Below are 115,343 nucleotides of genomic sequence, written 5' to 3'. Positions count from 1 at the left end.
CTAGAGGTACGTATGGGATCAGGTAAAGGTGCTCCAGAAGGTTGGGTAGCAGTTGTAAAACCTGGTAAAGTATTATTCGAAATTTCTGGTGTTTCTGAAGAGGTAGCACGTGAAGCTTTACGTTTAGCATCTCACAAATTACCGATCAAAACGAAGTTCGTAAAACGTGAAGAAATTGGTGGTGAATCTAATGAAAGCTAATGAAATTCGTGACCTTACCACTGCTGAAATAGAACAAAAAGTAAAATCACTTAAAGAAGAGTTATTTAACCTTCGCTTTCAACTAGCGACAGGACAATTAGAAAATACTGCTCGTATCCGTGAAGTTCGTAAATCGATCGCTCGTATGAAAACTGTTATCCGTGAAAGAGAGATCGCAGCTAATAATCATTAATAAGAGAGGAGGTTTATCGAATGAGTGAACGTAACCAACGTAAAGTGTATACTGGTCGTGTTGTTTCTGACAAAATGGATAAGACAATTACTGTTCTTGTTGAAACTTACAAAACACACTCTCTATACGGCAAACGTGTAAAATACTCTAAGAAATACAAAGCACATGATGAAAACAACCAAGCAAAAATTGGTGATATCGTAAGAGTAATGGAAACTCGTCCATTATCAGCTACTAAGCGTTTCCGTCTAGTAGAAATCGTAGAAGAATCTATTATCATTTAATTTTGTTCGGATAGTTAATTCCGAAGGGAGGTAACATAAGTGATCCAACAAGAATCTCGTTTAAAAGTCGCTGACAACTCTGGTGCTCGTGAAGTATTAACAATTAAGGTATTAGGCGGTTCTGGTCGTAAAACTGCTAATATCGGAGATGTAATTGTTTGTACGGTTAAACAAGCAACACCAGGTGGCGTTGTCAAAAAAGGTGAAGTTGTTAAAGCTGTAATTGTTCGTACAAAGAGTGGAGCTCGTCGTACAGACGGTTCTTACATCAAATTTGACGAAAATGCATGTGTTATCATCCGTGATGACAAGAGCCCACGTGGCACACGTATTTTCGGACCTGTTGCACGTGAATTACGTGAAAATAACTTTATGAAAATTGTTTCTTTAGCTCCAGAAGTTCTATAATAAATCTGATTGCCTTACTAAGGAGGTGCAACTAGGATGCATGTTAAAAAAGGTGATAAAGTAATGGTTATCTCTGGCAAGGATAAAGGAAAACAAGGCGTAGTACTTGCTTCTTATCCTAAAAAAGATCGCGTACTTGTTGAAGGTATAAATGTTGTGAAAAAACACTCAAAACCATCACAAGTTAACCCACAAGGTGGGATCTTAAGCCAAGAGGCACCTATCCATGTATCAAATGTTATGCCACTTGATCCTAAATCAGGTGAACCAACTCGTGTTGGTTATAAAGTGGTAGACAATAAAAAGGTACGTGTAGCAAAAAAATCTGGTGAAACTTTAGATAAATAGTAAATAAGGAAGGGAGGTCTATGTCATGAACCGCCTTAAAGAAAAGTATCAAAAAGAAATTACACCTGCATTAATGAGTAAGTTTTCTTACAAATCAGTAATGCAAGCTCCGAAATTAGAAAAAATCGTTATCAACATGGGTGTTGGTGATGCTGTATCAAATTCAAAAGCACTAGATGTTGCTGTTGAAGAGTTAGCGCAAATCACTGGTCAAAAGCCTGTTGTAACTAAAGCAAAAAAATCAATCGCTGGCTTCCGTTTACGTGAAGGTATGCCAATTGGTGCAAAAGTTACATTACGCGGTGAGCGTATGTACCAATTCTTAGATAAGTTAGTTTCTGTTTCATTACCACGTGTACGTGACTTCCGTGGCGTATCAAAGAAATCATTTGACGGACGCGGTAACTACACTTTAGGTGTGAAAGAGCAATTAATCTTCCCTGAGATTGATTATGATAAAGTAAATAAAGTTCGTGGTATGGATATCGTTATCGTAACTACTGCGAATACTGATGAAGAAGCACGCGAACTATTAACACAGTTCGGTATGCCGTTCCAAAAATAATCGCTAGTAAAGGGAGGCGAAATTGTGGCTAAAAAATCAATGATTGCTAAGCAAAAACGCACGCAAAAGCACAAAGTACAAGAGTATACTCGCTGCGAACGTTGCGGTCGTCCACACTCAGTACTACGCAAATTTAAGCTTTGCCGTATTTGTTTCCGTGAACTTGCTTATAAAGGTCAAATTCCAGGCGTGAAAAAAGCTAGCTGGTAAAACCGTAAATCGGGAAGGAGGTTATTTTGATATGGTTATGACAGATCCTATTGCAGATATGCTTACTCGCATTCGTAATGCGAATATGGTACGTCACGAGAAGCTTGAGTTCCCTGCTTCTAAAATCAAAAAGGAAATCGCTGAAATTCTAAAGCGTGAAGGTTTTGTTCGTGATGTAGAATATGTAGAAGACAACAAACAAGGCATCATTCGTATTTTCTTAAAATACGGTTCTAACAATGAGCGCGTAATCACTGGTCTTAAAAGAATCAGTAAGCCTGGTTTACGTGTATATGCAAAAGCTGATGAAGTACCACGTGTACTTAACGGATTAGGTATTGCGATCGTTTCAACTTCTCAAGGCGTTTTGTCTGACAAAGAAGCTCGTGCAAAACAAGCTGGTGGAGAAGTATTAGCATACGTTTGGTAATAAGCTCAAAATGAATGGAGGTGTAATGAATGTCTCGTATTGGAAAGAAACCACTTGAAATTCCTGCAGGTGTTACAGTTACTATCGCTGATGATAATACAGTAACGGTTAAAGGTCCTAAAGGTGAGTTAACTCGCACATTCAACTCTGATATTAAAATCACTATCGAAGAGAACGTCTTAACTGTAAGTCGTCCTTCTGATGTTAAAGAACACCGTGCACTTCACGGTACAACACGTAGTCTACTTGGTAACATGGTAGAGGGTGTTTCTAAAGGATTCGAAAGAGGCTTAGAACTTATCGGTGTCGGTTACCGTGCTTCTAAATCTGGAAATAAATTAGTTCTTAATGTTGGTTACTCTCACCCTGTTGAGATCACACCTGAGACAGGTATCGAAATCGAAGTACCGACTCAAACTAAGGTTCTTGTTAAAGGTACTGACAAAGAACGTGTAGGTGCAATTGCAGCTAACATTCGTGACGTTCGTCCACCAGAGCCTTATAAAGGTAAAGGTATTCGCTACGAAGGCGAACATGTACGTCGTAAAGAAGGTAAAACTGCGAAGTAATATCGCCTAGATGATAAGAAAGGAGTGACTTAAATGATAAATAAGGCTGATAAAAATGCTGTACGTAAAAAGAGACATGCGCGTGTTCGTTCTAAGTTAACTGGTACAACTACACGTCCTCGTCTAAACGTATATCGTTCCAACCAACACATCTATGCACAAGTTATTGATGATACAAATTCAGTTACTTTAGTAAGTGCTTCTACTCTAGATAAAGATTTTAATCTTGATTCTAAAAGCAATCTTGAAGCTGCTCAAAAAGTTGGAGAATTAGTAGCAAATCGTGCTATTGAAAAAGGTGTTAAATCTGTCGTATTTGATCGCGGTGGATACTTATATCATGGTCGTATTAAAGCACTAGCTGAAGCAGCACGTACGGCTGGACTTGAATTTTAATCGGAAAAGGAGGGACATAAAGAATGCGTCGTATTGATCCAAACAAATTAGAGCTTGAAGAACGCGTAGTTACCGTTAACCGCGTAGCCAAAGTTGTTAAAGGTGGTCGTCGTTTCCGTTTCGCAGCACTTGTTGTTGTTGGAGATAAAAACGGTCATGTAGGTTTCGGTACTGGTAAAGCACAAGAGGTACCAGAAGCGATTCGTAAAGCAATTGAAGATGCTAAGAAAAATCTAATTGAAGTACCTATGGTAGGTACTACAATTCCTCACCAAATTATCGGTCAATTTGGAGCAGGAAATATTCTTTTAAAACCAGCATCTGAAGGTACTGGAGTTATCGCTGGAGGACCTGTTCGTGCGGTATTAGAATTAGCAGGTGTTGCAGATATTCTTTCAAAATCTTTAGGTTCAAACACTCCAATTAATATGATTCGTGCTACAATCTCAGGATTGAGTGAATTAAAGAGTGCTGAAGATGTTGCTAAGTTACGTGGAAAAACGGTAGAAGAACTGTTAGGATAAGGAGGGAACTAAAATGGCGAATAAGTTAGAAATTACCCTCACTCGCAGTGTAATTGGTCGTCCTGAAGATCAACGTATTACTGTTAGAACACTTGGACTAAAAAAGGTACATCAAACTGTAGTACAAGATGATAATCCTGCGATTCGCGGTATGATTAATAAAGTTGCTCACTTAGTTACAGTTAAAGAACAATAAAAGTAACAAAAATTAATAAGGAGGTGTCCCGATGAAACTTCATGAGTTGAAACCAGCAGAAGGTTCACGTAAAACACGTAATCGTGTTGGTCGTGGTACTGGTTCTGGTAACGGTAAAACAGCTGGTAAAGGTCATAAAGGACAAAACGCTCGTTCTGGTGGTGGAGTTCGTCCTGGATTCGAAGGTGGTCAAACTCCTTTGTTCCAACGCTTACCTAAACGCGGTTTTACGAACATTAACCGCAAGGACTTTGCTATTGTAAACCTTGAGACGCTTAACCGCTTTGAAGAAGGCACTGAGGTTACTCCAGAATTATTGCTTGAAACAGGTATTGTTAGCAATGTAAAATCTGGTGTAAAAATTCTTGGTAATGGTCAATTAGAGAAAAAACTTACTGTAAAAGCTAACAAATTCTCTGCTTCTGCTAAAGAAGCTATTGAATCTGCTGGCGGTTCAGTTGAGGTGATCTAATGTTAAAAACAATCTCCAATTTTATGCGCGTGGGTGATATTAGAAGTAAGATCATATTCACCCTTTTAATGTTAGTGGTATTTCGTATTGGTACGTTCATTCCTGTGCCAAATGTCAATGCAGATGTTCTTCAAGCACAGGATGAGCTTAATGTATTCGGAATCTTAAACACATTCGGTGGCGGTGCATTGTATAATTTTTCAATCTTAGCGATGGGGATTATGCCATATATCACTGCTTCGATCATCATTCAGCTCCTGCAGATGGATGTTGTTCCGAAGTTCACTGAATGGTCAAAACAAGGTGATGTTGGGCGTCGTAAGCTCGCTCAATTTACAAGATACTTTACGATAATATTAGGTTTCATCCAGGCGTTAGGTATGTCCTATGGTTTTAATACACAGTCAGGTGGATTATTAATTGAGAATCCTGGCATCGGAACATACTTGCTAATTGCGATTGTATTAACAGCTGGTACAGCATTTTTAATGTGGTTAGGAGAACAAATCACTTCTAAAGGTGTAGGAAATGGTATTTCCATTATCATCTTTGCTGGGATCGTTGCAGGAATTCCCTCAACAATTAATCAAATCTATGCACAACAATTTGAAGATGCGGGTGACCAACTATTTATTAGAATAGTCACAGTCGTCATTCTTTTATTGGCAATATTAGCAGTTGTGGTTGGAGTTATCTTCATTCAACAAGCACTTCGTAAGATACCAATTCAATACGCTAAGCGTTCTGGGAATAATAACAATATGGCTGGTGGTCAATCGACTCATCTTCCATTGAAAGTTAATCCCGCTGGCGTTATCCCTGTTATCTTTGCGGTGTCATTCATCATTACACCACCAACGATTGCAGCATTTTTTGGCCCTAATGATGTGACTGATTGGATCCAGAAAACATTTGATTACACACAGCCTATTGGGATGATTATCTATATAGCATTAATTATTGCTTTCGCATACTTCTATACATTTGTTCAAGTTAACCCGGAACAAATGGCAGAAAACTTGAAGAAGCAAGGCGGCTATATACCTGGTATTCGTCCAGGTAAGAGTACGCAGGAATATGTTACAAAGGTATTATATCGTCTAACTTTTGTCGGTTCTCTTTTCTTAGCAGCTATAGCTGTTCTTCCTGTTTTCTTCATTAAGTTTGCTGATCTTCCTCAATCTGCTCAGATTGGTGGAACAAGTTTGTTGATTGTTGTTGGGGTTGCCCTTGAGACAATGAAACAGCTTGAAAGTCAGTTAGTGAAACGTCATTATAAAGGCTTTATTAAGTAATGAGGTTATGGGAAACACTTCCCATTCCCTCAAAATAGAGACTGAGGGGGGGAATACAAATGAATTTAGTATTGATGGGCCTTCCAGGTGCTGGTAAGGGTACTCAGGCTGAACGTATTGTCGAAAAATACGACATCCCTCATATCTCAACAGGAGATATGTTCAGAGCTGCTATGAAAGAAGAAACAGAACTAGGTTTACAAGCTAAGTCATTTATTGACAAAGGTGAACTTGTACCAGATGAAGTGACCATAGGTATTGTTCGTGAACGTTTGGGAAAGAATGATTGCCAAAATGGGTTCCTTTTAGATGGTTTTCCTAGAACTGTTGCTCAAGCAGATGCGCTTGAGGGTATTCTAGCAGAACTAAGCAAACAGATTGATTATGTAGTCAACATTGAAGTAAATAAAAATATCCTTATGGAGCGCTTAACGGGTCGTCGTATTTGCAAAGACTGTGGAGCAACTTATCACTTAATATTCAATCCGCCTGGATCTCAAGGTGAATGTGATAAATGTGGTGGAGAGCTTTACCAACGTGCAGACGATAACGAAGAAACGGTTGCAAATCGTTTAGAAGTTAACCTTAAGCAAACTGAGCCATTATTAAACTTTTATAACGATAAAGGCTATTTAAGAAATATTAATGGTGAACAGGATATAGATAAAGTTTTTGTTGACGTTAATCAGCTGCTTGGAGGATTAGTGCATGATCATTTGTAAGACTCAGCGTGAACTTGAGATTATGCGAGAAGCTGGTCGAATTGTTGCTTTAACACACCAAGAGCTGCAAAAATTTATAAAACCTGGTATCTCTACAAAAGAATTGGATGCAATTGCCGAAAAGTATATTCTCGGATGTGATGCAATTCCATCTTTTAAAGGGTATAATGGTTTCCGCGGGAGCATTTGTGCTTCTGTTAATGAAGAGCTCGTTCATGGAATACCTGGTAATCGTGTATTGCGTGAAGGAGATATAATTAGCATCGATATTGGTGCTAAATACAATGGTTATCATGGTGATTCTGCTTGGACCTATGCTGTAGGTACAATTTCTGATGAAACTCAGCAACTTTTAGATGTTACTGAGAAGTCTTTATATATAGGACTTAAAGAAGCTAAACCAGGTGAAAGACTTTCAAACATTTCTCATGCAATTCAAACTTATGTTGAAGAACATGATTTTTCTGTTGTTAGAGAATATGTCGGTCATGGTGTTGGGCAAGAATTACATGAAGATCCGCAAATTCCCCATTATGGTCCACCTAATAAAGGTCCAAGGCTTAAGCCTGGGATGGTATTAGCTATTGAACCAATGGTAAATGCGGGTACCCGTTATGTTAAAACATTGGCAGATGATTGGACGGTCGTTACAGTTGATGGCAAGATGTGTGCTCATTTTGAACATACAGTTGCTATTACTGAAAATGGCTATGAAATCCTAACAAAAGCCTAACCAGAAGGTGACATTGCTTGAACGAACCTAATTCGATTCCATGCATATGTCAATTTGTCTTAATTTAGTCAAGTACTATATGCCATATTGATTGGAATTTTCGGATGTCATTTCGTTTAAAATGCTTATGGAGAGAAGTGATAATTTGACTCTCCAAGTAGAAGAATGTTCATCATCTAGAATTCTTTACCTGAGTATCTCCGGAAGTTCAGAACAGTATAGTGGAAACAGGTCGTGTGACAAATGGAAGTTCAACATTAAGTTTGTCAATGAGCAAGTTACTGATTTTGAGAAGGGAGAACAGTTCGATGGCGAAAGACGATGTAATTGAAGTAGAAGGCACTGTCATTGAAACATTGCCAAATGCAATGTTCAAGGTAGAACTTGAGAACGGTCATACGGTATTAGCGCATGTTTCTGGAAAGATTCGCATGCATTTCATTCGTATTTTACCTGGAGACAAAGTAACGGTAGAATTATCTCCATATGATTTAACTCGTGGAAGAATTACGTACCGTTTTAAATAATTTAGCACTCCGTACTACTAAGGAGGTATTAAGATCATGAAAGTCAGACCATCTGTTAAACCGATTTGTGAAAAGTGTAAAGTCATTCGCAGAAAAGGCAAAGTCATGGTTATTTGTGAGAATCCTAAACATAAGCAAAAACAAGGTTAATCTATAAGGAGGTGCAAGCTTAATGGCTCGTATTGCAGGTGTTGATATTCCTCGTGACAAACGTGTTGTCATTTCATTAACATATATCTTCGGTATCGGACGTCCAACTGCTGAGAAAGTTCTAGCACAAGCTGGAGTTTCTGAAGATACTCGTGTACGTGATTTAACGGAAGAAGAGTTAGGAAAAATTCGTGATGTAATCGATAAGCTTAAAGTTGAAGGAGATCTTCGTCGTGAAATCTCTTTAAACATTAAACGTCTAATCGAGATCGGTTCATTCCGCGGTCTTCGTCACCGTCGTGGCTTACCAGTTCGTGGACAAAACACGAAAAATAATGCTCGTACGCGTAAAGGACCACGTCGTACTGTTGCAAACAAGAAAAAATAATGTAAAGGAGGTTAACCAGTAATGGCACGTAAAACGAACACTCGTAAACGTCGTGTGAAAAAGAATATTGAGAGTGGAATCGCTCATATTCGTTCAACTTTCAATAACACGATTGTTACTATTACAGACACTCATGGTAATGCAATTTCATGGTCTAGTGCTGGTGCGTTAGGTTTTAGAGGTTCTCGTAAATCTACTCCTTTCGCTGCACAAATGGCTGCAGAAACAGCAGCAAAAGCATCACAGGAGCATGGTTTAAAAACACTAGAAGTTACAGTTAAAGGACCAGGTGCAGGACGTGAAGCAGCAATTCGCTCACTTCAAGCTGCAGGTTTAGAAGTAACTGCTATTAGAGATGTTACACCAGTTCCACATAATGGATGCCGTCCGCCAAAACGTCGTCGTGTGTAAATTTTCTGTATAGATTTTGTATCTCTGTCTATAATGGGTTATGATACAGTATATAAGTTCTAGCAGAATCACTTTGTTGTTGTGCACATTCGGGAACTTTTGAATGGGGAATTTCGGTTAGACGTTTTATCAAATTTCTAGTCTAGCCGGGGTTTCGACGTTTTGAAGGAGGGTTTATAGATGATAGAAATTGAAAAACCAAAAATCGAAACGGTTGAAATCAACGATGATACCAAATATGGTAAATTCGTCGTCGAGCCACTTGAGCGTGGATATGGTACTACTTTGGGTAACTCCTTACGTCGTATCCTCTTATCCTCACTCCCTGGTGCCGCTGTAACATCGATCCAAATAGATGGCGTACTTCATGAGTTTTCAACGATCGAAGGTGTTGTTGAAGATGTTACTTCGATTATCTTAAACATTAAAAAGCTTGCTCTTAAAATCTATTCAGATGAAGAAAAGACGCTTGAGATTGATGTTCAAGGCGAAGGAAGTGTAACAGCTTCTGACATTACTCATGATAGTGATGTAGAAATTCTAAATCCAGAACTTCATATTGCAACTCTTGCATCAGATGCTAGCTTTAGAATGAGACTAACAGCTAAGCGTGGACGTGGTTATACTCCAGCTGATTCAAACAAAAGAGAGGATCAACCAATTGGAGTTATTCCAATTGATTCAATCTTCACACCAGTTGCACGTGTTTCCTACCAGGTAGAGAAAACACGCGTTGGTCAAATTGCTAACTATGATAAGCTGACACTTGATGTTTGGACAGATGGCAGTACTGGACCGAAAGAAGCAATTGCTTTAGGTTCAAAGATTCTCACAGAACACTTAAATATTTTTGTTGGGCTTACTGATGAAGCTCAAAATGCAGAAATTATGGTGGAAAAAGAAGAGGATCAAAAAGAAAAAGTTCTTGAGATGACGATTGAAGAACTAGACTTGTCTGTTCGTTCTTACAACTGTTTAAAACGTGCTGGTATTAATACAGTACAAGAGCTTGCTCATAAAACAGAAGAAGATATGATGAAGGTTCGTAATCTAGGTCGTAAATCTCTTGAAGAAGTTAAGGCAAAATTAGAAGAACTAGGTTTAGGTCTTCGAAAAGACGACTGACGACTAGTTAGAAAATTAACTAGCGTTTTCGTATGTTTCAATAGATCATTTGTTTCTATCACGTTATATTAACATGTTCTAAAAAACATACATTATACAACGAAGGAGGGGACATCACATGTCATACAGAAAATTAGGTCGTACTAGTGCTCAACGTAAAGCTATGCTACGTGACTTAACAACTGATTTAATTATCAGTGAGCGCATCGAAACAACTGAAGCTCGTGCGAAAGAATTACGTTCTACTGTTGAAAAGATGATTACATTAGGAAAGCGCGGAGACCTTCATGCTCGCCGTCAAGCTGCTTCTTATGTACGTAACGAAGTGGCAGAGGTTGTAACTACTACAACTGAAGAAGGTAAAGAGAAGGAAAAACCAAAATATGCTTTAGAAAAGCTTTTCAGTGATATTGCTCCACGATACGAAGATCGTCAAGGCGGTTACACTCGTATCATGAAACTTGGACCTCGCCGCGGTGACGGTGCACCAATGGTTATCATTGAATTAGTTTAATATTACTTTTTTACTACAAGGGCGTGACAGTTGCAAAACTGGATCAATGCCCTTTTTTTATAGGATTAGAATTACATTCTAATTCATAGTTTCAGTGCTTAGCTTAAGCGCCTAGCTCTTTAGGACGCGTGAATAGGAGTGGGGGAAACATGCCGCGAATCTTCTATTCACGTCGTCTATTTTGATAGAGGCTGAGTAAGGCGCTTGCACTTATATTAGTATGAAAGAGTTTAGGGGAGACGAGCAATGAGTCAAACAATCATAGATGTAGAAAATGTAACCTTCCATTATCATCAGGAAGCTGCTCCTGCCCTAGAAAATGTTTCGCTTAATGTTAAACAGGGTGAGTGGCTTGCTATTGTTGGGCATAATGGTTCTGGTAAATCTACTTTAGCACGTATTTTAAACGGGCTATATATACCTGATAAGGGTAAGGTTAAAGTCTGTGGGATTGAACTATCTGATAAAACGATTTGGGACATTAGAAATCATGTTGGCATGGTTTTTCAAAATCCAGATAATCAGTTTGTTGGTGCAACCGTTAAGGACGATGTTGCCTTTGGTCTGGAGAATAATGGTGTACCACGAGATGAGATGGTTAATAGAATTGAGTGGTCTACTAAGCAGGTGAAAATGGACGCTTTTCTTGAGAATGAACCACATCATCTTTCAGGGGGGCAAAAACAACGTGTAGCGATTGCCGGGGTAATTGCTGTTCAACCTGACATCATCATTTTAGATGAAGCAACATCTATGTTAGACCCACTTGGTAGAAGTGAAGTTATACAAACAGTACGTGAGTTAAATAATCAGGGAGATCTAACTGTTATATCAATTACACATGACTTAGAAGAAGCATCAAAAGCTGATAGAATGATTGTGATGAATGGTGGACACAAGTTCGCAGAAGGTACACCTGAAGAGGTTTTTATGCTTGATGATAAGCTTGTAGAGATTGGTCTAGATTTACCTTTCCCTTTTCAGTTAAGCAAGAAATTAAGAGCGGCAGGAGTTCCTATTCAAAACAACCATTTAACTGAGGAAGGTCTGGTGAATGAGCTTTGGACATTACAATCAAAAACTTAGAATATCGTTATCAGGCTCGAACACCATTTGAAAGACTTGCTCTCTATGATGTAAATCTATCGGTTAAGAAGGGAACGTATTTATCGATCATTGGACATACTGGTTCTGGTAAGTCAACGATTCTTCAGCATTTGAATGGACTATTAAAGCCTACAAAGGGATCAATTCAAATTGGAGAACACATTATTGAGGCGGGAAAAAAACAAAAGCATCTAAAGGTAGTAAGGAACCTTGTTGGGATTGTTTTTCAGTTTCCTGAGCATCAGCTTTTTGAAGAAACAGTTGAAAAGGATATTGCGTTTGGCCCGATGAATTTTGGCGTAAGTGAAGAAGCTGCAATCATAAAAGCACGACAGACTTTAGAAATTGTTGGATTACCAGAATCAATTCTGCAAAAATCACCCTTTGATTTAAGTGGTGGTCAAATGAGAAGGGTTGCGATTGCCGGTGTATTGGCAATGGGTCCTGAAGTTCTTGTCTTAGATGAGCCAACTGCAGGTCTGGACCCTAGAGGTAGAAAAGAGATTATGGACCTATTCTATCGATTGCAAAAGGAGCAAAATCTAACGATTATCCTTGTTACCCATAGTATGGAGGATGCGGCTAAATATTCCGATGAGATCATTGTTATGCATAAGGGAACAATTGAAATGCACGGTACTCCAAAAGAAATATTTAGTAAAGCAGATAAGTTGTCAGCTCTAGGGCTGGATTTACCTGAAACAGTTAAACTTCAACGTCAATTAATCGATAGGGGTTTATCATTTAACGAGATTCCATTAACAATTGATGATACTGTTGCTCAGATAAAAGCTTTAATGGGTGAGGTGAACCCATTATGATGGATAGTATTATTATAGGGAAATATGTTCCTGGTCAATCGCTTATTCATAGGATGGATCCACGATCAAAATTAATGATGATTTTTGTGTTCGTTTTTATTGTATTTTTGGCGAATAATCTTTTAACTTACTTTGTACTCGGAATATTCACATTGGTTATAGTGGCACTCACAAAATTACCAGTGAGTTTTCTACTAAAAGGTCTTAAGCCTGTATTATGGATCATTTTATTTACGTTTATTCTTCATCTTTTTGTTACAAAGGAAGGAGAAATCCTATTAGATTTAGGTTTTTTTCGTATTTATGAAGAAGGACTAAAACAAGGGATTTATATTTCACTACGGTTTTTATATTTGATTTTAATGACAACAATATTAACACTAACAACCACACCAATAGAAATTACTGATGGAATGGAAAGCTTGTTGGCTCCACTTAAAAAACTAGGGTTGCCAGTACACGAGCTTGCATTAATGATGTCAATTTCATTACGTTTTATACCGACATTGATGGAAGAAACAGATAAGATATTAAAGGCACAGATGGCACGTGGCGTAGACTTCACTAGCGGTCCCGTTAAAGACCGTTTGAAGGCTGTTGTACCTTTACTAGTTCCTCTCTTTATAAGTGCATTTAAACGGGCTGAGGAGCTTGCTACAGCAATGGAAGCTAGAGGATATAAGGGTGGAGAAGGCAGAACTAAGCTGAGGCAGTTAAAATGGGGCATTCTAGACACTTCAGTAATATCGTTACTAGTCGCTTTAGGATTAGTATTAATTTATTTACGGACATAGGAGCAGAAGATGAGAGTAAAATGTATTGTTTCTTATGACGGCACACATTTTAGTGGATATCAGGTCCAACCAAACAAAAGAACGGTTCAAGGCGAAATTGAAGAAGCTTTACTAAAGCTCCATAAAGGACAACCTATAAAAGTTCATGCATCGGGAAGAACCGATGCAGGAGTTCATGCTCATGGACAAGTATTTCATTTTGATACCTGTTTAAACATCCCTGAGGAAAAGTGGCCATATGCTTTGAATAGCTTACTTCCTGAGGATGTTGTGATAATAGAAGCTAGCTATGTAAATCCAGATTTCCATGCGCGTTTTAATGCGACTGCTAAGGAATATCGCTTTCGTATTAATCAACAAAAGGTGAAGGATGTCTTTAAGAGAAATTATAGCTTCCATTACCAGTATAAGCTTGATTTGAGCGCGATTAGACAAGCTTGTGACCATTTATGTGGGACACATGATTTTACAAGCTTCTGTGTGGCAAAAACCGAGGTAGACGATAAAGTAAGAACGATCTACTCAATTGAGATTATTGAAGATGATTCAGAAATTATTTTTAGTTTTATTGGTAGTGGTTTTTTGTATAATATGGTACGAATCCTAGTTGGGACATTGCTAGATGTAGGGCAAGGTTATACAGATCCCAATAGTATTCCTGTAATAATTGAGGGGCGTAACAGGAGCTTAAGCGGTAAAACTGTCCCTGGTCATGGATTATATTTATGGAAAGTTCATTATGACAACTAAACCAGGTGTAACATTTTCTTGACATTATGCTCTTTAAGTTATATCATATCTAATGGTATGTATTTCAACCCCACGAATAAGCCCCGGAAACTTATCGTGTTATGAAATAGAAGTAAGAACCAATATATTTTAATTTACTAGGAGGGAATAAACATGCGTACAACGTTTATGGCAAACGCTGGAACTATCGAACGTAAATGGTACGTAGTGGATGCTGAAGGCAAGACTTTAGGTCGTCTTTCAAGTGAAATTGCATCTATCTTACGTGGTAAGCATAAACCAACATATACACCACATGTTGATACAGGAGATCATGTGATCATTATCAACGCTGAGAAAATTGAATTAACAGGTAAAAAATTAACAGATAAAATTTACTACCGTCATAGTCAATTTCCTGGTGGTTTAAAATCAAGAACTGCATTGGAAATGCGTACGAACTACCCTGAAAAAATGCTTGAATTAGCAATCAAGGGAATGCTTCCAAAAGGATCTTTAGGACGTCAAATGGCTAAAAAATTACATGTATATGCTGGTAGTGAGCATCAACATCAAGCACAACAACCTGAAGTTTACGAACTTCGCGGATAATTATAAAGGAGGTTATTAATTTGGCACAGGTTCAATATTACGGTACTGGCCGTCGTAAAAGCTCAGTAGCTCGTGTACGTTTAGTACCAGGCGAAGGTCGTATCGTTGTAAATAATCGTGAAATTAAAGATTATATCCCATCAGCTGCATTAATCGAAGATATTAAGCAACCATTAAACTTAACTGAAACTGTAGGTAACTACGATGTACTTGTTAACGTTTCAGGCGGTGGAACTACAGGTCAAGCTGGCGCTATCCGTCATGGTATTTCTCGTGCTTTATTAGAAGCAGATCCAGAATACCGTGCAACTCTTAAACGTGCAGGTCTATTAACTCGTGACGCTCGTATGAAAGAACGTAAAAAATACGGTCTTAAAGGCGCTCGTCGTGCACCTCAGTTCTCAAAACGTTAATTATCAACTTTTCAAAGGCTCTCAAGCTTTTTGCTTGGGGGTCTTTTTTATGCCCAAAAAGTGCATTTGACCACTATCACAGGTCAATGTACCTTTGAAATTTTTCCGCTGTCTGTTCCTTTAAGTGGTCAGTAACATGTGTATATATATTGATGGTTTTTTGTATATCTGAGTGACCTAAACGTTCTTGAACTTCTTTTATACTTGCTCCTGCTACAAATAATAATGAAGCATGGATATGTCGCAAACCATGAATTGTGATTCTATTTAGATTATATTTTTTATGACAATATCCAGTTTTTCATTTAGGTAAGCCAATCGGAGAGACGAACCATCATCACGAGTAAAAACTATTTTATTATTAACTGATGTATTATCATTAGCGCTAAACCCTTACATTTGCCGTACACGCTATTTTTTAAGTGAAGATAGGGTTTTATATCATCTAAACTTATTAAACGCCTAGAATCCTTCGTTTTGGTCGTTTGAAGTATAAACTCACCCTTATTATGGGAAAGTGTTTTTGTAAATTGGATAGATCCCGCTATCTATATCATCCCACGTAAGAGCTAGTACTTCGCCATTGCGTGCACTCGTATAAATTAAAAGGTGGAATAATATTTGATCACGAAATGACAATTAAAGTTATGTAATTGCTAAGAATCGCTTTATCTCATCCTTTTTCCAGTAATTTCGTTCTTCCGCTTCATTCTCTTCATTAATTAGCTCTTGATAAAATGGGAGTTGAGAACTTTGATCAAAAACAAGCGTCATCCTTAATAGAATTGGTTAAGAAGAGGGAGAGCGGCTTTTTTTGTGTATTGTATGACTGAGCGATATAACTTGAGAATTCATCATAAAATCATCATATTAAATAGAAAAGGAGGTCCGATATGCGATATGATATACAACCAAATAAATGAGTTTTCTCTTCCAAGGAAGTGACAGAAGAAGTGGGGATTGCAGAACCCACTGTTCGAAAGTATGGCAAAATCTAAGAGAGAAATGTAAATGGTTTTTTATAAGATGGGCGATATGCTTATCTTTGTTCAATCCGACATCGAAGCGCTTGTAGCGTTATGCGATACGGACAAGCCCCTAGGCAATACAGTTAAAGACCTTGTGTATCAACAAAAAGTAAGATTAGATGGAACCAATGAAACAGAGATAGCGATACACGATACGCGATACATATGAAAATTTACCCCATAATCCCAATCCATTAATAAAGCTCTTAACGTTTTTAGCTAATGAACTCGCAGCCACATGAAATAAATACCCAACTGACTTTCAGCTTAAAACATAGTTTTCCCGGCTCCAGCAAGATCATCATGTGAAAAGTGTTTCGTATCGCGGGGCGATATAACTTGAAAAATAATCAAGAAACCTTCGTATATAATAGAAAACGAGATCCGTTATACGAAATGATATACAATTAAATGAACGAGCTTTCTCTTCTAAGGAAGTGGTTGAAGTAGTGGGGATTGCAACACAAATTGTTCGAAAGTATGGCCAAATCTAAGAGAGAAATGGATATAAGTTTTTAAAAGATGGCGATATGGGTATCTTTGTTCAATCCGACATCGAAGCGTTTATAGCGTTACGCGATACGGACAAGCCCCTAGACGATACAAGACGATACAGCTAAAGACCTTGTGTATCAACAAAAAGAAAGATAGACGGATCCAGTGAAACAGAGATTGCGATATCCGATACATATGACAATTTAACCTGACAGACGGTGTGGCACAGCTTAAAACAACGTTTTCTCCGCTTTAGAAGATCATCATGTTATAAGTGTTTCGTATCGCAGGGTGATATAACTTGCGAATTTATCAAAAAACCTTCATATTTAATAGAAAAGGAGGTCCGATATGCGAAATGATATTCAATCAAATGAACGAGCTTTCTCTTCCAAGGAAGTGGCAGAAGAAGTGGGGATTGCAACACCAACTGTTCGAAAGTATGGCCAAATCTTAGAGAGAAATGGATATGAGTTTTTAAAAGATGGCGATAGGCGTATCTTTGTTCAATCCGACATCCAGGCACTTATAGCGTTACGCGATACGGACAAGCCCCTAGACGATACAGCTAAAGACCTTGTGTATCAACAAAAAGAAAGATTAGAAGGATCCAATGAAACAGAGATTGCGATATCCGATACATATGACAATTTACCTCAGGATCCCAATCAATTAAAAGAGTTTTTAACGTTTTTATCCAATGAACTCGCAGCCACACGTGAAATGAATGTCCAACTGACAAACGGTATATCTGAGCTTAAAACAACGGTTTCCCGGCTCCAGCAAGATCATCATGTTATAAGTTCTAGTATTGGAAATTCATCGCAAAAAACTCATGCTAAAATTGAAAAATTAACTGAACAACAAAAGATCCATTACGAAACATTGCTGCAACAAGAAAAACAAAAAAGTGAATTCTTACAAAAAGAAATACAAAATATGCGGGATGAACAGAAAAAAGAATGGCGTTCACAAAATGATTTTAATAATCGTTTAGAAGAAGCAATACAAAAACCTAAAGGGAATTGGGGTGGGCTTTTCTCCATATTCCGTAAATAAGGTGCCTATTTAAGGCTCTTTTTTTTGTTTAATTGTGTTTTGAATTTCAGTCTTTAACGTTTTTTTATAAGAAGAGGAGATCCCCACATAAGATACATTATTAATTAGAATTATATATCAATTAAAACAAATGATTTTAAGGTGTTATTTGATTTGCTCCTTAGTATTGTATTAGTAATACTAATAGAAATTAAATAGTGTGGTAGACATGTGGAAAGTATTAGAAGATAAATGAAGACATTCTTATTTACTAGGGAGAATTTGAAGTAGTGTTAGATGCACATAAAAGTAAAATGACAGGTGTTTTATACATTTTAAGGGAAGTGATAGAAAATGCTTTATACATGGAATATTGAGAAAATCATTAAAGATACATTAGATAAGCACAATTTAAATATTAACTATGAATTTAATAATAATCTCACGGTACCTATGAGTTATAACGTATCGACAAATACTATAAAATTTAATTATCTTCAAGTTAACGGTTATATCAGTAAAATTAGAATTAAAGAGACAGATGAAAACTTTGTTAAAATTCTTCTTTATCATGTGATTGGTTATTACTTAGATTTTAAGAAAAACAAACATGATATAAGGACTCTAATGTATGGTGACGAAGAAGAAATAGAAAAGCTTAAATCTAAAATAGAAACGAATGCTTGGGATTACGGGAGAACATTGATCCCTGAGCCACTGTTAAAGTCATATGATAAAGTACGTGAATTAGATAAAGCTCTAATAAAGAATAGATTAACGAATATTTAATAATAATTTATACCTTTTGGGGTAGCGTCATGAAATATATATTGCCTGTCAGCATATGATTTTTGAATACTCTTTGATGCATTTTAATGAAATCAATTGAAATTGAAAAAGTATTAAATCCTTATTAATAAAGGATTTTGATGTTTCGTTAAATGGGTTGAAAACACATCGAAAAAAGAATGTAAAAAATACGGTCTTAAAGGCGCTCGTCGTGCACCTCAGTTCTCAAAACATTAATATTACGTTCAAGGCTCTCAGACCTTTTGGTTTGGGGTCATTTTTATTTATACTTATATCCTTCAACGCTTGCTAAGGTTTATAGTATTCGAAGCTGAATAGTATAAAATAATTTTCAAAAACTTCCGACATTGTATTGACAGCATCATGCAATCTCATTACAATTGAAAATGATTATCATTAGCAACCTGGAGGAAAGACATTATGTTTAATGAAAGAAATAGCCGCAAAACTTTACTTATAACTGTACTTATTTTATTATTATCAACACTATTATTTGGTTGTACAAATGCCAGTAATGTCTCAGATCCAAAAGGCGATCAGGACAACATGCTAACGATGGCTTGGCCGAGAGATGTAGGAGAAATGAATCCCCATGTTTATAATCCTTCACAATTATTTGCACAGTCGATGGTTTATGAACCGTTAGTAAGCTACCAAGATGGAGGGGAGCTAAAACCGCATCTAGCTGAGTCGTGGGATATTTCAGACGACGGTAAGGAATATACCTTTCATCTACGTCAAGATGTGAAATTTTCCGACGGGACAAGCTTTAATGCAGAAATTGTGAAAAAGAATTTTGATACTATTTTAAATAATGTTGAACTACATAGTTGGTTAGGTTTTATTTCGAAAATAGATCAAACAGATGTAATCGACGAAAATACGTTTAAACTCACATTAACTGAACCATATTATCCAACGATTCAGGAGTTAGCAGTTGTTCGACCAGTTCGCTTCTTAGGTGAAGCTGGATTTCCTGAAGATGGTGATACTTCAAAAGGTGTTGTTGAACCAGTCGGTACAGGTCCATGGATTTTAGAAGAGCATAAAGTTGATGAATATGCTATTTACAAACGCAATGAAAATTATTGGGGTGAGCTTCCCAAAGCAGAGAAAATAAAAGTGAAAATCATTCCTGATGCAGAAACAAGGGTACTTGCTTTTGAAAAAGGTGAACTAGACCTTATTTATGGAGAAGGTGTTATAAGCTTAGATGCTTTCAAACAGTTGGAGTCTACGGGAGATTATGAAACGAGCATTTCAGAACCAGTTGCAACAAGACAGCTAGTCATCAATTCAACGAAAGAACAGCTTTCCGATGAACGGGTACGTCAAGCGTTACATTATGGTTTTAATAAAGAAGCACTTGTTGAAGGAATTACATCTGGTTATGAGGAAAAAGCAGATTATATTTTACCCACAAACCTCCCTTACACGAAAGGTAATGATGCTAAGGTCATTGATTATGAAGTAGAAAAGGCGAAATCGTTATTAGATGAAGCAGGATGGACGCTTCCTAAAGGAAAAGCGGTTCGTGAAAAAGATGGACAGTCTCTTGAAGTCGATTTAATGTATGATTCAGCAGAATCGATTCAAAAAACAATGGCAGAAACGCTTCAAGCTGAGTGGGGAGCCATTGGTGTGAAATTAAACATTGTTGGAGTTGAATTAACGGAGCAAATTCAGCGCTTTAAAGATAATAAATTTGATATTAATTTCTTTAGTAACTATGGAGCTCCTTATGATCCTCATACGTTCTTAAACATTGTTTTGTCAGAAGGATTTGGATTTAATGAGGCAATATCAGCATATCCGAACAAAGCCGAATTACTTAAACAAATCGCAGAGGTTCCAAAAACGACAGATGAGGAAAAACGCCAACAGCTTTACTCGTCGATCTTAACATCAATCCAAGATCAGGGAGCAATTATTCCGATCTCTTATGTTAAGAAAACAGCCATTTATCAGAAGGATGTTACTAATTTTACTTTCCCTGCTAATCGTGACGAACATCCATTCACGGGAATTAGCATTGAGCAGTAAGTAGCAGGAGGTTTTTATGGGCACCTATATTTTCAAACGAATGATATCGATTATTCCGGTTTTTCTCTTAGCTACACTTCTTACAACTGGAATGATTCACCTTTCACCGGTAGACCCGGCTGAGGCCTACTTAGCAGCCGCCCATATTCAACCGACCGATGAAATTTTGGAACAAAAAAGACAGGAGTTTGGTTTAGATCAACCATTTATCAACCAATATGTAAGCTCAATTATGAAGATATGCCAACTTGATTTTGGCATATCTTATCTTTCGAATAAGCCAGTTTTGGATGAGGTTATGACGAGAATACCAGCTACCTTCCAGCTTGCTTTAGGAAGTATCGTTATAGCTGTACTAGTGAGTATCCCGCTAGGCTTCCTTGCTGGAGTAAAGAAAAATAGCCTAATCGACCATTTTAGCCGGATTCTCTCGTTTTTAGGGGCATCGATTCCTTCCTTTTGGCTCGGTTATCTTTTAATTTTTTTCTTTTCTGTTAAACTGGACCTTTTTCCAGTAGAAGGAATTGGGACATGGCAGCATCTTGTTCTGCCTTCTGTTACACTGGCACTGCCTTTAATTTCCATCTATACAAGATTATTATGTGCAAGTGTTCTTGATAATTTGCAACAGCCATATGTGCTATTTGCCAGGACAAGAGGAATTAACGAAATAACGATTATGGCCAAGCATGTCTTACGGATTGCTATTTCCCCGATGATTACTGGACTTGGGATGAATCTTGGAAAATTACTGACTGGAACCATCATCGTTGAAGCTGTTTTTTCTTGGCCAGGGTTTGGTCGTTATTTTATTGAAGCAATATTTAATCGTGATATTCCGGTCATTCAATGCTATGTGCTGATTGCAGCCACCTTATTTATTATAAGTAACTTACTTGTTGATTTAATTCAAATGTATATTGACCCGCGTATTTCCAGGAAAGAAGGGCACCGGCAATGATCATAAGCATACCTAAGATATTCAGAAATCAAAAAGTCATTCCGATATGTACGATTATATTAAGTATTCTTGTGATCATTGCGATCTTTGCGCCATGGATTGCACCAAATGATCCAATTGCGGTCAACTTAGCTTATAAACTTCAGCCGCCATCTTGGGCTTATCCGTTAGGAACAGATCATTTAGGAAGATGTAACCTTTCACGGATTTTATATGGGGCACGCCTTTCTTTAGGCTTCGCGATGCTTATCTTCATTACATCCATCCTTATTGGTTTACTTGTTGGCACCTTTTCAGGGTACAAGGGCGGCATTGTTGATCAAGTTTTAATGCGGTTTTGCGATGGTGTCATGGCTTTCCCAAGTCTTATCCTTATTCTTGGACTTGTTGGTATATTTGGACCTGGACTTACGCAAGTAATTATCGCGTTAATGCTTGTGCAATGGGTCTACTACGCAAGAATGTTCCGAGGAATGGTTCTTAGTCTGAAAGAACAAAACTTTATTGCAGCTGCGAAAATAAGCGGTTCTTCTCAATGGAAGATTATTAAAAATCATATTGTTCCAAATGTACTCCCTCCCCTTGTCGTCATGGGTACATTAGAAATGGGCTGGGCGATTATGGATATATCTGCGATGTCGTTTCTAGGATTAGGAGTGCAACCCCCTACACCTGAATGGGGAGCAATGATTCATGAAGGAAAATCGTATATTCGGACAAATCCAGAATTAATGCTTTATCCTGGATTGATCATTATGCTCGTTATTATAACATTCAATTTATTGGGCGAAGCGTTATCAGAACGTTATGGTGTCAAACGTCGATTTTAAGAGGGAATGAGAATATTGGGAACAGAACAGTCGAATGTGCTTCAAGTTAAAGATTTACATGTAAAGATAAAAGCAAAAAATGGTACTACCACACTCGTTCAAAATATAAATTTTGAGCTAAAGCGTGGGAGGGTACTAGGTCTTGTTGGAGAAAGTGGATGCGGTAAAACCGTTACAAGTATGTCGATTCTTCAGCTTCTTGATCGGAAAACGACAACGATTGAGGGTAGTATTGTATTACAAGGACGTGAATTGAACGATTTAGACGATAAAGAAATGCGTAAGATCCGTGGCAAGGATATTGCCTTTATCATGCAAAATCCGATGAATGCTTTTACACCTGTTTTTACTATAGGTCATCAATTTATTGAAACTATTCGCTCACATACACCTTATAATAAAAAACAAGCAACAGAGCTTGCTGTTGAGGCGATGAATCATGTGAACTTACCAGATCCTGTTAAACTTTTAAAATACTATCCCTTTCAATTGAGTGGGGGTATGCTTCAGCGGGTGATGATCGCTATGGCAGCATGCTTACATCCAGCTGTTATTATTGCGGATGAACCAACAACCGCACTTGATGTAAATAATCAGAAGAAAGTGCTGCGCCACTTAGATAAAATTCGCTCTGAATATGATTCAGCCATTTTATTAATATCCCATGATCTCGGCGTTATTTCTGAAATGGCAGATGAAGTAGCCGTTATGCAGAATGGCAGAATTGTAGAAAAAGCGGATGTGTTTCAGCTATTTGATGAGCCACAGCATGAATATACGAAAAAACTTTTAAATGCACGCTCAAGATTACATTTAGAGGATTCTATTATTCATTTTGCTTGAAATTATGATTAGCCTTTAAAAGGAGTGAATAAATGAGTTTATTACAAGTAAATGAAGTAACTCATAGCTACGGGTCCCGATCGTTTTTCAACTGGAAAGACCGTTCTAAAAAAGTACTTTCAGGTATCTCACTCTCTATTGAGGAAGGGGTATGTTTAGGATTGCTTGGTACGAGTGGAGCTGGTAAAAGTACATTAGGAAAAGTGATTCTTGGTTTGGAACGACCACAAAAGGGACAAATTCTTTTTCAAGGGCACGATATTTATACTGCAGATAAGCATGTTCGTCAAAAAATCCGTCGGGATCTTCAAGCTGTTTTTCAAGATTCATACTCATCAGTCAATCCCCGCATGACTGCCGAACGTATTATTGCTGAGCCTTTAGAAAACTATGAAAGGCTGACAGTAGCTGAACAAAAACGCACCATTGTTGAATTATTGGAAAGGGTCGGATTGAGTGAAGAAGACTTAAAAAAATACCCGCATCAATTTAGTGGCGGGCAATTGCAGAGGATCAATATTGCAAGAGCGATTTCCCTCAAACCAAAGCTGATAGTCCTAGATGAGTCAGTTAGTAGTCTAGATATGGTTAACCAAACACTTATTTTAGAATTACTAGGGGAGCTAAAAGCAGACTTCGGACTTTCTTATTTCTTTATTACACATGATATTAAAGCTGCCTATTCGATTAGTGATACAATGGGTGTACTAGAAAAAGGAAAATTAGTCGAGCTTTACGATTCAAAAAATCAGTTCTTTACTTCAGAACACCCTGTAGTAAAAGAGATGAGAGGGTCCATGCTTGCTGAGCATCCACGTTTTCGTTCAATTAGAACAAGGGTTAGTCATATTTAATATAAAAGTTTTTATATTTATTCGAATGCCTCGATTTCATTCACATAATCGGGGCTTTTGTATTTATTTCTTAAAACTTTAGAAGGAGGATAGTCGGATGAATCATCGTGCGTACCTTGCTTTGGCGATCCCATTAACGATCTCAACTATGACGACGCCTTTATTAGGTGCTGTCGATACAGCCGTTGTCGGGCAACTTCCTGATCCAGCATATATTGGAGGTGTTGCAGTTGGAACCCTTATTTTTAATACGTTGTATTGGGTATTCGGTTTTTTACGGGTTAGTACATCTGCTTTTGCCGCACAAGCTAACGGAGCAAGTGATCCGGCTCAAGGAGTACTTGCATTATCTCGTCCATTTTTAATAGCTGTAATCGTAGGTATTTGTTTTATTCTCTTACAATGGCCGATTGAATACGCTGCTCTTACAATGATTGCCCCTGATTCGGATGTGAGTAGATTTGCCGTTGAATATTTTCGAATTCGAATTTGGGGAGCCCCCTTCACATTAATGAACTACGTTATTCTTGGCTGGTTAATGGGGATGGCTAAGATTAAAGAATCTTTATTTTTACAAGTGTTCATGAATGTTTTGAATATGAGTTTGGCCATACTTTTTGTCCATGTCTTCTCTTTTGCAGTAAAAGGGGTTGCTACGGCCACATTGATTGCTGAAATTACAGCCTTCATATTAGGTTTATTTATTGTTTTTAAAGCATCACCTTTTAAATGGAAAATACCATCCATTCAAACACTTATAGATACCCAGTCTATGAAAAAGATGGTTAACGTTAACAAGGATTTGTTTATTCGAACAATTTGTTTATTAGTCGTTATTAATATGTTTACAGCAAAAGGTGCTTCGTTTGGAACTGAATTTCTAGCGGCAAATGCTGTATTATTTCAAATCCATTACATAATGGCTTATTTCTTCGATGGATTTGCCAACGCCTCAAGTATTCTTGTTGGCAAAGCGGTAGGATCAAATGACAAAAAATCATATAAAAAAATACTTAGTTTATCAAGGCAATGGTCAGTGATAACGGCTTTTATTATAGCTAGCATATATGGATTACTTCAAGAACAAATTATTGAGCTTTTTACAAACCTTCCTAGCGTGATCGAACTTTCAACAAAGTATGGAGTATGGCTCATCATCTATCCTTTTGCTGCTTGTTTTGGGCTTGTCATTTACGGTGTTTTTACAGGAGCAACTGAAATTGCCCCTGTACGAAACTCTATGATTTACGCAATGATTATCTATATCATTATACAAATTACAGTAACTCCCATCTGGCATAATCATGGCCTATGGCTTGCCTTCATCATCTATACGATTGGGCGATCCGGCTTCCTAGTCTTGTATACTCCTAGATTAAATAAAAAGTTATGGCATCTAAAGGAAGGAGTTTGAAAATTATAGAATGAAAAAAATAATGTAATGAAAGGATTGTCTCATATAGGACAGTCCTTTTCGTTTTGTTCAGCTATCGGGCGCCTTTAATAAAAGGTATAAATTTTTCATACTCCCCGTAACTTTTTACATAGGAAAAACGTTCTTTAAAAGAAAGGTATTTTGCAGGCTATTAAATTGAATGGGGGAAACGATTATGAAGGTCCTGATATTAGGAGGTACTCGTTTTTTGGGAAGAGCTTTGGTAGAAGAAGCATTGAAAAGAGAACACGAAATCACTTTATTTAATCGCGGCACCAATATAGAGACGTTTCCTGATATGGAGCAGCTTATCGGCAATAGAGACAGTGATGTATCACAGCTGGAAAACCGGAAATGGGATGTTGTAATGGATACATGCGGATTTGCTCCTCATCAAATCAAAAAAATTGCTGCTGTACTCGGGGATAATATTGAACATTATACATATATCTCCAGCATCTCTGTTTATAAAGATTGGATTCCGCCCAATATTACCGAAGACTATCATTTACAATCCATGCTGCCTGATAATAAATTGAAAGACGTTGAGGAGGGGGAAATTTCTCCATACGAGTATTACGGAGCTTTGAAAGTACTTTGTGAAGCAGAGGCGGAGAAGCATTGGCCAGGGCATGTTTTGCATATAAGAGCTGGGCAGCTTGTCGGCCCTTTTGACTATACGGATCGGCTCCCGTATTGGGTACAGCGTGTAGCACAAGGTGAAAAGGTATTGGTTCCAGGACGACCTGATCGTCCAGTTCAATTGATTGACGTAAAAGATGTAGCAACATGGGTATTCGATATGGCAGAAAACAGAAAAATAGGGACGTTCAATGTAACAGGACCGGATGATGAATTGACGATGGAAGAGCTATTGAACGCATGTAACGCTGTCACAAACGGTGATGCCGAATTTGTATGGGCAGATGAACAATTTATATTGGATCATAACATACAGCCATGGACGGAAATGCCTTTATGGATTCCTGAACACTTCCCATTAGAAGGAGAAACAGAGCCATGGGAAGGAGCTTCTTTCATTAGTGTAGAAAAAGCTGTTAACGCGGGTCTTTCCTTCCGACCGCTTAAAGACACTATTCAAGATGTATATCAATGGGAGAAAACCAGACAGGATTCAGAACGAAAAACGGGGATATCAAGGGAAAGAGAGAAGGAGCTGCTAGAGACTTGGTTCCAAAAAGAGAAAAAGGAGACATTGTAAAGGGGGGATTACCCCATACCTCATTCTCAAAACGTTAATTACTGGAGTTTCAAAGTCCTGAAAATGTAAATTATATTACGTTTATGCTCTCAAACTTTTTGTTTGAGGGCATTTTTATGAACAAAATGGCTTTTAAATATACTGGTCATTAAGGAAGGTCACAAGAAGCCCTACACATTATCAAGGAATAAAGGTAAAAAATCCAACTATCAATTTCTTCAAAATAAGAGAAAGGTCCTCTTGAGGGTCTTTGTGTTTTATATTATTATTAAGTTATTAACATATATGTTAATCAACTAAATGTAAGCGTTTTAATTACTTTGGTCTAACAGGGGGGATTCTGTGATAGAAACATATATTTAACTTCGCTCAAAAAAATTCATAAACTTCAGAAACTACATTATTGACAATGTAGATCAAAGCTACATGTTAATTAATGTCAACATCCCTGTCTTAACCTACAACACCGAGAAAAATACAACAATTTAATTACTAACAATAAGGTACGAATAAAATACGTGTTTGAATATCATAGTTTGTTCAATAATTAGATTTGCATTTATTTGTTTTTCCATAAAGGAGAGGGGAACATCAGAATGAGAAAAAATTTCGTACGAAAATCCACATTTGTTTTATTCATTCTTGTAGTAATGATACCAAGTATTGTACTTGGCTTAGGGACAGAAAAACAAGTTAATCAGGCTAGTGAAAATAGTAACAAACCAAATACTGATTACCAAGGGGAAGCACCTGTGTTTAAAAATGTATCTGTTCACGATCCTTCTATAATAAAAGATGGTGATACATATTATGTGTTCGGCTCTCATATTGAGGCCGCTAAGTCAAAGGATTTAAAAAGTTGGACAAGCTTTGCTAATGGCTACACTACTCCAGGAAATGTGATATATGGAGATTTATCTAAAAATTTAGCGGGTTCTTTTGCTTGGGCAGGTGAAAATGACTCTGATAGCAAAGGAGGTTACGCAGTATGGGCTCCGGACGTATTCTGGAATAAAGATTATGTAAATGAAGATGGAACTAAAGGCGCCTATATGACTTATTATAGTGCATCTTCTACTTATATACGTTCTGCTATTGGTTATGCTGTATCTAAAAATATAGAGGGACCATATAAGGATGTTGATACCATTGTATATTCTGGTTTTACTAAAAATGAAGAGTATGATGCAAATAGTAAGGTTAATAAGAAGTGGACGAATACCAATATTAATAAGCTGATTGAAAACGGTACATTAACAGGACCAAGATCTGATTGGTTTAATAGTAATGGATCTTATGCAAATAGTAACTTCCCAAATGCAATCGATGCTAATTTGTTTTATGACGAGGACGGGAAACTGTGGATGACATACGGCTCTTGGTCTGGTGGGATATTTATGCTTGAAATCGATAAAACCACTGGACAAGCGATTTATCCAGGTGAAGATGGAGCTACCGATGATGGTAGGCTTGTTGATCGCTACTTTGGAACAAAAATCGCTGGAGGATATGGAAAATCAGGTGAGGGCCCTTATATTGTTTATGATAAGAATACAGGCTATTACTATCTATATGTTACTTATGGCTGGTTAGGTGCAGATGGTGGTTATAATATGAGATTGTTCAGATCGACTAGTCCAGATGGTCCTTATGTAGATGCAGAAGGAAAAAGTGCTGTTCTACCAGGTGATGTAGATCATTCTCCATATGGTATGAAGCTTATGGGTAATTTCTTATTCGAAAGAAAAGTTGGGGACCCTGGTACAGGTATAGGTTATGGCTATCTTTCCCCAGGTCATAATTCTGTTTATTATGATTCTGAAACAGGTCAGCAATTTTTGGTCTTTCATACACGCTTCCCAGAAACAGGTGAGATGCATGAGTTGAGAATTCATCAAATGTTTATGAACAAAGATGGATGGCCAGTGGTTGCACCTTACCGATACGCAGGTGAAACGAATGATAAAGTTAATAGACAAGATCTAATTGGAGAATACAAATTTATAAACCAAGGAAAGGATACTTCTGCCAACATCCATAAATCTGTGTTCATTCGTCTAAATAAGGACAATACAGTTACTGGTGATGTAGAGGGTACTTGGAAAAAGACGAGTCATAATCAAGCGGAAATTACAGTTGATGGAGATACCTATGATGGTGTATTTGTACGTCAATGGGACCCAACATCTGAACGATATGTGATGACATTTACAGCTGTTTCAAAAGAAGGGGTATCAATCTGGGGAAGTAAAGTACTGAATAAAACTGATGTTGAAATTGTAGAAGATGTTTTAAAAGATTTGAGCCTTGGAGATACAGAGAATGTTATTTCAAATTTGACACTGCCTACTGAGGGAACACGTCACACAGAAATTTCGTGGGAGACTTCAGATTCTAGTGTTGTAACTGAGTCTGGTGTAATAAATCGTCCAGAAGTTAATTCTAAAAGTGTGACTGCTTCACTTACTGCAACTATCACAAAGGGTGATATAACGAAAACAAAAAGCTTTGAAATTACTGTGCTGCCATACAAAGAGGCTGGCTTGGTTGCACAATATTCATTTGAAGATGGGCTAAATGAACTAACAGGCAACTTTGAGACAGGTACAGTAACAGGTAATAGAATTGATAATCAAGGTGGCACAATCACTTATGCGAACGGTAAGACTGGTAAAGCCGCGGTGTTTAACGGAGAATCAGGAATTCGCTTACCAAATGGCCTTATCTCAAGCAACACATATTCTGTATCACTTTGGTTAAAACCGGAGCAGTTAACTATGTATACAACAACTTTCTTTGGAGCTAAAGATAGTAATAACTGGTTGAGTCTAGTTCCGAATGGACCAGCAAATGGCAGTACCATGGTATGGTCGGGCAGTAGTACTTGGTATGATGCTGCAGCGGGTATGAAGATTAATAATGATGAATGGTCACATTTGGCTTTTACCGTTGATAACGGCACGATTAATGTCTATGTTAATGGTGTTCAAAAGTTTACGGGAACGAACTTCCCAAATATATTTACTTCTACAGATTCTAGCTTTGGTTTAGGTGTTAATTATTGGGACACGCCATTCAAGGGATTAATGGACGAATTACGTATTTATGAAGGTGCGCTAACTCCTTCACAAGTATCTAATTTAGCAGAGGCAAATAAATAATAAATATAATTGTGAAAAAAGAAGGGAAAAATCAGCGGTTATCCGTGTGGTTTTTTCCTTTTTTTAATTTCTATTCTTATCGAACTGAAAGAGAACCATGCTGAAAATAAAATTGGAAGAGTTTTCTCGAATGATAAATATAGCCGGTCAAACAATAAAAGGAAAGGGAGGCTTCTATTATGAACGATATTATCTCTTTAAAGCAGAAGAGACACCAAAAAGAATTAAAATATGAGAAAAGAATGCTTAGGGAGCTTTCTTTAACAGAAATAAAGAGTGGTATTGAAGGTAGCTTTGGAAGCTTCGCTGGTAAAGGTAAAAAGGAAGTTATTGAAGATGGATGTATTGATTTTGCAATTGAGGCATTTTTACTTGGTGCAAAGTATAGCCGTTTTGGATACTATGGTGAATCGATGCAGTCAGCTAATAAAAGATGTCAGTCGGAGGAAAAACGGTTAATTGATGATTTATATGATTATTTTATTAACTGGGGTAATTTGACTGAGAAAGATATTTCCTTTGGAGAAGTTTATTTTGCATGTGAATATTATATTCAATCATGGTGGAAACTTGGGTTTACTAAAGGGGAAAAACGATATAAATTGCGGTTACATTAAAAGATAGCATCACATCACTTCATTATCATATTCCTCCTAATTGTCCCATATATTGAAGAAGATAGGACGAGCAGGAGGGAATAATATGAATAAAAAGATAAAGTGGCTTGGTTTTATAGCAGGGTTTGTATTGTTATTAATCCTTTTCCAGTGGCAATTCACCAATAATAAATCATGGGAATCATGGAATCTGCCACTTACAGGAAAGGTTATTTATCTGGATCCGGGCCATGGTGGACCAGATGGTGGTGCTGTAGGAAACTCATCATTAGAGAAAGACATATCGTTAAGCATTTCACTGAAAATAAGAGATTATTTACAAGAACAAGGTGCGCTGGTGCTATTAACTAGAGAAGAAGATGTAGATTTAGCTAATGAAGATACTTCGGGTTACAGTAGAAGAAAAGCAGAAGATTTGAAGAATCGCGTTAAAATTATTAATGAATCTGATGCTGACTTATTTTTAAGTATACATTTAAATGCTATTCCCTCTTCTAGATGGAGTGGTGCTCAAACTTTTTTTCACGGCAAATTTATTGAAAATGAAAATGTAGCAAAATATATTCAAGATGAACTACGCAGAAACCTCGAGAATACTGAACGTAAAGCAAAACCGATCGATGGAATCTATTTACTTAAAAATACTGAGAAACCTGGAGCACTAGTAGAGGTAGGATTTCTATCAAACCCCCAAGAGGATAAGTTACTTGCCACAGATGAATATCAAGAAAAAGTTGCAGCATCGATATATAACGGTATTTTACGATATTTCTCGAACGAAAATAATCCTCCTGATTAATTAGACATAGACTTTTCAAGGTTAGTAACTTAGGTAAGATAATAATTATGTTATAATTTATGTAAACGAAATCAAAAGGGTGGTAACTATGCTACGAGAAGAAGAATTAAAACAGATCATCGGACAATTACAAGATCCTTTTTTACATAAATCGTTAGAAGAGCTAGATGCAATTGAAGAAATAAAAATAAAACAAGAAAAATCGCATGTTAGCTTAAAAATAGGCATTTCTAAAACGAATACGGCTGAACAGCTTCAACTACAGCAGAAAATTGTTGAGAAGGTAAAAGAAGCGGGAGCTGAATCAGTAGGACTTCGCTTCCATGAACTTCCGCAAGAAACAATTGCTGCATATCAGGATCCCTCTTCAAATCAATCTGATTCTTTGTTATCTGCAGGTAGTAAAACGACCTTTTTGGCAATTGCAAGTGGAAAAGGTGGGGTTGGGAAATCTACAGTCTCAGTTAACCTTGCTGTTGCACTCGCGCGTTTAGGTAAAAAGGTAGGATTAATTGATGCTGATATTTATGGTTTCAGTGTACCTGATATGATGGGCATCACGAAAAGACCGGTTGTACGTGGTGAGAAAATTATCCCAGTAGAAAGATTTGGGGTGAAGGTCATTTCAATGGGCTTTTTCGTTGAGGATAATGCTCCTGTAATTTGGAGAGGTCCTATGTTAGGTAAAATGCTCAATAATTTCTTTAATGAGGTGGAATGGGGAGAACTTGATTATCTATTATTAGATTTACCACCTGGAACAGGAGACGTTGCCTTAGATGTGCATTCAATGCTTCCGTCATGTAAAGAAATCATTGTATCAACTCCACACCCTACTGCTGCCTTTGTAGCGGCAAGAGCGGGTGCAATGGCCATTCAAACAGATCATGAAATTGTTGGTGTCATTGAAAATATGGCTTATTTTGAAAGTGAAAAGACTGGTGAGAAGGAATATGTATTTGGACGTGGTGGAGGAGAAAAGCTAGCTGAAGAGCTTCGCGTTCCACTTATTGGGAAGATTCCATTACAGCAGCCTGATTGGGATGATGATGACTTTGCTCCATCAGTGTATGGAGAGGATCATCCAACAGGACAAATTTATCAATCCATTGCTAAGCAGGTAACAAATATCATACCTGTAAAAGCTTAAAAAGCGCTCATTGAGCGCTTTTTTAATTGACTTGTTTTAGCTTACCAAGGTGCGTTTAGTCTATTAGCTACCACTGTTTCCTCCACCTTGCTCTTGACTTTCACCAGATTCCTGGCCACTTTCGCTTCCAGAAGATTGACCACTACTACCTTGTTGCCCAGCTTCTTCAGCAGCCTTTAATAAAGAATCTTGGATTTTTGCTTTATATAAAGGACTAGATAGGGTCTCCATTATCACTTCTTGAAGATGCTTTCTGAATTCTTGGCTTTTCATAGAGGTTTGAATACTTTTTTCCATTTCAGGATCTTGTAAAACCTCTATAAGTAATTTCTGATATTCAGGGTCTGTCATCAATTCCTTTATTACTTTTTCATGCTCTTCTTGTAAACTTTTTGCAAAGCTCTCCACAAATTTAGGATCCTCAAAGACCTTTTGCCAAAATTTTGCCCCTTTATCAGATGTTAATGTTGTTTGAATGGTTTCAGTTACAACCTTTTGATCCATTATAAGAACTTGCTTCATTTCTTCGTCTTTCATCACTTCTTGGAGGGCCTTTTTTCCATCATCAGTCTTTAATATATCAACGACCATCTTTTTTGTTTCTTCGTAATCTACCTGTCCTGCTTCTTCTTTAGGTGCACATCCTGTGATCGTTAAACAAATAATAGCCATTGATACAATCATGAGGAGCGAGTATCTCTTCATGTAATCCTAGCCCCTTTCTATTTACGTTTTGCTATTTATATTTTGATTTAGTTAAGAGAATTTATACGAGGAAAATGCTTATGATGTGGTATTTTTAATAAATGATTGGTAAAATCAATAGGAGTAAATGATGGAGGATAATGTAGTGAATAGTCGAAATTGGGTTCGTTTCTTTCTAAGTACATTACTTGTTGGTGGTTTAACAACAGGGATAATTGGATTTGCGTTAAAGTGGTCAGAGTATAAAGAGTTATTTATAAGCTTTAATTTAGTTGAAATTGTCTCAATCTTATTTTGGCTTTTTGGAGTTGGATTAATTTTCAGTGTCATTAGTCAAATGGGATTTTTTGCTTACTTAACAGTACATAGGTTTGGTTTAGGGATTTTTCGCTCTGTATCCATGTGGAATTTAGCCCAAATCATTTTAATTGTTTTTGTTTTATTCGATTTAATCTATTTCAGATTTCAGCTATTTGCAGAGGGAAATGAAACAATTTTACCTTACCTACTTTTGGCGTTCTATGTGTTTGTTGTAGGTGTAATTATTGCATTAATAAAAAGGTCGAACACAAATAAAGAGGCGTTTATTCCTGCTCTCTTTTTTATGATTGTGGTTACAACCATAGAATGGTTTCCTGCCTTAAGAGTAAATGAGAAGGATTGGTTATTACTTATGCTAATCCCTTTACAGGTTTGTAATGCGTATCAACTATTAATGTTACCTAAATTCATTAAATCAAAAAAGAGCTAGCTTATGCTAGCTCTTTCCTATTTCATTTAACTTCGGAAGACTTTGCATCTGCATTGGCGATGATATCACCGACAGATACATTTTTTAAGCCTTTCTTTTTTAAATCGCTTAGGATAATTGGTAAAGCCTTATTTGTTTGTTTAGCTGAATCTGAAGCATGTAAAAGAACGATATCTCCACCTTTTATTTTAGATGTGGTGTTTTTTACAATCAATTCAACGCCAGGATTCGTCCAATCATCTGAATCAATACTATAATGAACAACACTGTAACCATGTTTATCAACTATAGAAAGTACCTCTTTGTTAAAGCCTCCACTAGGTGGTCGTAACAATGTAACATCCTTCACACCTAATTCTGTAAAAACTTCCTGTGCCATTGATAAGTCTCTTCTTATTTCATTTGGATCGAGATCCTTGTAATTTTTATAGGCATATCCCATACTCCCCACTTGATGGCCATCCTCAACAATACGTTTAACTATATCTGGGTGTCTTTCCGCCCAGGAAGCGGACAGAAAAAATGTTGCGTTATTAATATTTTGTTTTTTTAACGTATCTAGTATAGGTTCTGCCTTTACATCACCCCAGCTAATATCAAAGGTTAATGCTACTTCATTGTTTTTTGTTTCACCTCTATAAATAGCTTTTGGTCCATCAGAAGTAGAAAACACCGGGTAATTTAATACATTTTCGACATACAAAATTCCCGCAGTAAAAAAAGCTGCTATCATAATCATTGCAAGTTGCTTAATTTTCTTCATATGAATGACATGAAACTGGTTCATAATGGTCCTCCTCGTCCTACTTACTCTTGTGACAAGTTTATGCTTGGCCTTTAATGAAAATGATTAGAAAAGAAATTTATTAGAAATAATGGTAGATGAAACTTAAGGGGGGAGAAAGTGATTTATTATTTGTTTAATGAAAAAGAAAGAGTACAATTAGAAGATCTTCTTTGTCATGAATTAATCGAGGTAAGAGCGTTATTGGATAAGGCAGAAATTGTAGGAAGGAGTGATATGACAAAATTCAGAGCATTAAAGGAGAAAAGAGAACTTCTTTTATGTTTGTTTTATAAGATATCAAATAATAAAGAAGAAAGATTAGATTTATAGTTGACCGTAATAAAAAGAAATGTTATATTATTATTCGTCGCTAACGAGCGGCTAAAATGTTAACATCATATTTTAAAAAACTTTTAAAAAGATGTTGACGTAAAAAAGCATAAGTGTTATATTAATAAAGTCGCTTCTGAACGAAACGACAATAAATGATCTTTGAAAACTAAACAAAACCAAGCGTGCCAACGTTAATTTTTAATTAACAAAACAACGTACTATATAGTACAAAACTTATGAGCTATATCAAACACTTTATTGGAGAGTTTGATCCTGGCTCAGGACGAACGCTGGCGGCGTGCCTAATACATGCAAGTCGAGCGAATCGATGGGAGCTTGCTCCCAGAGGTTAGCGGCGGACGGGTGAGTAACACGTGGGTAACCTGCCTGTAAGATTGGGATAACTCCGGGAAACCGGAGCTAATACCGGATAACATTTTGAACCGCATGGTTCAGAATTGAAAGATGGTTTCGGCTATCACTTACAGATGGACCCGCGGCGCATTAGCTAGTTGGTGAGGTAACGGCTCACCAAGGCAACGATGCGTAGCCGACCTGAGAGGGTGATCGGCCACACTGGGACTGAGACACGGCCCAGACTCCTACGGGAGGCAGCAGTAGGGAATCTTCCGCAATGGACGAAAGTCTGACGGAGCAACGCCGCGTGAACGATGAAGGCCTTCGGGTCGTAAAGTTCTGTTGTTAGGGAAGAACAAGTACCAGAGTAACTGCTGGTACCTTGACGGTACCTAACCAGAAAGCCACGGCTAACTACGTGCCAGCAGCCGCGGTAATACGTAGGTGGCAAGCGTTGTCCGGAATTATTGGGCGTAAAGCGTACGCAGGCGGTTTCTTAAGTCTGATGTGAAAGCCCACGGCTCAACCGTGGAGGGTCATTGGAAACTGGGGAACTTGAGTACAGAAGAGGAGAGTGGAATTCCACGTGTAGCGGTGAAATGCGTAGAGATGTGGAGGAACACCAGTGGCGAAGGCGACTCTCTGGTCTGTAACTGACGCTGAGGTACGAAAGCGTGGGGAGCGAACAGGATTAGATACCCTGGTAGTCCACGCCGTAAACGATGAGTGCTAAGTGTTAGAGGGTTTCCGCCCTTTAGTGCTGCAGCAAACGCATTAAGCACTCCGCCTGGGGAGTACGGTCGCAAGACTGAAACTCAAAGGAATTGACGGGGGCCCGCACAAGCGGTGGAGCATGTGGTTTAATTCGAAGCAACGCGAAGAACCTTACCAGGTCTTGACATCCCACTGCCCGGTATAGAGATATACCTTTCCCTTCGGGGACAGTGGTGACAGGTGGTGCATGGTTGTCGTCAGCTCGTGTCGTGAGATGTTGGGTTAAGTCCCGCAACGAGCGCAACCCTTGATCTTAGTTGCCAGCATTTAGTTGGGCACTCTAAGGTGACTGCCGGTGACAAACCGGAGGAAGGTGGGGATGACGTCAAATCATCATGCCCCTTATGACCTGGGCTACACACGTGCTACAATGGATGGTACAAAGGGCTGCAAGACCGCGAGGTCAAGCCAATCCCATAAAACCATTCTCAGTTCGGATTGCAGGCTGCAACTCGCCTGCATGAAGCTGGAATCGCTAGTAATCGCGGATCAGCATGCCGCGGTGAATACGTTCCCGGGCCTTGTACACACCGCCCGTCACACCACGAGAGTTTGTAACACCCGAAGTCGGTGGGGTAACCGTAAGGAGCCAGCCGCCTAAGGTGGGACAGATGATTGGGGTGAAGTCGTAACAAGGTAGCCGTATCGGAAGGTGCGGCTGGATCACCTCCTTTCTAAGGAAAATAGGCACACTTGGTTTTTGTTTAGTTTTGAGAGATCATACTGATCTTTCAATATGTAAGAAAAGACATAGGAGTTTAAATGCATCTAGCATTTGCACATCCTGTGACTAATGTTCCTTGAAAACTAGATAACGATAACAATTCAAGTAATTCACTGAGTTTAAACGCTTAGTTTAGTGATTCTCTTAGTAATATTAACGGATATTCAGTAAGTACTGATATCCTGAGACGAAGGAGAAGCGAGAAGTTCGAGGCGACGAGTGGTCGAGGAGCGGAATGTACGTTTTGTGTACATGAGCACCGCAGAACACGAAGTCAACGAAGAAATTCGAAGCTTATCATTCGTCGAAGAAGGTTAAGTTGTTAAGGGCGCACGGTGGATGCCTTGGCACTAGGAGCCGATGAAGGACGGTACTAACACCGATATGCTTCGGGGAGCTGTAAGTAAGCTTTGATCCGGAGATTTCCGAATGGGGAAACCCACTGCTCGTAATGGAGTAGTATTTTTACCTGAATACATAGGGTAATAAAGGCAGACCCGGGGAACTGAAACATCTAAGTACCCGGAGGAAGAGAAAGCAAACGCGATTTCCTGAGTAGCGGCGAGCGAAACGGAATTAGCCCAAACCAAGAGGCTTGCCTCTTGGGGTTGTAGGACACTCTATACGGAGTTACAAAGGAACGAAGTAAATGAAGAGGTCTGGAAAGGCCCGTCAAAGAAGGTAACAACCCTGTAGTTGAAACTTCGTTCCCTCCAGAGTGGATCCTGAGTACGGCGGGACACGAGAAATCCCGTCGGAAGCAGGGAGGACCATCTCCCAAGGCTAAATACTCCCTAGTGACCGATAGTGAACCAGTACCGTGAGGGAAAGGTGAAAAGCACCCCGGAAGGGGAGTGAAATAGATCCTGAAACCGTGTGCCTACAAGTAGTCAAAGCCCGTTAATGGGTAATGGCGTGCCTTTTGTAGAATGAACCGGCGAGTTACGATCCCGTGCAAGGTTAAGTTGATGAGACGGAGCCGCAGCGAAAGCGAGTCTGAATAGGGCGAAAGAGTACGTGGTCGTAGACCCGAAACCAGGTGATCTACCCATGTCCAGGGTGAAGTTCAGGTAACACTGAATGGAGGCCCGAACCCACGCACGTTGAAAAGTGCGGGGATGAGGTGTGGGTAGCGGAGAAATTCCAATCGAACCTGGAGATAGCTGGTTCTCTCCGAAATAGCTTTAGGGCTAGCCTTGAATTTAGAGTCTTGGAGGTAGAGCACTGATTGGACTAGGGGCCCCCAACGGGTTACCGAATTCAGTCAAACTCCGAATGCCAAAGACTTATATTCAGGAGTCAGACTGCGAGTGATAAGATCCGTAGTCAAGAGGGAAACAGCCCAGACCACCAGCTAAGGTCCCAAAGTATACGTTAAGTGGAAAAGGATGTGGAGTTGCTTAGACAACCAGGATGTTGGCTTAGAAGCAGCCACCATTTAAAGAGTGCGTAATAGCTCACTGGTCGAGTGACTCTGCGCCGAAAATGTACCGGGGCTAAACGTATCACCGAAGCTGTGGACTGTTCTTTTAGAACAGTGGTAGGAGAGCGTTCTAAGGGCTGTGAAGCTAGACCGTAAGGACTAGTGGAGCGCTTAGAAGTGAGAATGCCGGTATGAGTAGCGAAAGAGGGGTGAGAATCCCCTCCACCGAATGCCTAAGGTTTCCTGAGGAAGGCTCGTCCGCTCAGGGTAAGTCGGGACCTAAGCCGAGGCCGAAAGGCGTAGGCGATGGACAACAGGTTGAAATTCCTGTACCACCTCCTCACCATTTGAGCAATGGGGGGACGCAGAAGGATAGGGTAAGCGCGCTGTTGGATATGCGCGTCCAAGCAGTTAGGCTGACAACGAGGCAAATCCCGTTGTCACATAAGGCTGAGCTGTGATGGCGAGGGAACTATAGTACCGAAGTTCCTGATTCCACACTGCCAAGAAAAGCCTCTAGCGAGGTGAGAGGTGCCCGTACCGCAAACCGACACAGGTAGGCGAGGAGAGAATCCTAAGGTGAGCGAGAGAACTCTCGTTAAGGAACTCGGCAAAATGACCCCGTAACTTCGGGAGAAGGGGTGCTTTTTAGGGTAAATAGCCCGGAAAAGCCGCAGTGAATAGGCCCAGGCGACTGTTTAGCAAAAACACAGGTCTCTGCGAAGCCGCAAGGCGAAGTATAGGGGCTGACGCCTGCCCGGTGCTGGAAGGTTAAGGGGAGAGGTTAGCGTAAGCGAAGCTTTGAACCGAAGCCCCAGTAAACGGCGGCCGTAACTATAACGGTCCTAAGGTAGCGAAATTCCTTGTCGGGTAAGTTCCGACCCGCACGAAAGGCGTAACGATCTGGGCACTGTCTCAACGAGAGACTCGGTGAAATTATAGTACCTGTGAAGATGCAGGTTACCCGCGACAGGACGGAAAGACCCCGTGGAGCTTTACTGTAGCCTGATATTGAATTTTGGTACAGCTTGTACAGGATAGGTAGGAGCCTGAGAAGCCGGAGCGCTAGCTTCGGTGGAGGCGTCGGTGGGATACTACCCTGGCTGTATTGAAATTCTAACCCACAGCCCTTATCGGGCTGGGAGACAGTGTCAGGTGGGCAGTTTGACTGGGGCGGTCGCCTCCTAAAATGTAACGGAGGCGCCCAAAGGTTCCCTCAGAATGGTTGGAAATCATTCGTAGAGTGTAAAGGCACAAGGGAGCTTGACTGCGAGACCTACAAGTCGAGCAGGGACGAAAGTCGGGCTTAGTGATCCGGTGGTTCCGCATGGAAGGGCCATCGCTCAACGGATAAAAGCTACCCCGGGGATAACAGGCTTATCTCCCCCAAGAGTCCACATCGACGGGGAGGTTTGGCACCTCGATGTCGGCTCATCGCATCCTGGGGCTGTAGTCGGTCCCAAGGGTTGGGCTGTTCGCCCATTAAAGCGGTACGCGAGCTGGGTTCAGAACGTCGTGAGACAGTTCGGTCCCTATCCGTCGTGGGCGTAGGAAATTTGAGAGGAGCTGTCCTTAGTACGAGAGGACCGGGATGGACGCACCGCTGGTGTACCAGTTGTCTTGCCAAAGGCATAGCTGGGTAGCTATGTGCGGAAGGGATAAGTGCTGAAAGCATCTAAGCATGAAGCCCCCCTCAAGATGAGATTTCCCATAGCGTAAGCTAGTAAGATCCCTGAAAGATGATCAGGTTGATAGGTCTGAGGTGGAAGCGCGGTGACGTGTGGAGCTGACAGATACTAATCGATCGAGGACTTAACCTAAATAGAAAAGCGGAAGAAGACCGCTTAAATCCATAGGGAATTGGAGCGACCTTAGAAGAAGTCGTTCTTTGACTTCGTACGAGAGAGTGAAATTACCGTAGGATTTGGCTTCTGTAGCTGGACAAAGTAAAAGCGTAAACTCAGTGAATTGAATTGTGAATCGTTATCTAGTTTTGAAGGAATATATTTTTTTGTAAAAAACACTTGAAATATTCTTTCAAAATAGTATAATAATTCTTGTCGTAATTGTCTGGTGGCGATAGCGAAGAGGTCACACCCGTTCCCATGCCGAACACGGAAGTTAAGCTCTTCAGCGCCGATGGTAGTTGGGGGTTTCCCCCTGTGAGAGTAGGACGTTGCCAGGCTTTAAATTGTTCCGCAGTAGCTCAGTGGTAGAGCTATCGGCTGTTAACCGATCGGTCGTAGGTTCGAGTCCTACCTGCGGAGCCATTGCTTCCATAGCTCAGTTGGTAGAGCACTTCCATGGTAAGGAAGAGGTCACCGGTTCGAGCCCGGTTGGAAGCTTACACAGAGACTTATTAAACACTTCATGGCCCGTTGGTCAAGCGGTTAAGACACCGCCCTTTCACGGCGGTAACACGGGTTCGAATCCCGTACGGGTCACCATTCGGAGGATTAGCTCAGCTGGGAGAGCATCTGCCTTACAAGCAGAGGGTCGGCGGTTCGATCCCGTCATCCTCCACCATTTATGCCGGTGTAGCTCAACTGGTAGAGCAACTGACTTGTAATCAGTAGGTTGGGGGTTCAAGTCCTCTTGCCGGCACTGTTTCACACATATGGAGGGGTAGCGAAGTGGCTAAACGCGGCGGACTGTAAATCCGCTCCTTAGGGTTCGGCAGTTCGAATCTGCCCCCCTCCACCATTTACATAAAAAATGTAGATAAACGAAGGAAAATGGGTATCCATTTCATAATTTGTTTATCTTTGATTTTGTTTGAAAGTCTAGTTGTGAATAAAATCACTAATCAATGTTTATAATATGTTATACATTATTAATTACTAGCACATAAGACTATGATGATTAATCAGTGGGCTATAGCCAAGCGGTAAGGCATCGCACTTTGACTGCGACATGCGTTGGTTCGAATCCAGCTAGCCCAGCCATTTTATTTAGAGCCATTAGCTCAGTTGGTAGAGCATCTGACTTTTAATCAGAGGGTCGAAGGTTCGAGTCCTTCATGGCTCATCTTTTGCGGAAGTAGTTCAGTGGTAGAACACCACCTTGCCAAGGTGGGGGTCGCGGGTTCGAATCCCGTCTTCCGCTCCATAGAATCCCTTGGCTTTTGGGGCCTTAGCTCAGCTGGGAGAGCGCCTGCTTTGCACGCAGGAGGTCAGCGGTTCGATCCCGCTAGGCTCCACCAATACTATATGAAAATTCAAACCATAAACTTATGTTTGTGGTTTTTTGTTATTTGTAAATACTAGAATAACGTGCTTTTGGTGATAGTTTTTATGAATAACGAAGAGGTCTATTTCAAGTAGTCCTGATTTATTGCTCGTCTTAATAATTAATTGAAAATTTATCACCAATAACCTCCAAAATTTGTTAAAATAATTTATGTAAATAAAATGAAACCAAATGGAAAGTTATACGTATATAAAGAGACCCGCAGAGTGCGGAGGTATGTTGAATGGAAACGATAGTAAAGAATCGAATAAAACAGGTTAGAAAAGGCGATCAAAATGCATTTGCGGAAATAGTTGATTTGTACAAGGATAAAATCTATCAATTATGCTACAGAATGCTCGGAAACGCGCACGAAGCAGAGGATATTGCACAAGAAGCTTTTATTCGAGCATTTGTAAATATTCATACGTATGATATGAATAAAAAATTCTCGACATGGTTATACCGAATTGCAACAAATCTATCAATAGATCGTATTCGAAAAAAGAAGCCAGATTATTATCTTGATGCAGAGGTGTCAGGAACAGATGGATTAACGATGTATTCCCAAGTAGCTGCTGAAATAGCTTTACCGGAAGAAGAACTTGAAACAATGGAACTACAACAAACAATTCAAAAAGAAATTTTAAAGCTCCCTGATAAGTATCGAACAGTTATTGTCTTAAAGTATATTGATGAGCTATCATTAATAGAAATAAGTGAAATTCTCGACATTCCAATTGGTACTGTCAAAACACGGATTCACAGAGGGAGAGAAGCCCTAAGAAAGCAATTAAGGCATTTATAAAGAGGTGAGAATATATGAGCTGTTCTTCTGAGTTTGTTCAGCTTTTGCATAAATATATGGATCATGAATTATCTAGTGATGAAGAAATTAAGGTGAAAGACCATCTTCACACCTGTGAGAGTTGCTATCAACATTTTCATGAGCTTGAAAAGGCTGTTGCGCTTGTCCAAAGTACATCCCATATTGAAGCTCCAAAGGATTTCACACAAGCTGTTATGAATAATCTACCAAAGGAAAAGCGAACAGCTTCCTGGAATCGTTTGTTAAAAGGTCACCCACTATTGGCTGCCGCCTCATTGTTTGTTCTTCTGATGACAGGAAGTCTATTTTCAGCCTGGCATGAGGATCAGCACTTTAGCGTCTCTAAACAGTCAAACCTAGTTGTAGAGAACAGTAAGGTCACCGTTCCAAAGGGAGAGGTTGTCAAGGGCGATGTGATTGTGAAAAACGGATCTTTAACGATTGAAGGTAAAATTGAGGGTGATGTAACTGTGATTAATGGAGAAATTAATGGAGAGAATTATATGGCAGCAGCAGGACAAGTAACCGGGGATATAGAGGAAGTAGATGAGATGTTTGAATGGTTATGGTACCATATAAAATCTCTTTCTCAGGATGTTGTAGGAGTTTTTCGTTAAACACAAGGTCATCAATACGGTGGCCTTTTTACATTTTCTTTTAGAAAGTGATATAATAACATAGTTATCAACAAAACTTATATATGAATGAGGCGGGGTTGAACTAAGCTAATTTTTAGGTATACCATCCTGCTTAGAAAATTGATGAATACAGCTTCAACAATTTAATATAAGGCTTACTCTGATAAAGTAGTTATATTAATGTAGCTAGTACATACTTCATTTTTTCATATTTCTTGGTTAATTGATGACGACATTTACGTTTTTATATATTAAAGAGTGAAACTCATGGAGGACGAGTGAATGGGATATGAGGATATACCAATATTGCATTACCTCGGCATAGCTGTTGATATTCTCCTTGTGTGGTACGTTATCTATAAACTGATTATGGTCGTAAGGGGAACCAAGGCTGTACAGCTATTAAAAGGAATTACTGTAATAATTGTAGTCCGCATGTTAAGTCAATACTTAGGATTAAGCACGTTACAGTGGTTAATGGATCAAGCCTTAACATGGGGTTTTCTTGCCATTATTATTATTTTCCAACCAGAGCTGCGCAGAGCATTAGAACAGCTAGGAAGAGGACGATTATTTTCTCGAGGTGGTTTACCTGGAGAGGATGACCCTGAAATAACCGTTGAAGCAATTGTGAAAGCAACAGACTATATGGCAAAACGACGCATTGGTGCGTTAATGTCAATTGAAAAAGAAACAGGGATGAGCGATTACATAGAAACTGGAATACCATTAAATTCAATGATCTCGTCTGAATTATTGATTAACATCTTTATCCCTAACACACCACTTCATGACGGGGCAGTTATTATTCAAAAGAATCAAATTGCAGCAGCAGCTTGCTATCTACCTCTATCAGAAAGCCCGTTTATTTCTAAGGAACTTGGGACACGTCACCGAGCCGCTTTAGGGATTAGTGAGGTGACAGATAGTTTAACAATTATCGTTTCTGAAGAGACAGGAAGTGTCTCAGTTGCTCGAAATAGTGAGCTTCATCGAAACTTAACTCAAGATGAATTAAGAGAAATTCTTCAAAAAGAGTTAATTATAACAACAAAACCTGTTTCCTCAAACCGTTGGCAATGGAGGGGAAAGAAAAATGGATAAGTTGATGAATAGCCATTGGGTGATGAGGGTTATTGCTTTATTTATGGCGTTGATGTTATATGCTTCGGTTAATATTGAATCAGCTCCTTCTGTTAATCAGCCATCGACACCATTATCGCAATCACCTACTGCGGACAAGGCTACTGTCACAGAAGTACCGGTTGTAACATACTTTGACCAAGAAAACCTTGTTGTAACAGGTGTAACTGAATCGGTTAATGTCAATTTAGAAGGTGCAACAAGTTCATTAACAAAGGCAAGGCAGCTTAGAGATTTTGAGGTTTATGCAGACTTGACTAAATTATCAATTGGAACTCATCGAGTTAAGCTTAAAATTAAAAACCTATCTGAAGACTTAAAGGCAAGTATTACTCCTTCCGTTATCACAGTTACAATTGAAGAGAAGGTAACTAAAGATTTTCAGGTCGAAGTTGATTTTCTAAATGAGGATAAGCTTGAGGAAGGTTATACGCCTGATCAACCAATTGTGAATCCAAACAGCATTCGTGTGACAGCTTCTAAAGAATTAATTGATCGAATATCCAGCGTGAAAGCTGCTGTAAACCTAGAAAATGCGGAAGAAACAGTTAACCGTGAATCTCGGATTACGATATATGATAGTGATGGGAATATCCTTCCCGTTGAAGTGGAACCAACAGTAGTTGATGTCACAGTTCCGATAAAAAGTCCAAGTAAAGCCTTACCTTTTAAAATAATAAGGGAGGGCGAGCTTAAAAAGGGTTTAAGTATATCAAGTATTGAACCTGACCCAAAGGAAATCACCGTCTTTGGTCCTATGGATGTTTTGGATAAGCTTGAATTTATCGATGGAGTTACAGTAGACCTTAGTAAGATTGATAAAGATACTGTAATAGAAGTTGCTGTGCCGATACCCGAAGGAATAAAAAAGATAAATCCTGAAAAGCTCAAGATTAATGTAGATGTTGATGAACAAGAAGAAAAGGCATTTACAGATCAAGAGATAAAAGCTGTAGGATTATCAGAGGCTAAGAATCTTGAGTTTATTGAACCAGAGACAGGAACACAAGATGTTAAGATTTATGGGGCATCAAATGTTATTAAGGATATAAAATCATCTGATATAGAATTATATATAAATTTATCAGATCTTAGTGATGGTGAGCATGAGGTAGATGTTGAGGTAAACGGCCCGCAAAATATAACATGGTCATTAGAAAATGAAAAAGTGAAAGTTAAAATTTCTTCAGCCTCATAAGGCAGATTAAATAAAGGAGCGAAACCAATGGGAAAGTATTTTGGGACAGATGGAGTACGAGGAGTAGCTAATAGTGAATTAACACCTGAGTTAGCCTTTAAAATTGGCCGATTTGGTGGTTATGTATTAACAAAAGATACGGAAAGACCGAAAGTATTAATCGGACGAGATACTCGTATTTCAGGTCATATGCTTGAAGGTGCTCTTGTAGCAGGTCTCCTTTCGATAGGAGCTGAAGTAATGCGTTTAGGTGTTATCTCAACTCCAGGTGTAGCATTTTTAACGAAGGCACTTGGTGCACAAGCAGGAGTTATGATCTCTGCTTCACATAACCCTGTACAAGATAATGGTATCAAGTATTTTGGTCCAGATGGATATAAATTATCAGATGAGCAGGAACTTGAAATTGAAAGCTTAATGGATCAAGAAGTAGATACATTACCAAGACCAATAGGGGAACATTTAGGACAAGTAAACGATTATTTTGAAGGCGGACAAAAATACCTTCAATTCTTAAAACAAACAGTTGATGAAGACTTTACTGGTATTCATGTGGCATTGGATTGTGCACATGGTGCTACTTCATCACTTGCTACACATTTGTTTGCTGATTTAGATGCAGATGTTTCGACAATGGGTACATCTCCAAATGGATTAAATATCAATGCAGGAGTTGGTTCAACACATCCAGAAGCATTAGCAGCCTTTTTGAAGGAGAAAAATGCAGATATCGGTTTGGCGTTTGATGGTGACGGTGATCGTTTGATTGCTGTCGATGAGAATGGTGAGATCGTTGATGGTGATCAAATCATGTATATTTGTGCAAAGTTTTTAAACAGTGAAGGAAGACTAAAGAAAAATACTGTTGTATCGACTATTATGAGTAATCTAGGATTTTACAAAGCCCTTGAGGAACATGAAATTAACAGTATCCCAACAGCTGTTGGAGACCGTTATGTAGTAGAAGAAATGAAGAAAAATGACTACAACCTTGGTGGAGAACAATCAGGTCATATTATTTTCCTTGATTATAATACAACTGGCGATGGACTTCTAACCGGATTACAACTTGTGAACATTATGAAGCTAACCGGTAAAAAATTATCAGAGCTAGCTGGTGAAATGAAAAAATATCCACAATTACTTATTAATGTAAAAGTAACAGATAAATATCGAGTAACAGAAAATGAAAAGGTGAAAGAGATTATTGAATCTGTGGAACAAGAAATGAATGGTAATGGTCGTATCCTTGTTCGCCCTTCAGGTACAGAGCCATTAGTTCGTGTTATGGCAGAAGCACCAACAGAAGAACAATGTCGTGAATATGTTGAGCGAATTGTAGACATAGTCAAACAAGAGATGGGCTTGGAGTAAGAAGGAGGCGGGGTAACCCGCCTTTTTTATTAACGTGTTTACATTTTCGAACATATCATATATGTATAGCAATTCAAGTAGAATTGTTAGAGTATGGTATAAATTGATTGACGGTTTATTTTGTTATGTTGTATTATTAACTTTGTATTTTTATTTATGATAGAAAGGGGCATAGTAAAGAAGATTGACAATTTAAAGCGCCTGAACTAAGGGATCGAAAATAACTTAGTTGACGAGGATGGAGGTTATCGAAATTTCGGCGGATGCCTCCCGGTTGATTGGTTACAACCGTAAGTTTTTCCTTAAACCAAAGAGGTAACTTTTTGTACAAAGGGAGAAGCGTAGCCTTCCAAAATTAAAAACATGTGTGAGGGGACAGTGAATGTCTCCGAAAATGACTTCCTGTCCCTAGTTTACACGCTATGGGAGGAAACGAATATGTGCGGAATCGTTGGATATATTGGGAAACAAGATGCTAAGGAAATATTATTAAAAGGGTTAGAAAAATTAGAATACCGTGGATATGACTCTGCAGGAATTGCAGCAATGAATAATGAAGGTGTGCACATTTTCAAAGAAAAGGGTCGAATTGCTGAGCTACGTGAGTGTGTTGATGAACAAGTAGAAGCATCAACAGGAATCGGTCATACAAGATGGGCAACACATGGTGTACCTAGCCGAGTAAATGCACATCCACATCAAAGTACTACTAGTAGATTTACCCTTGTGCATAACGGTGTTATTGAAAACTATGCTATTTTGAAGCGTGAATATTTACAAGATGTTCAACTGAAAAGTGATACAGATACAGAAGTAATTGTTCAAGTAATTGAAAAATTTGTAGCAAATGGATTAGAGGTTGAGGAAGCGTTCCGTCAAACGTTATCAGTCTTAAAAGGCTCTTATGCGATTGGATTATTAGATGAGCAAAATCCTAATATGATTTATGTAGCAAAAAACAAAAGTCCACTGCTTGTTGGTTTAGGTGATGGCAGCTTTAACGTGGTTGCGTCAGATGCTATGGCAATGTTACAAGTAACTGACCAATATGTTGAAATTATGGACAAAGAAATGGTTTTTGTTGAACGTGAGTCTGTTACAATTAAAGATTTACAAGGTAATGTAATTGAACGTGCCCCTTATAAAGCAGAGCTTGATGCTAGCGATATTGAAAAGGGCACTTATCCTCACTACATGTTAAAAGAAATAGATGAACAGCCTTTAGTCACAAGAAGAATTATTGAGAAATACCGTAATGAAGATGGTGGTTTAACAGTTGATGCTGAAATCGTAAACGCTGTGAATGCAGCAGATCGAATCTATATCATTGCAGCAGGAACTAGCTACCATGCTGGATTAGTTGGAAAACAATTTATTGAAAATTGGGCAAAAATCCCAGTTGAAGTTCATATCGCAAGTGAATTCTCATACAATATGCCATTGCTTTCTGAAAATCCACTATTTATCTTTATTTCACAAAGTGGAGAAACAGCAGATAGCCGTGCAGTATTAGTACAGATTAAAGAGCTTGGTCACAAAGCTTTAACGATTACAAATGTTCAAGGGTCAACATTATCTCGTGAAGCTGACTACACGCTGTTATTACATGCAGGTCCTGAAATTGCTGTTGCATCTACAAAAGCGTACACTGCACAATTAGCAGTATTATCTATTCTTGCGGCTGTTGCAGCATATGGAAAAGGACGTTCTTTAGAATTTGATTTAACAAAAGAGCTTGGAATTGTTGCAAATGCTATGGAAGTTCTATGTGATCAAAAAGAAGAGATGGAAGCTATTGCACGCGAATATCTCTCTACAACACGTAACGCATTCTTCATTGGACGTTCTGTTGATTACTACGTAGGACTTGAAGGTTCTCTAAAACTTAAAGAAATCTCTTATATTCAAGCAGAAGGTTTTGCAGGCGGAGAGCTTAAGCATGGTACAATTGCCCTAATTGAAAATGGTACTCCAATTATCGCATTAGCGACACAAGAGCATGTTAACCTAAGCATTCGTGGAAATGTCAAAGAGGTTGTAGCCCGTGGAGCTAATCCTTGTATAATCACAATGAAGGGCCTAGAAGAAGAAGACGATCGTTTTGTTCTTCCAAGCGTTCATGAACAATTATCACCACTAGCAGCAGTTGTACCATTACAATTGATCTCTTACTATGCTGCATTACATCGTGGTTGTGATGTTGATAAACCACGTAATCTTGCGAAGAGTGTTACGGTGGAGTAATCAAGGGGATATTTGCAGATTTTTGTTGTTGATTTAAAATAAAGTCTGATAATTTATATTAAATTTTGATTGAAATTCCTGTGTATTAATATAATATGCAGGAATTTTTTGTTCCTCGAAGTGCCATTTAATTGTGCGAAGTGTTTCTAGCTTATTATGTTTATTAATATTTATGGATGTAGTACCGTCGTATTTGTCTAAAGGTATCGAATTCGATGCTGTCATCATTTATGATGCATCGGAGCATGTATACAGTGATGAGAGCTTACATAGAGTTTTCTACACTGCCTGCACCAGGGCTATTCATTATTTGCAGCTTTACAGTGTAGGTGAACCGAGCCCATTTTTACGAAACATATTGCGGGAGGGTTTCATCCAAGCTTGACTGGATTTTTAAGATAAACAAAAGTTCATGGCTCAATTACCGGGGCTTCCTTCCCCGAAGTTTAACTTTGAACTATGCAGAGCGCTTGTTCAGAACTGGGTTGGAGAAGTAGAATCATAAACTAAATGAATTAGTATCGTGTACTTTTAAAGAGTTACAAAAAAGGCCAAATTTCTTTTAATGTTAATAAATAAATTGGGTTTTACTATAAAATTAGGTTTCCCCAAATGTTGTTACTTTTGGGGAAACCTTTCATTATCATCTATTTAGATTGGTAGAATAATTCGAACGGTTGTGCCTTTATGAGGTGCGCTTTTTACATTAATTGATCCACCGTGAAGCTGGACCAATTGTTTCGCAATGGTCAACCCTAGGCCAGTTCCGTTGCTAGTATCGCTTGTATTGGTTCCACGGTAATACCGCTGAAAGAGCTTATCGAGTGTTTCATTGTCCATTCCTTTGCCATTATCTGTGATCGTAATGATCAAAAGATGTTGTTCAATAGGCGAAATGGATACTGTAATTGCAGTGCCTGAAGGATTGTACTTAATGGCATTCGCTATCAGATTATCTATAATCCTTTGAAACCATTTTGGATCAATTGGTGCAAAAGCATCTCCATTGTATGGATGAAAAATAAGTTCTTTATCGTTGTTAGCCGGATCATTGATGAAATGGATAATAGCCCGACGGATGAAGTCGTTAATGTCGACTTGTTCTTTTGTAATGGGTAAAGCTTGATTTTTCAATCGGTAGGTTAATGTTAGGTCCTCTAGTAATTCCATCATATATGCTGACTTTTCGACGATGATTCCAGCAAACTCTTTTGTCTCTCTTTCTGTCCACGAGTAGTTTTCAGTTTCAAGCATCTGAGCATAACCAGATATGGAGGCGAGGGGAGTTTTTAGGTCATGGGAAAGACCGCTGATCCACTCTTCCCGTGTTTGAGTCATTTTGTGACGTTGTGCTTCGTTTTCTTTTAAAGCCGCTGTTAATTGTGATAGGGTTGCAATTAGATCTTTATACAGACGGTACTTCCTTTTTAATTTCCCCTCTTTATTCAATAAGATTGGCCTTTGATGCAAATCTAAAGGCTGCTCATAAAGACCACTGCCAAGATTTTGAATCCATTTCATCATCGTAATCAACGGAACACCAAATTTACGTGCATACCAAAAGGTAACGATTAACAAAACAAGAAATAACCCTATAAAAATGATTAAAATACTATTACTAATCGTTTTAAACAGGCCATCTTCTATACTTAAGGCTGAATTTGATTCCTGTACACCCACCATAATCGTCTGTTCAGACTCTGCATCATAGTACGCTGCAACAGAATCATCTTTAGTTTTCGGAAGGGTGAGCAGATCTTCCGTTGAGTAAGTGACCGGCTCTTGATTCGTACCATATCCATCCACTACCTCTCCGTTTGAATTGATTAATTGGACCCAAACCTTTTCTGCTTCAATTTGTTGAAGACTAGATTTGGAAAGATTAAGATTCTGATTTTTCCAATCGAGATCTGCCTTAATCTCGTTTAATATATTGGTCTCTAACCTTTTTCTACCGAATAAAAGAAAATAGGGCTGTGGAGATGTTTCATCTAATTTCCAATACTGATATTCCACAGTGGCAGGGGCATTTGGTAGAATTAATGAGGCTAGTTCACTTTTTTTAAAATGTTTGGGTATTTGTTTCGGTGCATTGTACGATCCAATAATATTCCCTTTTGCTGTTAGGATAAGGATCCAGCCGTTCTGATTCGTTACTAATTGTTTTAATTCTTCATCAATCTTTACTTTCTCACCCTGTATTGTAATCAAGTCAGAAAAAAAATAGCTATCTACTTTGGATAAATCTTGATTAGCTTCATCTTTCATAATCGAAAAGCCAATAATTGCCCAGAAGGACAAGAAAACTAAGAGAAATATGCTAAAAATAAGGATTAATTGTATAAAAAACTGTACGAGAAATCGTTTATTGATGTTCATGTCTTCCACCATTTGGAACAAATTTATAGCCAAGTCCTCTTATTGTTACAATGTATAGCGGTTTACTTGGGTCGTCCTCAATTTTTTCCCGAAGCTTTCGAATATGAACCATGACGGTATTATCCTCTCCTAAAAATTCTTCCCCCCACACTTTTTCATAAAGCTGACTTTTACTAAAAAGTTGATTTGGATGTTGACAGAAGAAAAGAAATAACTGGTAAACTTGTGCAGTCAATGCTACAGTTTTGCCCTTGATATTAACTTCTCCAGAGAGAGTATTTACTTGTATGTTTCCATATTGATAGACTGATTGCGAGCTTTTTGAGATCTTGCCTGAATGACGGCGTAAATGTGCTTTTACCCTTGCGACCACCTCCAGGGGATTAAATGGTTTAGTAATATAATCATCTGCACCTAATGCAAAGCCTGAAAGTTTGTCCAAATCTGTTGATCTTGCTGTAAGAAAGAAAATGGGTGCATCTGTCCTTTCCCTAATCAAGGGACAAATTTCAAAACCACTGCGATCTGGCAACATCACATCCAAAAAAATTAAATCATATCGTTTCGATTGACAAAATAAAAGTGCGTCTTTTGCATTAGAAGCGGTATCTATATGTTTAAATTCTTCTCTTTTTAAAATCGTGGTTAACATATGTAAAATTGCTTGTTCATCATCGACGATTAATAATCGTGTCTCTTGCATTTTGATGCTCCTATTCTATCTGGTATATAAGTAATGATAACATTCAGTCATGAAAAAAAGAGAAATTAAGGAAAAATTAAGGTAGAGTTTCAGGAGGTTTAAGATAGAAAACGTATAATCGTTATAGATTGATAGCAGAAGTAAACAGAATATCAAAAGAACCAAAATACGAATGAAACATTGAAAGGGAGAAATCAGTTATGTACGTCATTAGTAAAAGAGAGTTTTTTAACTTATTCAAGGGAATAAGGTCAATCATTATGATTGCGATTTTATTTATTACCTCCTATTATTCAGCAAAGTTTTCAAATGTGTTTATGTCTGAAATTGAATTTTCTTCAAAGGAAGCTGAAAATATTCACACAGCTGGTCTTTTGATGCTTATCTTAACCTTGGGGCTATTATTTGTAATGAGCTTGTCTCACGATAGCATAAACCGTGAGGCAAATGATCGTACGATGCGATTTTTAGTAACAAGAACTTCACGAACATCTATTCTATATGGTAAGTTCTTAGGTATTTGGCTATTTTGGTTCGTTTGTGTGACTGTTTCCTTTTTACTTATCAGTATTTTTGCACATAAGATTGATATTTTCATTTTTTTACAGACAATTAGTTTATTAACATGTTACATAGCCTTAACAATTCTGCTTTCAGTCTTAATTCTTAAGCCTGGATATACCATGTTTCTTGGAGTTTTAGTTGGATTGTCTTTTCCTATATTTGGGTTTTGGGTAACCTTTACTTCGAACATTTGGGTAAGTTGGATAAAGTTTATCACACCATTTTATTATTTAGAGAGAAATGACTATACCTTTATTGTGATCTTTTTATTTGCAGGTGTCATGCTTTTTATGGCGCACCTAATTCTTAACAGGAGGTCATTCTGATGATTGCCATCGAAACAAAACAGCTTAAGAAGTCGTTTGGAGCAGTATCAATTGTAAAGGGTATTGACCTTATTGTGGAACAAGGGGAAATCTTCGGCTTTCTAGGTCGCAACGGTGCTGGTAAATCGACTTTCATTAATATGTTAACAGACATTATTCAACCTAGCTCTGGAGCATACACACTTTTAGGTGTAAAAGGCCCAAATAATCAAGTTAAGAAGAGAATCGGGGTCATGCCTGATTACTCGACTTTCTATGGATCTTTAACCGCGATAGAGCATTTAAAATTCCTATCTGCGCTTTCGGGTCAGCCAGTAGCAAAAGTGCGATGCATGGAAGTGCTCCAACTTGTTGGTCTAAAGGCTCATGCTCATAAAAAAACCGCGAAATTTTCATTTGGTATGAAAAAGAAGCTTGGTATTGCACAAGCCATCATCCATGACCCCGAACTGATTTTTCTTGACGAACCAACTTCAGGTATTGATGCTGAATCTGTGATCCAAATCCATAAGCTGATCGATCAGCTACACAAAAAGGGCAAGACTATTTTCATGACATCTCATAATCTTGATGAAGTGGAAAAAATATGCACAAGAATTGCGATTATGAAGGAAGGGCAGATTGTCAAAATTGGTACAATGGATGAACTTAGAAACTTCTATAGGTCGAAGATCACTGTTAGACTCAAGCATTCTTCGATGCCTAAATCTGAACAAGTAAAATTACATCAGTGGCTGAAGTCAGTTGGGACAGATCTGGAAATAAAAGATCCTTATGTCACTATTACAATTGATGATGAAAAGAAAATTGCTGATATGATTCGAGCATTTAATCAGTGTAACGTAGATGTCTTTCGTGTAGAAGTAGAAGAACCATCACTTGAAGAAATCTTCCTGGACGAATAAATTAAATAAAAGTATATAGAGCACAATGGATTAGAAATAAATTATTGGAACTATCAATCGGGCCAAACCGGTCCAGCATGCTGGTGTTGATGATGTGCCACTAGTACTTGCTGACTCATTTTATAAGTGGTATATGGGGCGCCGAAATGAAATTGAAATTGAGATTAATACTAATTATAATTAAAGGAATTGATAATAATTAATATGGATTTAAGGATTTGGAATGGAGGAAATGAAATAATGGTAGACTTACCAAATTGTCCGAAATGTAATTCAGAATATACATACGAAGATGGAAGTCTTTTTGTTTGCCCTGAATGTAGCCATGAATGGTCTTTAGAATTAGAAGCTGAAAATAGTATTGATAGTAAGGTTATTAAAGACGCAAATGGGAATGTTTTAAACGATGGTGATTCTGTATCAGTAATCAAAGACCTTAAGGTAAAAGGAACATCATTAGTAGTAAAAGTAGGTACAAAGGTAAAAAATATACGTTTAGTTGATGGAGATCATGATATTGATTGCAAAATTGACGGATTTGGAGCTATGAAATTAAAATCTGAATTTGTAAAAAAGGTATAAACGTGGTTTTAATTCTGTTGTAATAAAGAAAAGACGTTCATTAAGGTGGTTTATTTTCTTAATGAACGCCTTTTTTATCTGGCTTAATTATTTACGTTGAAAAGTAAAGCGCTTTACATTTTTGCCCTACTTAGCCATTTTATTTAATTTGTTTAATGTATTTGTATTATCTTCATCTTCTTTCTTATAATTACGGAAATATAATTCTAGTTGCTCAAGTGTTAATCCCTTAGTTTCCGGCAAGTATTTCTTTACAAATGTGATTGCTGCAAGTCCAAGAACAACAAATATAAAGAAGGTTGTAGATAAACCGACCTTATCAAGTAATACAGGGAACATCAAACCGATGAAAAAGTTTACCATCCAGAGACAAAAAACAGTTATTCCCATACCAAGACCTCTTAATCTTAAAGGGAAAATTTCAGAAAGCATTAACCATGTTACTGGTGAAATGGCACCCTGCTGGAAAGCAAGGAATGTGACTGTCAATGCTAAAACAATATATGGAAGAGCGGCAGATCCTTCAAGTGTAAGTGAGAATATTCCAATAAGTAGGAGTGCAGTCGTAGTTCCTATCAAACCAGTTATTAGCATCGGTCGACGGCCAACTTTACCAAGCAGCCAAATCCCAACGAAAGTTGCTAACACTGAGATTACACCATTGGCAATATTACCTATAAGTGCAGCCTCTGTTTGAAAGCCAGCATCTTTAAGAATTTCAGTACCATAGTACATAATCGAGTTTACACCAGTAATTTGTTGAACAACTGCAATTCCAATTCCGATAAATAAGATTCTGCGTACCCATGGTACAGCCATATCCTTTAAAGTTACTTTTTTAATTTCTGATTTTTCGACAAAAGCAGACTTAATCTCAGCTAATTCAGATTTAGCTCGACTTTCCTCACGTACTTGTCTAAGAACTCGCAAAGCATCATTGTTTTTTCTTTTTGATACAAGCCAACGTGGACTTTCAGGCATTTTAATCATGCCAAAGAATAGGAAAATAGCTGGTAGAGCTGCTATAGCTAACATGTAACGCCAAACATGATCATTGTCACCCATTGTGTTGCCAAGTATAGCATTAAAGATGAAGGCTAATAATTGTCCAGAAACAATCATTAATTCATTTTGAGTAACCATGCGACCTCTGCTCTCTGCAGGTGACATTTCCGCTAAGTAGGTAGGAACAGTTACTGAAGCGCCCCCTACAGCAATCCCTAATAAGAAACGGAAGATTACCATAACAGTAACATTAGGAGCAAGTGTACAGCCAAGTGTAGCGATAAAGAATAACACAGCTAGATATAGAATGTTTTTGCGACGGCCATTAAAATCTGAAAGTCGACCACCGAACACTGCGCCGAGTGCGGCACCAAAAAGAAGTGAACTTGCAACAAGACCCTCGGTGAAGGAATTAAGATTTAGAGCTTCGGACATATAAGGCAACGCACCGTTGATAACACCAGTATCGTAACCGAAGAGAAGCCCGCCAAATGTGGAGACTAAGATAACTTTGAGTAAAAACGAGTTTTGTTTGACCTGTTTATTCAAAATAATTCCTCCTTTTGAAACATATTGGTTATATGTTGATTATTTTTTGGTTACTTATGAATGTTTTGATCATATTATTAAAAGCGCTTTCAGTCAATAGAAATTTCAGAATTTTTATCGATAATTTTAGATATTAATAGAAAAATCATTACGAATTATGGAGATGTTACCAGTATTATCACTATTCTAAACTAGTGATAGATAGCAGTTAGTCTTTTTAGCTAATTGTGTAATAGATTAAGAAATTGACCAATACATGAAAATAAATGGTGAAGTTTTGGGTAACTCTTGATAGAATATAAAAAAACACTTATAGTAATAGTAGAAGTACGCTTCTAGTCGCATGAAAAGTGAAAATAAATGCATTCAAGAGGGGTAATTATGATAAAAACAGAACGTATTGAACAAATACAGGATTATGTTCTTGTCAATGATACTGTATCTTTAGATGAGCTTGTAAAAGTGTTTGATGTATCTAAAAACACGATTCGACGTGATATTCAGCAGTTGGTTGAACGAGGGAAAATAATAAAGGTTTACGGTGGGGTAGCTGCAAATCATGCAACACTTAAATCGTTTAACGAAAGGCAGACACGCAATCAAAAACAAAAAAGGTCAATTGCTAGGGCAGCTGCAAATTTTGTTGAGGATGGGGATATCATTTATATTGATTCAGGAACGACTACATTAGAAATGGTGGAGCACCTCCAGGCAAAGAATGTTACGATCATTACAAATAATCTCGACTTTATTTTTAAATCGTTTCCATATGATAATTTAAATGTCATTTCAACTGGTGGAGTATTTGATCGTAAAACAAAATCATTTGTTAGTTTGAAAAATATGGATTTATTAAAATCCTATAATATTAACAAGGCTTTCATGGCCTCAACTGGTATCACCATCTCAAATGGAGTGACTCATTCCTCTCCTCTTGAAAGTGAGATAAAGCAAACTGTCGTTAAAAAGAGTTCAAAAGTCTTTCTACTGGTTGATCATTGTAAATTTGATAAATATGCCTTGATGACCTATTGTGATATGGATGAAGTTGATTATATTGTAACGGATAAAGCCCCAAGTGAAAGCTACCGAGAATATACAAAGAGGCACGATATTCAACTTGTAATCTCAGATAATTTGAATTGAAATGAAGTAGGGAAAAAAATAGGTTTAATTAATCTAAGGAGGAACTAAAACATGCCATTATTACGTTTTGATTTAATAGAGGGTCGCGATGAAAAGTCATTAAAAAAATTATTGGATGTTGCCCATAATGCTATGGTGGAAGCTTTTAAAGTACCGGAAAGGGACCGTTATCAAATTGTTCATCAGCATCCAGCTAATGAACTTATAATTGAAGATACAGGTTTGGGCTTTAATCGAAGTAAAAATTTAGTCATTATAAGCATCGTTAGCAAAACTAGAACTACGAATCAAAAGGAGCTGCTATATGCTTTACTAGCAAGCCAACTTGAGTCTGAGTGTGGCATTTCTCCTCAAGACTTAATGGTATCTATTACGGAAAATGGGGACGCAGACTGGAGTTTTGGAGTAGGCGAAGCGCAGTTCTTAACAGGAAAATTATAACTCATTTTATGAGGGGCTAGTTCTTGCTTATTCAATTGAATAAGTAAGGACACTTCTAGAATATAATAATAAGTGCTATTTAAAACAAGATCGAACCTGGTTATGACGAATATAAAATTAAAATAAGCTATTGAAAGCGCTTTAGGTTAATGTTATTATAAAATTATTAAAAATCAAATTATTCAAAGATTGAATAAGTCTAGAAAAGCAGAATATCCTGATAAGGATACATCTTTATTAAGGATTCAGTACCTTTAGGTTGTTTAAGTGGATGAAAGTAATTTCTATACTGAAATCGATTGCAGTAATACAATGCTAAAAAGATACCAAAACAATTACATTAGTCCAATGGAGCGATAATTGTATGTAATTTCATACAAATAAGCATATAGAAGATGAATAGTCTTTTTTATAAGAGTAAAACATTTTGAAAAATTGTTGACTGAAAGCGTTTGTAATATTATTCTGAAGGAGAAATTATTAAACTTGCAAAGATTAGATAACACCTATTCTTTAAAAATAAGTAACAATGAAATCGATTTCAGAGAATATCAATTTATTAAAAAGCAGAATATAGAATTTTCTTACTACAATAAATCCAATAAAGGAGGAGATAGCAATGAGTAAATTGCTTCGCAAACCAAATAATCAGGAAATTGCACAAGGTGTAACACTTGTACATGATGTGACATCAGAAAATTCATCGTTGGAATATGTAGGCTTTAAAATAATAGATTTAGCTCCTGGTGCTACATATACAGAGGAATTAGGGAAGCAAGAATGTTGTATTGTAGCAGTAACAGGGAAGATAAATGTTTCAGATAGGGATGTTACATATGAAAATATAGGGACTCGCAAATCTGTATTTGAAAAGCAACCAACAGATAGTGTGTATGTATCAAATGATCGCATTTTTGATGTAGAGGCAGTTAGTGGGGCGCGTGTAGCTTTATGCTACTCACCTTCGGAAAAACAATTACCAACAAGATTGATTAGTGCTTCAGAAAATGGTGTCGAACAACGAGGAACAGGCAACAACAAGCGAATGGTGCATAACATCCTACCAGATTCAGATCCATCAGCAAACAGCTTACTAGTTGTTGAGGTTTTTACTGAAAGTGGAAATTGGTCTAGCTATCCTCCACATAAGCATGATCAAGATAATTTGCCGCAGGAATCATTTTTAGAAGAAACATATTATCACGAAATGAACCCGCCGCAAGGATTTGTATTTCAACGTGTTTATACAGATGATCGTTCCTTGGATGAGACGATGACTGTAGAAAACGGTAATGTTGTCATCGTACCTGTAGGTTACCACCCTGTAGGTGTACCTGAAGGCTATACGTCCTATTATTTAAATGTTATGGCAGGACCAAAGCGAATTTGGAAGTTCCACAATGATCCTGATCATGAATGGATTTTAAAACGCTAAAAAAGGGAGTTGTTTTTTGAGATGAAAATTAATTTTAATGCTGAAAAAGAATTCGATATTATTGCAATTGGTCGAGCTTGTATAGATTTAAATGCAGTGGAATATAACCGCCCTATGGAAGAAACAATGACATTTTCAAAGTATGTCGGTGGTTCTCCAGCAAACATTGCAATTGGAAGTTCTAAGCTAGGTTTAAAAGCCGGATTTATCGGTAAAATTTCCGATGATCAACATGGACGTTTTATCGAGAAATATATGAGTGATGTTGGTATTGATACTTCTAACTTTGTGGTAGATAAAGAAGGGCATAAAACAGGTTTAGCATTTACAGAGATTAAAAGTCCAGAAGAGTGCAGCATTTTAATGTATCGACAAGATGTTGCAGATCTTTATTTGGCTCCATCTGAAGTGGATGAAGCGTACATTAATAAATCGAAGGTCTTGCTTGTCTCAGGTACGGCTTTGTCTAAAAGTCCTTCACGTGAAGCAATATTAAAAGCAGTAAATATAGCGAAAAAGAATGATGTAAAAGTTATTTTTGAATTAGACTACCGTCCATACTCTTGGGAATCCCTTGAAGAAACAGCTGTTTATTATTCTTTAGTAGCAGAGCAAGCAGATATTGTCATTGGTACTCGTGATGAATACGATGCAATGGAAAATAGCGAAATAGAAGGTAAAAATGAGAATACAGTCAACTATTTGTTCAAACATTCTCCAGAGTTAATCGTCATTAAACATGGTGTAGAAGGTTCTTTTGCCTACACTAAATCTGGAGAGGTATTTAGAGGTCTAGCATACAAAACAAATGTATTGAAAACGTTTGGTGCTGGGGATTCATACGCATCAGCATTCCTATGTGCTTTAATCACAGGTAAAGATATTGAAACAGCTTTAAAATACGGCAGTGCATCAGCATCAATCGTAGTGAGTAAGCATAGCTCATCAGAAGCTATGCCAACAGTAGAAGAAATTGAACAATTAATTGCTAAAAACGAAACAATTTCAATAGCATAGGGGTGAAAAAATGGAAACGGTTAGATTAACAACAGCGCAAGCTTTAATCAAGTTTTTGAATCAACAATATGTTCATATTGATGGCGATGAATTTCCTTTTGTCGAAGGTATTTTTAATATCTTTGGCCATGGAAATGTATTGGGCTTTGGCCAGGCACTTGAACAAGATCCAGGTCATTTGAAGATTATTCAAGGGAAAAATGAACAAGGAATGGCACATGCGGCGATCGCTTATAGTAAACAAATGCTACGTAAAAAAATATATGCCGTTACAACTTCAAGTGGTCCTGGCTCAGCCAACCTGGTAACTGCAGCAGGTACAGCCCTTGCTAATAACATTCCTGTATTATTGTTGCCTGCAGACACTTATGCTACACGCCAACCTGATCCAGTCTTGCAACAAGTCGAACAAGAACACAGCATTGCAATAACAACAAATGATGCACTTAAACCGTTGTCGCGATATTGGGATCGTATCACTCGTCCTGAGCAATTAATGTCAAGCTTAATTCGCGCATTCGAAGTAATGACAGATCCAGCAAAGGCAGGTCCTGCAACGGTTTGTATTTCACAGGATGTTGAAGGTGAAGCATTTGATTATGATGTAAAATTCTTTGAAAAACGAGTTCATTACATCGATCGTAAGTTACCAACTGAACGTGAATTAAATGGTGCAACAGAGTTAATCAAGGCTAGTAAAAAGCCGTTAATTGTTGTTGGTGGTGGCGTAAAGTATTCTGAGGCACGGGAATCTTTAATAGAATTTTCTGAGAGATATAATATTCCGTTGGTAGAAACGCAAGCAGGTAAATCAGCTGTAGAATCCTCATTTATAAATAATCTAGGCGGACTAGGTATTACAGGCACTCAAGCGGCCAATAAAGCAGCCTTACAGGCAGATCTAATTATTGGTGTTGGTACAAGGTTTACAGATTTCGCAACGGCTTCTAAAACACTATTTAACTTTGAAACAACAAAATTCTTGAACATTAATGTTAGTCGAATGCAAGCGTATAAATTAGATGCATTCCCAGTTGTTGCTGATGCTAGAACAACTTTTGAAGCGTTAATTCCAATGTTAGAGGGATATACGAGTGAGTTTGGCGATTTGATCACTGAATTAAAAGAGGAATGGTTAATCGAACGTGATCGCTTAAGTAAAGTGACATTTAATAGAGAGAATTTTGATCCTGAAATTAAAAATCACTTCTCACAAGAAAAATTAAATGAATATGCAGATGCTTTAAATACGGAGCTAGCACAAACGACAGCATTGTTAGCAATTAATGACACGATTGAACCTGATAGTATCATTATTTGTGCGGCTGGATCTCTTCCAGGAGATTTACAACGTTTATGGCATTCAGAAGTTCCAAATACGTACCATCTTGAGTATGGTTATTCATGTATGGGGTATGAAGTTTCAGGTACCTTGGGGTTGAAATTAGCTGATCCGACAAAAGAAGTGTACACAATAGTAGGTGACGGAAGTTTCCTTATGCTTCATTCGGAATTTATTACAGCTATTCAATACAATAAAAAAATTAATGTGCTTCTTTTCGATAACTCGGGATATGGCTGTATTAATAATTTACAAATGGATTCTGGTAATGGTAGCTTCAATTGCGAATTCAGAACAGATGACAATCAAATTATGAATATTGATTATGCAAAAGTTGCTGAAGGATATGGCGCTAAAGCATATCGTGCAAATACTGTAGAAGAATTAAAAACTGCTTTAGAAGATGCGAAGAACCAAGATCGATCAACTTTAATTGAAATGAAAGTGCTCCCAAAGACAATGACAGATGGATATGATGGTAGTTGGTGGAATTTAGGATTCCCAGAGGTGTCTAATCAAGAAGGAGTCCAAAAGACTTTTGAACTAAAACAACAAAAGTTAAAAAATGCAAAGCAATACTAATAGGGGTGAATAGTTATGAGTAATCAAAAGATTAGTTGGGGCATTGCTCCTATTGGATGGCGAAATGATGACATTCCGGAAATTGGAAAAGAAAATACATTGTCACACCTATTAAGCGATATCGTTGTAGCTGGATTTCAAGGTACTGAAGTTGGTGGTTTCTTTCCTGAAGCAAAGGTGTTAAATAAAGAGCTAAAGCTGCGAAACTTACGTATAGCTGGTCAATGGTTTAGTAGTTTTCTTATCCGTGATGGGCTTGAAGAGGTAGCTAAAGAATTTCATAAGCATTGTGCTTATTTACAGGAAGTAAATGCAGCTGTAGCAGTTGTATCTGAACAAACATATAGCATCCAAGGTACAGATAAGAATGTCTTCACTGAAAAACCGACATTCACTGATGAAGAATGGAGAGGATTATGCCAAGGACTAAATGAACTTGGGAAAATCGCTGAACAATATGACTTAAAATTAGTATTTCATCATCATATGGGTACTGGTGTTCAAACAATCGAGGAAATTGATCGCCTTATGGAACATACAGATCCAAAACATGTACATTTACTTTATGATACAGGTCATATTTTCGTGTCTGATGGTGATTATACAGCTTTATTAAATAAGCACATTAAACGTATCAAACACGTTCATTTTAAAGATGTGAGAGCAACAATCTTAAAACAATGTGAGGACAATGGTCATTCCTTTTTACAATCCTTTTTAAATGGCATGTTCACTGTACCAGGTGATGGATGTATCGATTTTACAGAAGTATACCAAGTTTTATTGGATTACAACTATCAAGGATGGGTTGTAATTGAAGCTGAACAAGATCCATCCATTGCTCACCCATTGGAATATGCTTTGATAGCAAGAAAATATATAGACGAAAAAATACTTAAAAAAACAGCTTTGGCGTAATCAAAGAAATATAAACGAATACAAAGACAAAATCAGTGGAGGAAATAAAATGACAATTAGGTTTGGAGTTATTGGTACTGGTGCAATTGGTAGAGAACATATTAAGCGTATTCAAAATAAATTATCCGGTGGGGAAATTGTCGCCGTGACTGATGTTAACCAAGCTTCTGCAAAAGATGTCGTTGAAAGATTTGAATTAGATGCAGCGGTATATCCTGATGATAAAGCTCTTATTTCAGCTGAAAACGTAGATGCTGTTCTGGTAACAAGCTGGGGCCCAGCACATGAAGCAAGTGTATTGGCTGCAATTGAAGCAGGGAAATATGTATTCGTTGAAAAGCCGCTTGCGACAACAGGAGAAGGGTGCATGAGAATTGTCGAAGCTGAAATGAAACATGGAAAGCGCCTTGTTCAAGTAGGCTTTATGCGCCGTTATGATAGTGGTTATGTGCAATTAAAAGAAGCGATTGATAACAACTTCATTGGAGAACCTTTAATGATTCGTTGTGCACACCGAAATCCAGAAGTAGGTGAAAACTATACAACTGATATGGCTATTCATGATACGTTAATTCATGAAATTGATGTTCTGCATTGGTTAGTCAATGATGATTATAAAACAGTGCAGGTTACTTATCCGAAGAAATCAAAGCATGCATTAGAGCATCTTAAAGATCCACAAATTGTAACATTAGAAACAAATAGTGGTATTGTCATCACTGCTGAAATATTTGTTAATTGTAAGTATGGATATGACATTCAGTGTGAGGTAATTGGTGATGAAGGAATTGTAAGCTTACCAGAGTTCCAAAGTATTTCCTTCCGCAAAAATGCTACATTTGGTACGAACGTGTTAAATGATTGGAAGGATCGATTTATTGATGCGTATGATAAAGAATTACAAGACTTCATGGATTCAATTAAGAAAACAGGTGAGCCAAACGGACCAACTTCATGGGATGGATATATTGCAGCTGTAACTGCAGATGCAGCGATTAAAGCACAGGATTCAGGTGAGAAGGAAGTTGTTTCGCTTGTAGAAAAACCAGATTTCTATAACCAGTATCAAACAATCTAAATACTAAATTATTTATCAAATCTAAGGAGGGGCATAACTATGAAATTATGTTTTAATGAAGCTACTACATTAGAAAATTCTAATCTTGCAAAGGACTTAGAATTTTGTGAGAAACACGGTTATGATTATATTGAAATCCGTACGATGGACAAATTGCCAGAGTACTTAAAAGATCACTCAATTGATGATTTGGCTAATTATTTTCAAACAAATCATATTAAGCCTTTAGCTTTAAACGCCTTAGTTTTCTTCAATAATCGTGATGAAGCAGGATATAAGAATATTATTAATGAATATAAGGATATGTTGGAGGTTGCTAAAAAGATAGGAGCTCAATATATTGTAGCGGTGCCATTAGTTACCGAAGAAAAGATCTTGAAAAAAGATATAAAAAATAGTTGTGTTGAAGTGTTAAAAGAGCTTTCTGATCTTGCCGAACCATATGGAGTTAAAATAGCATTGGAATTCGTTGGTCATCCACAATGTACAGTTAATACATTCGGGCAAGCGTACGATATTGTTGAGGCTGTAAATCGTGAAAATGTTGGAGTAGTTTTTGATTGCTTCCATTTCCATGCGATGGGATCTGATTTTGCCGATCTTAATAAAGCTGATATCTCTAAAATTTTTATTTTGCATATTGATGATACAGAAGATTTTCCAATTGGCTTCTTAACTGATGAAGATAGAGTGTGGCCTGGTTTAGGTGCAATTGATTTAGATCGTATGCTTTCAATATTGAAAGAAAAAGGGTATTCAGGAGCTGTTTCAGTTGAAATATTCAGACCAGAATATTATAAGTTAGGCGCTGAAGAAGCAATTAAAACTGCTAAAGAAACAACACTTGAAGTTGTTTCAAAGCATTATGATCTAGGGATAGCTGCCAAATAAATATCTTTCATTTAGATGGTTGCTAAAATTACGCTACCAATAGGATTTTTGTAAGAAGAGAGGTGATCAACGTGACATTAGTCTCTATGAAAGAAATGCTTCTGAAAGCAAAAGAAGGTAAATATGCTGTAGGACAATTTAACATAAATAGCTTACAGTGGGCACAAGCAATCTTACAAGCTGCTGAAGAAGAAGGTGCACCTGTTATTGTTGCGGCTTCTGATAGACTTATTGATTACCTAGGTGGGTTTAAAACAATTGCTGCAATGGTAAAAGCACTTATGGAAGAAATGTCTATTACAGTTCCAGTTGCTTTACATTTAGATCATGGAATGAGCTTTGATAGATGTAAGCAGGCAATAGATGCTGGATTTACGTCAGTTATGATCGATGGATCCCATTACTCTATTGACGAGAATATTGCAATGACCAAACAAGTTGTTGATTATGCTCTTACCAAGCAAGTATCTGTTGAAGCAGAGGTAGGCACTGTGGGTGGTATCGAAGATGGACTTGTAGGTGGAGTGAAATATGCAGATCCTAAAGAGTGTTTGCGTATCGTTGAAGAAGCGGGAATAGACGCATTAGCGGCAGCGCTTGGATCTGTTCATGGGCCATATCAAGGTGAACCAGAGCTTGGCTTCGATGAAATGAAGCAGATTTCAGAATGGACAGGTATCCCTCTAGTTCTTCACGGAGGTTCTGGTATACCCTCTTATCAAATAAAGCGAGCAATTGAATTAGGTCACGCTAAAATCAATGTTAACACTGAATGCTTACAAGCGTGGACGCAAGCTGTTCGGGATAGATTGAGTAATGATAGCGAAGTTTATGATCATCGGGCGATAACAACACCTGGAAAAGAAGCGATTATCGCAACAGTCAAAGGTAAAATTAGCGAATTTAATGCAACGAATAAAGCAAAAGAATTTAGTGTGAGTAATAAAGGGTAAAATAGGGGAGGCTGGGACAAAACCCACCTCTTAGATGAAAAAGCCGGTGAAATTTTACGACGAGTAAAATTTCACCGGCTTTGATTATTTTTTGAATAAAAAATAAGGACCACTTCTGATAAAATAAAGTTACCACACAAAATTTCATCCGAAAGAAGGGTCCTTATGTTTAAAAATTATACCATGAATCAATTAGTTTTGCCTTTAGATTTAGAAGTAAAATTACAAAATAATGATATCGCCTTCCATGTCCATCATTTAGTTGAAAGTATCCCTCATGAAGCGTTCGAACCATTTCTTCGAAATGAGGGTTGTCCTGCCTATCATCCACGCATGATGCTTAAAATTATCTTATGTGCCTACACACAATCTGTCTTTTCAGGGCGCAAAATTGAAGCTTTATTAAATGATAGTATCCGTATGATGTGGTTAGCTCAAGGGTATGAACCAAGCTACCGTACAATCAACCGATTCCGTGTGCAACCTGAAGTGAAAGAAATAATTCGCCAATGTTTCGTCCAATTCCGTTGCCGATTAATCGAAGAAAAACTTATCGATCAAGAAGCGATTTTTATTGATGGTACAAAGATTGAAGCGAATGCGAATAAATTTACGTTTGTCTGGAAGAAATCAATTGAGAAATATCATCAAAGTTTAATTGAAAAGTCAAACCAGCTATACAATGAGCTACTTGAGAACGAAATCATACCTGAAATTGAGCGTGAAAGCGATGAGCAGTTATCATTAGAAGAGCTCACTCAATTGGTTCAAAAAGTGGACAATGTCGTAACCGCGTATGATAAACAAATTGAAGTATCATCAGACGTGACAGAACGAAAAGCCTTAAGAAATGAACGCAAATACCCGAAACAAGTCCGTAAACAGTTGATTGATTTTGTCTTACGAAAACAGAAATACCAACAAGACTTTGAAATCTTTGGCACGCGGAATAGCTATTCTAAAACAGATCCGGATGCAACATTTATGCGAATGAAAGATGATCATATGCAAAATGGACAATTGAAAGCTGGTTACAATGTACAAATCGCAACGGAAGGTCAATACTCGCTTGCCTATAGTTTATTTTCTAACCCAACAGATACGCGTACGTTAATTCCATTTCTAGATGAGATCGAGCAGCATTATTTCGAGTTACCGAAACATCTTGTCGCAGATGCAGGTTATGGTAGTGAACAAAACTTTAATGATATCCTTTCGAACAGAAAACGAGAAGCACTTATTACCTATAACATGTATTTGAAGGAACAAAAGAAAAAGTACAAACAAAACAAATTTAATCCCGACAACTGGCAGTATGATGAAGAAACAGATACATATACATGCCCTAATCAGAAACGTCTTGAATTTCAATATCATTCTGTCCGTAATGACCGTACAGGTTTCCAACGGAATTTCAAAATCTACGAGTGCGAAGACTGTTCGGGATGCCCCTTCCGTTCATCATGTACAAAAGCAAAAGAAGGCAATAATCGAAAACTAATGGTGAATGAAAAATGGGAACAGCAAAAAGAATATGTAAGAGTGAAGCTTTCAGAAGAGGAAACGAGTGCCATCTATCGAAAACGCAAAATCGATGTGGAACCAGTTTTTGGATTCTTGAAGGCTAATTTGCGTTTCACTCGATTTTCTGTCCGAGGAAAATCGAGGGTAGAAAACGAAATGGGCCTTGCGTTAATGGCAGTGAATTTAAGAAAATTCACTGCCAGAAACTAAGGTAATAGAGGAATTTATACACAAAAATAGAGAAAGGTGAATTTGAGTACCCTCAAATTCACCTTTCTCATATCTGAAGCTAGTTATGTCCCAGCCTCTCTTTGCTTTGCGAAAGTCTTATAAAATAGTATAATTGGTATGAAAACGATTTAGTTTTACTTTTTTTACAGGTTAGATTGTTATCTTTCCACTACATCGTTTTTTAGTAAAGGTGAGTGAATAGAAGATTATGAAAATGAGCGATGTGGCAAAATTAGCAAATGTATCGCCTGCAACAGTATCTAGAGTCCTTAGTAATCCAGAATTAGTGAGTAAGGAAACGAGACAAAAGGTCTTAGATGTCATAAATGAAGTCAATTACAAACCCCATATTGTTGCGAGACAATTTAGAACGAAGGAAACGAAAATTATCCTTGTTGTTGTCCCAGATATCACAAGCGCTTTCTTTTCAAAGGTGCTGCGTGGGATTGAACATGTAGCCGTTAACAATGGATATCAGGTAATTTTAGGGGATACAGAAAATGATATTGAAAGAGAAAAGGAATATATTAATTTATTGCTTCAAAAGCAAGCAGATGGGATGGTTCTCTTAACAGCTAGACTTAATAAAACTAACCTAGAAGAGATTTCTGAGCATTTTCCAATGGTGCTTGCTTGTGAGTACATGGATGGATTAAATGTTCCGACAGTATCAATAGATAATATTAGTAGTGCAAGAAAGGCGACCGAACATTTAATTAAGCTAGGTCATACGAAAATTGCACATATTACGGGTCCAATTAATGTTATATTGAGCCGAGATCGGATGAGGGGTTATCAGCAAGCGATGATGAGCCATGAATTAGATATTGACTCAGCATACATTCAAGAAGGAGATTTTAGTTTTGAATCAGGTTATAATCAAACACTAAAATTATTAGCATTAGAAAACCCGCCAACTGCAGTTTTTGCTTTTAATGATGAGATGGCTATGGGAGCAATTAAAGCTGCAAAGGATAGTGGTCTGAAAGCTCCAGAGGATTTAGCTGTGGTGGGCTTTGATAATGTTAAAATGTCATCTGTAATAGAACCTAATTTAACCACGATTAACCAGCCTAAATATGAAATAGGCAAAAAGGCAATGGAGTTATTGCTGAAATTAATAAATGGGGAATCTATAAATAAGAAAAAGTTTGTCATGAAGGATGAATTGATCATAAGGGAATCCTGTGGCTCTAATCCTGATTTGAAGGAACAAACAAAAATGTAGGCCATGAGGAGTGTGTTGAAGCAGTATGTGTTTCTTCTTCTGCCTCATGGTTTTTTATTTTTTGTTCTTAATTTAAGGCTCTTTTCTAATAGATTGTTGTTTTTGAACAAAACTGAATAGGTTGATTGGAACGGATATGCGAGACTCCTGTGGGAGTAGCGGGACAGATGAGACCCCGCAGGCGGCTTCGCGCTGAGGAGGCTCATCGCCCGCCCCACGGAAAGCGAGCATCCTCTCGCTGCAATCAACCAACCCAATACTATTTTAAAAGCAACAAAGTTTGCGAAAACAGCCTAATTTAAAGATTTAATTACAACGAATAAATAGTCTTAAAATTAGAAAGTTATTTCAGCTAAATTGATTTAGCATAATGCGTTAATTAATCAAAGTAATCGTTTACAATAAATTGTGAATCAATTAAAATGAATAATGACGATACATAATATTTGTTACTCTTATATTAGTATGTAGATGCAGACAAAATGCGCCTATAAATGAAATCGTTTACAGTGCTGTTTATATACATATAATGAAGGTGAGCGATATGAAAATATGAAAATGAGTGATGTGGCAAAATTAGCAAATGTATCGCCAGCAACAGTTTCAAGAGTCCTTTCTCATCCAGAGCTCGTAAGTACTGAAACAAGACAAAAGGTCTTGGATGTCATTAATCAAGTGAATTACAAGCCCCATATTGTTGCGAGACAATTTAGAACAAAGGAAACAAAGATCATTCTAGTTGTTGTTCCAGATATCACAAGTGCATTCTTTTCAAAAGTACTGCGTGGGATCGAGCATGTAGCTGTTAACCATGGATATCAGGTTATATTAGGCGATACTGAAAATGATATTGAAAGAGAAAAGGAGTATATTAATTTATTGCTACAAAAGCAAGCAGACGGAATGGTTCTTTTAACAGCAAGACTTAATAAAGCAAACTTAGAGGAGATATCAAACCATTTTCCAATGGTACTTGCATGTGAATACATTGATGGTTTAAATATTCCTACTGTATCAATTGATAACATTAGTAGTGCAAGAAAAGCAACCGAACATTTAATTAAACTTGGTCATACGAAAATTGCGCATATTACAGGTACTATAAATGTGATATTAAGCAGAGATCGAATGAGAGGGTATCAACAAGCGATGATGAGCCATGATTTAGATATCGACTCAGCATACATCCAGGAAGGTGATTTTAGCTTTGAATCAGGCTATAATCAGATGTTAAAATTATTAGCACTCGAAAACCCGCCAACAGCGGTTTTTGCCTTTAACGATGATATGGCAATGGGAGCAATTAAGGCTGTGAAAGACAGTGGTCTGAATGTTCCGAAGGATCTAGCGGTGGTGGGCTTTGACAATATTAAAATGTCATCTGTCCATGAGCCTAACTTAACAACAATAGACCAACCCAAATACGAAATTGGTAAGAAGGCAATGGAGATGCTGATTAAATTAATAAATAAGGAATCTATTCATAAGAAAAAGATTGTCATGAAGGATGAATTAATCATTAGAGAGTCCTGTAGTTCTGAATCAAAAGTTAGAGAATCGTTAGAGGTCATATAACACTATCCGATTGCTGATAGACGTTTACTAATTGAACTAAAAGTGAATCAACGCATAATTTTAATTGAAATCGATTTCTGCATTATTAATTAGAAAATCAAAAGGAATAGACCACTTACTTTAGTAAAGCATCAAATTGAAATGAACCCTATTTTGGTTGTAAACTGTATGATCAACCACTAAGAAATGTATGGTTCATCTCGGTTTCTTGCTACATTCTAAAAAAAAATTAAAAAGTTATAAAAGGAAAAAAATAATAAAAAAGCGTTTACAAAAGTAAATTGATGAGATAAAATGGGTCTTGTAAGTAAGAAAAAAATTCTTTTTAACTGAAATCGATTTCATTGAATCGTCAAACTATTGTATTGCGTGAGTTATGATCTACCTCGTTGTCATTTGTATAAGTTAAGTAGAATAATAACTTATATAAATGACAGAATTAATGAGGGTAGCATGTAGTAATAGAAATTAAAAAATGAGAGGAGTCATTATTATGTCAAACACAGTGACAGTACAAAACCTAAAAAACTATATCGGTGGTCAATGGGTAGAATCAACATCTGGAAAAACAGAGGTTGTTCCAAATCCAGCAACAGGTGAAACACTAGCACATGTACCTCTTTCAAGCCGTGAAGATGTAGATAGAGCGGTAGAAGTGGCATCAGAAGCATTCAAGACTTGGAGTAAAACTGCAGTTCCTCGCAGAGCACGTATTCTATTTAAATACCAACAATTACTGGTAGAAAATTGGGACGAACTTGCTCGCTTAGTAACAATTGAAAATGGAAAAAGTTATAACGAAGCATACGGGGAAGTTTTACGTGGGATTGAATGTGTTGAGTTTGCAGCAGGAGCGCCTACACTAATGATGGGAAAACAGCTTCCAGATATCGCGACAAATGTAGAGTCTGGGATGTACCGCTATCCAGTTGGAGTAGTAGGCGGAATCACACCTTTTAACTTCCCAATGATGGTACCATGCTGGATGTTCCCATTAGCAATTGTTTGTGGAAATACGTTTGTGCTTAAGCCATCAGAGCGTACGCCTTTGCTCGCGAATCGCCTAGCTGAATTGTTTACAGAAGCTGGACTACCTGAAGGTGTTTTAAATATTGTACATGGTGCACATGATGTAGTTAATGGCTTGCTTGAACATCCTAAAGTGAAAGCAATCTCATTTGTAGGTTCTCAGCCAGTTGCTGAATATGTGTATAAAACTGCTTCAAATTATGGTAAGCGCGTTCAAGCTCTAGCTGGAGCAAAAAACCACTCTATCGTTATGCCTGATGCGGATCTAGATGGGGCTGTTAACCAAATTGTCAGCGCAGCTTATGGATCAGCAGGTGAAAGATGTATGGCGGCAGCAGTTGTTGTTACTGTTGGAGAAGTAGCGGAACCATTCATGGAGAAGTTAGTTGAAGCTGTAGATAACATTACAATTGGGAATGGAATGGATGAAGGTGTATTCCTGGGTCCTGTCATTCGTGATTCTCATAAGGACAAAACAGAAAAATACATTGAAATTGGTGAAAAAGAAGGTGCTACATTAGTACGTGATGGACGTAAAGCTGCAGCAGCTGCTGGTAATGGATATTTTGTCGGACCAACGATTTTCGATCATGTCAAAACAGAAATGACAATTTGGAAAGAAGAAATCTTTGCTCCAGTACTATCAGTTGTTCGAGTAAATTCACTTGATGAAGCGATTGCTTTAACAAATGAATCAGACTTTGCGAACGGGGCATGTATTTATACAGCAAGCGGAAGTAATGTTCGTAAGTTCAGAGAAGATATCGACGCAGGTATGCTCGGCGTTAATTTAGGAGTTCCAGCTCCTATGGCATTCTTCCCATTCTCTGGCTGGAAAAAATCATTCTATGGTGATCTTCATGCTAATGGTACAGATGGAGTTGAGTTCTATACACGCAAGAAAATGGTAACCGCTCGTTGGTAATTTCTCTGAAGGTACCTAGGCTTAAAAACCTGGTACCTTTCTTTTAAGAAAACATGGAGTGATAATTTGAGTTCTCTTTATTCTGTTAAAGATAAATATATTTTTTTAATTGTTTCTTTTGCTCTTTGGTTCTCGCATTTTATTTACCTTCCTATTTTGACTCCTTATATAGAAACGATGGGAGGTAAATATATATTTATAGGAATTGTTTTGAGTAGCTATGGACTTATGCAATTTTTATTTAGACTTCCCATTGGGATTTATTCTGATCTTTTTAGATTAAGAAGGCCGTTTATAGTAGCAGGGATGCTGATAAGTACAACTAGTTGTTTAGTATTTGCATTAACAGATAGCTTAGGATGGGTACTTATAGCCCGTTCTCTCGCAGGTATTGCAGCAGCAACATGGGTTGTGTTTACTGTATTATATTCTAGTTATTTTGTTGATCGTGAAGTTCATCGAGCAATGAGCAGCATTTCCTTTGTTGTTGTTTTAGCGGCGCAACTCATCGGTATGAGCCTAAGCGGTTTTATCGTAAATGAATGGGGATGGCGTGCTCCATTCTGGGTAGGTGGAATTACTAGTGTTATGGCTGCCATACTTTCTCTCTTTATTTATGAGAACAAAGAAGTGAATGCGAGCGTGCCAGTAAAAGTTAAAGACCTTACATCGGTCATAAAAGAACCAATGCTTATAAAAGTTTCTTTGTTGTCTATTTTGGCCCACAGTATTATTTTTACTACGATGTTTGGTTTCATTCCTGCCTATGCCTTAAAGATTGGTCTTCACGCTAGTGATATTAGTTTGATTGTGTTTTCATTTATGATTCCACATGCTATAGCGACACTATTTATGGGGAAAGTTATTGTACCGCTGTTAGGTAAATGGAAGTCCTTAAATATTGCTTTTCTTGCATCAGCATTTTTTACGCTTATAACACCTTTTATGGAATCAAAAGGATTGCTAATGATCATTCAAGGCTTTAATGGATTTTCTCTCGGGATACTATTTCCACTCCTGTTAGGATTAGCAATTGAATCAATTTCACATGAAAAAAGAGCAACAGCTATGGGGGTATATCAAGCGTTATATGCACTTGGTATGTTTTCAGGACCTTTTATAGCAGGTGTTTTAAATTCAGGTTTTGGAATTACTACAGGGTTTTACTTTACTGGTATATTAGGATTAATAGCCAGCATTTTAATTATTACTTGGAGTAGAAAAGAAGCTATTACACTTAAAGAGCATCGCAGTATTAGTAGTTGAATTCATATATAACTTGTAAATTTAATAGGAACATTGAAAAAAAGGAGATGTTTAAATTGCGTTTAGCATATGATCCGTCACATTATCGTGATAATACAAATTTAAAAGATACGATCGATGCAGTTGCTAGATTAGGGTATGAATATGTAGAGTTTTCACCGCGTAAAGATTTTATTTGGTTTTATGAATATCCAAAGGTTGATAAGCAGCTGATAAAAGATTTAAAAAGATATTGTTTAGATGCCGGAGTTAAAATCTCTTCTGTACTACCAGTTCAACAATGGTCTTCACCCATTGAAGATGAACGTCAAGCTGCAGTGAGGAATTGGAAGCGTTGTATTGAAATCACTTCTGAATTAGGAGTAGATTTAATGAACAGCGAATTTGCTGGCGACAAAAGCCGTCCGGTTGAAAGTGAAGCTGCTTTTGTTAAATCTATGGAAGAGCTAATGCCACTTTTTGAAAAAGAGGGTATTAAACTTAATTTACAATCGCATCCTAACGATTTTATTGAGTTGAATACAGAAGCCATTAGAATGATTCGTGCACTAGATAAAGATTGGATCAAGTTGGTATATTCTGTTGCACATGCTTTCTTTTATGATGATGGTGTTGGCGATGTAGAGAAACATTTGGAAGAAGCGGGAGATTTACTTGCTCATGTTCTAATTGCTGATACTCTTAATCATAAAGCAGCATTTGGATTACGATATATTGTTAATCCTCCTAATGCAAACGTAACTATTCACCAGCATTTGAACCCTGGTGAAGGGGAAGTAAACTTTGAAGCATTATATCGGAAATTAAGAGAAATGAAATTTGACGGAATTTTGACAAATTCAGTATTCGCTTATCCTGATAAACCAGAATGGTCTAATGAAGTAACACTGAAATCCATTAGAGAGGGATTAAAAATTAAAGAGGGATTAAATATTTAATACGTGGATAAGGTAATCGAACTAGGGTATGAGTTCATCGAGCTATCACCTCGAGAAGGTCTACAAATAAAAGAACCATTCTCATCATAATTAATTTGAGAATGGTTCTTTCGGTGCTTTCCTTGCATATGGGTTAATGCTTCTTTTTTTGTTTTTGTCTGACGATTGTATGGGTTAAACCCGCCCCAATCATTACGTCTGATCGTAACATCCAATTTACCTTCTCGAACTTGTTTCTCCCTAACTTTTCTTGCTTTTGACTTGGCCATATTTATTCACGCTCCTTGGATTGGCTAGTGACCACCAGTATGGTCACCTAAATTATATAATGATTCGAAAAATAAAAGGCAACAATTTAAAAAAGTTTTGCTGGAAAATTAGAGAAACATTTTTTTATCTATCTTAAAAATTCAATGAAAAGAGCGTTTACAAAGTAAAGTTTCTACTCTATAATAACACCTACAAGTTAAGAAACGTGCTGATGAGTCATTGAGAGACAGCTTATTGTGTTTAAAAAGGAGATTATTGCCTTTTTTTAATACATGAGCTGTCTTTTTTTGACTTTTTCAGCCACTATCTTCGGGCATGTGATTTTTGTGGGTAATAGAACTGTTTAAAAAAACAAGGGGGCTTTTCTATGTCACCTTTTCTAGGTGAAGTTATTGGTACAATGATACTAATTATATTTGGTGGCGGTGTTGTTGGTGGCGTCGTACTTAATAAATCAAAGGCACAAAATTCAGGGTGGATTGTTATAACCATGGGGTGGGGTTTTGCTGTAGCTTTTGGTGCATACGCAGTTGGAAGTGTAAGTGGTGCTCATTTAAATCCAGCAGTTACAATCGGGTTTGCTTCAATTGGGGAATTCCCTTGGGCGGATGTTCCAGCCTATGTTGCAGCTCAAATTATAGGTGCTTTTATTGGAGCTACAATCGTATGGTTGTATTATTATCCCCACTGGAAAGCAACTGAAGATCAAGGTGCAAAATTAGCGGTATTTTCAACAGATCCAGCTATCCCGCATACTCCATCCAATTTAATAAGTGAGGTTTTAGGGACAGCAATATTAGTATTCGGTTTATTGTCAATTGGAGCAAATGAGTTCACAGAGGGGCTTAACCCAATTATAGTTGGTTTCTTCATAACAGCTATTGGTCTTTCACTTGGTGGGACAACAGGGTATGCGATTAATCCAGCACGTGATTTAGGTCCGCGTATTGCCCATTTTTTATTACCGATAGCGGGGAAGGGAACTTCAAATTGGAAATATGCTTGGATTCCTGTGGTGGGGCCAATCTTAGGTGGTGTGTTAGGTGCACAGTTTCACCAAGCACTATTTGTTAGTGGATCAATAAATGCATTATATATACTAATAGGTGTACTAGCTGTTATCGTTTTAATTGCTAGGGTGTCTAATACTAAACGAGTAGTGGATACTAATTCTACTCATTTGAATGAAGGATAATCTAGGTACTGTTGTAGGGGAAACGGACCAAGGATCAAGCATAGGATTATATAGGAAAATAGCTCATGCAAATAAAGGAATAGAGATGTGGAAACAGGAAGTAGTATATATAAATAAAAAAAGAGAGTTATAGGGAGGATTAATCATGGGGAAAAAATATATTTTATCATTAGATCAAGGAACAACTAGTTCTAGAGCAATTCTATTTAATAAAAATGGGGAAATTGTCGATGCAGCACAAAGAGAATTTACACAATACTTTCCTAAGCCAGGCTGGGTTGAGCACAATGCACAGGAAATCTGGAGTTCGATTTTAGCGGTCATTGCAGAGGTCCTTACAAAAACGAATGTATCTGCAAATGAAATTGCTAGTATCGGGATTACAAATCAGCGTGAAACAGCGGTCGTATGGGATCGTGAAACAGGTAGACCAGTTTACAATGCAATTGTTTGGCAATCAAGACAAACAGCAGACATTTGTGAAGAATTAATAGAAAAGGGCTACAATGATCTATTTCGAAATAAAACAGGTTTGTTAATTGATGCATACTTCTCAGGAACAAAGGTTAAATGGATTCTTGATCATGTTGAAGGGGCAAGAGAAAAGGCGAATCAAGGCAAATTACTTTTTGGAACAATTGATACATGGTTAATTTGGAAGCTCTCTGGTGGGAAAGAGCATGTAACAGATTATACAAATGCTTCAAGAACTCTCATGTATAATATTTATGATTTAGCTTGGGATGATGAGTTGCTCGAAATTTTAGACATTCCAAAATCTATGCTTCCAGATGTGCGTTCATCCTCAGAAGTGTATGCTGAGACGGTAGATTATCACTTTTTTGGCGAGGCAGTTCCGATAGCAGGAGTGGCTGGTGATCAGCATGCAGCTTTATTTGGTCAAGCGTGCTATGAAAAGGGAATGGCTAAAAATACGTATGGCACAGGCTGCTTTATGTTAATGAACACAGGGGAAAAAGCTGTTCCTTCTGAAAATGGGTTGTTAACAACGATTGCATGGGGAATTGATGGCAAAGTAGAGTATGCATTAGAAGGTAGTATTTTTGTAGCGGGATCAGCTATTCAGTGGCTGCGTGATGGTTTAAGAATGATAGATGATGCACCTGCAAGTGAAGGGTATGCTTCAAAGGTCGAATCGACTGATGGTGTTTATGTCGTACCAGCATTTGTTGGCTTAGGTACACCGTATTGGGACAGTGATGCAAGAGGTGCCATTTTTGGCTTAACTCGTGGTACATCGAAAGAACATTTTGTCCGCGCGACACTTGAATCACTCGCTTATCAAACAAAGGATGTATTGAAGGCGATGGAAGCTGATTCTGGTATCGAATTAAAGAAGCTACGTGTAGATGGTGGCGCTGTAAAGAATAATTTCTTAATGAATTTTCAAAGTGATATTTTAAATGTAGCTGTTGAACGCCCTGTAATTAATGAAACGACTGCTTTAGGAGCGGCCTATTTAGCAGGACTTGCAGTTGGTTTTTGGAAGGATCGAGAAGAAATTTCTAAACAGTGGAAAGTAGAAGAATCATATGAACCAACGATGGATGAACAGCAAAGAAATTCACTGTATGGTGGTTGGAAGAGGGCTGTTGAAGCTACAATGGGATTTAAGCCAAATAAAAATCGGGAACAGTGAAACTTATTCAACAGAGGCTTTCATCCCCTGTTGAATGTTTATTGAGCTTATCGGCTATATACCCTCTGGTTTTAACAATTTTCATGAAAAGTATTGATAATAAATAGATATAATGTAAAATAAGTATATATTATAAAAATAGCCAAAATACAAGTTAATAGATAAGGTCTGAGAATTTGAGGGGACCACAACAAAACTGTAAATGATTTAGTTACAGTTGATGTTGTGGTCCCTTTTTATTCGTTCTTAAGCCCTTTTACGGAAAGGATGGAAAAAAATGAACGAATTTTCTAGCTTAAAACGATCAACATATTTAAATGAGATGGAGAAGCAACCGTTAGATTTACTAGTCATTGGAGGGGGAATAACTGGCACAGGAATCGCTTTAGACGCTCAATCACGTGGACTAAGAACAGGCTTAATTGAAATGCAGGATTTTGCGGCAGGAACATCCAGCCGTTCGACAAAACTTGTACACGGAGGTCTACGTTATTTAAAACAGCTAGAAGTGAAATTAGTTGCAGAAGTGGGGAAAGAGCGTGCGATTGTCTATGAAAATGCCCCACATGTTACTACACCAGTATGGATGATGCTTCCGATTATCGAGAATGGAACATTTGGTAAGTTTTCAACATCAATTGGGCTTAAAGTTTATGATTTCTTAGCAGGTGTCAAACGATCAGAGCAACGTAAAATGTTAAATAGTGGTGATACCCTTTCAAGGGAGCCATTGTTACGAAAAGAAGGGCTAAAAGGGTCTGGGGTGTATGTTGAATATCGAACAGATGATGCCCGTTTAACGCTAGAAGTGATTAAAGAAGCTGTTAATCGGGGGGTTTTAGCCGTAAATTATACAAAGGCTGAAAAATTCATCTATGAAAAGGGAAAACTAGTAGGTGTGCAAATAAATGATCAATTATCGGGTGAGAAGAAAAAGATTTATGCAAAGAAAATTGTCAATGCAGCTGGTCCTTGGGTTGATACGTTACGAGAGAAAGATCAATCTAAAAAAGGAAAGTATTTACACTTAACAAAGGGGGTTCACCTTGTCATTGATGGATCTAAATTTCCACTTAAAGAGGCTGTATACTTCGATACACCTTTTAACGATGGGAGAATGATGTTTGCCATTCCTCGAGCTGGAAAAACGTATGTTGGAACAACAGATACGAATTATAAAGGATCAATTGTTCACCCACGAATGACAGCAGAAGATCGAGATTATATTCTTGAGGCTTCAAATTTTATGTTCCCTAACCTAAACTTGGTAGCAGGTGATGTTGAATCAAGTTGGGTTGGTCTTCGCCCGTTGATCCATGAAGAAGGAAAAGATCCGTCAGAAATCTCAAGAAAAGATGAGATCTTTTTATCTGAATCTGGACTCATTACAATTGCAGGTGGAAAACTAACGGGCTACCGAAAAATGGCTGAAAGTGTCGTTAATCTAGTGTTGTCGCAAATAAGTGGGAAGAGTAAAGGTTTTCCGAATTGCTCTACAGACCGTATTACTCTTTCTGGAGGGAATGTTGGTGGTTCGGCAGGTTATTCAAGTTTTATTCAAGAAAAAGTAGCTGAAGGAATAAAGCTAGGTTTAACAAAGGATGAAGCGGAAAAGTTAGTGAAACGATATGGTTCTAATATTTCTTACGTGTACGATGTTATCCGACAAAGTGGTCATCAAGCTGCGGAATCTGACTTATCAGTAGAGGTTTACGCGTCACTTCTATATGGGATTCATCATGAGATGGTTACAACATTAAGTGACTTTTTTATTCGTAGAACAAGCGCTCTATTATTTGATATTAATTGGGTTCAAAAATGGAAGGAGCCAGTTAGTCGATATATGGCTACTCTTCTAAGCTGGTCAAAAGAAGAAGAAATTCGTTATCTTGAGGACTTAGAAAAATACATTCATGACGCAGTCGTTCCCCTTGATAATGAGGAGCAACCGTATATTCAAAGCATATAGCCTCTAAATAATCATCCCATTATTGATGGCGAACATCTTTTAATAAAAAAGCCGGATCTTTTCTTGAAGCAATAAATGCTTAAGGTAAGGGAAAGGAGGGGCAAAATGGATTTTAATGGGCAACAAGTGTTACCAGCGATAAAATCAATGAAGGATTTTGAAAATGTTTTAACAAGTAATATAGAGTATATTGTGATGTTGGAAGTTCATATTTCCCAATTAGAAAGCATCATGAGATATGCTAGAGGTCATTGTAAAAAAGTTCTATTACATGCTGATCTCATTCAAGGGTTGAAAAATGATGAATATTCTTCAGAATTTCTTTGTCAAAAAATAAAGCCTGACGGGCTAATTTCAACCAGAGGTAGTGTCTTAAAAACAGCAAAGAAAAATGGAATTCTATCAATTCAACGCCTATTTTTATTAGACACGATTGCAATCGAAACAAGTTATAAATTAGCTGAAAGGGTTCATCCTGACTTCATAGAAGTTTTGCCTGGCTGTGTTCCTCATCTCATTGAAAAGGTCAATATAGAAACAGGGATTTCAGTTATTGCAGGGGGTTTAATAACTAGAAAGGAAGAGATTAATAGTGTTTTAGCTTCTGGTGCTAAAGCAGTAACTACTTCTAGAAAAGAATTGTGGTCTATATCCTGATTTCCTTGCTATTCGAGTATAATCTCTAGTGTTTACCTACTGGTGAATGATAAAAATACAGTTAAAAGGGTATGCATCACGAAAACAATGCATACCCTTTTAGTTATGATTTAGTCGTACGCTTTTGCCAGTTCTAACTAGAGAGGTTTTCCTTTTTTACATGACGAAAGACATTGATTAAAAATAAAATAATACCTATTAAGACAAGATTTGAACCAATGATTGGTAGCACAGTCAATGCGTCATTCTCTAAGAAAACAATCAAAAACACGCCAGCAGTTAAAAAGGGAGTTCCAATGTTATGAAGCCAAAAATGTGTTTTCGCTAATTTTGTTTCACCTGCTTTAGGATAGAAATGATATATGAGTCCGAATAGTGCCATGGATGCCCAGCCAAGTAGGTTTACATGAGCGTGAACAGACGTATAGCTGAAATTATGAGTGATACCCATAATGTATCCGATGGATACGCCAATGACTAAATAAACAACAGCTATCTTGAAAAACTTAGTCCCCATATAATCTCCTCCTTAATTTGTGCTTCTATTTATCTTACATACAAATCAAGTAGGATAGAACTAAATATTTATGAGAATTAAATAATTTACAGTTAAATAGTATTAGAGGAATTGATCTATATTTACTATATATTAGGGAAAGTAAAACTGGGAGAGTTCAATTGAAGGTGTAATTCCAAATGTAAAAGAGCCTGTTCACATTATTAAATGGTGTGTCAGGCTCTTTTCTGTTATTTAAAAGAATCCGATAAAAATTCAACTACCTGTTCAGGCGTTTTTGCGTTCGCGCTATGTAGGTGCGCTTGCTTTTCTCCATCTTTAAACACTAAAAGACTTGGAATCCCCATCACATCGTATTTCTCGGCTATTTCTGGAAACTCATCCTTGTCGATTTCGTACATTGAAACATTTTGTACTTCATCAAATACTGTTGGAAGAAACATATCCATTCGTTTACAATCAGGACACCAGTCTGTGACAAATTTTATAACTACAGATTCCTTACTAGAGATTAATTTTTGAAATTGATCTTGAGTCTTTACTTGTTCCATTGTTATCACCTCAAAGCTATTTTAACCAATAAGTAAAGAAAAAACAGTAATCTAGCTTGTATTATCCAGATTTAATATTATCTTCCTTATAAATAGCTCATCTAAAGTGACGATTAAGGTTAGCAGTAGTCATTTTCACAACACAATTCACAAATAGTAGTAGCTGCTAAGTTTAATAAAGGTGTTAGGTAAAAGGAATAGAGGAGAACCTCTAATGCTTGACGTATTTGACTATCGAATGTATACTTACTTACAATAAGTAAGCTAAGAGGCTATTGGAGATTTCATATAGATGCTAAAATATTTATTGTAAGAGGAGGAAGGACTATGATCATCGAAAAAACGAAAGAAAGCCCGTTAAACAAAATAAAGGAAAAGGTACAAATTGTTACTCATGGTGACAGGTCTACATTTATTGTTGGACCAATTAATCTCCCAGTTCAATTGGATGGAGAGACAGTGTTCTTTAAGTGGTATAGCTGGTTAGATGTTCAAATGATTGAAGGGGTGCAAGCTGAGGATCAAGTGGAAGAATTGATTAAAAGCCTGCCACAGGCTAATTTAGCGAATAACCAACAATCAAGTGTTTTAGTCTACGGAGACTTTGAGCACGCAGAAGACGCACTAATCCGTATGCATAGTATTTGTCATACTGGAGATATTTTTGGTAGTAAGAGATGTGATTGTGGTTTCCAATTAAAACAATCAATGAAAATGATTTCCGAGCATGGGGCTGGGGCACTTTTCTATCTTGCTAATCATGAAGGTAGAGGGATTGGATTATTCAGTAAAGCACTTGCATACCTACTGCAAGAAGAGGGCTTAGATACTGTTGAGGCGAATGAGCATCTAGGTTTTGTGGATGACTCCAGAAACTATGATGAAGCGATTAGAGTATTAAAAACACTTCGTCAATTACCTGTTACATTAATAACGAATAACCCAAATAAACTTAAGGCCTTGCAGAGTTCAGGTGCAAACGTATCAGGTCGAATTCCGTTATGGGGAGATATTTCAAGGTATAATAAACATTATCTAGAAACGAAAATGGAGAGAGCTGGTCATTTTAGAGGAGGCTATCCGATTGAGTGAACATGAGTTTTATATGAATTTAAGCCTAAATAATGCAAAGGCAATGAAGGGTCAGACTGAACCAAATCCACTTGTAGGGGCGGTTGTCGTCAACCATAACCGAATAGTAGGTGTGGGTGCTCATTTAAAGGCAGGAGAACCTCATGCAGAAATTCATGCATTACGGATGGCAGGAGAACAGGCAAGGGGAGGGACAATATATGTAACTCTTGAGCCTTGTTCACATCATGGGAGAACTGGCCCTTGTGCCGAGGCAATTGTAAAGGCTGGAATAAAAAAAGTAATTGTTGCAACATTAGATCCAAATCCCGTAGTAGCAGGAAATGGAATTTCAATTTTAAAGAATGCAAATATTGAAGTCCTAGTTGGGGTTTGTGAAGAAGAGTCTAGAAAAATGAATGAAGTATTTAATAAGTTTATTGTTAAAAAGCAGCCGTTCATCACTTTAAAATCAGCAACGACGCTAGACGGTAAGATTTCATCATCTACATGGGACAGCAAATGGATAACCTCAGAGGATGCGCGTAAAGATGTTCATCAGCTACGCCATGAGAATGTAGGGATTCTGGTAGGAGTTCATACAGTGATTAAGGATGACCCGGAATTAACAACAAGAATTCCAAATGGTCGAAATCCAATCCGGATCATTTTAGATAGCAAGCTACGTATTCCTTTAGATTCTAAAGTGGTAACAGATCAAAAAGCTCAAACGTGGATTTTTACTTCAAAACAATATTCAGTAGATACAAAGAAAAGGCTTGAACAACTAGGTTGTAAAGTATTTATTACAAGTGGTGTGAGCCGCGTTGATTTACATGATACGCTGACAATTTTAGGAGAGCACTCTGTATCATCAGTTCTAATCGAAGGTGGCGGTGAAGTGAATGCATCCTTCTTAGCTGAACAATTAGTTGATAAACTGGTTCTCTATATAGCTCCTAAATTAATCGGTGGAAAGCAATCACCCGGTTTTTTTGCAGGTACAGGGATTGAAAAAATGGCTGATGCAATAGACCTTGCTGAAATGGACATTCAAAAGATCGGTAAGGACTTTAAGTTTACGGGCTATCCATTATACAAAGCTTAATATACAAGGAGTAAAAACACTATCAATGGAGTAACAAGCTCTAAGATAGTGTTTTTCTAATTCGTAAGTATTGCTATAACTATCAATATAGAGTAAAATAATAAAACCAAGTAAACATATAAGAATTATAAAATTAAAATAGATAGAGACATTGTTTAAGGAGGATCAAGAAATGAATGTTGAATTACATCCAGTTATTGAAGGTGCCGAAAGCTTATTTTTTTCAGGAAATGAAATTGGTGTGTTGCTTTGCCACGGGTTTAATGGAACGCCACAAAGCATGCAATATATTGGAGAACAACTTACTAAATATAGCTACACTGTATCCATCCCTCGCTTGAACGGTCATGGTACACATTATTTAGATATGGAAACGAGCACATATGAAGATTGGATATCCGGTCTTCAAACTGCCTATAACCATTTGAAAAAACAATGTGAAAAGGTGTATATCGTAGGCCAATCAATGGGTGGTGCCTTAACACTACAAGTGGCAGCAAACAACCAGAACGTGGATGGGATATTCCTAATTAATGCAGCTGTAACAGATGTTTGTTATAAGGAATTTTGTAACAAGGTTAAGCCAGCCTATGTTCAAGAGGGTTCTCCAGATATCAATAAATCTTCTGTTTTTGAAATAACGTATGAAAAAGTTCCATTAAAGGCAATTCATCAGCTTTTACACTTAATGGATGACACAAAGAAAAAAGTCTCTAGTGTCTCAAGTCCGACGGTTATTTTTAAATCGGCAACAGATCACGTTGTACCTCCAACAAATTCAGAGTTTATTTTTGATCAAGTAAATACAGCTGAGAAAAAAATAATTGTCTTACAAAATTCCTATCACGTTGCATCTATGGATCATGATGCACCACTCATTGTGGAGCAAATTCATCAACATATTAAAAAATTGATTACCGATAAAACAGTTAAAAATACAAATAAAAAGTGGATAACTGTATAGGTTATCCACAACTTATTAACATTTACACGTGTTTATCCACAAAAATGTAAACACTTAACATGGGAAAATACTCAAAATGTAGTGAACTTAATTTAGGAAAACTGTTTAGAAGTATCACTAGGTGTGACTTCTAATTGATCAGTTCTCGATACATAGCTATGTAAAACCATTCCTCCAACAACTAAAACCATCCCTATTAAAGAAATAGGTGTAGGAAGTGGTGCACTTAGAAAAAGAATTTCACCAAATAATGCAAAAAGAACTTGAATAGATTGCGTTGCTTCTACAGCTGCGAGCTTTGCCATATTATGTTGAACTAAATTTGTAGCTTGGAAAAATAGTAGAGTTGCAATTAACCCTGAACATATTGCGACGAGAAACGATTGAACAGTTTGAGTTTTGGAAGGAAGCCCAGTTGTTGACAGTGCAAAAATAGATAGGGTAATCCAAAAAGGTAAACTGCCTAAAGTCATTCCAAGAACACGTTGAAATACATCTAGTCTACCTTCACAAAGTGCCATCATTTTGCGATTACCCAGTGGATATGCAAACGATGCGATGATCACTGGTATAATACTTAAAAGCACAGGCTTTATTGATAATTGAGTTGCATGTTCATATTGCATGACACCAACACCAATAATAATGATAAGTGACATACATAACCCTTTAAATGGAATTTGCCCTCTTACTTTTATCGAACCATTAGTTGTTTTTATTTCTTCATAAAACAAGGGAACAAGGAGTGAACCCGATAGGATCGTGATCTGCCACGTTGCAGCTATGAGCCATCCTGGTCCATATGCGCCAGCAAAGCAAATTGGAGCATAAAATAAACCGAAGCCAATTGTACCCCATAGCAGCCAATGGGATGGATTTCTTTTCATTTCTTCCCAAAGTGCTATCCACTTTTTCCTCCAGATTACAATGAAAAATAAAAAAGGAAGCATGAAAAAGTACCGTAACGAAGCACTCCATAACCAACTTCCCCCTGAGAGTTCCATTGAACGGTTTAACACAAATGTAAACGCAAAGAAGAAAGATGAACAAACCCCAAGTACAATAGATCTCAATACAATCACCTCTGTTTAACAAGTTTGACTATGTACTAATATTAGTAAATAAACTGACCATACTATACCATAATTTCACTTCCATTCATAAAGCTTTCTGATTATTAAAAAAGGTTGGGCTAATTCTTGTTAAAAAGAACATATGGAAATATAATCAAATTAGGATGTAACAAAACAAAATAGGGAGAGAATATGGATGAGAAAAAGCCTGCAATATCCGATCGGTGAGTTTATTGTCCCTAAAAAAGTAACTGAAGATGATATCAATCAATGGATTTTAGACATTGAAGAAACGCCTGCCCTCTTGAAATTTGCACTTGATGGTATTTCACAGCAGTTAATTGATACCCCATATCGCTCAGGTGGATGGACTCTAAGACAAGTTGTACATCATCTTGCTGATAGTCATATGAATAGTTATATTCGTTTTAAGCTTGCGCTAACAGAGGATAAACCGACAATAAAAGCATATGATGAAACAGCATGGGCCATGTTGTCAGACTCTACACAATTACCAATAGAAATATCCCTTCTGCTTTTAGAATCTCTTCATAAACGATGGGCATACCTACTACGATCTATGTCTTCTACTGACTTTGAAAAAACCTTTTATCATCCAGGTATGAAAACCCATATATCACTAGCCACAACCTTGGCTCTTTACTCTTGGCATGGGAAGCATCATATCGAACATATTAAATTAGTAAAAGTCCATTAATGGTAATGGTGTAGTTTATCCGTTAGGGCTACTTTTAATTTTATGAGAATTATATAGGATTAATGATTTTTGCTTTTGTTAGTCGTTTACCAGGAAATTATAAAATTCTTAAACTGTGGATAAGCGCACAACATCCAGCTCCAGCGCCTAGCCCCTCGAGGTCATAAGATGATTTAGAATTGAAGGCAAAGAACGCCTTCTATTCTAAATCATCTTATGCTTGTCGGGGCTGTTCAAGGCGCTTGCGCTTTTGTTAGAAAATGGTGATAAAATCCTCCTTTATGAATAATATTGTACAAGCGCTATAAATACTTGTTGTTATTCTGGAGGAAATGGAATGAACGTCATTTTTAGTTACATCTTTTTGGGCTTATCTTTAGCGGCACCGATTGGTCCAGTAAACGCAGCTCAGTTAGATAGAGGAATTAAAGGGGGCTTTTTTAATGCCTGGTTAGTAGGATTAGGAGCAACATTTGCTGATCTTTTCTATATGCTTTTAGTTTATTTAGGTTTAGTAAACTTTCTTGAAATACCCTTTATCAAATCTTTTTTATGGATATTTGGTTTTTTTGTTTTAGTATACACAGGGATTGAAAGTCTGCTAGGAGCAGGTAAAATAACGATACAAAACCAAAAAGCAAAAGTCACATATTCGCGATCATTTATGTCAGGCTTTTTAATGTCTTTAGCTAATCCACTTACCATCATGTTTTGGTTGGGGATTTATGGTTCTGTTTTAGCAAATGCAGTCGCGGCTTACAGTACAAATCAATTAATTCTTTATAGCTCTGCAATAATAATAGGGCTACTGATTTGGGATTTTACAATGGCGTGTGTTGCGAGTACGTTTCGAAGGTTTTTAACGAATCAACTACTTATCACAATTTCAGTTATATCTGGCCTATCTTTAATTGGTTTTGGTCTGTACTTTGGTTATCAAGCATTCAAACTACTAGTAAATTAGTAAAACCAAAAGTGTACTAGCCAGATTACAATCAAATTAGATTTCCTATCTTAAAGGCTTGTGTGAAAAGAGATTAATCTGGAAGAGGGTGGCCTTTTAAGTCACCCTCATTTTCTATTCTCTGTCATCGAACTAAAAAGACCAATTAATATGCCCAATAAAGCTCCTCCTGCTACTTCAGCAGGCTGGTGACCTAGAAGCTCATTTAATTCTTTTTCTTGTTTAACATGAAACAAACCTGGCATATGGCCTGAGAGTACTTCGATATCTGCATCTAGATCATTTACAATTTTAGCAATTTCACCTGTATGTCTTCGAATCCCTTGTGCATCATACATGACAATAATTCCAAAGATAACTGCTAGAGCAGTGTCGGTTGAATTCCAACCTTTTTTAGATGCGACATAGGTTGCTAAGGCTGATACTCCTGCAGAGTGAGAACTTGGCATTCCACCAGTTGTAAAGATTGGTCTCCAGTCCCAAACACCATTTACCTTCTTATTTGTGAAAATCTTCAAACCCTGAGCTATTCCAATACCTGAAAGAGCTGTCCATATCCCACGATTCATTTCATTCACCTCTATATATGTAGTGTTTATCAAATTTGTTACGATATTCAAACAAGTAAATAATTTTCATTGGACAATCATGAATAAATCCTTATATGACATTCATTTCATGGTATTAAAATCGCATAAAATAAAATTTTATTTATGATTTCCTCGTCAATATTAGACAAATTATTTCCCGTAGAATAATTGGAATTATATTTTATCTTCTTCCCATATTTAATAGTATTAAACACAATAGAGGTGACCTAACAAGTTCTATTAGAGAGGAGAATAGGTTTGAATTCCAATAAAAAAACAGAGAAGGTTGTTGCTTCTCTGTTACGTTTCTTTACGGTTAATCCATTTTGTCAGCTTAGGTGGTTCGTAAGTTCTGAATTTTTCAATTAGCACTTGTGGTTCTTTTTCGACAATAATCATTGAATGATATTCTGGCTTTAAGAATTGTTCTTCGATCATATGATCAAAAAAAGTAAGCAGTTTATCATAATAATTGTTACTATTTAACATGCCAATTGGTTTATGATGCTCACCTAGCTGAGCCCAAGTATATACTTCGAAAAACTCTTCCATTGTTCCTGGACCACCTGGCAGGGCGATAAAACCATCAGATAACTCTTCCATTTTAGCCTTACGTTCGTGCATTGTATTAACAACAATTAGTTCTGTTAATTCAGTATGAGCAATTTCACGTGTCATTAACATCTTTGGAATTACGCCAATTACATCGCCACCTGCTTGTATAGCTGCATTAGCTACTGTGCCCATAATGCCTACTCTTGCCCCGCCGTAAACTAAGGTTATCCCTTCCTTAGCTAATTGTGTACCAAGTTGCACTGCTTCATCTGTATAAATGGTAGAAGCTCCAGGGCTAGAACCGCAAAAAACACTAACACGTTTCATAATTATCCACATCCTTTAAAATTTTTGAACTAAAATAACTCCTACTATAATTAGTAAGGCACCTATCATACGAGGGATTGTTACATGATGAACTGTTACCTGTAATAACCCGAAGTGATCAATTATAATAGAGGCGACTACCTGACCTGCTAGAACGCAAGCAATTGTTGTTGCAGCACCGAGCCTCGGTATTAGGATAATGGAGGCCAAAACATAAAAAGCCCCTAAAAATCCACCAGTCCATATCCACCATGGAGCAGTAGTTAGGCCTTTACCTAGACTCCATGACCCATGGATAAGTGTACCAATTAAGAGAACTAGCAGTCCTACTAAAAAAGAAATCGTAGATGCAAGTAATGGAGTGCCTACATAATTTTTAAGTTGAGCATTGATACTCACTTGGGCAGGTAATGCTAAACCGGCAATAAAGGCAAATATTATAAACAAAAACCACATATGTATCCTTCTTTCTATAAGCTGTCCTTCTTAGTGTAGATGTTTTTTTTGAATTTGGAAACTGGATGTTTATTAAAAAAGGTTAACTATAACCAAAGGCAAAAGCGTTTTCGTATTGTAACCAACTAAGAGAAAGTAAATTTTATATTTTACAAAAATTAACTTTCCATTCATGTAGATGAAACCTTCTAACTCCTATTTCGTATTAAGTAAAAAGGAGGGGAAGCAATGGGGAAAATATTCACAGTTATCTTAGGTTTGGTATTAGGATGGAGCTGTTACATGGGACAAGTGTTAGCAGAGGGGACTTTGGATATTCCATCTCAAACTTACACAGATCAAGAACTAAAGACAACGATACAATTACAAAGTACATCGAATAACTACATAAGGGCATTTACTTGTAATGGAAATAGTTCATGGACTAAAGAACTACAATCAGAATCATCTGGTTATACTTGGATTATTAATCAAGGAGTGAAGGGGTATATTCAAGAGGGATATTCTGGCGGAAAATCGCTTGGTGTTGTATTGAATAATACAAAAATAGACTTTGATTATTCCTATTTAGCTAAAAAGGGTTATGCTGGAAATAAAAATTCTTATGTAAAAGGGATTCAAGCAACTTTGAGTTGTTTAGGATACTCCCCTGGAACAATTGATGGAATATTTGGAGCAAAAACAGAATCTGCTGTAAAAGCATTCCAACAACGAAAAGGATTATCTGTTGATGGGATAGTTGGTAAACAAACCTATCACTATCTTTCCTTTGCATCGAGCTAATAGAAATGGAGGGTAACTCCAAAGGGGGTGGTCCTTAGGGTTACTCTCCTAGGCAGGTTATTGAATGGATTCATCAATAATTCTAGCTCCATCTGGTGCAATAAAATCAAATAATCGATGATTTTTCTTAACCTCAATGATTTTAAATTCGTTTAAGTTGTCTTGATCTTGGCGATGGCCCTTATAAATTTCTACTTCTTTAATAAAAAGACTTGTGTCTTTATCGAACCAATATTCCCTTTGGACTTCTTGACTTTCTTCTACTAGGTAAACTTCAGCTTGTCGATCCAAATACTCTCGCTCACCTTTATACGTAATACTACTCGGATCTATGTTCCTGAAAATTTCTACTTCATAAGGGACGCCTTTATAAACAAGCTTTTTTATTACAAATAAATTGTCTTTTTTAGAGTAAGTAGCTAAGTATTTACCATCTGAAATGGAATAGTTCCCATTGCCATATTCGTTTCTAACCTTTTGTCCAGAAAGGTAAACAAATACAATTTCCTTGTTCTGTAGCTTTTGTTCAGCATAAATAATCTTCTCTCTAGCACTTTCTCCTTTATTTTCCAGCTGTTGTTGCCCTTTAAGGAAATGATCAATTATCACTTCGTTTATTGCTTTCTCAATAGCAGCCTTTACTGGTGGAGTATTCCATGCACCGATGATTAACAGGAAAAATGATGCACAGGTGAGTAATGCCCTTTTAAAGATTCGCTGAGAAGATCTTCTCTTTATAGAATGGACATGAATATCCTTTTCTTGTAGAAGTAGATCAAGCCCCTCCTCCAAAGTTAAGTATTGTTCGAAATAGGTTTGACATTCCTCGCAGCGTTCAATATGTTCAAAAAGATGATTTTGTTCGTGTTCAGGGAGTTGATCAAATCTTAATATTCTTTGTTTGGATTCTTTACAGGTCATTACAGCACCCCCTTTGCAATAAGGTAATCCATCATTTTTTTGCGGCCACGGAAAATCTTAGTTTTCACTTTTCCTAAAGAAAGCTTCTTCATCTTTGCAATATCTTGATAGGAATAACCTTTGTTACGAAGAATGAATATTTCCTTAGTTTCCTCATCCAGTAAGTGAAAGACTTCATTTATATCTTTGATTTTCTCTTTAGAGAGTATTGTTTTTTCAGGTGTATCTATACTTTGGTCATGATGTTGAAATGTTTCACTTACATTTTGGTGAATATCTTGATGGCGCTTTAGTTTTCTTAAATGGTCATAAGCAGTATTTTTAGTAATAATTGTTACCCATGCTTCAATATTTTTAGGCAGCTCATAATCCTTTTTTTGAAAGTATGAATATATTTTTATACTTGCATCTTGAACAATGTCGTCCACCAAAGAGGGGTTTTTTATAATATTCTTCGTTGTCTTGATGATTTTCGACCTGTGTTCTTCAATTATTTGTGAAATGTTTTGCGTATCCACTATCCTTCCCTCCTAGCTTCATAATGAAAGACGCTTAAAAGTGTAAGATGTTTCGTTTATAGAGATAATTTATAAAAACTGTTTATCGAATAATTAGAAATTCCGCTCTTAAAAGGTTCGTATTTAATTAGTATAAAGAAAAATTGTAGTTTGTTTTAGAACAATCCATTTATAAATTGCTTGTTTTAATGAAATTTGCCAGTATTTACATAAATGTTATCTGTAGAGAAATAATAAGATACAAAATGGCAATGGCGTAATCACGCGACTGTTTAAAGTGATTATTTAGGAGTGATATAAAATGACCGCCGATTTTCGCTGGTTCTTAATGGATAAAGTTAAAGTGGACGAGAAGACAAATGATACTTTTTCAAAGCTTTTAAGCTTTTATAAACAACAACTTTTAAATATAAAAGGGAAAATACTTGAGGTAGGAGTAAATCAGCCACTATTACTACCAGCTTTAAAGGAGAGTGGCCTGCAAATCGAGGGAATTGTACCTAATAGCCAGAAAGTTGAATCTAACTCCGTAAAGGTTTATCATGCCGAGTTAGCTAATTTAAAACTTCCTTCTTTCTATGATGTGATCATTATTCCGTTTGGATATATATTAACAATTCAAGATAGAGTTGAGGCTATTAAGACGTTAAAATGTTGCTATGAACATTTAAGGCCAAATGGCAAGATCATGATCGACTTGATTCTACAAGATGAATTTCATTTGAACCAAAGAAAAGTCGAAACAAAGAATCGCCAGGGACAATTGATCATTTGCGAATCTCAAGTGATTGAGGTTGACTTCTATGCTCAAATTGTAAAGTATTTATTGTCTTATGAACAATGGAATGAAGGTGAGGTAATTCTAAGTGAACGGAAGCTCCAATCGTTTTTGTGGTTTGGAGTAAAAGAGTTTAAATTAGTACTTGAGAGAATAGGATTTATGGATGTTAAACTATATGGAAATTACCAGGAATCGAAGAGTAATGTTGGAATGTCAGACATGAAAATGTTCACTTTTGAAGCAAGTAAAAAGGTGTGAAGTAGTGTTGAAATAATTTTCTTTCTCTGAATATGAAAAATAGTAGCCTACTCTATCCTCAAGAGCATTTTTCTCCCTTAAATAATAAACGTAGTTTCTTTCCTATTTTCGTGTAAAAGAAAACTTATATAATAAATAAGGGAATCTCTAATAACAATTTTAGTGTAAAGTGATAAAATAAGATTGATGAAACTTGAGGAGGAAGGTTTACATGAAAATTAAATTAGGTCTTGTATATGGTGGGAAGTCTGCAGAGCATAACGTATCCCTGCAAACAGCCCTTGCAGTTATAAATGCATTAGATATGAACAAATTTGATATACATCCAATATATATTAATGAAAATGGGGAATGGGTAAGAGGGAATGCTTTAGAGGCTCCTGTTAAGGAAGTAAGCACGCTTAAACTCCAAGATGGAGGAAATACAGTTTCTCCAGTTGCATTAAACAGTGAATTATTTCCTGCAAACGTGAAGGGCCAGGAAAAACTAGACGTGATTTTTCCATTACTACATGGACCTAACGGTGAAGATGGTACTGTACAAGGACTACTTGAATTGTTAAATATTCCATATGTAGGAAATGGTGTTTTAGCTTCTGCAGCAGGAATGGATAAAGTAGTAATGAAGAACCTTTTTGCACAAGCTGGCCTAGCTCAAGCAAATTATGTTTCCTTTATTAAGAGTGATTATGAAAAATCACCAGAATTAGCACATAAGCAAGTTGAAGAAGTATTAGGTTACCCTTGCTTTGTAAAGCCTGCTAATCTAGGTTCAAGTGTTGGGATAAATAAATGTAAGGATCAACAATCCTTAGAAAATGCAATTAAAGAAGCATTTGAATTTGACCGCAAAATCATTATTGAAGAAGGAATTGTCGGTCGTGAAATTGAAGTAGCTGTAATCGGCAACGACGAACCTACCTGCTCTGTTGTGGGAGAAATTGCACCTAAAAAGGAATTCTATGATTATAAAGCGAAATACGAGGATGGAGATACTGACTTAATCATTCCTGGTAACATCACTGAAAAAGAATACGAAACAATTAAAGACATGGCAATTAAATCATTTAAAGCAATTGATGGCTCTGGATTAGTACGTGCGGATTTCTTCTTAACTGCAGACGGAGAGGCATTAATAAACGAAGTAAATACAATGCCAGGCTTTACACCTTATAGCATGTTCCCATTACTTTGGAAACATACTGGAGTAGAGTATCCTCAATTAATTGAAAAGCTTGTCGATCTAGCATTAGAACGTTTTGCGCAAAAGCAGCAAATTAAACACACTTTCTAAGAGAACTGTTAAGAATAGAATTAGGATAATCCCTTAAAAGGGTGTAAATAAGAGGAACTGAAAATCATCTTTGATCAGTTCCTCTTTATTTGATATTTGAGCAGGTAAATAATGTGTTATTTAAGAAACTATTTTCACAGAAAAGGAGCGATGACAATGATTCAACGTACATTAACAGAAATAGAAGCAATGGTAAATGGATCGGGGTTACATGAAAAATTTTTAAACCAGCAAATCAACGGGGTAACAACTGATTCTCGTCATGTTGAAAAAGGAAATTTGTTTTTTCCTTTAGTAGGGGATAAATTTAACGGTCATAAATTCGTCGATAAAGCAATTGAAAAGGGAGCTGCTGCAGTCATTTGGGCTGAATCTGAAATAAATCCTCCTGAAAATGTACCGGTCATTCTTGTGGAAGATACATTAACAGCATTACAGGATCTTGCTAAAGGCTACTTGGAGCAATTGAAGCCAAAAGTAGTAGGTATTACTGGGAGTAACGGTAAAACAACGACTAAGGACATGATCGCTGCAGTTCTCGAGACAACATATAAAGTACATAAAACTAAAGGAAACTTTAATAATCATATTGGCTTACCTTTAACGATATTAAGTATGGCTGAGGATACAGAAATTGCAATCTTAGAGATGGGAATGAGTGCAAGCGGAGAAATTGAATTATTATCTAAAATAGCTAAGCCAGATGTAGCGGTAATTACTAATATCGGTGAAGCACATTTATTGGATTTAGGTTCAAGAGAGGGAATTGCAGAGGCGAAGCTGGAAATTGTCAAAGGACTAAAGAAAGATGGTCTTTTTATTTACTATGGTGATGAACCGTTATTACAAGACCGAGTACCTTCATTATCTCTTTCTACCGTTACTTTCGGAGAGAGCCATAAAAATGATTACTTCCCTACAAATATTATTCAGGAGTTAAATGGAACATCCTTTAAAATCAAAGATACAGAATACTTTATTCCTGTTCTTGGTAAGCATAATGTGTGTAATGCGTTAGCAGCATATGCAGTAGCAAGCTATTTTGAAGTGAAAAATGAAGCAATTATTGAAGGATTCAGTGCCATTAAAATATCAGGAATGCGTTTAGAGTTAGTGCAAGGGGAAAATGGGGTATCTGTTATTAATGATGCATACAATGCAAGTCCGACTTCAATGCTAGCAGCGATTAACTTACTTGAAGATCTAAAAGGGTTTAATCAAAAGTTTGTTGTTCTTGGAGACATGCTTGAGTTAGGTGAAAATGAAAAGGAATTTCATCAAAAAGTTGGAGAATCAATTAAACAGGATAAGATTTCTCACATTTTTACCTATGGGAAATTGGGGCGAGAAATTGCAAATGGTGCGAAACAAAATCGGTCAGACGAATATATTCACCATTATGACGATAAACAGGCTTTAATTGAGCAATTAAAAACGATGGTTAACGAAAAGGATGTAGTGCTTGTTAAGGCATCACGTGGAATGAAACTCGAAGAAGTTGTAAATTCTCTAATTTAGGTGAGTAAAACAATGGATGAACAAATGACAAAATGCTTAAAATATAAACGCGTGATTTAAATACGAGCATTACCACTAGATGTTCTTTTAAAAGGAGGTTTACAATGACATGATAGGATGTCTCTTCATTCATGGTTTTACTGGAGCTCCATATGAAGTTGAGCCTTTGGCAAACTATATTAAGGAGAAGACAGATTGGCTTGTAAAAGTGCCAACTCTTCCTGGACATGGAGTAACTCTTTCGTTAAAAGGGCATACATATAATGAATGGGTTACGTACGCTGAACAAGAGCTTATTGCACTCATGAAAGAAGTGGATGAAGTATATGTAATCGGCTTTTCAATGGGAGGAGTTATTGCTTCCTATTTAGCTGCCAATTATCAAGTGAAAAAACTCGTCCTCTTAAGTGCAGCTGTTTATTACGTTAATCCAAAACAATTAGTTTTAGATTGTAAAGAGATGATAAAAGATCTGTTGAATGGGAATATTAATGAAAACGAGTTATTTAACCGGTATAAAAAGAAAATGGTTGAAACACCACTTCGCTCAACAATAGAATTTCAGAAATTAGTTAAGAAAGTGAAACCATATCTAAAAAAATTAACGTTACCAGTTCTCATCATTCAGGGAGAGTGTGACGGAATCGTACCGGTGAAAAGTGCTCATTATTTGTATAAAACCATTCCATCTGAAGAGAAGAAGCTAAAGTTGCTCCCCTTTTCAAAGCACCATGTTTGTCATGGAGAGGATTATGAAGATTTAAAGGAATATGTTGAGAAATTTCTACATGAAAGTAATACAGACCTTGACCTCTTAACACAAGAAAGCTAATACATTTTCAAAGTAAAAGGACCATTTTTCTTTGGGTAATTTATACCAAATTATGGACTTGAGCCCTTATGGGTTGGAAAAGACAACCATACATTAAGTTGAAATAAGGAACTGGTAGTGGTATGATTACATTTAAAGTGTTTGCGGGCTTTAAATAAGGTAAACTGCTGCCCTTGTTGGAAAAAGGGCATTTTTTGTTGGCAAATAATCAGAACGGTTCTTTTGCATCTGACTGTTTTTCATGATGACACAACAGTTGATAACCTACTTTATAGCTTTTGGCGAGGTCCCAAAGCTTATAGGATTTAATATAAACATCGTTTCATTATGGATACGATTAAGAAACCTGTTACCTATAAGGTCTGTAAATATTTACAGCAAACGATATAGAAGGAGTAAGAATACATGACATTAACGTTTCAAGAATTAGGTTTAAGTTCGGCACTCATGCAATCAATAAGCAAAATGGGATTTGAAGAGCCATCTCCAATCCAAGCACAAACAATTCCGTTAGGTTTACAGAATAAAGATGTGATTGGACAGGCACAAACAGGTACTGGTAAAACTGCTGCTTTCGGTGTTCCACTTATTGAAAAAATTGACATGAAAAATGAAAGCATTCAAGCTGTTGTAGTTGCACCGACGCGTGAACTTGCAATCCAAGTATCGGAAGAACTTTATAAAATTGGTTACCACAAACGCTCTCGTGTGCTTCCAATTTACGGTGGTCAGGATATCAACAGACAAATTCGTTCTTTGAAAAAGAATCCACATATTATTGTGGGAACACCTGGACGTTTATTGGATCATATTAATCGTAAAACAATCCGTTTAAATGCTGTCCATACAATCGTATTGGATGAAGCTGATGAAATGCTGAACATGGGATTTATTGAAGATATTGAATCAATTCTTTCAAATGTACCATCAGAACGCCAAACGCTTCTGTTCTCTGCAACAATGCCTGATCCAATTCGTCGTATTGCTGAGAAATTCATGAAAGATCCTGAATTAGTTAAAGTTAAGGCGAAAGAAATGACTGTGCCTAACATTACTCAGTATTACTTAGAAACACATGAAAGAAAGAAATTCGACGTATTAACAAGATTACTTGATATTCAATCTCCAGAACTTGCAATTGTTTTCGGTCGTACAAAACGTCGTGTAGATGAGTTGTCCGAGGCTCTAACATTAAGAGGATATACTGCAGAAGGAATTCATGGTGATCTAACTCAAGCAAAGCGTATGTCGACTTTACGCAAATTTAAAGAAGGTACAATTGAAGTTTTAGTTGCTACTGATGTTGCAGCTCGTGGTTTAGACATTTCTGGAGTAACTCACGTTTACAACTTTGATGTTCCTCAAGATCCAGAAAGCTATGTTCACCGTATTGGGCGAACTGGACGTGCTGGAAAAACAGGTATGGCAATGACATTTGTTACACCAAGAGAAATGGATATCGTTAAAAATATCGAGCGTACAACAAAAAGTAAAATGGAGCGTATGAAGCCACCAACAGTTGATGAGGCAATTGAAAGTCAACAACAAATGACTGTTGAAAAGATACGCTCAATTGTTGAAAGTGATAACCTTGCATTTTACAAACGTACTGCTGAAGAGCTTCTTGAAGAATTCGATGCACAAGTAGTAGTTGCGGCTGCTATTAAGTACATGACAAAAGAGCCGAATGCTGTAGAAGTAAAACTAACAGATGAGGCTCCTGCATTCTCAAGATCTAAAAATAAAGGTCGTTCTTCTTCTTCTAACAACAGAAGAAGAGGAGACTATAACCGCAGTGGTAGTGGCGGTAGCGGTGGCGGTCAAAAGAAAAGCAACAACCGTTCATACGGTGACCGTGACAGAAATAAAGCTGGAAACAGAGATAATAGCAAACGTCGTTACTCAAATTCTAAATAAAACCAAGAGAGATCGAATCCAAAACTGGATTCGATCTTTTTTTATATGGAAATGAATCTTCAGCATTTGGGGAAGCTAAAACTAGATTCCTCAAGAGGTGAAATGATCTATGACAATTGTAAGATTAGGCTATGTGGCGATGAGTATGAATCTTCAAAATTGTTCTCCATCAAAAACGATGACATTTACTCAGTTTGAAAAAATTAAAGATAGAGAAGCAGCGATAGCAAAGCTCGAAAAAATAGCCAAGAATAATATAGCAAACTGCCTTAGACTGTTAAAACACAGTGTTGCAAATGACGTCCGTTTTTTTCGATTAAGCTCTAAGTTGATACCTTTAGCTAATCATGATGAGCTTCATGATTGGCATTACATGAACAACTTATATGACGGGTTAGGTGAAATTGCAGATTTTTTAGATGCTCACCAAATGAGGGTTGATTTCCATCCGGATCATTTTGTTGTACTTAATTCCTCAAATTCAGAGATTGTTAAAATGTCATTAAAGACTTTGCGGATGCATGAGCAGCTTTTAAAGGGAATGAGAATTAATCCCGAGCACCGATGTGTTTTACATATAGGTGGAGCATATGATGATAAAGAAAAAGCTTTAGAACAGTTTATCCATAATTGGGGGCTAGTTCCTGTATCACTACAAAAAATGTTGATGCTTGAAAATGATGATACAACGTTTAACATGAATGATGCCTTATACTTATGTGAAAAGCTAGGAGTTCCACATGTGTTTGATTATCATCATCATTTGGCCTATCACGATGAATCCGATTGGGAACAGCATTGGGGGAGAGTGGTGAACACATGGGAAGGATCTGGATTACCTGTTAAAATGCATATTTCAAGTCCAAAAAATGAAAAGGAATTTCGAGCACATTCTGATTATATTGACGTTCAAATGTTTATGGATTTCTTAACATCGATAAAAGGAAGTGTGAATAGAGTTGATTGTATGATTGAAGCTAAACAAAAGGACAATGCTCTTTTTCAATTAGTTCATGATTTAAAAAAGTATGGTGAAATAAAGTGGATTGATAAGGCTTCATTTGAAATAGATTAAGGCCAAATAGGCTTAGATAGCTATATAATGCTTGACCATATACAATTGAATTAAAATGTAAATGATCCCATTATGCTATAATTAAATGGGATTATTTACATTTTATTAAATAAAATAACAGCTGCTTTATAAAGGGGAGAGAAGGATTGAGAGGTCTACCTAAAAATCAAATTAGTTTGAAGGCACTAACTGTTTGGAGACTCAGTGCTATTATTAGTGCTGTTGTTTGTCTGTTGGTCGTAATATCAGTAGGAGTAGGTGCCTATTTTTTAGAACTACCATATTGGATTACGGTAATAGTTGCAATGATTTGGCTTATATATTCTTTAATTGCAATTTTTGTTGTTCCTAAAATTCGACACCGAGTTTGGCGATATGAGGTACATGAACATGAGATCGATCTTCAGTATGGTCTTTTCATTATTAAACGAGTTCTAGTACCGATGGTAAGAGTTCAGCATGTTGATACACACCAAGGTCCCTTATTACGAAAATACCAATTAGCATCAATTGAGATTTCAACTGCTGCTACGAAGCATGAAATACCTGCTCTTGATATAAAAGAAGCGGACCTTTTGAGAGATCATATATCAAGGCTAGCAAGGGTGACAGATGATGATGTTTGAGCCAAAGCGAATACATCCTGTAGGAATGATATTAAGCTTTTTAAAGATTATTAAATCATATATTCTCCCAGTCATTCTTTTCTTTTTCTTTGGTAATAATGAATTTAACCTATATTTTATCATTGGTGCCAGTTGTTTATTTGTCATTATAGTTGTAACGAGTATTTTGGATTGGTGGAAATTCACCTATTGGATTGAGGATGGAGAACTTAGGATTAAGCATGGTCTTTTTATTAAGAAAAAACGCTATATTCCAATTGAGAGAATACAATCAATTAACACAACTGCTGGAATCATCCAACAGATTTTTCAGCTAGTAAAGGTGCAAATTGAAACAGCTGGCGGTGGATTGGAAGCTGAGGCTGTCCTAACTGCGATAAAAAAACAAGAGGCAGATCGAATACAAAATGCGATCGCGATACATAAAAGGGATGTTTCAAAGCAAATTGAAAATCAAGATGTAGATCAAAATGAAGAAAAACCCCAACTTCCAACTTTCAAGATGGAACCAAAGGATTTGTTTGTTGCTGCTTCAACCTCAAGTGGTATTGGTGTTATTATCTCTGCAATTGCGGCCTTTTTTTCGCAATTTGATGAATTTATTCCATATGAAGATCTACTAGACCGATTTGAAATTCTTACGAATGCAAGCTTTACTTTATATGCTGTGCTAGTTTTTATCGCCTTTTTTATTGCCTGGATTTTAAGTATTATTGGTGTGTTATTAAAGTATGCCTATTTTACAGTTATAAAAGCTGAAAATGAACTTAGAATTTCAAGTGGGATTTTTGAAAAACGTCAAGTATCGATTCCGATTTCACGTATTCAAGCAATTAGAATTGTACAAAATCCTTTGAGACAGCTTTTAGGGTATGCAACAGTTTATATTGAAAGTGCAGGAGGTAGTGCTGGGGACGAGGGGGCTTCAACAATTTTATTTCCGGTTGTCCCTAAAAAGGCAATTTCCTCGCTATTATCACAATATCTCCCATTATTTGAAAATAGTGAAAAAATGCAACGATTGCCGAAAAGGTCGATACAACGGTACATGTTTAGAAAAATTATACCTGCTCTGATAATATGCATTCCAGTTTCTTATTTTCTAGCACCTTGGGGGTTTTTATCGTTAATCCTTATTCCAATCAGTGCGTATTGGGGATATTTCTCCTATAAAGATGCAGGTTGGAACATAAAAGGAAACCAAATACAATTAGGATTTCGTATTATCTCAAAAACAACAGTTCTTATTCATCGAAATAGACTGCAATCCTTTAAGAGTAAAACGTCATATTTTCAAAGAAGAAAATCGCTACAAACATTTGAGGTTTGGATAAAATCAGGGATAATTGGCAGGCATTTTACTATTAAGGATTTAGAAGAGAATGATCTTTCCCAATTAGCCAACTGGTATTCATACTCAAGGGAGAAATAGCCCTAACGAAGCCAAGGTTTTAGAATAGGGTTAAAAGAACACAATCGTCCTATAATTAACAAAAATCAAAACAGATAAAGTCTTAATAACTGTATCTGTTTTGGTTTTTCGTGTATTCATTTCCTTTAGGAGAATCGGAAGAAGATCCCGATAAGTATTAATAAACCAAAGATTATCCATATTACATGCTTTCCTTTTACTTGCTTTATCGAAAATCTAGAAGTACTTGGACTAGAAGTATAATATGTTTGGTGAACAAACTGGCCTCTCTTTTTAATGAAAAACGGAGCTAAGGCGAAGCCACCTAAAAAACCAAAGATGTGAGCTACAATGTTTATATTAGAGTTAAAAAATGTCATAACTAGCCCGATAACTAAAATACTTATAATAACTTGTGAATTCGCTTGATCGATTATACCTTTTCGGAAGTACACCATGAATAGATATACACCAAATAAGCCGAAAATTGCACCTGAAGCTCCTAGATGTGAATATTGTTGAGGTTCTAATAGATAAGTTGCAATATCAGCAATAAGGCCAGAACCTAAATAAATAAAAATGAAATTACGCTTTTTTAACATTTTCTCTAATGCAGGAGCAAATAAGATCAAGGAAACCGTATTAAAGAAAAGGTGACCAAAGCTAATATGTAAAAAGATAGGTGTAACAAGCCTCCAATACTCTCCATTTGCAATTCCTGCATTATATCCATCTAATAAACGCAAGATAATTTGAACTGAGGGAATTGGTAGTTGAAATAGTAGCCAAAATAAAATGTGAATACCAACAAGAATAGAAACTACTGGGTATAACCGAAGAAAGGTTCGAAAGCTTTCTGTCCTGGTAAACATCGTTTTCCTCCTTTACAGATATTTGTTAGGGAAAGTTTAATTGGCTAGGGGCTGACAACAATGGCGATTCTTCTCTATCGTTTAGGGAATTATAAAATCCTTGAACTGTGGATAAGCGCACGAGATCCAGCTCCAGCGCCTATCGCCTATCAAACTTCAGATCATCTCCCTACGATAAGTCAACATCGGTTCGCTTCGCTTACCGTGTTTCCTTTGCCCCACTTTAACGGGCAGTAGAAAAATGATCAAAGAACAATAACTTATGAGTTAACTGCCCGTAAAAGTCCGATAAGTCTCGCTATCCATTAGGATGAGGCTCTAATGGAAGTCTCGCTTTATCTCAGTCATGCTCCTCCAGTTTGTACGGCGATGACCAAGGCGCTTGCGCTTTTCATATTTCCTGCAGCATTTTTAATCTAAGGATCAGTAAGTTACAATTAGATTATAAAATAAGAGTAAGTACTGTTTCATACTAACACGGATATGTACGAGTTATCCAAAATAGTACAATTAAAGGGTTTTTGGAAGGTGTTGTTTAAATATGATAGTTGGAATTGGTTTAGATATTATTGAACTTGATCGGATTAGAAGAATTGTTGAGCGTCAACCAGGATTTATTAAGAGGATTCTAACAATAAATGAAATTGAAAAATTCACTACTCTTTCCAAGGAAAGAAAAGTAGAATTTTTAGCAGGACGTTTTGCTGTAAAAGAGGCATTATCTAAAGCTTTAGGAACAGGGATAGGTGAAGAGATAAGTTTCCAGGATATTGAAGTAATGAATAATGAAAAGGGAAAGCCGATTATTCAACTCCTTAAAGAATTCTCGCAGTCTTCTACCATTCATGTCTCTATAACACACACTCGTCAATATGCTGCTGCGCAGGTAGTTTTAGAAAGATAGGGTTTGAATACATACGATTAATACTAAGGAATTACAGTAAATGCCCATAAAAGTCGATTGGTCTAGCATCTCTCATACGAGGTGCTCTTTTTTTATATGTCGTTAACAGGGCGCTTCCGCTTTTAAAATTTGTCTGCATATTTGGAAAGTTTGTCTCATATATTTGGTTATGCGATAGGGAAGACAAGTTGTTTTTGGAGTTCATCTTTTGATTACTGGCTAAAAATTCAAAGTTTTAGAGTCTAGTTAAGTAAGGTGAGGTCTAGCGAATGATTTCTTCCATTTTAACGTTATATGAGGCAAAGGGGTTGAAAATGTTGAAAAAAAGCTTGGTTTTATTTTTAGTAGGGCTTTTAACAGTACTCGTCCTTGCGGGGTGTGGCGAGAAATCACAGGCAGATGTAGTTCAAGCGTTAGAAAAGAAGATTGAAGAAATGTCGGGGTATAAGGCTAAAGGAAAGATGACACTTCAAACTGGTAGTGAGCCACAAGAGTATGAGATTGAAATTTGGCACAAAGGTCCCACGTATTACAGAGTGAACCTAAAAAATTCACAAAAGGAACAAAGCCAAATGATTTTACGAAATGACGAAGGTGTGTTTGTGTTAACTCCAGCACTTAATAAAAGCTTCCGTTTCCAAAGTGACTGGCCGCAAAATAGTAGTCAAGCATACCTTTACGAATCTTTAGTAAAAGATATTTTAAATGATCCAGAGGCGAAATTTAAGGTAGCTGAAGATAAATATGTTTTTGAAACAAAAACAAATTATCAAAACAACAAAATGCTGCCAACTCAAGAGATAACTTTTAATAAAAAGGATTTAGCTCCTTCAATGGTTAAAGTCATGGATACAGATCGAAATCCACTTGTTGTTGTAGAATTTTCTAGCTTTGAGTTCAATGCTTCATTTGATGAGAATTCATTTGACGTAGAGAAAAATATGTCAAGTGCTCAAATAGAAGTTCCAACAATGGCAACGGGAGATCGTGAACCGTTTGCGGTTAAGTATCCTCTAGAACAGCCAAATGGTGTTAAATTACTAGAGGAAACTGAAGTAGAAACTGAAAATGGGAAACGTGTTATCCTAACATTTGGTGGTGAAAAGTCTTTCACTTTAATTCAAGAGAGCGCTGAAATTGCAACTCCTGCTTCTGCATCAACATCAACATTTGTTAATGGTCATCCTGCCGATCTAGGATTTACAATTGGTGCTTTGTCAGAATCTACTTTAACATGGTCACACGATGGAGTTGACTATATGCTAGCTTCTGAAGATTTATCAGAAGAGGAAATGATAATGGTTGCGAAATCTGTTCAAGGTCAAGCAGCAAAATAAATGATTCGGGTGGCGGAATCCACCCGATTTTTTACTGCAGGAAATTATAAAATTCTTGTACTGTGGATAATCGCACGACATCCAGCTCCAACGCCTAGCCCCTCTAGGGTCTAGCTAATTTAAAATTGAAGACAAAGGACGCCTTCTATTCTAAATTAGCTTATTTGAGGCTGATAAAGGCACTTGCGCTTTTGTTCTCGTTTATTAAGATCAATAAAAGTTTGTACCTCGAGCTTTTTGGGGGTTAAATAAACACTCATGAATTGGAGGCGAAAAACACCGAGAATTCATGAGTGTCTTGTTTGCCTGGAACTTTCATAGTTATTATGCTTTTCTTAACGTGACTAATTTACCACATCCTCATTTTTTTATTCTTGACTATTTGACATTTCCATAGTGAAGTCGAGATAATTAATCTAGTTGTTAAGTTTTGATGAGGAAGTGGAGTAAGATGCAGCATGAATTTTATCGTGATACTTGGGTTGAAGTTAATTTAGATGCAATAACGCATAATGTAAAAGCAATGAAACATCATATTGGAGAGAACGTAGAGATCATTGCAGTGGTAAAAGCAAACGGGTATGGACATGGTGCTTACCAAGTTGCAAAAACTGCACTAGATGCTGGTGCATCTATATTAGCTGTGGCCTTTTTAGATGAAGCTATAGCTTTAAGAAATTCAGGTATACATGCGCCAATTTTAGTATTGGGTGCGACTAGAGCAGAAAATGTTGATCTAGCTATTAAGTACAATATTACGTTAACTGTCTTCTCATTGGAATGGTTATATGAAGCTAAGCAATATATACAAAAGGATACAATTAATCTCCATATAAAGCTTGATACTGGAATGGGCCGATTAGGGGTCAGAAATGCTGAGGATCTTGCTTCTTTAATGACATTTGTCTCAGGATCATCTCTTTTTGCAATAACAGGTATTTATACTCATTTTGCAACAGCAGATGAAATTGATCTTCAATATTTTAATAATCAGTATGAAAAATTCCTGGAACTAATAGATAGTATTTCACATGAAAATATACTAGTGCACTGTGGGAATAGTGCTACAGGTCTTCGTTTCCCAGGTAAACTATTTAATGCTGTTAGACTTGGAATTTCAATGTATGGATTATCCCCTTCATTAGAAATAAAAAACGAGTTACCTTATTCTTTACAAGAAGCGTTTGCCTTACAGACCAAGTTAGTGCATGTTAAGAAGGTTCCGAAAGGTACAAAAGTAAGTTATGGAGCAACCTATGAAGCGAGAGAAGATGAATGGATTGGAACACTTCCAATCGGATATGCTGATGGTTGGCTAAGAAGTTTAAAGAGTTCAGAAGTATTAGTTGATGATAAGCGTGTAGAGTTAGTCGGAAGGATCTGTATGGATCAATGCATGGTGAAGCTTCCGTATAAACTTCCTGTTGGCACAAAAGTAACATTGATCGGTAAACAAAATAATGAACAAATTTCGGTTGATGAAGTGGCGGAACGACTTGATACAATAAATTATGAGGTAACTTGTATGATAACTTCACGCGTTCCGCGAATGTTTTATAGAAATAAGAGTATAATTGATGTGAGCAATCCTCTTTTAACGAATATGACCAGAGAATGTTAAGATGTGAAATGCTATCATAAAAATGAATAAATAACCTATACATGACGATAATAGAGGAAGGAATAGGCTTAGTAAGTAAATTTCACTTATACTTTCATTGTTCAATATAACCGTTTGATCATCTAGATGTTGATCAAACAATAATTTGGATAGAGAGTATGTTTTTAAGCTGGCTGAACAGGCGCTTCCGCTTCAGATAGTACAAAAGTAAAACGCTGTACTAAGTTTGGTGTCTAGCTCCAGCGCCTAGCGCCTAATGAACTTCACACTCCTCCTTACGATAAGTCAACATCGAATCGCTATCGCTCTTCGTGTTTCCTTTATCTCATACGGAGTGCTCCAGTTCATACGTCGCTGAACAGGCGCTTCCGCTTTTCTTTGTGAAAAAGCTTTGCTTCTAGGGCAGTAAATGTTATTATTGAATTTGGAATGGAATATAGGATGGTAAGTTTGGTGGAGGTGTATGTTTGTGTCTGAGTCCAGCGCAACAACAGAAATCTTAATTCAGTTACCTCAAGCATTAGTATCAGAATTGGATGGACTGGTTAAACAGGAGAACGGGAACAGAAATGAGCTTATTTATCAAGCGACGAAGATGTATATTCGTGAGCGTAAAAAGCGACAAATTCGCGAATCTATGAGACGTGGTTACATGGAGATGGCGAAAATTAATCTAAACATTGCATCTGAAGCATTTCTGGCAGAATCTGAGGCTGATCATACCGTTGAACGCTTAGTAAGCGGGGGTTAATCATTTGATTGTTAAACGCGGCGACGTATATTTTGCGGATCTGTCCCCTGTTGTAGGATCGGAGCAAGGTGGCGTACGTCCTGTATTAATTATCCAAAATGATATTGGAAACCGCTTTAGTCCTACAGTTATTATAGCGGCAATTACGGCCCAAATTCAAAAAGCAAAGTTGCCAACTCATGTTGAGATTGATGCAAAGCGTTACGGGTTTGAAAGGGATTCTGTGATCCTACTTGAACAGATTCGAACGATTGATAAGCAAAGGCTTACTGATAAAATTACCCATCTTGACGATGAAATGATGGATAAGGTAGATGAAGCCTTGCAAATAAGCTTAGGACTTATTGATTTTTAGCGATAATTAAAAATAAAATATGCTAATACGTAAATAAAAAGGTTGCTAATTAAGGCAGCCTTTTTATTTTTATCTAGCTTTCATCATAACAGATATAAAAGGAGTATTTAGGGTATTTCTTTTTTTAGGACAAATAAGTCGGTATAATTAAATAGGGGGATATATTTCTCGTAATATATAAGGAGGAGTTACCATAATGAACAAAGCATCAAACCCATTCTTCGAGTTTATTCAGGTAAATCGCGAAGAATTGATTAATAAGTGGACTGATAGAATGAAAGATCTTGATGATCAAAAAAACTTAACTGTTATATCTGATAAATTATATACAAACATTTGTAATGAATATTTTAATATAGTATTAACTAATGTTAATAGTCTTGGGGAAGAGGTAACTAGTAAAATTGCGTACTTTTCTCAAAAAATTGTTCAGTTAGGTTGGTCATTAAAATACATATCAACTGGATTATCTGAATTGAACAAAATTCTTTTTGAGATGATGACAGTTAATAATACGGAAGAAGAGAAGATGAATCTTGTGTGGGCATTTGATAAATGGATTGCTCCTATTAATAGTGAGGTGCTGCATCAATATGCATTATCTTGGGAAAGAACAGTATCCCTTCAAAAAATAGCTCTTCAGGAATTATCAGCACCATTGATTCCTGTTTTTGATAATATTACGGTTATGCCTTTAGTAGGAACTATAGATACTGAAAGAGCTAAGCGGATTATGGAGAACATTCTACAAGGAGTTGTCAAGCATCGAGCTGAAGTTGTTTTAATCGATATTACGGGTGTGCCAGTTGTTGATACAATGGTTGCCCATCACATAATTCAAGCCTCTGAAGCGGTTAGACTTGTAGGTGCAAAATGCTTGCTTGTTGGGATAAGACCAGAAATTGCGCAAACAATCGTAAATTTAGGTATTGACTTAAGCCAAGTAATTACTAAAAATAGTTTACAAAAAGGTATTGAATCTGCGTTAGAGATGACGAATCGTCAAATTGTTTCCATGGAGGAATAGCAAATGAATGCTAGAATACCAATATTAAAGCTATATAATTGTCTACTAATATCCATTCAATGGGAGCTTGATGACCAAACTGCGCTTCAATTTCAAGAAGATCTACTTCATAAGATTCATGAAACGGGAGCTAATGGAGTTGTTATTGATTTAACGTCAGTTGATGTTATCGATTCTTTCATTGCCAAGGTACTCGGTGATGTTATTAGTATGTCAAGGTTAATGGGTGCAAAAGTTGTTTTAACAGGAATACAGCCTGCTGTTGCGATTACATTGATTGAATTAGGCATTCATTTGGAGGATGTTGAAACAGCTTTAGATTTAGAAAAAGGGCTTGAAACATTACAGCGGGAGTTGGGGGAGTAAAGCATGGAAAACCAATCCTGTGTCAAAATTGTCACCGAATGGGACATAGTTGCAGCCCGACAACTTGGTCGGAATGTAGCAAAAGAGCTTGGATTCGGTACAGTTGATCAAGCAAGAATAACAACTGCAATTTCAGAACTTGCTCGAAATATTTATTTATATGCAGGACAAGGCGAAATGCGAATAGATCGCATCTATGACCTAGGTAAAAAAGGTTTAAAAATCACAGCCGTTGATAAAGGGCCGGGAATACCAGATATCCGAAAAGTGATGGAAGATGGGTTTTCGACATCGGGAGGATTGGGTGCTGGATTACCAGGAGTTAGACGATTAATGGATGAATTTGATATAACTTCCTCAGTCGGAGATGGTACAGATATTAAGGCAGTGAAATGGCTTCGTTAGGAGGACATAAATGGATTATCGTGATTTTTTAGAAACGAAATATCGAGAGCTTTTAAGAAATTACTTAAATGAACAAACTGAAACTGCGCTATATCAAGGTCAGAAGTTTAGCAGGAAAACAATCGAACACCAAATACCACCTGAAGAGATCGTCAGTACTCATCGAAACGTCCTGCAAGAACTCTTTCCGGATATCCAAAGTGAGGTTCTTTCTTCATTGGACTTCTTACTAGAAGTGATGATGGGATATGGGCTTGCTTATCAGGAGCATCAGAGCTTGCGTGATCAACAATTAGAAATAAGATCAGAGATTCAGATTGCTGCAAATGTTCAACAGACATTACTTGAAACGTCAATACCATCAACAGCTTCATTAGATATTGGGGCAATAAGTATCCCAGCTAAACAGATGAATGGAGACTATCATCACTTTGTTGAAGATGACCAAGGAATCAGTATAGCGGTTGCAGATGTTATTGGTAAAGGGATACCTGCAGCATTATGTATGTCTATGATTAAATATTCGATGGACAGCTTTCCAGAATCACGTAGAAATCCTAATCAAATATTAGAGAACCTGAATAGAGTTGTTGAACGAAATGTAGATCCTAGTATGTTTATTACGATGTTTTATGGTATGTATAATACGATTGACCATATATTTACATATGCATCTGCTGGCCATGAACCAGGATTCTTTTATCATGCTGGGTCCGACTCATTTGAAGATTTGTATACGAAGGGACTAGTTTTAGGAATAGATCAGAACGTTAAATATATTCAGTACCAAAAAAACATAGAACCTGGGGATATGATTGTCCTTTTATCTGATGGTGTAACGGAATCACGGACAGATGATGGGTTTGTTGAAAGGTCTGTTATTACAGATTCAATACGCCAATATAAAGATCTTTCTTCACAAGATATCGTTGAAAAAATCTATCGAAACTTTGAAAAAATGCAGGATTTTCAACTTAGGGATGATTTTACTTTAATTATTTTAAGAAGAATGGTTTAATGTTTTTCTATTGGGGTATGTAATAACATATTAGTTCTTTCTGAGGTGAAAACGGATGAATATTAAAGTAGATATAGACAAATTAGATGATAAGACGGTTGTTTTTGTAGCAGGTGAAATAGATGCATTCACAGCTCCAAAGCTAAGGGAAGCATTATTACCACTAGCCGAAGAGTTTAAATCAAAATTAATTGTAAATTTGAAAAATGTATCTTATATGGATAGTACGGGTTTAGGGGTATTTGTTGGTTTGTTAAAAATAATAAGAAAAAACGATGGTCATCTAAATCTTGTGGAGCTGTCAGATCGCTTGGAGCGCTTATTTAGTATAACCGGGCTAAATGACATCATTGATATATCTTCAAAATCAGAGGGTGGGGTACAATGAACCAATTAGTAGATTATATTGAAATGAAGGTTCCAGCAAAGCCAGAATATGTAGGAATAATCAGGTTAACCCTATCTGGAATTGCTAGTAGAATGGGATATTCATATGATGATATAGAGGATTTGAAAATTGCAACTAGTGAAGCATGTACAAACGCTGTGCATCATGCCTATAAGAGTAATGAGGGTGGTGAAGTTGTTGTAGGGTTTGCTCTCTATGCTGACCGCCTCGAGGTAATGGTTGCTGATAATGGTAAAAGCTTTGATTTCGAAAAAGCCAAAAATGAACTTGGTCCTTATTCTGCTTCAAGCCCAGTTGACCAGCTTCCTGAAGGAGGGTTGGGTCTCTATTTGATGGAAACGCTCATGGATGAAGTCCGTGTTCTTCTTAACTCAGGTGTAACGGTCTTCATGACTAAGTACTTAAACGGGGAGCGGATAGATCATGGCACAACCATCTCAAACTATGAAGCTAACTAAAGAAGAGGTTAACGAGCTAATTATTGATTTTCAGCAAACAGAATGTAAGAGTGCACAATTAGCTCTTGTTGAACAATATACCGGCTTAGTAGATACGTTAGCTAAAAAGTATTCAAAAGGAAAGAGTTTCCATGAAGACCTTAGACAGGTAGGTATGATTGGTTTATTAGGTGCAATTAGAAGATATGACCCTACAATTGGAAAGCCGTTTGAGGCTTTCGCTATTCCAACGATTATTGGGGAAATCAAGCGTTTCTTAAGAGATAAAACATGGAGTGTACATGTTCCGAGGCGGATTAAAGAATTAGGGCCGAAGATTAAAGCAGCAGTTGACACACTTACAAATGAAAATCAAAGATCTCCTAAAGTACAAGAAATAGCAGAATATTTAGATGTAACCGAAGAGGAAGTATTAGAAACAATGGAAATGGGTAAAAGCTATCAAGCTTTATCTGTTGATCATTCGATTGAAGCTGATTCTGAAGGCAGTACAGTTACCATTCTTGATATTGTAGGTTCTCAGGATAAAGGGTATGAAAAAGTAAACCAAAAGCTTTTATTACAAAGTGTTTTACACGTTTTGACAGAGAGAGAGAGAGAAATCATTGATTGTACGTTTATTATGAATAAAAGCCAAAAGGAAACGGGTGAACAGCTTGGTATCTCGCAAATGCATGTATCAAGACTACAGAGAAGAGCTATTCAAAAACTGAAAGATGCTCTATCAAAAGATATGCCTCCGGAGTTAAATCGATGATTGTTCACGAATCAAACAACTTTGTACATACACTAGCTTATCAAGTACCGAAAGAAGGAAAAGTCTGTTGTGGTGACAGCTTTTTTATAAAAGCAATGGATGATTACTTTATATGTGCTTTAGCAGACGGTTTAGGAAGTGGTGAATATGCAAATGAATCTTCCTCTGCTATAAGTACACTAGTTGAGAAAAATCATGATGAAGATGTAAATGTCTTAATTGATCTCTGTAATCAGGAGTTGAAGAATAAACGAGGTGCAACAGTCTCGATCTTAAAAATTAACTTCAAGAGTAATGAGTTTACATATAGTTCTGTGGGGAATATCCGCTTTTTACTCAGTTCACCATCCGGGTCCTTTATCTATCCTCTACCAATCTTAGGCTTTCTATCTGGCAAACCTCAAAAATATCGAACTCAGACGTACTCGTATGAAAAAGGATCGAAATTTATTATTCATACTGATGGTTTGGTATTACCAGCAGTCAAAACGTTACTTAATAAGGGGCAAACAGTAGAAGAGCTATCAAGATATTTAGATGAATATACCAAGAGCCGAAAAGATGACTTAACATATATAGTCGGTCAATTATTTTAGTGAGTTAAAATAATTGACCGACTATTATTTTTCAGAAAATGAAAGCTTAAACAGTTCAAATCTGACTAACAGTTTTAATTAAGTAACTATATTTGGTAAACTGTTTACATATGATCTGATAATGGTGAAAGAACTATTTAGTTGGAGGCTTAATGATGGTAGAAAAACGAGATCAAATTATGCAACAAATCAGTAAGGGATTAATGATAAATTTCAAGCAAGTAGCAAATGTAATAGGCTTACTTGAAGAAGGAAATACAGTTCCCTTTATTGCAAGGTATCGAAAAGAACAAACAGGTGCACTCGATGAGGTGCAAATTCGCGATATTTCTGAAAAGTGGACATACATACAAAATCTTGAAAATCGTAAAGAAGAAGTAATACGACTTATTGAAGAACAAGGAAAACTAACGGAACAACTCGCTGCTGATATTAATAAATCAATGAAGCTTCAGCAGGTTGAAGATTTATACCGACCGTATAAACAAAAAAGACGAACAAAGGCAACTGTTGCAAAAGAAAAAGGTCTCGAGCCTTTTGCTGAATGGATTCTTCAATTACCAAGTCAGGGAGATATCGAGGAAAAGGCTAAAGAGTTCTTAAATGAAGAGAAAGAAGTGAACTCAGTAGAAGAGGCTATAAATGGTGCTAAGGATATCATTGCAGAGCAATTATCTGATGAACCGAAATATCGCCAGTGGATCCGCGATATAACGTTTAAAAAGGGAATGATCTCTTCTGTGGTGAAAGATGAAGAGAAAGATGAAAAAAATGTATATGAGATGTATTACGAGTACGAAGAACCAATCCAAAAAATTGTTCCACATCGTGTACTTGCACTAAATCGTGGTGAAAAAGAAGAAATACTCCGTGTTTCCATACAGCCGCCACATGACCAAATTGTAGGTTACATTCAAAAACAAGAGTTAAAGGGTAAAGCTACGATTGTATATGACATCATGATGGAGACAATTGAAGATGCATATAAAAGACTAATTCAGCCATCTATAGAGAGGGAAATTAGAAAAGAGTTATCTGAAAAAGCCGAGGATCGTGCAATACATATATTCTCAGAAAATCTGAGGAATTTGCTTCTGCAGCCCCCTTTAAAAGGAAGAATGGTGTTAGGTGTAGACCCTGCATTTAGAACAGGGTGTAAATTAGCTATTGTTGATCAAACAGGAAAAATGCTTCACATCGGTGTTATATATCCTCACCCACCAGTAAATAAGAAGGAGCAAGCTGTAACAGCTATAAAGGATGTTTTGGCAAAGTATGATATAGAGGTAGTGGCAATTGGCAATGGAACTGCATCACGAGAAACGGAACAATTTATAGTAGATGTTTTAAAGGAAGTGCAAGGCGAAATATCTTACCTTATCGTAAATGAGGCAGGAGCAAGTGTATATTCTGCATCTGATTTAGCTAGAGAGGAATTTCCTGATTTGCAAGTAGAGGAGCGAAGCGCTGTATCCATTGCAAGAAGACTCCAAGATCCACTAGCTGAATTAGTGAAAATTGACCCGAAATCTGTTGGAGTTGGTCAATATCAGCATGATGTATCACAAAAGAAACTAAATGAATCATTAACATTTGTAGTTGAAACGGTTGTAAACCAAGTGGGAGTGAATGTAAACACAGCTTCTTCATCCTTACTCCAATATGTTGCAGGCTTAAGTAAAGCAGTCGCAAACAATGTTGTGAAAAAAAGAGATGAACTTGGGAGATTTTCTAGTCGAAAGCAATTGAAAGATATTCCGCGATTAGGAGCAAAAACATATGAGCAATGTATTGGGTTCTTAAGAGTGTTAGATGGTGATCAGCCATTAGATAGGACAGGCATTCACCCAGAACGTTACTCAGAGGTGAAAAAATTACTAGATCAATTAAACGCGTCTGTTTCTGATTTGGGTAGTGAACATTTAAAAGATAAAGTGACAAATATAAATTTAAAAGAAACGGCAGAGGTGCTTGCCATTGGTGAGCTAACCTTAAAAGATATATGTGATGCATTAATCCGTCCAGAAAGAGATCCTCGAGATGATGTAGCTAAACCGTTATTAAAGAAGGATGTATTAAAACTAGAAGATTTACAACAAGGAATGGAATTGCAAGGTACTGTACGTAATGTTGTTGATTTTGGAGCATTTGTAGACATAGGTGTTAAGCAAGACGGTCTTGTTCATATCTCAAAATTGAGCAAATCCTTTGTTAAACATCCACTTGACATTGTATCTGTCGGTGATGTCGTAACAGTGTGGGTAGATGATGTTGACTTTAAAAAGGGTAGAGTAGCCCTTGCAATGGTAAAGAGTTAAAAGGAAACACTGCTTTTAAGAGCAGTGTTTTTCTCTATAGAAAAACCAGCATTGATTAAGTAATTTGATTTGATAGCGATTTTTTTCGTAAAAAGCACGTTGCATTTGATTTTGTAACCATGATGGCATTGCTCATACCTCCTTATTCATTATAATGGAGTATGGGTGTTTATAATGTATGCAAAATGCTAGTACAGTGTTACCTTTAAAATTGGGGGAGTTTTTAGTGGATGATACAAAGCTTCAACAAATGGTTGAAGATATTTCTTTAACATATTTTCATAAACCGTTTAACCATCAAGCTACTTTTAATAAAAGACTTAGAACAACAGGTGGAAGATATTTATTAAGAAGCCACAATATTGATATTAACCCGAAATACTTTCTTGAGCATGGTATCGATGAGATGGTTGGGATTATTAAACATGAACTTTGCCATTATCATTTACATATAGAAGGGAAAGGATATAAACATGGTGATCAGGATTTTAAAGAGCTACTTAAAAAAGTAGGAGCTCCAAGATTTTGTACACCTTTAAAAGGGGAACCAGAAACAAAAAAGGTTGTTCTGATTTATAAATGTAAGAGCTGTAATCAACTGTATACTAGAAAGAGAAGAGTTGATACAACTCGTTTAGTGTGTGGTAAATGTGGAGGTAAAATCTATCTTTACAAAAAGGGTTGACGGAGCCTATGATGCTGTGATAAATTATAAAAGCCGTCGCTGATGGCAACTAACTTACAGATTAAATTGAAATGGAGTCTTGACAGGACAACCTTTACTCAATATAATAAAAGAAGTCTGTAACAATTATTCCGCAGTAGCTCAGTGGTAGAGCTATCGGCTGTTAACCGATCGGTCGTAGGTTCGAGTCCTACCTGCGGAGCCATATGGGGAAGTACTCAAGTGGCTGAAGAGGCGCCCCTGCTAAGGGTGTAGGTCGCGCGAGCGGCGCGAGGGTTCAAATCCCTCCTTCTCCGCCATATTTCGGCCCGTTGGTCAAGCGGTTAAGACACCGCCCTTTCACGGCGGTAACACGGGTTCGAATCCCGTACGGGTCATTATCATATTGTGAAAAGTAGGAAGTGGGCGCACTTGCGAATATG

Annotated in this window: 118 protein-coding genes, 13 tRNA genes, 3 rRNA genes and 3 pseudogenes (1 of these 137 cut by a window edge); 119 read left to right on the top strand and 18 right to left on the bottom strand. The window is 37.1% G+C overall.

What is annotated here, in order from left to right; all coding sequences use genetic code 11:
* The 29 genes and pseudogenes from rplP to rpsI form a co-directional block, all read left to right on the top strand.
* Window positions 1-201, top strand: the end of a protein-coding gene (gene rplP / locus WCV66_RS02750; protein WP_003225801.1) for a 50S ribosomal protein L16. Its footprint begins 234 nt before the window's first position; the window shows 201 of its 435 coding nt (coding positions 235-435); its start codon lies beyond the left edge, outside the window; the stop codon is at window positions 199-201.
* Entirely contained in the window at window positions 191-394 is a 204-nt protein-coding gene (gene rpmC, locus WCV66_RS02745) for a 50S ribosomal protein L29 (protein ID WP_066330419.1), read from the top strand. Before rplP ends, rpmC begins: the two co-directional genes overlap by 11 nt.
* Before the next feature lie 20 nt (window positions 395-414).
* Entirely contained in the window at window positions 415-678 is a 264-nt protein-coding gene (gene rpsQ / locus WCV66_RS02740; protein ID WP_066330418.1) for a 30S ribosomal protein S17, read from the top strand.
* Window positions 679-717: 39 nt separating this feature from the next.
* Complete coding sequence (gene rplN / locus WCV66_RS02735) at window positions 718-1,086, top strand: 50S ribosomal protein L14 (RefSeq protein WP_066330417.1); 369 nt, start codon at window positions 718-720, stop codon at window positions 1,084-1,086.
* Window positions 1,087-1,122: 36 nt separating this feature from the next.
* Window positions 1,123-1,434: a 50S ribosomal protein L24 gene (gene rplX / locus WCV66_RS02730; RefSeq protein ID WP_066330416.1), complete on the top strand. Its 312-nt coding sequence runs from the start codon at window positions 1,123-1,125 to the stop codon at window positions 1,432-1,434.
* Between the two features lie 25 nt (window positions 1,435-1,459).
* On the top strand, window positions 1,460-1,999 hold the full coding sequence (gene rplE, locus WCV66_RS02725; protein ID WP_066330415.1) for a 50S ribosomal protein L5: 540 nt from the start codon (window positions 1,460-1,462) through the stop codon (window positions 1,997-1,999).
* Window positions 2,000-2,023: 24 nt separating this feature from the next.
* Window positions 2,024-2,209 carry a type Z 30S ribosomal protein S14 gene (locus WCV66_RS02720; protein ID WP_066330414.1) on the top strand — a complete coding sequence of 62 codons (186 nt, stop codon included), beginning with the start codon at window positions 2,024-2,026 and terminating at the stop codon, window positions 2,207-2,209.
* A 31-nt stretch (window positions 2,210-2,240) separates the two neighbouring features.
* Window positions 2,241-2,639, top strand: a complete 399-nt coding sequence (rpsH, locus tag WCV66_RS02715) for a 30S ribosomal protein S8 (RefSeq protein WP_066330413.1) — start codon at window positions 2,241-2,243, stop codon at window positions 2,637-2,639.
* A gap of 29 nt (window positions 2,640-2,668) precedes the next feature.
* Entirely contained in the window at window positions 2,669-3,208 is a 540-nt protein-coding gene (gene rplF, locus WCV66_RS02710; RefSeq protein ID WP_066330412.1) for a 50S ribosomal protein L6, read from the top strand.
* Between the two features lie 33 nt (window positions 3,209-3,241).
* Window positions 3,242-3,604: a 50S ribosomal protein L18 gene (gene rplR, locus WCV66_RS02705; RefSeq protein WP_066330411.1), complete on the top strand. Its 363-nt coding sequence runs from the start codon at window positions 3,242-3,244 to the stop codon at window positions 3,602-3,604.
* 23 nt (window positions 3,605-3,627) lie between these two features.
* On the top strand, window positions 3,628-4,128 hold the full coding sequence (gene rpsE, locus WCV66_RS02700) for a 30S ribosomal protein S5 (protein WP_066330410.1): 501 nt from the start codon (window positions 3,628-3,630) through the stop codon (window positions 4,126-4,128).
* A 13-nt stretch (window positions 4,129-4,141) separates the two neighbouring features.
* The gene (rpmD, locus tag WCV66_RS02695; protein WP_207982221.1) at window positions 4,142-4,324 is read left to right on the top strand and encodes a 50S ribosomal protein L30; all 183 of its coding nucleotides are present in this window, start codon (window positions 4,142-4,144) and stop codon (window positions 4,322-4,324) included.
* A 31-nt stretch (window positions 4,325-4,355) separates the two neighbouring features.
* Window positions 4,356-4,796, top strand: coding sequence for a 50S ribosomal protein L15 (gene rplO / locus WCV66_RS02690; protein ID WP_066330408.1), 441 nt, complete (start codon window positions 4,356-4,358; stop codon window positions 4,794-4,796).
* The gene (gene secY, locus WCV66_RS02685; RefSeq protein WP_066330407.1) at window positions 4,796-6,091 is read left to right on the top strand and encodes a preprotein translocase subunit SecY; all 1,296 of its coding nucleotides are present in this window, start codon (window positions 4,796-4,798) and stop codon (window positions 6,089-6,091) included. The genes rplO and secY overlap by 1 nt, the downstream gene beginning before the upstream one ends.
* Window positions 6,092-6,150: 59 nt before the next feature.
* On the top strand, window positions 6,151-6,813 hold the full coding sequence (locus WCV66_RS02680) for an adenylate kinase (protein ID WP_066330406.1): 663 nt from the start codon (window positions 6,151-6,153) through the stop codon (window positions 6,811-6,813).
* Window positions 6,800-7,546: a type I methionyl aminopeptidase gene (map, locus tag WCV66_RS02675; RefSeq protein WP_338787858.1), complete on the top strand. Its 747-nt coding sequence runs from the start codon at window positions 6,800-6,802 to the stop codon at window positions 7,544-7,546. The genes WCV66_RS02680 and map overlap by 14 nt, the downstream gene beginning before the upstream one ends.
* A 161-nt stretch (window positions 7,547-7,707) precedes the next feature.
* Window positions 7,708-7,877: pseudogene (locus WCV66_RS26775) on the top strand (RNA-binding protein); the annotation flags it as partial.
* On the top strand, window positions 7,855-8,073 hold the full coding sequence (infA, locus tag WCV66_RS02670) for a translation initiation factor IF-1 (RefSeq protein ID WP_010191517.1): 219 nt from the start codon (window positions 7,855-7,857) through the stop codon (window positions 8,071-8,073). The pseudogene WCV66_RS26775 and the gene infA, both read left to right, overlap by 23 nt.
* 36 nt (window positions 8,074-8,109) lie before the next feature.
* Complete coding sequence (gene rpmJ, locus WCV66_RS02665) at window positions 8,110-8,223, top strand: 50S ribosomal protein L36 (RefSeq protein ID WP_003156543.1); 114 nt, start codon at window positions 8,110-8,112, stop codon at window positions 8,221-8,223.
* Window positions 8,224-8,245: 22 nt separating this feature from the next.
* Window positions 8,246-8,611, top strand: a complete 366-nt coding sequence (gene rpsM, locus WCV66_RS02660; RefSeq protein ID WP_066330404.1) for a 30S ribosomal protein S13 — start codon at window positions 8,246-8,248, stop codon at window positions 8,609-8,611.
* Between the two features lie 21 nt (window positions 8,612-8,632).
* Window positions 8,633-9,022 carry a 30S ribosomal protein S11 gene (gene rpsK / locus WCV66_RS02655; RefSeq protein ID WP_066330403.1) on the top strand — a complete coding sequence of 130 codons (390 nt, stop codon included), beginning with the start codon at window positions 8,633-8,635 and terminating at the stop codon, window positions 9,020-9,022.
* A gap of 180 nt (window positions 9,023-9,202) precedes the next feature.
* Entirely contained in the window at window positions 9,203-10,147 is a 945-nt protein-coding gene (locus tag WCV66_RS02650) for a DNA-directed RNA polymerase subunit alpha (RefSeq protein WP_066330402.1), read from the top strand.
* 118 nt (window positions 10,148-10,265) lie between these two features.
* The gene (rplQ, locus tag WCV66_RS02645) at window positions 10,266-10,661 is read left to right on the top strand and encodes a 50S ribosomal protein L17 (RefSeq protein ID WP_066330401.1); all 396 of its coding nucleotides are present in this window, start codon (window positions 10,266-10,268) and stop codon (window positions 10,659-10,661) included.
* A 246-nt stretch (window positions 10,662-10,907) separates the two neighbouring features.
* Window positions 10,908-11,747 carry an energy-coupling factor ABC transporter ATP-binding protein gene (locus tag WCV66_RS02640; RefSeq protein WP_066330400.1) on the top strand — a complete coding sequence of 280 codons (840 nt, stop codon included), beginning with the start codon at window positions 10,908-10,910 and terminating at the stop codon, window positions 11,745-11,747.
* A complete protein-coding gene (locus tag WCV66_RS02635) occupies window positions 11,723-12,589 on the top strand; it encodes an energy-coupling factor ABC transporter ATP-binding protein (protein ID WP_066330399.1) in 867 nt (288 codons plus the stop codon). Before WCV66_RS02640 ends, WCV66_RS02635 begins: the two co-directional genes overlap by 25 nt.
* Window positions 12,586-13,383: an energy-coupling factor transporter transmembrane component T family protein gene (locus WCV66_RS02630; protein ID WP_066330398.1), complete on the top strand. Its 798-nt coding sequence runs from the start codon at window positions 12,586-12,588 to the stop codon at window positions 13,381-13,383. The genes WCV66_RS02635 and WCV66_RS02630 overlap by 4 nt, the downstream gene beginning before the upstream one ends.
* A gap of 9 nt (window positions 13,384-13,392) precedes the next feature.
* Entirely contained in the window at window positions 13,393-14,133 is a 741-nt protein-coding gene (gene truA, locus WCV66_RS02625) for a tRNA pseudouridine(38-40) synthase TruA (RefSeq protein WP_338787856.1), read from the top strand.
* 153 nt (window positions 14,134-14,286) lie between these two features.
* Entirely contained in the window at window positions 14,287-14,724 is a 438-nt protein-coding gene (gene rplM / locus WCV66_RS02620; RefSeq protein WP_066330396.1) for a 50S ribosomal protein L13, read from the top strand.
* 20 nt (window positions 14,725-14,744) lie between these two features.
* Entirely contained in the window at window positions 14,745-15,137 is a 393-nt protein-coding gene (gene rpsI / locus WCV66_RS02615; protein WP_066330395.1) for a 30S ribosomal protein S9, read from the top strand.
* A gap of 76 nt (window positions 15,138-15,213) precedes the next feature.
* Here rpsI and WCV66_RS02610 read toward each other — a convergent pair whose 3' ends face one another.
* Complete coding sequence (locus tag WCV66_RS02610; protein WP_338787855.1) at window positions 15,214-15,384, bottom strand: tyrosine-type recombinase/integrase; 171 nt, start codon at window positions 15,382-15,384, stop codon at window positions 15,214-15,216.
* Window positions 15,385-17,011: 1,627 nt separating this feature from the next.
* Here WCV66_RS02610 and WCV66_RS02605 point away from each other — a divergent pair.
* The 14 genes and pseudogenes from WCV66_RS02605 (at window position 17,012) to WCV66_RS02545 (ending at window position 32,423) form a co-directional block, all read left to right on the top strand.
* Window positions 17,012-17,719 (top strand): hypothetical protein, encoded by a 708-nt coding sequence (locus WCV66_RS02605; protein WP_338787854.1) that lies wholly within the window; start codon window positions 17,012-17,014, stop codon window positions 17,717-17,719.
* Between the two features lie 333 nt (window positions 17,720-18,052).
* Window positions 18,053-18,487, top strand: coding sequence for a hypothetical protein (locus tag WCV66_RS02600; RefSeq protein ID WP_338787853.1), 435 nt, complete (start codon window positions 18,053-18,055; stop codon window positions 18,485-18,487).
* 192 nt (window positions 18,488-18,679) lie between these two features.
* Window positions 18,680-18,724: pseudogene (locus WCV66_RS26770) on the top strand (hypothetical protein); the annotation flags it as partial.
* A 204-nt stretch (window positions 18,725-18,928) separates the two neighbouring features.
* Window positions 18,929-20,551 carry a nickel ABC transporter substrate-binding protein gene (nikA, locus tag WCV66_RS02595; RefSeq protein WP_338787852.1) on the top strand — a complete coding sequence of 541 codons (1,623 nt, stop codon included), beginning with the start codon at window positions 18,929-18,931 and terminating at the stop codon, window positions 20,549-20,551.
* A gap of 16 nt (window positions 20,552-20,567) precedes the next feature.
* A complete protein-coding gene (gene nikB / locus WCV66_RS02590) occupies window positions 20,568-21,512 on the top strand; it encodes a nickel ABC transporter permease subunit NikB (protein WP_338787851.1) in 945 nt (314 codons plus the stop codon).
* The gene (nikC, locus tag WCV66_RS02585) at window positions 21,509-22,342 is read left to right on the top strand and encodes a nickel ABC transporter permease subunit NikC (protein WP_338787850.1); all 834 of its coding nucleotides are present in this window, start codon (window positions 21,509-21,511) and stop codon (window positions 22,340-22,342) included. The genes nikB and nikC overlap by 4 nt, the downstream gene beginning before the upstream one ends.
* 15 nt (window positions 22,343-22,357) lie before the next feature.
* Window positions 22,358-23,185, top strand: coding sequence for a nickel import ATP-binding protein NikD (gene nikD, locus WCV66_RS02580; protein WP_338787849.1), 828 nt, complete (start codon window positions 22,358-22,360; stop codon window positions 23,183-23,185).
* A gap of 32 nt (window positions 23,186-23,217) precedes the next feature.
* Window positions 23,218-24,039, top strand: coding sequence for a nickel import ATP-binding protein NikE (gene nikE / locus WCV66_RS02575; RefSeq protein ID WP_066330384.1), 822 nt, complete (start codon window positions 23,218-23,220; stop codon window positions 24,037-24,039).
* A 97-nt stretch (window positions 24,040-24,136) separates the two neighbouring features.
* Window positions 24,137-25,453, top strand: a complete 1,317-nt coding sequence (locus WCV66_RS02570) for an MATE family efflux transporter (protein ID WP_338787848.1) — start codon at window positions 24,137-24,139, stop codon at window positions 25,451-25,453.
* 196 nt (window positions 25,454-25,649) lie between these two features.
* Window positions 25,650-26,696 carry an NAD-dependent epimerase/dehydratase family protein gene (locus WCV66_RS02565; RefSeq protein WP_338787847.1) on the top strand — a complete coding sequence of 349 codons (1,047 nt, stop codon included), beginning with the start codon at window positions 25,650-25,652 and terminating at the stop codon, window positions 26,694-26,696.
* Between the two features lie 596 nt (window positions 26,697-27,292).
* Window positions 27,293-29,857, top strand: coding sequence for a LamG-like jellyroll fold domain-containing protein (locus WCV66_RS02560; RefSeq protein WP_338787846.1), 2,565 nt, complete (start codon window positions 27,293-27,295; stop codon window positions 29,855-29,857).
* Window positions 29,858-30,036: 179 nt separating this feature from the next.
* The gene (locus WCV66_RS02555) at window positions 30,037-30,474 is read left to right on the top strand and encodes a DUF2521 family protein (protein WP_066330380.1); all 438 of its coding nucleotides are present in this window, start codon (window positions 30,037-30,039) and stop codon (window positions 30,472-30,474) included.
* Window positions 30,475-30,559: 85 nt separating this feature from the next.
* Window positions 30,560-31,273: an N-acetylmuramoyl-L-alanine amidase CwlD gene (gene cwlD, locus WCV66_RS02550; protein ID WP_066330379.1), complete on the top strand. Its 714-nt coding sequence runs from the start codon at window positions 30,560-30,562 to the stop codon at window positions 31,271-31,273.
* 88 nt (window positions 31,274-31,361) lie between these two features.
* Window positions 31,362-32,423, top strand: coding sequence for an Mrp/NBP35 family ATP-binding protein (locus WCV66_RS02545; RefSeq protein WP_066330378.1), 1,062 nt, complete (start codon window positions 31,362-31,364; stop codon window positions 32,421-32,423).
* A gap of 63 nt (window positions 32,424-32,486) precedes the next feature.
* Here the strand turns inward: WCV66_RS02545 and gerD are convergent, their stop codons facing one another.
* Window positions 32,487-33,128 carry a spore germination lipoprotein GerD gene (gerD, locus tag WCV66_RS02540; protein ID WP_066330377.1) on the bottom strand — a complete coding sequence of 214 codons (642 nt, stop codon included), beginning with the start codon at window positions 33,126-33,128 and terminating at the stop codon, window positions 32,487-32,489.
* Window positions 33,129-33,273: 145 nt separating this feature from the next.
* Here gerD and WCV66_RS02535 point away from each other — a divergent pair, with 145 nt between their 5' ends.
* A complete protein-coding gene (locus WCV66_RS02535; RefSeq protein WP_066330458.1) occupies window positions 33,274-33,879 on the top strand; it encodes a KinB-signaling pathway activation protein in 606 nt (201 codons plus the stop codon).
* 22 nt (window positions 33,880-33,901) lie between these two features.
* Here the strand turns inward: WCV66_RS02535 and pdaB are convergent, their stop codons facing one another.
* Entirely contained in the window at window positions 33,902-34,666 is a 765-nt protein-coding gene (gene pdaB, locus WCV66_RS02530) for a polysaccharide deacetylase family sporulation protein PdaB (protein ID WP_338787844.1), read from the bottom strand.
* Window positions 34,667-34,783: 117 nt separating this feature from the next.
* Between pdaB and WCV66_RS02525 the strand changes: the two genes are divergently transcribed.
* From WCV66_RS02525 to WCV66_RS02460, 14 genes are all read left to right on the top strand, one after another.
* Window positions 34,784-34,996 (top strand): hypothetical protein, encoded by a 213-nt coding sequence (locus tag WCV66_RS02525; RefSeq protein ID WP_338787843.1) that lies wholly within the window; start codon window positions 34,784-34,786, stop codon window positions 34,994-34,996.
* 258 nt (window positions 34,997-35,254) lie between these two features.
* A 16S ribosomal RNA gene (locus WCV66_RS02520) occupies window positions 35,255-36,804 on the top strand.
* Window positions 36,805-37,166: 362 nt separating this feature from the next.
* Window positions 37,167-40,097, top strand: a 23S ribosomal RNA gene (locus tag WCV66_RS02515).
* A 249-nt stretch (window positions 40,098-40,346) separates the two neighbouring features.
* Window positions 40,347-40,462, top strand: a 5S ribosomal RNA gene (rrf, locus tag WCV66_RS02510).
* Together the 16S, 23S and 5S rRNA genes with 10 tRNA genes alongside form the textbook arrangement of a ribosomal RNA operon.
* A 10-nt stretch (window positions 40,463-40,472) precedes the next feature.
* Window positions 40,473-40,547 (top strand) — tRNA-Asn (locus WCV66_RS02505).
* A gap of 2 nt (window positions 40,548-40,549) precedes the next feature.
* Window positions 40,550-40,622 (top strand) — tRNA-Thr (locus WCV66_RS02500).
* A 27-nt stretch (window positions 40,623-40,649) separates the two neighbouring features.
* Window positions 40,650-40,724, top strand: a tRNA-Glu gene (locus tag WCV66_RS02495).
* Between the two features lie 3 nt (window positions 40,725-40,727).
* Window positions 40,728-40,803, top strand: a tRNA-Val gene (locus WCV66_RS02490).
* Window positions 40,804-40,808: 5 nt separating this feature from the next.
* Window positions 40,809-40,881 (top strand) — tRNA-Thr (locus WCV66_RS02485).
* A gap of 15 nt (window positions 40,882-40,896) precedes the next feature.
* Window positions 40,897-40,980, top strand: a tRNA-Tyr gene (locus WCV66_RS02480).
* 167 nt (window positions 40,981-41,147) lie between these two features.
* Window positions 41,148-41,222: transfer RNA gene (locus tag WCV66_RS02475), tRNA-Gln, on the top strand.
* Window positions 41,223-41,231: 9 nt separating this feature from the next.
* Window positions 41,232-41,304 (top strand) — tRNA-Lys (locus tag WCV66_RS02470).
* A gap of 6 nt (window positions 41,305-41,310) precedes the next feature.
* Window positions 41,311-41,385: transfer RNA gene (locus tag WCV66_RS02465), tRNA-Gly, on the top strand.
* Between the two features lie 18 nt (window positions 41,386-41,403).
* Window positions 41,404-41,479, top strand: a tRNA-Ala gene (locus WCV66_RS02460).
* A gap of 28 nt (window positions 41,480-41,507) precedes the next feature.
* On the opposite strand, the gene WCV66_RS02455 is transcribed toward WCV66_RS02460, so the two are convergent.
* A complete protein-coding gene (locus tag WCV66_RS02455; RefSeq protein ID WP_157094387.1) occupies window positions 41,508-41,645 on the bottom strand; it encodes a hypothetical protein in 138 nt (45 codons plus the stop codon).
* A 104-nt stretch (window positions 41,646-41,749) separates the two neighbouring features.
* Here WCV66_RS02455 and sigW point away from each other — a divergent pair, with 104 nt between their 5' ends.
* The 7 genes and pseudogenes from sigW to WCV66_RS02420 form a co-directional block, all read left to right on the top strand.
* Window positions 41,750-42,313 (top strand): RNA polymerase sigma factor SigW, encoded by a 564-nt coding sequence (sigW, locus tag WCV66_RS02450; protein WP_066332443.1) that lies wholly within the window; start codon window positions 41,750-41,752, stop codon window positions 42,311-42,313.
* 14 nt (window positions 42,314-42,327) lie between these two features.
* Window positions 42,328-42,951, top strand: coding sequence for an anti-sigma factor family protein (locus tag WCV66_RS02445; RefSeq protein ID WP_066332439.1), 624 nt, complete (start codon window positions 42,328-42,330; stop codon window positions 42,949-42,951).
* A gap of 303 nt (window positions 42,952-43,254) precedes the next feature.
* Window positions 43,255-44,076, top strand: a complete 822-nt coding sequence (gene cdaA / locus WCV66_RS02440) for a diadenylate cyclase CdaA (RefSeq protein WP_066332432.1) — start codon at window positions 43,255-43,257, stop codon at window positions 44,074-44,076.
* Window positions 44,069-45,313 carry a YbbR-like domain-containing protein gene (locus WCV66_RS02435; protein WP_338787842.1) on the top strand — a complete coding sequence of 415 codons (1,245 nt, stop codon included), beginning with the start codon at window positions 44,069-44,071 and terminating at the stop codon, window positions 45,311-45,313. The genes cdaA and WCV66_RS02435 overlap by 8 nt, the downstream gene beginning before the upstream one ends.
* A 27-nt stretch (window positions 45,314-45,340) precedes the next feature.
* Entirely contained in the window at window positions 45,341-46,687 is a 1,347-nt protein-coding gene (glmM, locus tag WCV66_RS02430; RefSeq protein ID WP_066332418.1) for a phosphoglucosamine mutase, read from the top strand.
* Between the two features lie 438 nt (window positions 46,688-47,125).
* Window positions 47,126-48,931, top strand: coding sequence for a glutamine--fructose-6-phosphate transaminase (isomerizing) (gene glmS / locus WCV66_RS02425; protein ID WP_338787841.1), 1,806 nt, complete (start codon window positions 47,126-47,128; stop codon window positions 48,929-48,931).
* A gap of 178 nt (window positions 48,932-49,109) precedes the next feature.
* Window positions 49,110-49,316: pseudogene (locus WCV66_RS02420) on the top strand (ATP-binding domain-containing protein); the annotation flags it as partial.
* A 266-nt stretch (window positions 49,317-49,582) separates the two neighbouring features.
* Here WCV66_RS02420 and WCV66_RS02415 read toward each other — a convergent pair.
* Both WCV66_RS02415 and WCV66_RS02410 read right to left on the bottom strand, forming a co-directional pair.
* On the bottom strand, window positions 49,583-51,310 hold the full coding sequence (locus WCV66_RS02415) for a HAMP domain-containing sensor histidine kinase (protein ID WP_338787840.1): 1,728 nt from the start codon (window positions 51,308-51,310) through the stop codon (window positions 49,583-49,585).
* The gene (locus WCV66_RS02410; protein WP_338787839.1) at window positions 51,297-52,013 is read right to left on the bottom strand and encodes a response regulator transcription factor; all 717 of its coding nucleotides are present in this window, start codon (window positions 52,011-52,013) and stop codon (window positions 51,297-51,299) included. Before WCV66_RS02410 ends, WCV66_RS02415 begins: the two co-directional genes overlap by 14 nt.
* 200 nt (window positions 52,014-52,213) lie before the next feature.
* Between WCV66_RS02410 and WCV66_RS02405 the strand changes: the two genes are divergently transcribed.
* The 3 genes from WCV66_RS02405 to WCV66_RS02395 all read left to right on the top strand — a co-directional run bounded on the left by WCV66_RS02405 (window position 52,214) and on the right by WCV66_RS02395 (window position 54,390).
* Entirely contained in the window at window positions 52,214-52,903 is a 690-nt protein-coding gene (locus tag WCV66_RS02405) for an ABC transporter permease (protein WP_066332405.1), read from the top strand.
* On the top strand, window positions 52,903-53,808 hold the full coding sequence (locus WCV66_RS02400) for an ATP-binding cassette domain-containing protein (RefSeq protein WP_066332397.1): 906 nt from the start codon (window positions 52,903-52,905) through the stop codon (window positions 53,806-53,808). Before WCV66_RS02405 ends, WCV66_RS02400 begins: the two co-directional genes overlap by 1 nt.
* Window positions 53,809-54,048: 240 nt before the next feature.
* Window positions 54,049-54,390, top strand: a complete 342-nt coding sequence (locus WCV66_RS02395) for a zinc ribbon domain-containing protein YjdM (RefSeq protein ID WP_066332387.1) — start codon at window positions 54,049-54,051, stop codon at window positions 54,388-54,390.
* A 126-nt stretch (window positions 54,391-54,516) separates the two neighbouring features.
* Here the strand turns inward: WCV66_RS02395 and WCV66_RS02390 are convergent, their stop codons facing one another.
* Window positions 54,517-55,944 carry a sugar porter family MFS transporter gene (locus WCV66_RS02390; RefSeq protein WP_338787838.1) on the bottom strand — a complete coding sequence of 476 codons (1,428 nt, stop codon included), beginning with the start codon at window positions 55,942-55,944 and terminating at the stop codon, window positions 54,517-54,519.
* A 381-nt stretch (window positions 55,945-56,325) separates the two neighbouring features.
* On the opposite strand from WCV66_RS02390, the gene WCV66_RS02385 reads away from it, so the two are divergent.
* The 15 genes from WCV66_RS02385 (at window position 56,326) to WCV66_RS02315 (ending at window position 74,463) form a co-directional block, all read left to right on the top strand.
* Window positions 56,326-57,090: a DeoR/GlpR family DNA-binding transcription regulator gene (locus WCV66_RS02385; protein WP_338787837.1), complete on the top strand. Its 765-nt coding sequence runs from the start codon at window positions 56,326-56,328 to the stop codon at window positions 57,088-57,090.
* Between the two features lie 51 nt (window positions 57,091-57,141).
* Window positions 57,142-57,531, top strand: coding sequence for a tautomerase family protein (locus WCV66_RS02380; protein WP_338787836.1), 390 nt, complete (start codon window positions 57,142-57,144; stop codon window positions 57,529-57,531).
* A 619-nt stretch (window positions 57,532-58,150) separates the two neighbouring features.
* Window positions 58,151-58,966 carry a 5-deoxy-glucuronate isomerase gene (iolB, locus tag WCV66_RS02375; protein WP_338787835.1) on the top strand — a complete coding sequence of 272 codons (816 nt, stop codon included), beginning with the start codon at window positions 58,151-58,153 and terminating at the stop codon, window positions 58,964-58,966.
* A 21-nt stretch (window positions 58,967-58,987) separates the two neighbouring features.
* On the top strand, window positions 58,988-59,983 hold the full coding sequence (iolC, locus tag WCV66_RS02370; RefSeq protein ID WP_338787834.1) for a 5-dehydro-2-deoxygluconokinase: 996 nt from the start codon (window positions 58,988-58,990) through the stop codon (window positions 59,981-59,983).
* 10 nt (window positions 59,984-59,993) lie between these two features.
* The gene (gene iolD / locus WCV66_RS02365; RefSeq protein ID WP_066332361.1) at window positions 59,994-61,907 is read left to right on the top strand and encodes a 3D-(3,5/4)-trihydroxycyclohexane-1,2-dione acylhydrolase (decyclizing); all 1,914 of its coding nucleotides are present in this window, start codon (window positions 59,994-59,996) and stop codon (window positions 61,905-61,907) included.
* A gap of 15 nt (window positions 61,908-61,922) precedes the next feature.
* Complete coding sequence (gene iolE / locus WCV66_RS02360) at window positions 61,923-62,825, top strand: myo-inosose-2 dehydratase (protein ID WP_338787833.1); 903 nt, start codon at window positions 61,923-61,925, stop codon at window positions 62,823-62,825.
* A 49-nt stretch (window positions 62,826-62,874) separates the two neighbouring features.
* Window positions 62,875-63,903 (top strand): Gfo/Idh/MocA family oxidoreductase, encoded by a 1,029-nt coding sequence (locus WCV66_RS02355; protein WP_338787832.1) that lies wholly within the window; start codon window positions 62,875-62,877, stop codon window positions 63,901-63,903.
* A 39-nt stretch (window positions 63,904-63,942) separates the two neighbouring features.
* A complete protein-coding gene (gene iolI / locus WCV66_RS02350; protein ID WP_185653883.1) occupies window positions 63,943-64,794 on the top strand; it encodes a 2-keto-myo-inositol isomerase in 852 nt (283 codons plus the stop codon).
* A 71-nt stretch (window positions 64,795-64,865) separates the two neighbouring features.
* On the top strand, window positions 64,866-65,747 hold the full coding sequence (gene fba / locus WCV66_RS02345; RefSeq protein WP_338787831.1) for a class II fructose-1,6-bisphosphate aldolase: 882 nt from the start codon (window positions 64,866-64,868) through the stop codon (window positions 65,745-65,747).
* 165 nt (window positions 65,748-65,912) lie between these two features.
* Window positions 65,913-67,481, top strand: coding sequence for an IS1182 family transposase (locus WCV66_RS02340; RefSeq protein WP_338787830.1), 1,569 nt, complete (start codon window positions 65,913-65,915; stop codon window positions 67,479-67,481).
* A gap of 226 nt (window positions 67,482-67,707) precedes the next feature.
* Window positions 67,708-68,730, top strand: coding sequence for a LacI family DNA-binding transcriptional regulator (locus tag WCV66_RS02335; protein WP_157094385.1), 1,023 nt, complete (start codon window positions 67,708-67,710; stop codon window positions 68,728-68,730).
* 552 nt (window positions 68,731-69,282) lie between these two features.
* The gene (locus WCV66_RS02330) at window positions 69,283-70,305 is read left to right on the top strand and encodes a LacI family DNA-binding transcriptional regulator (RefSeq protein WP_185653885.1); all 1,023 of its coding nucleotides are present in this window, start codon (window positions 69,283-69,285) and stop codon (window positions 70,303-70,305) included.
* Window positions 70,306-70,798: 493 nt separating this feature from the next.
* The gene (locus tag WCV66_RS02325) at window positions 70,799-72,259 is read left to right on the top strand and encodes a CoA-acylating methylmalonate-semialdehyde dehydrogenase (RefSeq protein ID WP_066332339.1); all 1,461 of its coding nucleotides are present in this window, start codon (window positions 70,799-70,801) and stop codon (window positions 72,257-72,259) included.
* A gap of 66 nt (window positions 72,260-72,325) precedes the next feature.
* Window positions 72,326-73,525, top strand: coding sequence for an MFS transporter (locus WCV66_RS02320; RefSeq protein ID WP_338787829.1), 1,200 nt, complete (start codon window positions 72,326-72,328; stop codon window positions 73,523-73,525).
* A gap of 56 nt (window positions 73,526-73,581) precedes the next feature.
* Window positions 73,582-74,463, top strand: a complete 882-nt coding sequence (locus tag WCV66_RS02315; protein WP_338787828.1) for a sugar phosphate isomerase/epimerase — start codon at window positions 73,582-73,584, stop codon at window positions 74,461-74,463.
* On the opposite strand, the gene WCV66_RS02310 is transcribed toward WCV66_RS02315, so the two are convergent.
* Complete coding sequence (locus WCV66_RS02310) at window positions 74,460-74,732, bottom strand: hypothetical protein (RefSeq protein ID WP_338787827.1); 273 nt, start codon at window positions 74,730-74,732, stop codon at window positions 74,460-74,462. The two genes, WCV66_RS02315 and WCV66_RS02310, sit on opposite strands and share 4 nt — an antisense overlap.
* 368 nt (window positions 74,733-75,100) lie before the next feature.
* On the opposite strand from WCV66_RS02310, the gene WCV66_RS02305 reads away from it, so the two are divergent.
* The 4 genes from WCV66_RS02305 to WCV66_RS02290 all read left to right on the top strand — a co-directional run bounded on the left by WCV66_RS02305 (window position 75,101) and on the right by WCV66_RS02290 (window position 80,214).
* Window positions 75,101-75,928 (top strand): MIP/aquaporin family protein, encoded by an 828-nt coding sequence (locus WCV66_RS02305; protein WP_338787825.1) that lies wholly within the window; start codon window positions 75,101-75,103, stop codon window positions 75,926-75,928.
* 145 nt (window positions 75,929-76,073) lie between these two features.
* On the top strand, window positions 76,074-77,588 hold the full coding sequence (gene glpK, locus WCV66_RS02300) for a glycerol kinase GlpK (protein WP_066332302.1): 1,515 nt from the start codon (window positions 76,074-76,076) through the stop codon (window positions 77,586-77,588).
* Between the two features lie 277 nt (window positions 77,589-77,865).
* Window positions 77,866-79,557: a glycerol-3-phosphate dehydrogenase/oxidase gene (locus tag WCV66_RS02295; RefSeq protein WP_338787824.1), complete on the top strand. Its 1,692-nt coding sequence runs from the start codon at window positions 77,866-77,868 to the stop codon at window positions 79,555-79,557.
* 105 nt (window positions 79,558-79,662) lie between these two features.
* Entirely contained in the window at window positions 79,663-80,214 is a 552-nt protein-coding gene (locus WCV66_RS02290) for a glycerol-3-phosphate responsive antiterminator (RefSeq protein WP_338787823.1), read from the top strand.
* 133 nt (window positions 80,215-80,347) lie between these two features.
* Here WCV66_RS02290 and WCV66_RS02285 read toward each other — a convergent pair whose 3' ends face one another.
* Both WCV66_RS02285 and WCV66_RS02280 read right to left on the bottom strand, forming a co-directional pair.
* A complete protein-coding gene (locus WCV66_RS02285) occupies window positions 80,348-80,731 on the bottom strand; it encodes a cytochrome-c oxidase (RefSeq protein WP_185653888.1) in 384 nt (127 codons plus the stop codon).
* Window positions 80,732-80,961: 230 nt separating this feature from the next.
* Window positions 80,962-81,282 carry a thioredoxin family protein gene (locus WCV66_RS02280; RefSeq protein WP_338787821.1) on the bottom strand — a complete coding sequence of 107 codons (321 nt, stop codon included), beginning with the start codon at window positions 81,280-81,282 and terminating at the stop codon, window positions 80,962-80,964.
* A 327-nt stretch (window positions 81,283-81,609) separates the two neighbouring features.
* Here WCV66_RS02280 and WCV66_RS02275 point away from each other — a divergent pair, with 327 nt between their 5' ends.
* The 3 genes from WCV66_RS02275 to WCV66_RS02265 all read left to right on the top strand — a co-directional run bounded on the left by WCV66_RS02275 (window position 81,610) and on the right by WCV66_RS02265 (window position 84,425).
* Entirely contained in the window at window positions 81,610-82,374 is a 765-nt protein-coding gene (locus tag WCV66_RS02275) for a GTP cyclohydrolase II (protein ID WP_338787820.1), read from the top strand.
* Window positions 82,367-83,461 carry a bifunctional diaminohydroxyphosphoribosylaminopyrimidine deaminase/5-amino-6-(5-phosphoribosylamino)uracil reductase RibD gene (gene ribD, locus WCV66_RS02270; protein ID WP_157094383.1) on the top strand — a complete coding sequence of 365 codons (1,095 nt, stop codon included), beginning with the start codon at window positions 82,367-82,369 and terminating at the stop codon, window positions 83,459-83,461. The genes WCV66_RS02275 and ribD overlap by 8 nt, the downstream gene beginning before the upstream one ends.
* 172 nt (window positions 83,462-83,633) lie before the next feature.
* Complete coding sequence (locus tag WCV66_RS02265; RefSeq protein WP_338787819.1) at window positions 83,634-84,425, top strand: alpha/beta hydrolase; 792 nt, start codon at window positions 83,634-83,636, stop codon at window positions 84,423-84,425.
* Between the two features lie 92 nt (window positions 84,426-84,517).
* Here the strand turns inward: WCV66_RS02265 and WCV66_RS02260 are convergent, their stop codons facing one another.
* Complete coding sequence (locus WCV66_RS02260) at window positions 84,518-85,498, bottom strand: multidrug resistance efflux transporter family protein (RefSeq protein WP_338787818.1); 981 nt, start codon at window positions 85,496-85,498, stop codon at window positions 84,518-84,520.
* A 196-nt stretch (window positions 85,499-85,694) separates the two neighbouring features.
* Between WCV66_RS02260 and WCV66_RS02255 the strand changes: the two genes are divergently transcribed.
* Together WCV66_RS02255 and WCV66_RS02250 are read left to right on the top strand one after the other, a co-directional pair.
* Entirely contained in the window at window positions 85,695-86,216 is a 522-nt protein-coding gene (locus WCV66_RS02255; protein WP_338787817.1) for a YfiT family bacillithiol transferase, read from the top strand.
* Between the two features lie 337 nt (window positions 86,217-86,553).
* The gene (locus WCV66_RS02250) at window positions 86,554-87,180 is read left to right on the top strand and encodes a LysE family transporter (RefSeq protein ID WP_066332231.1); all 627 of its coding nucleotides are present in this window, start codon (window positions 86,554-86,556) and stop codon (window positions 87,178-87,180) included.
* 107 nt (window positions 87,181-87,287) lie between these two features.
* On the opposite strand, the gene WCV66_RS02245 is transcribed toward WCV66_RS02250, so the two are convergent.
* The 3 genes from WCV66_RS02245 to WCV66_RS02235 all read right to left on the bottom strand — a co-directional run bounded on the left by WCV66_RS02245 (window position 87,288) and on the right by WCV66_RS02235 (window position 89,108).
* Window positions 87,288-87,758: a divergent PAP2 family protein gene (locus WCV66_RS02245; protein ID WP_066332461.1), complete on the bottom strand. Its 471-nt coding sequence runs from the start codon at window positions 87,756-87,758 to the stop codon at window positions 87,288-87,290.
* Between the two features lie 312 nt (window positions 87,759-88,070).
* Window positions 88,071-88,652, bottom strand: a complete 582-nt coding sequence (locus WCV66_RS02240) for a TIGR00730 family Rossman fold protein (RefSeq protein WP_338787816.1) — start codon at window positions 88,650-88,652, stop codon at window positions 88,071-88,073.
* A 15-nt stretch (window positions 88,653-88,667) separates the two neighbouring features.
* Window positions 88,668-89,108, bottom strand: coding sequence for a DMT family transporter (locus WCV66_RS02235; protein WP_338787815.1), 441 nt, complete (start codon window positions 89,106-89,108; stop codon window positions 88,668-88,670).
* A gap of 228 nt (window positions 89,109-89,336) precedes the next feature.
* On the opposite strand from WCV66_RS02235, the gene WCV66_RS02230 reads away from it, so the two are divergent.
* The gene (locus WCV66_RS02230) at window positions 89,337-89,891 is read left to right on the top strand and encodes a peptidoglycan-binding domain-containing protein (protein WP_066332226.1); all 555 of its coding nucleotides are present in this window, start codon (window positions 89,337-89,339) and stop codon (window positions 89,889-89,891) included.
* Between the two features lie 57 nt (window positions 89,892-89,948).
* Here the strand turns inward: WCV66_RS02230 and WCV66_RS02225 are convergent, their stop codons facing one another.
* A complete protein-coding gene (locus WCV66_RS02225; RefSeq protein WP_338787814.1) occupies window positions 89,949-90,812 on the bottom strand; it encodes a hypothetical protein in 864 nt (287 codons plus the stop codon).
* Window positions 90,812-91,330 (bottom strand): RNA polymerase sigma factor, encoded by a 519-nt coding sequence (locus WCV66_RS02220; RefSeq protein ID WP_066332220.1) that lies wholly within the window; start codon window positions 91,328-91,330, stop codon window positions 90,812-90,814. Before WCV66_RS02220 ends, WCV66_RS02225 begins: the two co-directional genes overlap by 1 nt.
* A gap of 301 nt (window positions 91,331-91,631) precedes the next feature.
* Between WCV66_RS02220 and WCV66_RS02215 the strand changes: the two genes are divergently transcribed.
* The 8 genes from WCV66_RS02215 (at window position 91,632) to WCV66_RS02180 (ending at window position 101,063) form a co-directional block, all read left to right on the top strand.
* Complete coding sequence (locus WCV66_RS02215) at window positions 91,632-92,369, top strand: class I SAM-dependent methyltransferase (RefSeq protein ID WP_066332218.1); 738 nt, start codon at window positions 91,632-91,634, stop codon at window positions 92,367-92,369.
* Between the two features lie 211 nt (window positions 92,370-92,580).
* Window positions 92,581-93,663 (top strand): D-alanine--D-alanine ligase, encoded by a 1,083-nt coding sequence (locus WCV66_RS02210; protein WP_338787813.1) that lies wholly within the window; start codon window positions 92,581-92,583, stop codon window positions 93,661-93,663.
* A gap of 156 nt (window positions 93,664-93,819) precedes the next feature.
* Entirely contained in the window at window positions 93,820-95,181 is a 1,362-nt protein-coding gene (locus WCV66_RS02205; protein WP_338787811.1) for a UDP-N-acetylmuramoyl-tripeptide--D-alanyl-D-alanine ligase, read from the top strand.
* 109 nt (window positions 95,182-95,290) lie between these two features.
* The gene (locus WCV66_RS02200) at window positions 95,291-96,013 is read left to right on the top strand and encodes an alpha/beta hydrolase (protein WP_338787810.1); all 723 of its coding nucleotides are present in this window, start codon (window positions 95,291-95,293) and stop codon (window positions 96,011-96,013) included.
* A gap of 405 nt (window positions 96,014-96,418) precedes the next feature.
* Window positions 96,419-97,930: a DEAD/DEAH box helicase gene (locus WCV66_RS02195; RefSeq protein WP_338787809.1), complete on the top strand. Its 1,512-nt coding sequence runs from the start codon at window positions 96,419-96,421 to the stop codon at window positions 97,928-97,930.
* 109 nt (window positions 97,931-98,039) lie between these two features.
* On the top strand, window positions 98,040-99,005 hold the full coding sequence (uvsE, locus tag WCV66_RS02190; RefSeq protein ID WP_338787808.1) for a UV DNA damage repair endonuclease UvsE: 966 nt from the start codon (window positions 98,040-98,042) through the stop codon (window positions 99,003-99,005).
* Between the two features lie 146 nt (window positions 99,006-99,151).
* Window positions 99,152-99,631, top strand: a complete 480-nt coding sequence (locus tag WCV66_RS02185; RefSeq protein ID WP_066332185.1) for a PH domain-containing protein — start codon at window positions 99,152-99,154, stop codon at window positions 99,629-99,631.
* Complete coding sequence (locus WCV66_RS02180; protein WP_338787806.1) at window positions 99,621-101,063, top strand: PH domain-containing protein; 1,443 nt, start codon at window positions 99,621-99,623, stop codon at window positions 101,061-101,063. Before WCV66_RS02185 ends, WCV66_RS02180 begins: the two co-directional genes overlap by 11 nt.
* A 125-nt stretch (window positions 101,064-101,188) precedes the next feature.
* On the opposite strand, the gene WCV66_RS02175 is transcribed toward WCV66_RS02180, so the two are convergent.
* Window positions 101,189-101,914: a rhomboid family intramembrane serine protease gene (locus WCV66_RS02175; protein WP_338787805.1), complete on the bottom strand. Its 726-nt coding sequence runs from the start codon at window positions 101,912-101,914 to the stop codon at window positions 101,189-101,191.
* Between the two features lie 541 nt (window positions 101,915-102,455).
* Here WCV66_RS02175 and acpS point away from each other — a divergent pair.
* From acpS to WCV66_RS02105, 14 genes are all read left to right on the top strand, one after another.
* Complete coding sequence (gene acpS / locus WCV66_RS02170) at window positions 102,456-102,818, top strand: holo-ACP synthase (RefSeq protein WP_066332161.1); 363 nt, start codon at window positions 102,456-102,458, stop codon at window positions 102,816-102,818.
* Window positions 102,819-103,135: 317 nt separating this feature from the next.
* On the top strand, window positions 103,136-104,155 hold the full coding sequence (locus WCV66_RS02165; RefSeq protein ID WP_066332455.1) for an outer membrane lipoprotein-sorting protein: 1,020 nt from the start codon (window positions 103,136-103,138) through the stop codon (window positions 104,153-104,155).
* A gap of 451 nt (window positions 104,156-104,606) precedes the next feature.
* On the top strand, window positions 104,607-105,776 hold the full coding sequence (alr, locus tag WCV66_RS02160; protein ID WP_338787803.1) for an alanine racemase: 1,170 nt from the start codon (window positions 104,607-104,609) through the stop codon (window positions 105,774-105,776).
* A 469-nt stretch (window positions 105,777-106,245) separates the two neighbouring features.
* A complete protein-coding gene (locus WCV66_RS02155) occupies window positions 106,246-106,527 on the top strand; it encodes a CopG family ribbon-helix-helix protein (protein WP_026562079.1) in 282 nt (93 codons plus the stop codon).
* A gap of 4 nt (window positions 106,528-106,531) precedes the next feature.
* Window positions 106,532-106,882: a type II toxin-antitoxin system endoribonuclease NdoA gene (ndoA, locus tag WCV66_RS02150; RefSeq protein ID WP_026562078.1), complete on the top strand. Its 351-nt coding sequence runs from the start codon at window positions 106,532-106,534 to the stop codon at window positions 106,880-106,882.
* Window positions 106,883-107,078: 196 nt separating this feature from the next.
* Complete coding sequence (locus WCV66_RS02145) at window positions 107,079-107,909, top strand: STAS domain-containing protein (RefSeq protein ID WP_338787801.1); 831 nt, start codon at window positions 107,079-107,081, stop codon at window positions 107,907-107,909.
* Between the two features lie 3 nt (window positions 107,910-107,912).
* On the top strand, window positions 107,913-108,275 hold the full coding sequence (locus WCV66_RS02140; RefSeq protein ID WP_066332137.1) for an STAS domain-containing protein: 363 nt from the start codon (window positions 107,913-107,915) through the stop codon (window positions 108,273-108,275).
* Between the two features lie 3 nt (window positions 108,276-108,278).
* Complete coding sequence (locus WCV66_RS02135) at window positions 108,279-108,680, top strand: anti-sigma regulatory factor (protein WP_066332128.1); 402 nt, start codon at window positions 108,279-108,281, stop codon at window positions 108,678-108,680.
* A 10-nt stretch (window positions 108,681-108,690) separates the two neighbouring features.
* Window positions 108,691-109,698, top strand: coding sequence for a PP2C family protein-serine/threonine phosphatase (locus tag WCV66_RS02130; RefSeq protein WP_338787800.1), 1,008 nt, complete (start codon window positions 108,691-108,693; stop codon window positions 109,696-109,698).
* Window positions 109,699-109,753: 55 nt separating this feature from the next.
* Window positions 109,754-110,086 (top strand): anti-sigma factor antagonist, encoded by a 333-nt coding sequence (locus tag WCV66_RS02125; protein WP_066332111.1) that lies wholly within the window; start codon window positions 109,754-109,756, stop codon window positions 110,084-110,086.
* The gene (rsbW, locus tag WCV66_RS02120; protein WP_066332103.1) at window positions 110,083-110,565 is read left to right on the top strand and encodes an anti-sigma B factor RsbW; all 483 of its coding nucleotides are present in this window, start codon (window positions 110,083-110,085) and stop codon (window positions 110,563-110,565) included. The genes WCV66_RS02125 and rsbW overlap by 4 nt, the downstream gene beginning before the upstream one ends.
* On the top strand, window positions 110,531-111,322 hold the full coding sequence (gene sigB, locus WCV66_RS02115; protein WP_066332098.1) for an RNA polymerase sigma factor SigB: 792 nt from the start codon (window positions 110,531-110,533) through the stop codon (window positions 111,320-111,322). The genes rsbW and sigB overlap by 35 nt, the downstream gene beginning before the upstream one ends.
* A complete protein-coding gene (locus WCV66_RS02110) occupies window positions 111,319-111,918 on the top strand; it encodes a PP2C family serine/threonine-protein phosphatase (RefSeq protein ID WP_066332097.1) in 600 nt (199 codons plus the stop codon). The genes sigB and WCV66_RS02110 overlap by 4 nt, the downstream gene beginning before the upstream one ends.
* Window positions 111,919-112,073: 155 nt before the next feature.
* Window positions 112,074-114,236 (top strand): Tex family protein, encoded by a 2,163-nt coding sequence (locus WCV66_RS02105; RefSeq protein ID WP_338787799.1) that lies wholly within the window; start codon window positions 112,074-112,076, stop codon window positions 114,234-114,236.
* A 15-nt stretch (window positions 114,237-114,251) separates the two neighbouring features.
* Here the strand turns inward: WCV66_RS02105 and cmpA are convergent, their stop codons facing one another.
* A complete protein-coding gene (gene cmpA / locus WCV66_RS02100) occupies window positions 114,252-114,365 on the bottom strand; it encodes a cortex morphogenetic protein CmpA (protein ID WP_156177859.1) in 114 nt (37 codons plus the stop codon).
* A 97-nt stretch (window positions 114,366-114,462) separates the two neighbouring features.
* Between cmpA and WCV66_RS02095 the strand changes: the two genes are divergently transcribed.
* From WCV66_RS02095 to WCV66_RS02080, 4 genes are all read left to right on the top strand, one after another.
* On the top strand, window positions 114,463-114,921 hold the full coding sequence (locus tag WCV66_RS02095) for a SprT family protein (protein WP_338787798.1): 459 nt from the start codon (window positions 114,463-114,465) through the stop codon (window positions 114,919-114,921).
* 130 nt (window positions 114,922-115,051) lie between these two features.
* A tRNA-Asn gene (locus tag WCV66_RS02090) sits at window positions 115,052-115,126 on the top strand.
* 3 nt (window positions 115,127-115,129) lie between these two features.
* Window positions 115,130-115,220, top strand: a tRNA-Ser gene (locus WCV66_RS02085).
* 6 nt (window positions 115,221-115,226) lie between these two features.
* Window positions 115,227-115,298: transfer RNA gene (locus WCV66_RS02080), tRNA-Glu, on the top strand.
* Window positions 115,299-115,343 lie beyond the last annotated feature (45 nt).

Origin of the sequence: Metabacillus rhizosphaerae, assembly GCF_037201795.1 — a bacterium.
GTDB lineage: Bacteria > Bacillota > Bacilli > Bacillales > Bacillaceae > Metabacillus > Metabacillus rhizosphaerae.
Note: the sequence above shows the minus strand (reverse complement) of the source record. Positions and strands in the feature narration are given on the sequence as shown.

Bases quoted from the DNA above. Each gene is read 5' to 3' on its own strand.
- WCV66_RS02650 (WP_066330402.1), top strand. From the start codon at position 9,203: ATGATAGAAATTGAAAAACCAAAAATCGAAACGGTTGAAATCAACGAT.
- iolE (WP_338787833.1), top strand. From the start codon at position 61,923: ATGAGTAATCAAAAGATTAGTTGGGGCATTGCTCCTATTGGATGGCGA.
- WCV66_RS02310 (WP_338787827.1), bottom strand. From the start codon at position 74,732: ATGGCCAAGTCAAAAGCAAGAAAAGTTAGGGAGAAACAAGTTCGAGAA.
- WCV66_RS02145 (WP_338787801.1), top strand. From the start codon at position 107,079: ATGAACAAAGCATCAAACCCATTCTTCGAGTTTATTCAGGTAAATCGC.
- rplM (WP_066330396.1), top strand. From the start codon at position 14,287: ATGCGTACAACGTTTATGGCAAACGCTGGAACTATCGAACGTAAATGG.
- glmM (WP_066332418.1), top strand. From the start codon at position 45,341: ATGGGAAAGTATTTTGGGACAGATGGAGTACGAGGAGTAGCTAATAGT.
- WCV66_RS02570 (WP_338787848.1), top strand. From the start codon at position 24,137: ATGAATCATCGTGCGTACCTTGCTTTGGCGATCCCATTAACGATCTCA.
- acpS (WP_066332161.1), top strand. From the start codon at position 102,456: ATGATAGTTGGAATTGGTTTAGATATTATTGAACTTGATCGGATTAGA.
- rplF (WP_066330412.1), top strand. From the start codon at position 2,669: ATGTCTCGTATTGGAAAGAAACCACTTGAAATTCCTGCAGGTGTTACA.
- WCV66_RS02630 (WP_066330398.1), top strand. From the start codon at position 12,586: ATGATGGATAGTATTATTATAGGGAAATATGTTCCTGGTCAATCGCTT.
- uvsE (WP_338787808.1), top strand. From the start codon at position 98,040: ATGACAATTGTAAGATTAGGCTATGTGGCGATGAGTATGAATCTTCAA.
- WCV66_RS02640 (WP_066330400.1), top strand. From the start codon at position 10,908: ATGAGTCAAACAATCATAGATGTAGAAAATGTAACCTTCCATTATCAT.
- nikE (WP_066330384.1), top strand. From the start codon at position 23,218: ATGAGTTTATTACAAGTAAATGAAGTAACTCATAGCTACGGGTCCCGA.
- WCV66_RS02340 (WP_338787830.1), top strand. From the start codon at position 65,913: ATGTTTAAAAATTATACCATGAATCAATTAGTTTTGCCTTTAGATTTA.
- infA (WP_010191517.1), top strand. From the start codon at position 7,855: ATGGCGAAAGACGATGTAATTGAAGTAGAAGGCACTGTCATTGAAACA.
- WCV66_RS02305 (WP_338787825.1), top strand. From the start codon at position 75,101: ATGTCACCTTTTCTAGGTGAAGTTATTGGTACAATGATACTAATTATA.
- nikA (WP_338787852.1), top strand. From the start codon at position 18,929: ATGTTTAATGAAAGAAATAGCCGCAAAACTTTACTTATAACTGTACTT.
- WCV66_RS02415 (WP_338787840.1), bottom strand. From the start codon at position 51,310: ATGAACATCAATAAACGATTTCTCGTACAGTTTTTTATACAATTAATC.
- truA (WP_338787856.1), top strand. From the start codon at position 13,393: ATGAGAGTAAAATGTATTGTTTCTTATGACGGCACACATTTTAGTGGA.
- WCV66_RS02110 (WP_066332097.1), top strand. From the start codon at position 111,319: ATGATTGTTCACGAATCAAACAACTTTGTACATACACTAGCTTATCAA.
- iolB (WP_338787835.1), top strand. From the start codon at position 58,151: ATGAGTAAATTGCTTCGCAAACCAAATAATCAGGAAATTGCACAAGGT.
- WCV66_RS02565 (WP_338787847.1), top strand. From the start codon at position 25,650: ATGAAGGTCCTGATATTAGGAGGTACTCGTTTTTTGGGAAGAGCTTTG.
- rplR (WP_066330411.1), top strand. From the start codon at position 3,242: ATGATAAATAAGGCTGATAAAAATGCTGTACGTAAAAAGAGACATGCG.
- WCV66_RS02395 (WP_066332387.1), top strand. From the start codon at position 54,049: ATGGTAGACTTACCAAATTGTCCGAAATGTAATTCAGAATATACATAC.
- pdaB (WP_338787844.1), bottom strand. From the start codon at position 34,666: ATGAACCAGTTTCATGTCATTCATATGAAGAAAATTAAGCAACTTGCA.
- nikB (WP_338787851.1), top strand. From the start codon at position 20,568: ATGGGCACCTATATTTTCAAACGAATGATATCGATTATTCCGGTTTTT.
- WCV66_RS02295 (WP_338787824.1), top strand. From the start codon at position 77,866: ATGAACGAATTTTCTAGCTTAAAACGATCAACATATTTAAATGAGATG.
- WCV66_RS02230 (WP_066332226.1), top strand. From the start codon at position 89,337: ATGGGGAAAATATTCACAGTTATCTTAGGTTTGGTATTAGGATGGAGC.
- WCV66_RS02385 (WP_338787837.1), top strand. From the start codon at position 56,326: ATGATAAAAACAGAACGTATTGAACAAATACAGGATTATGTTCTTGTC.
- glmS (WP_338787841.1), top strand. From the start codon at position 47,126: ATGTGCGGAATCGTTGGATATATTGGGAAACAAGATGCTAAGGAAATA.
- WCV66_RS02680 (WP_066330406.1), top strand. From the start codon at position 6,151: ATGAATTTAGTATTGATGGGCCTTCCAGGTGCTGGTAAGGGTACTCAG.
- iolI (WP_185653883.1), top strand. From the start codon at position 63,943: ATGAAATTATGTTTTAATGAAGCTACTACATTAGAAAATTCTAATCTT.
- sigW (WP_066332443.1), top strand. From the start codon at position 41,750: ATGGAAACGATAGTAAAGAATCGAATAAAACAGGTTAGAAAAGGCGAT.
- WCV66_RS02605 (WP_338787854.1), top strand. From the start codon at position 17,012: ATGCGAAATGATATTCAATCAAATGAACGAGCTTTCTCTTCCAAGGAA.
- WCV66_RS02410 (WP_338787839.1), bottom strand. From the start codon at position 52,013: ATGCAAGAGACACGATTATTAATCGTCGATGATGAACAAGCAATTTTA.
- WCV66_RS02355 (WP_338787832.1), top strand. From the start codon at position 62,875: ATGACAATTAGGTTTGGAGTTATTGGTACTGGTGCAATTGGTAGAGAA.
- WCV66_RS02405 (WP_066332405.1), top strand. From the start codon at position 52,214: ATGTACGTCATTAGTAAAAGAGAGTTTTTTAACTTATTCAAGGGAATA.
- WCV66_RS02280 (WP_338787821.1), bottom strand. From the start codon at position 81,282: ATGGAACAAGTAAAGACTCAAGATCAATTTCAAAAATTAATCTCTAGT.
- sigB (WP_066332098.1), top strand. From the start codon at position 110,531: ATGGCACAACCATCTCAAACTATGAAGCTAACTAAAGAAGAGGTTAAC.
- glpK (WP_066332302.1), top strand. From the start codon at position 76,074: ATGGGGAAAAAATATATTTTATCATTAGATCAAGGAACAACTAGTTCT.
- WCV66_RS02175 (WP_338787805.1), bottom strand. From the start codon at position 101,914: ATGTTTACCAGGACAGAAAGCTTTCGAACCTTTCTTCGGTTATACCCA.
- rpmJ (WP_003156543.1), top strand. From the start codon at position 8,110: ATGAAAGTCAGACCATCTGTTAAACCGATTTGTGAAAAGTGTAAAGTC.
- cdaA (WP_066332432.1), top strand. From the start codon at position 43,255: ATGGGATATGAGGATATACCAATATTGCATTACCTCGGCATAGCTGTT.
- WCV66_RS02255 (WP_338787817.1), top strand. From the start codon at position 85,695: ATGAGAAAAAGCCTGCAATATCCGATCGGTGAGTTTATTGTCCCTAAA.
- rpsH (WP_066330413.1), top strand. From the start codon at position 2,241: ATGGTTATGACAGATCCTATTGCAGATATGCTTACTCGCATTCGTAAT.
- rpsM (WP_066330404.1), top strand. From the start codon at position 8,246: ATGGCTCGTATTGCAGGTGTTGATATTCCTCGTGACAAACGTGTTGTC.
- WCV66_RS02135 (WP_066332128.1), top strand. From the start codon at position 108,279: ATGGAAAACCAATCCTGTGTCAAAATTGTCACCGAATGGGACATAGTT.
- WCV66_RS02290 (WP_338787823.1), top strand. From the start codon at position 79,663: ATGGATTTTAATGGGCAACAAGTGTTACCAGCGATAAAATCAATGAAG.
- rpsE (WP_066330410.1), top strand. From the start codon at position 3,628: ATGCGTCGTATTGATCCAAACAAATTAGAGCTTGAAGAACGCGTAGTT.
- rpmD (WP_207982221.1), top strand. From the start codon at position 4,142: ATGGCGAATAAGTTAGAAATTACCCTCACTCGCAGTGTAATTGGTCGT.
- rpsK (WP_066330403.1), top strand. From the start codon at position 8,633: ATGGCACGTAAAACGAACACTCGTAAACGTCGTGTGAAAAAGAATATT.
- nikC (WP_338787850.1), top strand. From the start codon at position 21,509: ATGATCATAAGCATACCTAAGATATTCAGAAATCAAAAAGTCATTCCG.
- WCV66_RS02130 (WP_338787800.1), top strand. From the start codon at position 108,691: ATGGATTATCGTGATTTTTTAGAAACGAAATATCGAGAGCTTTTAAGA.
- rplQ (WP_066330401.1), top strand. From the start codon at position 10,266: ATGTCATACAGAAAATTAGGTCGTACTAGTGCTCAACGTAAAGCTATG.
- WCV66_RS02200 (WP_338787810.1), top strand. From the start codon at position 95,291: ATGATAGGATGTCTCTTCATTCATGGTTTTACTGGAGCTCCATATGAA.
- WCV66_RS02210 (WP_338787813.1), top strand. From the start codon at position 92,581: ATGAAAATTAAATTAGGTCTTGTATATGGTGGGAAGTCTGCAGAGCAT.
- iolD (WP_066332361.1), top strand. From the start codon at position 59,994: ATGGAAACGGTTAGATTAACAACAGCGCAAGCTTTAATCAAGTTTTTG.
- WCV66_RS02445 (WP_066332439.1), top strand. From the start codon at position 42,328: ATGAGCTGTTCTTCTGAGTTTGTTCAGCTTTTGCATAAATATATGGAT.
- WCV66_RS02380 (WP_338787836.1), top strand. From the start codon at position 57,142: ATGCCATTATTACGTTTTGATTTAATAGAGGGTCGCGATGAAAAGTCA.
- rpmC (WP_066330419.1), top strand. From the start codon at position 191: ATGAAAGCTAATGAAATTCGTGACCTTACCACTGCTGAAATAGAACAA.
- WCV66_RS02240 (WP_338787816.1), bottom strand. From the start codon at position 88,652: ATGAAACGTGTTAGTGTTTTTTGCGGTTCTAGCCCTGGAGCTTCTACC.
- WCV66_RS02265 (WP_338787819.1), top strand. From the start codon at position 83,634: ATGAATGTTGAATTACATCCAGTTATTGAAGGTGCCGAAAGCTTATTT.
- WCV66_RS02560 (WP_338787846.1), top strand. From the start codon at position 27,293: ATGAGAAAAAATTTCGTACGAAAATCCACATTTGTTTTATTCATTCTT.
- WCV66_RS02105 (WP_338787799.1), top strand. From the start codon at position 112,074: ATGGTAGAAAAACGAGATCAAATTATGCAACAAATCAGTAAGGGATTA.
- rsbW (WP_066332103.1), top strand. From the start codon at position 110,083: ATGAACCAATTAGTAGATTATATTGAAATGAAGGTTCCAGCAAAGCCA.
- WCV66_RS02250 (WP_066332231.1), top strand. From the start codon at position 86,554: ATGAACGTCATTTTTAGTTACATCTTTTTGGGCTTATCTTTAGCGGCA.
- WCV66_RS02435 (WP_338787842.1), top strand. From the start codon at position 44,069: ATGGATAAGTTGATGAATAGCCATTGGGTGATGAGGGTTATTGCTTTA.
- WCV66_RS02400 (WP_066332397.1), top strand. From the start codon at position 52,903: ATGATTGCCATCGAAACAAAACAGCTTAAGAAGTCGTTTGGAGCAGTA.
- WCV66_RS02205 (WP_338787811.1), top strand. From the start codon at position 93,820: ATGATTCAACGTACATTAACAGAAATAGAAGCAATGGTAAATGGATCG.
- map (WP_338787858.1), top strand. From the start codon at position 6,800: ATGATCATTTGTAAGACTCAGCGTGAACTTGAGATTATGCGAGAAGCT.
- WCV66_RS02275 (WP_338787820.1), top strand. From the start codon at position 81,610: ATGATCATCGAAAAAACGAAAGAAAGCCCGTTAAACAAAATAAAGGAA.
- gerD (WP_066330377.1), bottom strand. From the start codon at position 33,128: ATGAAGAGATACTCGCTCCTCATGATTGTATCAATGGCTATTATTTGT.
- rpsQ (WP_066330418.1), top strand. From the start codon at position 415: ATGAGTGAACGTAACCAACGTAAAGTGTATACTGGTCGTGTTGTTTCT.
- WCV66_RS02330 (WP_185653885.1), top strand. From the start codon at position 69,283: ATGAAAATGAGTGATGTGGCAAAATTAGCAAATGTATCGCCAGCAACA.
- WCV66_RS02195 (WP_338787809.1), top strand. From the start codon at position 96,419: ATGACATTAACGTTTCAAGAATTAGGTTTAAGTTCGGCACTCATGCAA.
- WCV66_RS02140 (WP_066332137.1), top strand. From the start codon at position 107,913: ATGAATGCTAGAATACCAATATTAAAGCTATATAATTGTCTACTAATA.
- cwlD (WP_066330379.1), top strand. From the start codon at position 30,560: ATGAATAAAAAGATAAAGTGGCTTGGTTTTATAGCAGGGTTTGTATTG.
- WCV66_RS02235 (WP_338787815.1), bottom strand. From the start codon at position 89,108: ATGTGGTTTTTGTTTATAATATTTGCCTTTATTGCCGGTTTAGCATTA.
- WCV66_RS02545 (WP_066330378.1), top strand. From the start codon at position 31,362: ATGCTACGAGAAGAAGAATTAAAACAGATCATCGGACAATTACAAGAT.
- WCV66_RS02215 (WP_066332218.1), top strand. From the start codon at position 91,632: ATGACCGCCGATTTTCGCTGGTTCTTAATGGATAAAGTTAAAGTGGAC.
- WCV66_RS02125 (WP_066332111.1), top strand. From the start codon at position 109,754: ATGAATATTAAAGTAGATATAGACAAATTAGATGATAAGACGGTTGTT.
- alr (WP_338787803.1), top strand. From the start codon at position 104,607: ATGCAGCATGAATTTTATCGTGATACTTGGGTTGAAGTTAATTTAGAT.
- WCV66_RS02180 (WP_338787806.1), top strand. From the start codon at position 99,621: ATGATGTTTGAGCCAAAGCGAATACATCCTGTAGGAATGATATTAAGC.
- rplO (WP_066330408.1), top strand. From the start codon at position 4,356: ATGAAACTTCATGAGTTGAAACCAGCAGAAGGTTCACGTAAAACACGT.
- secY (WP_066330407.1), top strand. From the start codon at position 4,796: ATGTTAAAAACAATCTCCAATTTTATGCGCGTGGGTGATATTAGAAGT.
- WCV66_RS02600 (WP_338787853.1), top strand. From the start codon at position 18,053: ATGCTTTATACATGGAATATTGAGAAAATCATTAAAGATACATTAGAT.
- rplX (WP_066330416.1), top strand. From the start codon at position 1,123: ATGCATGTTAAAAAAGGTGATAAAGTAATGGTTATCTCTGGCAAGGAT.
- WCV66_RS02325 (WP_066332339.1), top strand. From the start codon at position 70,799: ATGTCAAACACAGTGACAGTACAAAACCTAAAAAACTATATCGGTGGT.
- cmpA (WP_156177859.1), bottom strand. From the start codon at position 114,365: ATGCCATCATGGTTACAAAATCAAATGCAACGTGCTTTTTACGAAAAA.
- WCV66_RS02225 (WP_338787814.1), bottom strand. From the start codon at position 90,812: ATGACCTGTAAAGAATCCAAACAAAGAATATTAAGATTTGATCAACTC.
- WCV66_RS02555 (WP_066330380.1), top strand. From the start codon at position 30,037: ATGAACGATATTATCTCTTTAAAGCAGAAGAGACACCAAAAAGAATTA.
- rplE (WP_066330415.1), top strand. From the start codon at position 1,460: ATGAACCGCCTTAAAGAAAAGTATCAAAAAGAAATTACACCTGCATTA.
- WCV66_RS02285 (WP_185653888.1), bottom strand. From the start codon at position 80,731: ATGGGGACTAAGTTTTTCAAGATAGCTGTTGTTTATTTAGTCATTGGC.
- iolC (WP_338787834.1), top strand. From the start codon at position 58,988: ATGAAAATTAATTTTAATGCTGAAAAAGAATTCGATATTATTGCAATT.